We start from the raw sequence: 115,343 nt of genomic DNA on the forward strand, positions 1-115,343 counted from the left end.
TGAGTGTATTGAACTTTTACCTGCACCGCCTACCTGCTGGGTTGTTCTTGCCAGACCGGATATGGGCGTATCTTCTTATACTGTATTTGATCAGATTAAAATCCCTGAATTAAAGCACCCCAATACGAAGCAGATACTTGAAGCCCTGCATGAAGGGGATTTTTCGAAGCTTTGTAATCACCTCGGAAATGCATTGGAGCCAATTACTTTTTCTATGCATCCAGAGGTAGCGAGACTGAAGGAAGCTATGCAGCTTGCGGGTGCAGAAGGTGTGATGATGAGCGGCAGCGGGCCAACGGTATTTGGGTTATTGAAGCATCATCGAAAGGCACTCCGAATATATAACAGCATGCGAGGCTTTTGTAATGACGTGCAATTAATCCGAATGTTGGGATAAGCATTGCTAAAATTCATATGAAAATGCTATATTATATAAAGAACATTCGGATTTGAGGTGTGATTTTGAAAAGAAGTAATCGGTTGGTTGTGTTAACAGAGTATTTTTTAGAAAACCCGAGGAAACATATTCAATTGCCTTACTTTGTAGAGCTTTGTGATACAACAAAGTCATCAATAAGTGAGGATTTAGATATTATACATGAAGTTTTTGAAAATAAAGGTCTAGGGTATTTAGAAAGAACTACTGGTGCAGGCGGAGGTGTAAAGTATATTCCTACAAGCTCAGCTGAAGCCAGTAAGGAGTTTATATCATCCCTTCAAAAAAAGCTAGAAGACCCTTCCAGAATTCTCCCTGGAGGATATCTTTATATGAGTGATATTCTTGGTGATCCGGTTCTGGTCCGGGAAATCGGCCGTGTTTTTGCCTCTTGCTTTGCTCATTTAAAGATTGATGCCATCGTAACTGTCGCAACAAAAGGAATTCCTTTAGCGTATGCAACAGCATCATTTTTAAATGTCCCTGTTATTATAGCGCGCAGAGATCCAAAAGTAACAGAGGGGTCATCTGTAAGTATCAACTACGTTTCCGGATCGTCCCGAAAAATACAGACAATGGTATTGCCAAAACGAAGCTTGCCTGATGGAGCCAATGTATGTATTATTGATGATTTCATGAAAGCTGGAGGAACCATTACAGGTATAAAGAGTCTTTTAGAAGAGTTTTCTGCAACGGTACAAGCTGTCGGCGTGTTAGCAGAAGCAGATGATGAAGAAGATGAAAGAGTAATTACAGATTATATTTCATTATTAAAAATCTCTCCGGTTGATATACAGAATCATCAAGTTTCTGTACAGCCGGGAAATTATCAAATGGAAACCTGATATAGAAATGTCAGATAAAAACAGATCTTCAACTGTCTATCAGTCAAGGATCTGTTTTTATTTTTTGGAAGGATAATGTATTTCATTGGGAATAATACATTCGTAACTAGTTAAATTGTAATAATATATTCATATAAATTATAAATGATAATAATATCCAATACCTGGGATATTTGATTTTTCTTAAAAAGGCTAAAATCTGATTGTTTTCGTCACTGTAAGAAAAAGGTGGATAATAATGACTAGATATGTCGAAAGGAAATGTAATTATAGGTACACGGAAGAATAAATTTAAAATATTTTATTTTTTTGGTATTTTTAAGAAGGATTTTTGTAATTTATGTTGAAGTACATAAGTATGAATAATGATTTTTGATTAGGACAAAGGTGGTGAAACATCATGGAGGTAACAGACGTAAGATTACGCCGCGTAAAAACAGATGGAAGGATGCAGGCTATTGCTTCAATCACATTAGATAATGAATTTGTAGTCCATGATATCCGTGTCATTGACGGGAATAATGGACTATTTGTTGCGATGCCTTCAAAGCGGACGCCAGATGGGGAGTTCCGAGATATTGCTCACCCAATTAATTCTGGAACACGCTCAAAAATTCAAGAGGCTGTTTTAGGGGAGTATCAACGTGAAAAAGAAGAAGGACTAGACTATAAAGAAGAAGCAGGCGTTTCCTGAAGTGACACTAGAGGGCGATTAGACGAGAAGGCAGAAATCTGGATAAAGATTTGCCTTCTTTTTCTGTGCATCAGACTATTTCAGGTATCATGCAGAATAATTTAGCGGCAGGGTCAACTATCTGCTGGCCGAGAAAAGTATTAAGCAGGATTAGCAGGATGTAGAAGCAGGTGTATTAGATGTTTATCTTTTTTGGTGGATTACCAATCAGGATAAATGTATGGACCTGGGAATCTTTTTTTATTTATTGCTAAAATCTGGAAATTAATATTGTAATAAATTCAGTGAAAGCTGAGGTTTCATGGAGTAAAAAATGGAGCCTCAGTTTTTTTGTTCGAAGTTATAAAGCTAATGGTCAAGCACTAGTTATTCAAAAGAAAGTATTAAATTGTTACTATAAATCAATTTCTGTTTACAGTTGTGTTTCGTATCAAACCACTAGAAACAAGCTCTATACAACAAGCTTTTCTACAAACCTTCTCCATTTCAAATATCCTTTCCTTATCAGGTTTTCATTAAATGCCCAAACCAGGACTGAATATTATGAAAGGCCCAGCGGCACAGTGTAAAAGGTCTGAACATTCTATGTAAAATTTGGAATAATTTATCATATTAAAATGAATATATAAAAAACAGATTGCCAAAATAGAATCCTTAATCTATAATGAAAATGATTCTCATTATCAATTAGGTGGATGGGAGGTGGGAGGTGAAAATTTGAATACGGAAAAAGGCAGCAGTGTCAGACAAAAGCAAGTTTTTTATGTGTTTGCGTTGATTTTTCTTATCTGCGCTATCGCAATTACTGCAGTTTATTCGGTCTCCATTGGACAGGTTTCCATTCCGTTTCAGCAATCTATGCAGATTGTACTACATACCATTACTAACGGGCATTTGGGATCTTTAGATCAGGTGGAGAGTGATTCATATACCAATATTATTATGCAAGTGCGTATGCCTCGCGTTGTCTTCGCCTTACTCATTGGTATGGGCCTTTCTTTGTGCGGAGTGGTAATGCAGGCTATCGTGCAGAATCCGCTGGCTGACCCCTACATACTCGGGATTTCATCAGGAGGTTCATTGGGAGCTACCTTTGCTATCCTTGTAGGGTTTGGCAGCGGAACTGTATTGTCACAGTTTGGTGTGGCATTTGGTGCCTTTGCCGGAGCGATGGCTACTTCTATTCTTGTTCTTGTATTGTCAAGTATTGGCGGCAAGGTGACTTCCATAAAATTAGTATTGTCCGGTGTAGTTATCGGTGCTTTGTGCAGCTCCTTATCCAGCCTTGTTATTTTCTTCGCTAATGATGCAGAAGGAATCAAGAGTGTGACTTTCTGGACAATGGGAAGTCTGGCATCCTCAAGCTGGAGCAAGGTACCAATTATGGCGATTATTGTCCTGGCCGGCTGTTTTCTCTTTCTTTTCCAGCATCGTGTCTTAAATACGATGTTATTAGGTGACGAATCAGCGATAACTTTAGGGATTAACTTAAGTGTGTTTCGTAAATTATATATGATCATCGCAGCGTTGATTACCGGTACAATGGTTGCCTACTCTGGGATGATAGGGTTTGTCGGTTTGATCATTCCGCACATATGCAGGGGTTTGTTTGGCTCAGATCATAAACGGCTAATGCCGGCATCATTGCTCTTAGGCGGTCTTTTCCTTATGTGGGCAGATGTACTGTCAAGAGTGCTGGTAGAAAATGTAGAGCTTCCTATCGGGATTCTCACTTCGGTGATTGGGTCTCCGTTATTTATCTATATGATTGTGAAAAAAGGCTATAATTTTGGAGGGTAGTATATGCAGCTGGTAGTAGAAAGTCTGGAGACAAAATTGGGAAAAAAGGAAATTGTTAAAAATATTTCACTGCTCGTCGATAATCAGAAGTTTGTAGGCGTTGTAGGACCGAATGGCTGCGGGAAATCAACCATGCTGAAAAGCATTTATAAAAGTCTCCCTCCACATAAAGGGACAGTTGTTTTAGGAGATATTGACGTTTTAAAAACATCTCAAAAGAAGATTTCTCAAAAGCTTGGTGTGGTTGGCCAGTTTAATGAAATGCATTTTGATTTAACAGTAGAGCAAATGGTGCTGCTGGGGAGAACACCTCATAAGAGATTATTAGAGGTGGATAATCAAGTGGATATAGATATTGTTGAAGATGCGTTGAGACAAACCAACTTGTTGGATTATAAAGATAGAAGTTATTTGTCCTTATCAGGTGGGGAGAAGCAGCGAACGATTTTGGCCCGTACGATTGCACAGCAGCCGCAATTTATGATTCTGGACGAACCAACCAATCATCTGGATATTCGTTATCAACTGGAAATTTTACAATGTGTTAAGAAATTAAATATAGGTGTCCTGGCGGCTTTGCATGATTTAGAGACAGCGGCCCAATATTGCGATTATCTCTATGCGATGAAGGGCGGCAGAATCTATACGTCTGGAACACCGGAAGAGGTATTAACACCAGAAACGATCAGTGAATTATACCAAATCAAATGTGAAACATATAAAAATCCGATAACAAATCAGCTTGGATTTGTTTATCAAATATAACAGGAGGCCGGAACATGAAAAAATATTTACTTTTATTGACAGTTTTTTCTGTCATCACTATATTAGCAGCTTGCGGCAACAGCACGAAGGGTAACGCAGTGGAAGAAGGGGAAGCAGCGGAGGATTATCCAGTAACAATCAGTAACTATTCTCTGCCTGAAGGCGGTTCGGCTTGGGAAGAAAAGGATCAAGTTTTTGAACAGGCCCCCGAACGGGTAATGGCAAATACAAGACCCGCAGCTGAGCTATTATTGCATTTAGGCTTAAAGGATAAAATTGCTGGTGTTGGTGCCAGCTTTGGTGCGCCAGATCCAACTGTAGAAGAGGATTATAATGACTTGAACATTTTAAGTGATTCTTATGTAGGCAAAGAAGTGGCCTTAGGAACAGATCCAGATTTAGTCTTTGGCCGCGGAGGCTTATTTTCAAACGATGATTGGGGTGTTGGAACGGTAGATTCCTTAAATGAAATGGATGTGAGTACCTATGTACTGGAATCTTCCATAGATGGAGCAACCTATGAATCTATCTATAAAGATATTGAGAATTTAGGAAGAATTTTTAACGTACAGGAAGAGGCAGAAGCATTTAGTTCGCAATTAAAAGAGCAGGAACAGTCTATCATTGATAATTTATCGAGTATTGAAGAAAACAAAACATTTGTCTATTTACACATGACGGATCCGAATGAGGTCTCTGTATATGCTGCAGGTGGAGAGAATTTCTTTAATGATGTATTTAGTAAAATAAAGCTTACAAATGCCTTTGAAGGTGAAACAGGAGAGGTAAGCATTGAGACATTAATTGAAACAGATCCGGATGTATTGATTATTCCTACCTGGATAGACAATGATCCTGAAAATGCAGAAAAAATAAAGGAAGGCTTATATAATAATCAGAAGCTTTCAAGTATGAAGGCCATTCAGAATGAACAGGTTTATGCAGTAGATTACAACTACATGTTTGGATATAGCTACAATGCGCTTGATGGAATGGAAATATTGGCGGAAGAAATGTATCCGGAATTATTTAAATAAATTTGATTGAAAAAGGAGGGGGAAGCAAGCTCTCTTTCCTTTTACTATCTATTTTATTTTGAAAAGCACACAAGGAGGTTATCTGATGAAAAGTCCAGAGATTTATGATGTAACCATTATTGGAGCGGGCCCGGCAGGTCTCTTCTCTGCTTTTTACAGCGGATTGCGGGAAATGAAGACGAAAGTGATTGAATATCAGGAGCATCTGGGTGGAAAGGTTCATGTGTATCCGGAAAAAATGATTTGGGATATTGGAGCGTTAACACCGGTTTCTGGTGAGCAGCTGATTGAGCAAATGATCGAACAGGCTAAAACCTTTCATCCAACGATTGTCTGTAATGAAAAAGTAACTGCAATCTCCAAAGATGAACAAGGGATATTTATACTTGATACTTCCTCAGGAGAAAAGCACTATTCCAAGACAGTCATTCTTGCTATTGGCGGCGGTATTCTGAACCCGCAAAAACTGGAAATTGACGGAGCAGAGAAATTTGAGATTTCAAACTTGAGCTATACGATTAAATCACTGAAACGATTTAAGGATAAGACGGTGCTTATTTCAGGTGGAGGACATACAGCAGTGGATTGGGCAAATGAACTGGAGCCGATTGCACGAAAGGTTTATTTGGTGTATCGGAAAAATGAACTCAATGCCCACGAGGCGCATGTAACGCAATTAATGAATAGTTCCGTAGATTGTTTATTTGATACGGATATCCAGCGTTTAGTTGCCAACGAGACACGTGAGTATATCCAGCAGGTTGAATTAAAGCACAGTTTGACAAATCAATTATCCCATATTGAAATTGACGAATTAGTAGTTAATCACGGGTTTGTCCGGGAGAAGAAATTGCTGGAGGAAAGCGAGTTGCAGATTGAAATGGCTAATGAATATTTTATTGCCGGCAGCCCATTCAGCGAGACTTCTATACCAGGTATATATGGAGCTGGAGATGTGATTATGTACGATGGCAAGGTTCATTTAATTGCAGGAGCTTTTCAGGATGCCGTAAATGCAGTAAATAAAGCAAAACAGTTTGTAGAGCCTGATGCATTTGAATCAGGGATGGTATCTTCACACAACGATATATTTAAAAAACGTAATAAAAAATTAGTTGCTGAGCTGATAAAGTAAAGCTCTTTGCAGGGGGAGTTCTTTTCATCCCTACTATACTAAAGAAAAAGGCTAAGCTCGTGATGGACTTGGGCCGGGTCTGTAGTTACTCGCCTCTCAAAAAACGTTGTCGTAACATCTTTAAAAATTGCAGCCAGCTGCACAGTGATAAATTAAATAATGTAATCAGCTGATAAAAAGAGAATCAGAACTGGAAGGAGGTTCGTTCCTATGGAATATATTAAACGTTTCTTTTCTTATTATAAGCCTTACAAAGGGCTTTTTATTTTAGATTTTACTTGTGCTATTTTAGTCGGTTTATTAGAACTTGCTTTTCCGTTGGCGGTTAATCGGGTAATTGATCGGCTTTTGCCACAGGGGGATTGGTCGCTTATTATTTGGGCGTGTGTTGCCCTCCTGATGATTTATGGAATTAATACGTTCCTGCATTATGTTGTGACGTATTGGGGACACAGACTGGGGATTAATATAGAAACAGATATGCGTCAGAAGCTGTTTAGCCATATGCAGAAGCTGTCATTCGGTCATTTCGATAATAATAAAACAGGTCATTCCATTTCGCGTTTAACAAAGGACTTAGAAGAAATTGGAGAGATGGCTCACCATGGCCCGGAGGATGCCTTTGTTGCTATCATGACTTTGATAGGTGCTTTTATGATTATGATTGGTATCAATTGGCCGCTGGCAGTCATTTCCTTTATTGTTATTCCTTTATTGATGATCTTTGCGATTTATTTTAATAAATTGATGACGGGAACATTCCGTATGATGTTCAACGATATTGCAGATATAAACTCCAGAGTGGAAGACAGTATTGGCGGAATTCGTGTTGTTCAGGCCTTTGCTAATGAAGAATATGAACAGGATAAATTTGCGGAGAACAATGAGCGGTATCGTCAAACCAAGCTGGCTTCTTACAGGATTATGGCGAAGAATATTATGTCTAATTATTTTTTGATGCGTGTTGTTACTTTATTTACGTTACTGTTCGGAACCTGGTTTGTCATCAATGGTTCCATGACCTACGGTGAATTTGTTGCCTTTTTACTTTTATCGAATATTTTGTTAGCTCCTATACAGAAGATAAATGCAATTATTGAAAGTTATCCAAAGGGCTTCGCCGGCTTCAAGCGCTATACAGAAGTAATGGATATGAACCCTGACATTGCGGACAGCCCTGAAGCGAAGGATATTCCGGTTCATGGAGAGGTTCGTTATGAAAATGTATCTTTTGGTTATCATCCAGCAGAGCATATTCTCCATCGTATAAATCTGCAGATTCAGCCGGGAGAAACAGTTGCCTTTGTTGGTCCTTCAGGTGCAGGGAAAACAACGTTATGCAGTTTACTGCCACGTTTTTACGAGGTAATGGAAGGACATATTTATATAGACGGCCATGATATCCAGGACTTTACCCTGCATTCTCTGAGGAATCAGATTGGCATCGTACAGCAGGATGTATTTCTGTTCTCTGGTACGATCCGGGAGAATATCGCTTATGGCAGGCTTGATGCAACCGATGAAGAAATTATAGAGGCTGCAGAAAAAGCCCAGTTAAAAACATTTATTGATACACAGCCAGATGGTTTAGATACGGTAATTGGCGAGAGAGGCGTTAAATTGTCGGGCGGTCAAAAGCAGCGCTTATCAATTGCACGTATGTTTTTGAAGAATCCGCCTATTTTAATTCTGGATGAAGCTACTTCGGCTCTGGATACAGAAACAGAGCTGGCTATTCAGCAATCACTGGCAGAACTTTCTAAAGGACGGACAACATTAGTCATTGCTCACCGGTTAGCAACTATAAAGAACGCAGATCGTATTATTGTGTTAACAAAAGATGGAATTGAGGAGCAGGGAGAACATCAAGAGCTATTGCAGCAGAAAGGGATGTACAGCCGCCTTCATCAGGCTCAGCTTGGCTAATGAATAATGCTTGAATAAAAACATCATATAGCATGTGATTTAAACAGTTAAAATAGACATGTTTAGTCAAAGCAGCAATGGAAGTTAATTAACTTCCATTGCTTTTTTATGTAGTATGAAGATACGAATTCCGGTTATAGTATTTTACTTTATCTGTAATTGGAATTTTTTTCAGGGTTTTTGACTTATTAATTTGTGAATCAATTACCACGAAAAAAATAAAATATGATAACATAGATAATAGAGGATGTTCAAAAAATCCAATAAAGATGACACGGCGAATTTCTTCGTTGACTAGCTTTTTCCGATACTCACGTATTATAATGCATACGCTCCGTTCGTAAAAAGCTAGTCGCCTTGAACTTCTTGGTCCTATTTATCGAATTTTTTGAACACGCACTAATAGAGATTAAATCTACAATTTTATTGAAATAAGGTTTTTTTTACGATATATTTTTAAATGGATATTTAGAGATGATGGAGGTTTCCGAATGGCGAATCGATTTGCTGTAATTTTAGCAGCAGGACAAGGAACAAGGATGAAATCAAAGTTATATAAAGTACTTCATCCTGTAGTTGGAAAACCAATGGTACAGCATGTTGTGGATCAATTGCAACAGACACAATTAGATAAGATAGTTACCATTGTCGGGTTTGGAGCAGATCAGGTAAAAACACAGCTTGGAGATTCGAGTGACTTTGTAGTACAGGAAGAGCAGCTGGGTACGGGACATGCTGTGATGCAGGCTGAACAACTGTTGCAGGATAAAGAAGGTGTAACCATTGTGGCTTGCGGGGATACTCCTTTGATCCGGGCAGAGACATTCCGAAAATTGTTTGAGCATCATGAACAAACGGGCTCTAAAGCAAGTATATTGACAGCTTTCGCAGATGATCCATCCGGATACGGACGAGTTATTCGAAATCAAGCGGGAGAAGTAGAGAAAATTGTCGAGCATAAGGATGCTACAGAAGCTGAATTAGAGGTTGAAGAAATTAATACAGGAACCTATTGCTTTGACAATAAAGCATTATTTGAAGCTTTAAAATCAGTTTCTAATGACAACGCACAAGGTGAATATTACTTACCAGATGTTATAAAAATCTTAGGTGACCAGGGCGAGCGTATCAGCGCTTATGTAGCAGCTGATTTTAATGAGACAATCGGTATTAATGACCGTGTAGCGTTAAGTGAAGCTGAAAAAATTATGAAAAGACGTATTAATGAGCTGCATATGCGTAATGGTGTGACCATCGCGGATCCTGATAATACGTATATCGGCCCTGATGTAAAGATTGCTTCTGATGTGTACCTCCACCCGGGAACGATTCTAAAAGGGGAAACATCCATTGAAACCGGTTCGGAAATTGGCCCGCATACAGAAATTAAAGATTGTGAAATTGGAGAAGACACAAATATCCGATTTAGTGTTGCTGCGGACAGCCGCATAGGCAATCGGGTTAATATTGGCCCGTATGCACATATCCGTCCAGCGTCCAATGTCGGTAATGATACGAAAATCGGTAACTTTGTAGAGCTTAAGAAAACAAACCTCGGTGATAACAGCAAAGTTTCTCATCTTAGTTATATTGGCGATGCTAATGTGGGTGAGCGCGTAAATGTCGGCTGTGGTACAATTACAGTAAATTATGATGGTAAAAATAAATTCCTGACAACAATTGAAGATGATTCGTTTATTGGATGTAACTCAAATTTAATTGCACCAGTCACAGTTGGAAAAGGTGCTTACGTTGCAGCAGGATCGACAATTACAAAAGATGTGCCGGATGAGGCATTATCCATTGCAAGATCGAAGCAGGAAAACAAAGAAGGATATGCTAAAAAGTTTAAAAAATAAACTATAAAATCATGGAGGTTAATTGAATGTCATCCAGTTATAAGGATTCATCGTTGAAAGTATTTTCGTTAAATTCGAATGAAGCATTAGCAGAAAAAATCGCAGCTCAAATCGGCACAAAATTAGGGAAATGTACGGTAACACAATTTAGTGATGGAGAAGTACAAATTAATATTGAAGAAAGTGTCCGTGGATCTGACGTTTATGTCATCCAATCTACTTCTGCTCCGGTAAACCAGCATATTATGGAGCTGCTTATTATGATTGATGCTTTGAAACGCGCTTCTGCCAAATCAATTAATATTGTGATGCCATACTACGGTTATGCACGTCAAGATCGTAAAGCGAGAGCGCGTGAGCCAATTACAGCAAAATTAATAGCGGATTTAATTGAAAAAGCAGGAGCAAATCGTATGATTACGCTTGATTTGCATGCACCTCAAATTCAAGGCTTCTTCGATATTCCTATTGACCACTTACAGGGTGTACCAATCTTAGCTACTTATTTTGAGAAGAAAAATTTAGAAGATGTAATTGTTGTTTCACCGGACCATGGCGGTGTTGTCCGTGCCAGAAAAATGGCCGATCGCTTAAAAGCACCTATCGGTATTATTGATAAACGCCGTCCGCGTCCGAATGTTTCAGAAGTTATGAACATTATTGGTAATATTGAAGGAAAAACGGCTATTTTAATTGACGATCTGATCGATACTGCAGGAACAATTACTTTGGCAGCAAACGCATTAATTGAAAGTGGCGCCAAAGAAGTATATGCTTGCTGTACACATCCGGTACTTTCTGGTCCTGCAATTGAGCGGATTAATAACTCACAAATTAAAGAGCTTGTCATCACAGATTCGATTCCTTTGCCAGAAGAAAAGTGTATTGATAAAATTACTGAACTATCGGTTGCTTCTCTTCTCAGCGAGGCAATTATCCGTGTTCATGAAATGCAATCTGTAAGTATTCTTTTTGATTAATAAATAAAATATGTTGTTTAGCAGAGGGAATTTCTTCGGCTGGAAATAGAGCTGTCCAGCTCCAAGCGCCAAAAACTAGGAGATTTCACGTCACGCCCTACGATAAGTCAACATCGGTTCGTTACCTCACCGTGTTTCCTTTATCTCAGTTGTGCCGCTCCAATCTCTACGTTTTTAACCAGGCGCTTTCCGCTTTTCTAAATTTAATGTTTAAGTTGTTCCATTTTGGGGTATGTATTATACTGACCGTTTATTTTATTGAGAAAAAGAAATGATGCAAAATCGCAATAAATGACGATGTTTCATATTATTTTTTTAATCAACTTGGAGGGTGATACGAATGGCAGTAAAATTAAACGCACAAAAAAGAGAAGATCTTGCAAAATCAGCAACAAACGAAATTAGAAACAGCGGTAGAATCCCGGCGGTTGTTTATGGGAAAAATAAAGATCCCAAGACAGTTTCTGTGGATAGTGTAGATTTAGTCAAAACAGTTCGGGATGAAGGAAGGAATGCAGTCATTTCTCTTCAAGTCGAAGGCAGTGATTCTGTTGATGTTATGCTGCACGATTATCAAATTGATCCGATAAAGGATGATTTACTTCATGCCGATTTCTATATCGTAAATATGTCTGAAGAAATGGACGTTGAGGTTTCTCTTCGCCTGGAGGGTGAATCAAAAGGCGAAAAAGAAGGCGGCGTATTACAGCAGCCATTTTATGAAGTCCAAGTCCGTGCAAAACCAAACGATATTCCAGAGGAAATCGTAGTAGATGTCTCTGAACTGGATGTGAACGACAGCTTATCTATTTCTGACTTGAAAGTAACTGGAAACTATGAGTTTTTAGATGATCCAGATACAACAATCGCTTCAGTTGTACCTCCAACTACGGAAGAAGATTTAGAAACAGATACAGATGAGAATGCAGAACCGGAAGTTATTAAAGAGAAAGACGAAGCAGAGGAAGAATAATTTCTTTCATTTAACAATATATAGAATGTATAAGTAATACCTCCCTTCTTTACTCATATGATATAAATATGTGTAAAGAAGGGTTGTTGTGTTTTCAAGAAAATGTGTTTTTAGAAGTGAGGGCAAGGTAATGAAGTTAATCGTAGGGCTTGGGAATCCCGGCAGAAAATATAAGAAAACACGTCATAATATTGGTTTTTGTGCAATTGATGAGTTATTACAAAGACATGGCTGGAAATTAAACAATTCCAAGTTTCATGGAGAATATGCGATAGAACATTTCAATGGAGAAAAGATTGTATTATTACAGCCGCAAACCTATATGAACTTATCCGGAGAATCAATTCGGCCATTGATGGATTATTATAATATAGATACAGATGATGTTGTTGTGATTTACGATGATTTGGACTTACCCGCCGGCAAAATCAGACTGCGGCAAAAAGGCGGTCATGGCGGGCATAATGGCGTGCGTTCGACCATTGATCATTTAGGCACGAAGGAATTTAAGCGTGTGCGGTTAGGAGTAGGAAGGCCGGTAAATGCAATGCCTGTCGTGGATTATGTATTAGGGAAGTTTCCAAAGGATGAAAAAGAGGCTGTCAGCCAAAGTATCCAACAAGCAGCTGATGCTGTTGAAGCCTGGGTAAATGGTAAACCTTTTATAGAAGTGATGAATGATTTTAATCAATAAAGCATACCTTTGTTTTAAGCAAGGTATATTCTTATTCCCCTCGGTTAAAACTAAATAAAAAGTACAGAGATCCTTTCCAATAAGGAATATCCTGTGCTTTAAAACTTCTTAGTTTTAATCGAGGTGAATGAGATGGTTATCTACTATGGTTGCCGGCATTGCGGAAAAGAACTGGGTGTGTTGAATCATACAGAAATTGATCTGTCCTTACGTTTTCTTGACCTTATAGAAGAGCAGGATATATCAGAAATGATAGTCTTTGAAAAAGACGGTGATTTCCGTTTGGAAGTCATTTGCGAACACTGCCAACAGGCTCTTGAAACGCATCCGGATTATCATGAATTAGATCATTTCTTACAATAGATGAATGATTATATTTATGATATTTTTAACATAAGCTGATTTTTATTCAAAAATAGCCACATTCAGCTTCAGCAAATAAAGCCTTAGAGCCGACAAGTGAAAGTTTGCAAGGGCTCTGCATTTCGGTTCTTGTAATCATTTTATGAATAAATATATGACCATATATACCATTTTCTTAAAAATTTTTATTATGTTTTTTTGATGATTATACGCAATCAGCGTTTTTTACGAATAGGAGGGGTAAAAACCCTTCTTATTTGCATAGATTAAACGATTTTAACTGGCTGGTTAATCCTTAAAAGTCGGTCAATTCTGCGTCTTTTAAGGATTAACGGGTGCCAAATTTTCTAAAAATACTTTAACAATTTAGAGGGGAAATACGAATGAAAGCAATTCATAGTTATTTAAAATCACAGGAAGATATACAGTCAATTATGGATGGATTGCTTGCAGGCATAAAAGAGCAGATGGTTGCCGGTTTAAGCGGTTCTGCCAGAAGTCTGCTCCTGTCCACTATATATCAATCAATGAATCGTCCTTTATTAATTGTTACGCATCAATTAGCTCAGGCTCAGCAGCTATATGATGACTTGGCGGAGCTGACAAATGATGAAGGTGTTTATCTTTATCCTGTTAATGAGTTAATAGCCTCTGAAATGGCTGTAGCCAGTCCGGAACTGCGTGCACAGCGAATTGAAGCATTAACAGCTTGGACGCGTAAAGATAAAGGGATATTAATTGCACCTGTTGCAGCATTAAAAAGGATGCTGCCTCCAAAATCATATTGGAATAAATATCAGCTTCTATTTCAAGTTGGCAAGGATATTGAAATGGAGGTTTACTTGCGTTCTCTGGTAGAGATGGGATATGAAAGCACCTCTATGGTTACTGCTCCCGGTGAATTCAGTCAGCGCGGGGGGATTATTGATATCTATCCAATCACGGAAAAGCATCCGATTCGTATTGAATTGTTTGACGAGGAGGTTGACTCTATCCGCTTTTTTGATGCGGAATCACAACGCTCTTTAGATAAAGTGGAAGAGGTAACCATCAATCCTGCCACGGAATTACTAATAGATAGACAAGAAATGTTGAAAGTGGCAGAAAGACTGGAAGATGCACTTTCAGATACATTGAAAAAAGTCAAAAAACCTGCTGATCGTGAAGATCTTGTTGAGATAATTGGTCAGGATATTGAACAATTTAAACAATTGACTCGTTTTCAGGGGATGTATAAATACATCGGCTATTTATATGACGAGCCCGCTAGTTTATTAGACTATTTGCCAAAGAATGGCGTTGTCTTTTTTGACGAAATGAGCCGTATTCAGGAAACAGCAACAAACTTAGATCATGAGGAACTGGAATGGTATACAGGGCTGTTGGAAGGAAATAAAATGGTCCGGGGCAGCCAGTTTTCTTTCGCGTGGAATACACTGATAGATGACATTTCGCATCCGCGTGTATATATGTCTGTATTTATGCGGCATATCCCGAATACCAATCCGCAAAACGTTATTAATCTATCGACCAGAACGATGCAGGAATTTCATGGACAGATGCCTTTATTTAAAAATGAATTAAAGCGTTGGGAAAAAGGAGATTATTCTGTTATTATTCTCACGCCAAATGAACAGCGTGCCGAAAAAGTGCATTCCATTTTAGAAGATTATGATATTGAAACACAAGTGGAGAATGAATTAAAACTCCCTATACAAAAGCCGACAATTATCGTTGGCCATCTGCACGGGGGTATTGAATTCCCGATGCATAAGCTGGCAATTATTACAGAAAATGAGCTATTCAAAAAGCGTATGAAACGCTCCAGAAAACAGCCGAAGATTTCGAATGCGGAAAGAATTAAAAACTATCAGGAGTTAAAAGTCGGCGACTACGTTGTGCATGCAAATCATGGTGTCGGAAAATACCTGGGAATTGAAACCTTAGAGGTTAATAAGCTGCATAAGGATTATATGCTGATTCGTTACTCTGGAGATGATAAGCTGTTCGTGCCGATTGACCAGATTGACTTAGTTCAGAAATTTGTTGGTTCAGAAGGAAAAGAACCGAAGCTTTACAAATTGGGCGGTACGGAATGGACAAAAGTAAAACGGAAGGTACAAAGCTCTGTCGAGGATATTGCCGATGATTTAATCAAGCTGTATTCGGAACGTGAATCCCGGAAAGGGTACGCTTTTTCACCTGATTCTGAATTACAGCGGGAATTTGAAGCTTCCTTTGCTTATCAGGAAACAGAGGATCAGCTCCGTTGTATTGCAGAAATTAAAGAAGATATGGAAAAAGAAAGGCCAATGGATCGTTTACTTTGCGGAGATGTAGGTTACGGGAAAACGGAGGTAGCTATCCGTGCAGCTTTCAAAGCAGTAGCAGATGGAAAACAGGTAGCTATCCTTGTGCCAACAACAATTCTGGCGCAGCAGCATTATGAGACAATCCGTGAAAGATTTCAGGATTTTCCGATTAATATTGGCTTATTAAGCCGTTTTCGTACACGTAAGCAGTCAAACGATACAGTAAAAGGTCTGGCGGATGGAAATATGGATGTTGTTGTAGGAACGCATCGTCTCTTATCAAAGGACGTCCAATATAAGGATTTAGGTTTACTTGTTGTCGATGAGGAGCAGCGATTTGGTGTAAAGCATAAAGAAAAAATTAAACAGCTGAAAACTAATGTAGATGTTTTAACACTGACAGCAACCCCTATTCCGAGAACATTGCATATGTCTATGCTCGGTGTGAGGGATTTATCTGTTATTGAGACACCACCGGAAAATAGATTCCCGATTCAAACATATGTGATGGAATATAATCCATCCTTTATCCGTGAGGCAGTGGATCGGGAAATGTCCAGAGGCGGCCAGGTGTTCTTCCTGCATAACCGGGTGGAAAATATTGAAAAAATGGCTCGTGATATTGGGATGCTTGTGCCAAATGCGCGAGTGGCTATTGCCCATGGGCAAATGAATGAATCAGAACTGGAGAATGTTATTATCGGCTTCATTGAAGGAGAATATGACATTTTAGTCAGTACAACCATTATTGAAACAGGTGTCGATATTCCAAATGTGAATACATTAATTGTCAATCATGCTGATCATATGGGACTGAGTCAGCTTTATCAGCTAAGAGGGCGTGTCGGACGTTCCAATCGCGTAGCCTACGCTTACTTCACATATCAGCGTGATAAAGTATTAACAGAGGTTGCTGAGAAAAGATTGCAGGCAATTAAAGAATTTACGGAGCTCGGGTCTGGATTTAAAATTGCAATGCGTGATTTATCTATTCGTGGTGCAGGGAATTTACTAGGTGCGCAGCAGCATGGCTTTATTGATTCTGTAGGGTTTGATATGTACTCTCAAATGTTGAAGGATGCAATCGATGCCCGTAAAGAAGGAAAAGAAGTAGAGGATATCAAGCCGTTTGAGCCGGAAATCTCCTTGAAAATTGATGCGTATATTCCGGATGAGTACTTAAAGGATGAGAAGCAGAAAATTGAAATGTATAAGCAGTTCCAAAACTTGGATAGTCCAGAAGCAGTACAGGATCTGAGAGATGAATTAATTGACCGCTTTGGAGATTATCCTGCAGAGGTTGAAAATTTATTCACCGTGAGCATTATGAGAATGCACGCTAAACAACAGCGTGTCCAATCTATCACAGAGGCTCCAAAGAAAATTACGATGCTGATTGATGAAGGAAGAAGTCAGGAAATTGATGGCTCTAAATTATTTGAAGTGGCTAATCAATTTGACCGTCAAATCAGCCTGGGCACAGAAAATCAAAACTTAAAAGCAGGTATTAAATGGAGTAATGACAAGGCCTATAAACGTCACGATGTTGTGGTCGAATTTATTAAACAGTTAAGTAATGTAACTCGGTAAAAATATGGTTTACCAGTGAAAAGCTGCTCTCTATTCCAGGGAGCAGCTTTTTTAATACCTTCTCAAGAAAATATTGATTTTTTATTATCAAATGATTTAAGAGGTGTAAGCAAGGAAGAAGTAGAGCACTACTTGATAATCCGACCAGTATAGAGGGAACCTAATATACTTATTACATGGGGGACAGCGAGAGGCTATCAAGTAATTATGAATAAATAAGGTTTTAAAATTCTATTTTTTGCTTTTATCTTCATCTCCTCCAAAAAAATAACAAAAATTTCATTTGGAATGTATAGTTATTTCTGGTTGATTAATACTATTACAACAACCGGTGATGAATTATGGAGGGAAGACTTTCCATCCAAGTCAGAATCGTCATTTAGAAAGGGAGGATACTTAGATGAAAGCAACAGGAATAGTGCGACGTATTGATGATTTAGGGAGAGTAGTGGTGCCAAAGGAAATTCGGAGAACCCTGCGTATCCGTGAAGGAGATCCCCTTGAAATTTTCGTTGATCGTGAGGGAGAGGTTATTTTAAAAAAATATTCACCAATCAGTGAGTTAGGCCATTTTGCTAAAGAATATGCAGAGGCATTGTTTCAATCTTTACAATCGCCGGTTATTATTACAGATCGCGATGAAATTATTGCAGTAGCAGGAGAGTCTAAAAAAGAGTACGCAAATAAATCATTAAGCAGCTATATTACTAATATTATTGAAGGACGTTCACCCGTTTATGAAGGTGATAAGTCTCAGGTAGAAATTGTAGATGGAAATGAGCAGGAGCTGCACTCTTATTCGATTCATCCTATTATTGCCAACGGTGATCCAATTGGCTGTGTGATGATTTTCTCTAAAGAAGATAAACTGAGTAAGGTAGAGCAGAAGGCAGCAGAGACTGCATCTGTTTTTCTGGCTAAACAAATGGAATAGACCGCCCCTCATTCATACTTTTTCAAAAAGAAGCTTTCTCTAGGTTACCCTCCAATCTAGAGTACAAGCTTCTTTTTTGTAGGCAGATCCGAAAATATAGCAGAGAGATTGAGGTAGGCATCTTAGTGATTAGAATGTCAGGGTTTTAAAGACCAAGTGCTTTTCTCCCTGATATGATATACTGAGATAAATTCATTTGGAAAAGGAAAAATTCGTCATGTCAGATAATGAAACAAGCCGGTTGGTTAAAGGTGCGCTTTTACTGAGTATCGCCGGTTTGATAAGTAAAGTGTTTAGTGCCGTTTATCGTATTGTATTGCAAAACCTGACAGGGGATATTGGATTTTATATGTATCAACAGCTCTATCCGTTGTTAGGAATTGCGACGATGCTTGCATTATATGGATTCCCTTCAGCAATTTCTTCGTTGACGGCGACAGAAATCGAAAAGGGAAAAGTATTAACCTGGAAAGGCTTTTATCGCCCTATTCTTCTAATCCTTGGGAGTTTTCATATCATACTTACAGCAGTAATTTATGTTTCTGCACCATTATTAGCTGAAATGGCTGGTGATGAGCATTTTATTGGGTTATATCAGTTGGCTGCAATATTATTTTTGGTTGTTCCGGCTGTGGCAATACTCAGAGGAATACAGCAGGGCAGGTATGAGATGGCCCCTACTGCCCTTTCTCAAATTGGAGAACAGCTGATTCGTGTATGTATAATTATTGTGGGGGCGTGGCTGGTCGGCCAAGGAGTTTTGCAAATTTATGCTATTGGAATAACAGCGGTGCTGGCATCCTTGCTGGGAGGCTTTAGTGCACTCGCCATTCTTTTATTTTTAAACTATAAAAATCAAAATGATTCACATGAAGTGGTAGGCATACCTTCCTTGGAAGAAGCAGTTCCATGGAAGAACTATTTAAGAATCCTCCTGCTGTTTGGGATAGCTGCTGCGATGAATCATATGACACTTTTATTAATGCAATTAGCGGACGCGTTTACGTTTGTGCCGAAATTAATAGCAAGTGGAGCAGGAGAAATAGAGGCCAAGGAGATGAAGGGCGTATTTGACCGGGGACAGCCGCTTATACAGATGGTGACAATTATTGGGTCATCTATTGCCCTGGCAATTATACCGGCAATCAGTCACCAGAAATTAAAAGATCAGAAAAAACAGGTAACCAACTATATTCAGACAGCAATGCATGTTGGTATTTTTATCGCTGCAGGTGCGGTTTTGGGCTTATTTATTATTTTTCCAGAGGTCAATCAACTACTTTATAAGAATACGCAGGGAACGAGTGAACTAAGGTTATTAATTGTGGCTATTGTAATGTCTACCATCTCTATTATCGGTGCATCTATTTTACAGAGCCTGGGCATGATTGTGCGGACAGCCGTATTTATCGGCATCTCATTTGTGGTAAAGGTATGCAGCAACTTGATTCTAATACCGATTTATGGTGTCTATGGAGCGAGTATAGCCACGGTCTCCAGTCTGGGTGTGTTATTGTTGCTTGTAATTATAGAGCTATACCGGAAACTGCCAGGCATGCCATTATACCGTTCGATTTCCTGGAGAAGTTTAGCCACGGCGAGCTTAGCGATGATAATTTATCTGTTGGTGGTACAAAGGATATTCTCTTCACATGTAATGGATGTAAGAATCCTGCTGCTTGTATATGTAATCTTTATCTCCATATCAGGAGCAGGCCTATTCCTCTTTGTCTTGCTTAAGACTGGCGGATTAACTGAAAATCAGATTAAGATTTTACCGAAATCAGAGTACTTGTTACGTATTTACAAAGGGAGGAAACAACCTTGAAGCAAATAGAAGTCATTGGACTGGGGGCAGGAGATTTAGAGCAGCTGCCGCTTGGTGTATATAGAAAATTAATAAAGACACAGCAGACGATTTATGCAAGAACATTAGATCATCCCGTAATTGAAGTATTGGAAGCAGAAGGAGTTTCTTTTACGTCCTTTGATCAGCTTTACGAAGAGGAAGAGCAGTTTGGAATGGTGTATGAGCGTATTACAGAAAAGCTGATAGAAGCCGCGAAAACAAGTGAGAATAATGTAATTTATGCTGTTCCAGGTCATCCCATGCTGGCGGAGAAAACCGTTCAACTTTTGCTGAGTCAACAGGAAATTAAAGTGTCAATTGCCGGTGGGCAAAGTTATTTGGATGATTTGTTCACAGCGATGAAGATTGATCCTATCGAAGGCTTTCAGTTCGTAGATGGAACAGATTTCAAACGTAATCAGCTTAATTTGCGAAATCATCTATTTGTTTGTCAGGTGTATGATACATTTATCGCGTCTGAGGTCAAGCTGACTTTATTAGAAGAATTGCCATCCGATTATGAAATTTATATCGTAGAGGCAGCTGGGAGCAACACAGAAAAAATTGAAAAAGTCTCGTTGGAAGAGTTGGATCACCGGATGGAAATAAGTAATTTAACCACGCTCTATATTCCGCCAGCTCCAGAAGGATATCTTCATCATACGTTTGCATTTTTACGAGAGGTGATGGCGATTTTACGTGGTCCTGACGGATGCCCCTGGGATAAGAAGCAGACACATGAATCCCTCCGTCATCATACCATTGAAGAAGTTTATGAGCTGATTGAAGCGATTGATGAAGAGGATGATGACCATATTGTTGAGGAGCTTGGCGATTTGCTGATGCATATTTTATTGCATAGTCAGATTGGCGAGGATAATGGTTATTTTACGATAGATGATGTGATTCAGTCGATTTCTGATAAAATGATTTATCGCCATCCGCATGTCTTTTCATCAACAGTAGCAGATACAGAAGAAGCGGTGCTGCAGAACTGGGAAGAGCTGAAGAAACAGGAAAAGGGAAAAGAAAGAGAATCTATATTGGATGGTATCCCGTCAAATCTTCCTTCCTTGGCAAAAGCATATAAACTTACCTCCAAAGCAGGGAAGGTCGGCTTTGAATGGGGACGTGTAGAGGAAGTTTGGGAGAAGCTGAAGGAAGAAATAAATGAGGTTATCGAGGCGGTCGAGGAAAAGGAATTTACGGATGTAGAAGAGGAGCTTGGGGATGTTTTATTTGTCTTAGCGAATATTTCCAGATACTATAAAGTAAATCCTGAGGTGGCATTAGAGCGTGCCAACCGGAAATTCATCAGCCGGTTTCAATATATAGAGGAAAAACTGAAAGAAAACCATCAAACACCTAAAACAGCCTCTCTGCAGGAAATGGATGCTTACTGGGAAGAAGCGAAGAAAAAACAAAAGCTAACAGAGGAGAATTGATGATGAGATTAGATAAATTTTTAAAAATATCCCGGATAATTAAGCGGCGTACTCTAGCAAAGGAAGTAGCGGATCAAGGAAGAATTACTGTGAACGGTAATGCGGCGAAAGCTTCTACTGTTCTTTCTGAAGGAGACGAGCTTATCATCCGGTTTGGTCAAAAACTCGTTACTATACAAGTGAACGCTTTGCGGGAAAATGTCCGTAAAGACGAAGCAGATACGCTTTATAAGATTGTTAAAGAAGAGAAATTAGAGCAGTAGAAATATAGTTCTATACTTGTCCCTCCCATCATAAGCTATTAACGATAGGGAGGGTTTTTATATGAATTATTATGAGAATAAAGATGTAAGAAATCATATTGAACAAGAGCATACCGTGAAAATAGACAAACGAAAAAACCTTGAAATTACAGGCGTTAAAGAAGTAGACAGCTTTGATAACGAAGCATTTCTGTTAGAAACAGTGATGGGGTATTTAATTATCCGCGGACAAAATTTACAGTTAAAGAATTTAGACGTGACAGAAGGGATTGTCACTATTAAAGGAAAAATATATGAGCTTTCCTATGTAGATGACCAGCAGCAGGAGAAAGCTAAAGGGTTCTTTAGCAAGTTATTCCGATGACTTTATCTACGCAATTTCTAACACTTATCACGATGGCTTTAAGCGGTTTTTATTTAGGTATTGCTCAGGAAACCTTCCGTCGCTTCACAGTTTACTGGAAGGGGCGGTTATTTTTAACGTACTTTTTAGAAATATTATTTTGGATGATGCAGGCGGGCATTTTATTTTATATATTATACCGGGTGAATCAAGGAGAGCTCAGAATCTATATTGTACTAGCAAGCCTCTTTGGTTTTTCTGCTTATCAGGCATTGGCAAAACAAGTATACAAAAGGTTATTAGAACGTTTGATCCGAATTTTTAAAGCAATTTATCAGGGAATAGAAAAATTGATAAAAATATTGCTTATTTCTCCTTTGCGGTGGATATTCTTCACGTTCTATCGTATGATAAAAGCAATACTAATCGGAGTTATGAAAATAATTATATGGTTGTTTCTTTTTTTATTTACTCCTTTGCGGTGGATAGGGACAGGCCTTTTTCGCCTTTTTCCAAAACCAATTCAAAATTTCTTTCTGCAAATTGCAGGATTTTATAGTAAAATACAGAATATAGTTTATAAATACGTGTTTAAAAAGTCCGATTAAAAGGATCAAGAAGTTTGAGGCAGCGAAGTATTGAGTAACGGAACGTATGCTTTTAAATACGTGAGTAATGGAGATGCAAGCTAACGAAGAAATTCGCCGTGTCATTTTAATTGGACTTTTTAAACGTCACTTAGATGGATTCAGTCTTATCGGAGGAGGTAACAGCTGTGGAAGAAAGAAAGAAGAAAGTAACAAAACTTCATTCTAAGTCCGTACACCAGTACGATGCGTACATAGAGCGACAGAATAGAAAAAAACAGCGCCTTACCAGAAGGTTGGTACTGTATGCATTAGTTGTTGCGGTGATCATAGGAAGTATGTCAGTCTATCATTTCAGTCAGCGGTCGATTAAAGCGGATAAAATGGACGAGTATGAACAGTTAGAGCAGCAGCTTGCAGATTTAAAGCAGGAAGAATCGGATTTAAATAATGAAATTGAGCTCCTGAAGGACGAAGATTATGTTCTTGAGATTGCCAGAACTAATTATTTCTTCTCAAATGAAGGAGAATTAATATTTAAATTGCCTGATGAAGACCCATCATATTGACACTTTTTATTTTGATTAATATACTATATATTGAAGAACATTTAATCTTTTAAGGAGGAGCATTTCTTTTATGTCAATTGAAGTAGGCAGCAAGCTGCAAGGAAAAGTAACCGGAATCACTAATTTTGGGGCTTTTGTGGAGTTAGAAGAAGGAAAAACAGGTCTGGTTCATATTAGTGAGGTTGCAGACAACTATGTCAAAGATATTAATGAACATTTAACGGTTGGAGATGAAGTAAAGGTTAAAGTCATTAATGTTGAAAAGGATGGCAAAATCGGCCTGTCCATTAGAAAGGCGAAAGATCGCCCACAAGTACGTCAAAAGAGTCAAAAAGAACGCACGGAGAACTTCGAGTCCAAAATGAATCGTTTCCTAAAGGATTCCGAGGATCGTTTAGCCTCTTTGAAAAAGCACACTGAATCCAAGCGTGGTGGACGGGGTGCTAGAAGAGGATAGTGGTTGCTGTCTATTAATAATGCTCTATGGATAGATCAAAGCAGATGCTTCTTAAATTAAGGAGGCATCTGCTTTTTTAATATGTTTGGCAGGGCTGGGACAAGAGGAAAAGAGTTTAACCCCAATAACGGAGAATGTGTAAAAAATGCAGGAAATATATACGGGCTTTAGAAGAAAGTATAGTATATATTCCTAAGCGGTTATTCACATAATTTATGTTCGCTATAATTTGCTGGGTTAAAAGACTTCTACTGTCCTGGCTTTTTTTGTGTTGGTTAATAATTCGTTAAATATTGAGGAGTGAGACTATATGGATATCAAAAATGTACCAGATTGGATTTTATCCTTAGACGAGGAAGATTTAGAGTGCATTAAAAAATTCGTGATGAACTCCGGCTCATTAAAGAAGGTTGCGAAAATTTATGCTGTCTCTTATCCCACAGTAAGAATTAAGCTGGATAGGCTGATTGAAAAGATAAAATTAAATCATGCCAAGGATAATGAAGAGTTTATAAAATTTATTAAACAGCTTTCCATCGATGATCGTATCAATCTTGAAGAAGCAAAATTAATTATTGAAAAGTATAAACAGGAAAAGGAGGAAAAATAACGTTTGGATTTGGTATTTATGATGCGTTTATAATTGCAGGATTTCTGGCAATACAGTATTTTCTCTCAACCAGAAATAGAGTTTATTGGGGAGCGATTATTCCTGTTCTCCTTGTTTTCTGGTTAACATGGAGCTTATATATAGGAAGAATAGAAAGTGTCCTTGCCTATGCGCTGATTCTTTTAGTTGGGATGATTGTTCTGGCTATGGAATGGCATGAAGGAAGAGTAGCTCTTAGTAAACGTAGAAATAAAGAATTAGATAAAATGAAATCACAGGACATACAGTAAAACGACAGCATGGATAATCTCAAATGGATATAATCTAGACTATCAAATGAATATATTATGGTTAGATGTAATAAGTGGGGAACTTCATCGAAACATTTGATTTTATAAAATCAAATGATACTTAAAGTGAGAGTTTGCACCCACTGAGAACATTTGTAATTATTCCCTTCCAATAATACTGTTGCATAATAACAAAAAAACTTATTTCCTCGGTAAGGGAAATAAGCTTTTTTTCAGGATAGCGGCGGAGGGGATCGAACCCACGACCTCACGGGTATGAACCGTACGCTCTCGCCAGCTGAGCTACGCCGCCATTAAAACCAACAAGAAAAATCATACAACAGACAATACAAAGTGTCAATAGTTTCCACGCATATTTTATAGACTGATTTGTAAAAGCCCCGGAATATATAGCGGTCAATCTGAAAAAATACGTTTGCTGCTCTATTTTTTTAAGGCTCGCCTATCTTGTCGAGCTTATAGAAAAGAACAGCTTTTCTCCCACCTTTTTCTACAAATGATGAAGCAATATCTAAAAAGCTGCGCAGATTTTAAATGATGGAAATGTATCAAACAGTAGCTTTAAATTAGCTGTATTCCCATCACTATAAACAAAAATTTATTGTTCGCCAGGTATACACCCTTTTTGTAAAACGATGTTAACTTACCAAAATTAAGTCGAACGATTTTTAGAAGCTGCCATGTTTTTTTGACAAAAAAAGAATACAACCTGTGTTTTACTAGTTGGAAAGATGGGAGTGGATAAAATGATAGGTTCAATTCCAAGGGTGGATTCGGGAAGCATTGCAATCGAGAAAGCACATAAAAAGAGAAAATGGAGAGAACAAATTATGGCGAAGATTAATCATGTATTGATCGCGCAAGGCTGGTTATTTTACATTACCGGTTTCTTATTAGGACGGGCTGTCATCCTGCAGGCGGTTTCTCCATTTGCTGTTGCGTTTATTGCCAGTATGTGGCTTGTCCATCGTGATAAATCATTCCGGTCTATGATTGCTGTTATTTTAGGAGCACTAACTTATTCCATGCAGCATGTTGTTTTTATCTTTCTTGCTTTTATCTTATTTATTTTCATATCGGCAGCAACAAAGTCTATCAAAAACCAGCAGTGGATGCTGCCTGTCACGGTTTTTTTAGCTACCAGCCTGCCGAGAATGTTTCTATATTCTATCCAGGATACAATATCGTCCTTCCAATGGATGATGTTAGCCATAGAAGGAGTACTTGGAGCAATTCTTGTACTTATATTTATGCAAAGCATTCCGCTATTATCACCAAAACGGTATAAACCTGCTTTAAAAAGTGAAGAAATTGTCTGTCTGATTATTCTTATTGCCTCTGTATTAACAGGATTCATTGGCTGGGAGGTGTATGGAGCCTCTTTAGAGCAGGTCTTTTCAAGATATTTTGTGTTAGTATTTGCTTTTGTCGGTGGAGCGGCAATCGGATCGACTGTCGGTGTTGTAGCAGGAATGATTTTATCATTAGCCAATGTTGCTAACCTCTATCAAATGAGTCTGCTTGCCTTTTCAGGAGTACTCGGTGGATTATTGAAGGAGGGAAAGAAGGCAGGGACGGCGCTTGGCCTCTTAATCGGGACAGGCTTAATTGGTGTCTATGGTGAAAATGTTGCTTTATTGCCGTCGTTAATAGAATCGCTTATGGCAGTGATGCTATTTATACTTACTCCGGCATCATGGTTTGAGCAAATTGCCCGCTATATACCGGGGACAGAAGCATATACAAATGAACAAGAGCAGTATTCACAAAAGGTTCGAAACGTTACTGCAAAGCGAGTGGAGCAATTTTCAGATGTTTTTCAAGCACTCTCAAAAAGTTTTGCGGTAACAGACAGGACATTAAGTGATGAAAAGAGGGACGAGAAGAGAGATACAGATTACTTTTTAAGCCAGGTGACGGAAAAAACATGCCAGGGGTGTTTTCTAAAGAATAAATGCTGGCAAAAGGAATTTGATAAAACCTATTCTTTGATGGAGGACATGAAGCAGGATATAACTGTCGGACAGGATCCAAATCGGAATGTTATGAAGGATTTTGAGAATCATTGTGTGAAATCACGCCAGGTGGTGGAGGCAATGCGATCAGAAATGAGCTTTCACGAAGCAAATCAACAGCTCAGACAGCAGGTAACAGAAAGTAAGCGCTTAGTTTCTGATCAGCTCCAGGGTGTTTCTGAAGTAATGAATGATTTTGCTAAAGAAATACTAAAGGAGCGGCAGCACCACGAGCTGCAGGAATCGCAAATTATCCATGCTTTAAAGCAGATGGGAATAGAATTAGTCCGCCTAGACATTTATCACTTGGAAAAAGGAAATGTAGATATTGAATTGACAACAAGCTTTTATGAATATCATGGAGAGGGTGAAAAGCTGATTGCTCCTATTCTTTCAGAGCTGCTCGATGAAATGATTGTGGTGAAAACGGAGGATATTTCCTCTTTCCCGTACGGATATAGCCACTTCGTTTTCGGCTCAGCAAGAGATTTTGCGATTGAGACAGGAGCGGCAAATGCAGCAAAAGGAGGTGGACTTGTATCTGGAGACAGCTTTACAACCATTGAGCTTGGCGCAGGAAAGTTTGCCATGGCTATCAGTGATGGGATGGGGAATGGAAAACGCGCGAAAGAAGAAAGTACAGAAACATTGCGCTTATTGCAGCAAATTTTACAGACAGGGATACGAGAGAAGGTTGCCATCAAAACCATCAATTCGATTCTCGCTTTGCGTACTACTGATGAGATGTTTGCAACGCTTGATTTAGCAGTCGTTGATCTGCATAACGCATCTGCAGAATTTTTAAAGATTGGTTCGACACCGAGCTTTGTCCGCAGAGGAAACGCAATGCTGAAAATTGAGGCCAGTAATCTTCCGATGGGGATTATTAAAGAGTTTGACGTAGATATTGTCAGTGAACAGCTAAAGCCGGATGATTTATTAATTATGATGAGTGATGGAATTTTTGATGGGCCAAAAGACGTGGAGAATATCGATATTTGGATAAAACGTAAAATTAAAGAAATGGACACGGAGGATCCGCAAGAGATTGCTGATCTGTTATTAGAAGAGGTGATTCGGACAAGATCAGGAGATATTAATGATGATATGACAGTATTGGTTGCCAAGGTAAAGAAAAACACACCAAGGTGGGCAAATGTTCCAATTCATCATGGGAAGGTTCTTTCTATGTAGAGCGGGAAATATCTATATATATATATAAACGGATGTTTTACTTAAAGAGAACCCTCTCTCTTCCTTTAAGTGTGAGTTCAAAAAGTAGCTAAATTAGAAGCAAGAAGGTCAAAGACACGTCAACGCAGAGATTCGCCGCTTATCATTTTGAGACTTTTTGAACATCCTCGTTAAGCAAATCTATCAAATATATGTATACAGAAAGTATTATTTGGTGATGATGGTAATGGAAGATGAGGGAGGTATACATCAAATGAATGCGGGAACGTTAAAACAAATTCTGCTGTTAACAGACGGCTGCTCTAACAAAGGTGAAGATCCTGCTGTTGTTGCCAGCTTAGCTAACCAGCAGGGAATTACCGTAAATGTAATTGGTATTTTAGATGATGATCAGACAGAACAGCCGGAAGGGCTCCGGGAAGTGGAGGATATAGCAGTGTCCGGCGGAGGTGTCAGTCAAATTGTCTATAGTGAACGCCTGTCACAAACAGTGCAGATGGTAACAAGGCAGGCTATGACGCAAACATTGCAGGGATTTGTGAATAAAGAGCTGCGCAGTATTTTAGGAAAAGATCAGTCAATGGAAGAGCTGGATCCTGAAAAACGCGGTGAAATTATGGAAGTTGTTGAGGATTTAGGTGAAACGAGCGATTTGGAAGTAGTTGTACTCGTCGATAGCAGCGCAAGTATGCGTGATAAATTAGAAACGGTGAAGGAAGCACTTTTTGATTTATCGATGAGCTTAAACGCACGTGTCGGGAAAAACCGTTTTTGTATTTACCGTTTTCCAGGCAGGCGGAGTGATATTGAGCTTGTACTTGATTGGTCGCCAAGGCTGGATGGTATTTCTAAAGTATTTCCAAAGCTGACAAGCGGCGGAATAACTCCAACTGGACCAGCATTACGTGCGGCGATGTACCAATTCAGTAAAAAGCAGCTGCGGAGGAATTCGGATGAAGAACCATTCGACATTGAAGAAACCGGCTATTAATTTACATGCTCAGCAAAAAGTGACTGGAAAATGGCATTATAAATCCTACACCGTAGTCAGAAAAATTGGCCAGGGTGCGATAGGATCTGTTTATCTCTGCATGTATAATGGACGGCCTGTTGCCTTGAAAATGAGTGAACAGGATGCAGCTGTAACAGTGGAAGTCAATGTGCTCAAAGCGCTGAAAAAGGTTCAAGGATACCGCCTTGGGCCTTCTTTATTGGATGTGGACGATTGGACAGCACCGAATGGAAGAGTGTATTCCTTTTATGTGATGGAATATATGGAGGGCCAAACGTTAGGTGCGTTTATTCAGGCGAGGGGTAAGAAATGGGTTGGCGTATTGATGGTTCAATTATTAGAGGATTTGGACCAGCTTCATCAGGCTGGCTGGACTTTTGGTGATTTAAAAACGGACAATATTCTTGTTGAATCGAATCCACCTAGAATTCGATTGGTGGATGTAGGCGGTACAACAAGGATGGGACGGTCTATTAAAGAGTATACTGAGTTTTTTGATCGCGGGTATTGGGGCTTGGGGACGCGTAAGGCAGAGCCAAGCTATGATTTGTTTGCTGTTGCGATGGTGTTTCTCCATATTTATTATCCGAGGCGGTTTGAACGTATGACAGGGGAGCCTTCAGAGAAATTGTTGGAAAAAAAGCTGTATCGTGCAACTGACCTGCAATTACTTCACCCTATTTTAAGAAAAGCATTGAAAGGAAAGTATCATACAGCAGCAGAAATGAAAACGGAAGTTATGGACAAAATAAAACAGGTACAGCGCCGGCGCAGTCAATATCGTAAAAAGGTACAGCAAAAGAAAGCTTACCCTGTTAAAGAATCGTTTAGCATCTCTCTGATTGCTTCTGTTTTTTGGATTATTTCACTGCTGTTACCTTAATGAGGATATTTAAAAATGAAAATATGCTTTTTTTGGCATCCTCTCTTTTGAACCGTTTCTTAAAAAGGAGTATGATAGAAGTGTAGTCAAAATACGGTTATTTTCTAATTTAGAATAACCGTATGACGCGGCAGAGGATTCGGATGGAGGAAGAATGAGATGGAGCAGAAGGTGTATGCGTTTATTCAGAGACATCAATTAATTCAAAAGCATACAACGATTCTTGTCGGAGTTTCAGGAGGACCAGATTCTATTGCTCTGTTACATTTTCTTAAAAAGCTTTCCTCCAATTGGGATTTAAATCTCGTGGCAGTAACAGTAGATCATCAGCTGCGTAACGAAGAATCTGCTGAAGATTGCCAGTTCGTTAAAGAAATTTGTCGGGATTGGGAAATTCCCTGTGTGACAAGAGCAGTAGATGTAAGGCAATACCAAAAAGAAAAAAGCGTTAGTGAAGAGGTTGCTGCACGCGAATTAAGGTACAGTGTTTATCAAGAATTGATGCATGCAGAAAATGCAGATGTACTTGCCCTTGGACATCATGCTGATGATCAGATTGAAACGCTGGTTATGCGGATGGCCAGAATTGGGACATCCAATGCCTTAAAGGGGATTCCTGTACGGCGGAATTTTGCCGGCGGAGAAATCATCCGTCCTTTATTAGGTGTGACAAAGAATAATATTCTTGCTTATTTGGAAAAATATCAATTGAGCTATCGGGTAGATAAAACAAATGCAGATGAAGCTTATACAAGAAACTATTACAGGAAAAATGTCGTGCCATTGCTGAAGGAGAAAAATCCGGGTATTCATGAGACAATACAAACCCTCAGCGAGACGTTATCACAGGATGAACAATACTTGCAGGCACAAGCTGCGGAAATGGTAGAAAAAATAGTGGAATTCCGTGAAAATAACCGGGAAATTTGTTTTGCTGCAGAAGCTTTTTTAGAGCTTCCTCAGGCTTTACAAAGAAGGGCCTTTCATCTAATATTAAACTATCTATATGGAACCTTACCTAAAGACCTATCCTATATCCACGAAGTAAACTTTTTTGACCTGTTAAGGCGCCGGAATGGGAGCTCAAGTTTGGATTTTCCCTTGCGGCTCCAAATGACAAATATATATGGACAAATTTATCTGCAATTTGGTCATCAGCCATCCACGAAGTTAGCACATTCCTCTTTATTGACAGTACCGGGCGAAGTGCTGCTGTCGGACGGAACAAAGATCGAGGCATCAATGGTCAAAGAAACTCCGGCAGAGAATGAAGCTATTTTTGTCTTTCCGTCAGATTCTATTTCATTACCACTACATATCCGAGTAAGAAAAGCGGGAGATCGTATGTCTGTCAGAGGACTCAATGGTTCAAAAAAGCTTAAGGATATTTTTATAAACGCTAAAATACCAAAAAGTCTACGGGATAATTGGCCAATTATAGTGGATGATAAAGGAGTCATCCTTTGGGTTGTCGGTCTAAAAAAAGCAGAGACTGCACAGAATGGTAAAGGATTGAATATAAAGCTGGAATATAGTTCGAGAAGATAATTAGGAGGAGAAAACATGGCGCAAGGAACGATTCATGATGAGATTGAGAAGATTTTGGTAAGTGAGGAAGAGATTCAGGAGAAATGCAAGGAGCTTGGCGCTGTATTAACAGAGGAATACAAGGGCAAGTTTCCACTGGCTATCGGTGTATTAAAAGGCGCGTTGCCGTTTATGTCAGATATTCTTCGTCATACAGAAACACATCTGGAAATGGATTTTATGGATGTGTCCAGTTATGACGGCGGAACATCCTCGACAGGAGAGGTGAAAATTCTAAAAGATTTGAATACAAAAGTAGAAGGCCGCGATATTATCATTGTGGAAGATATCATTGATAGCGGACTTACCTTGAGCTACTTAGTGGATTTATTTAAATATCGTAAAGCTAACTCAATTAAAATCGTGACGCTTCTCGATAAACCGGCCGGAAGAACAGCAGATATCAAAGCGGACCTTATCGGCTTTGAAGTTCCGGATGAATTTGTTGTAGGCTATGGTTTGGATTATGCAGAAAAATATCGAAATCTTTCTTATATTGGTGTTCTGAAACCAGAAATTTATGGCGGATGATGAATACATTTAAAAATGGGCAAGACAGTGGCTTAATTGGGACAGGCTGCAGTGGAGATTGCTGAAAATATAGCTTTTCTCAGAAGCAGCATTACATGTATTTTAAAGAATAATCCTAGACGATTTGATTAGGAATTTTGCAATATTTCATTTCATAAAAAATAATTCGTCAAAAATGGTTAAATTATTTGTATAAAGCGATTTTACTATGATACGATTTACTATAGTTTTTCCCCATTTGGGAGGAGGTAAGCAATGAATCAGATATTTCGTAAGGTCTTCGTCTGGATGCTCTTATTTATTATCATTATTGGAGTAATCGGAGTGTTCAATGGACCAAGTGAAGATCAGGAGCAGTATGATGTACAGCAATTTATGAATGCTTTAAATAATGGTGAAATTAAGGAACTGACCTTTCAGCCGTCACATGGCATCATTCGTTTGACGGGTACGTTAACAGACGATGATGAGACAGAATTTGTTGCTCAGGTACCGGATAATGAAGCAATTGTCTCACAAATTACAAATAGAGCAAGCCAACAAAGTCAATTAACGGTAGAGGAAGAAGAACAGCCTAGTCCTTGGCTTACATTCTTAACTGGAATTATTCCATTCTTATTGATTGGTCTATTCTTATTATTCATCCTTAGTCAGGCACAAGGCGGCGGCGGTGGCGGCCGTGTTATGAACTTCGGTAAGAGTAAGGCGAAAATGTACTCTGAAGATAAGAAAAAAGTCCGCTTTAAAGATGTCGCTGGTGCTGATGAAGAGAAACAAGAACTTGTTGAGGTCGTGGAATTTTTAAAAGATCCGCGTAAATTCTCGCAGGTAGGCGCACGTATCCCAAAAGGTGTCCTTCTTGTCGGCCCTCCGGGTACAGGTAAAACATTACTGGCGAAAGCAGTCGCAGGTGAAGCAGGAACACCATTCTTCTCCATCAGTGGTTCTGACTTCGTAGAAATGTTTGTAGGGGTCGGTGCCTCCCGTGTACGTGATTTATTTGAAAATGCGAAGAAAAATGCGCCGTGTATCATCTTTATTGATGAGATTGATGCAGTCGGCCGTCAGCGTGGAGCAGGACTAGGCGGTGGACATGATGAACGTGAACAGACACTAAACCAGCTATTGGTTGAGATGGACGGATTTGGAGCAAATGAAGGAATTATTATGATTGCTGCAACGAACCGTGCTGATATACTTGACCCTGCTTTATTACGTCCAGGACGTTTTGATAGACAAATCATGGTAGACCGTCCAGATGTGAAAGGACGTGAAGCTGTTCTGGAAGTACATGCAAGAAATAAACCGCTTGAAGATACAGTTGATTTAAAAACAATTGCAATGCGTACTCCGGGATTCTCTGGTGCCGATTTGGAGAACTTGCTGAATGAAGCGGCGTTAGTTGCAGCTCGTGCTGATCGTAAGAAAATTGGTCAGTTAGATATTGACGAAGCAATTGACCGTGTTATTGCGGGACCTGCGAAGAAGAGCAGAGTTATTTCCGAAAAAGAAAGAAATATTGTTGCCTATCACGAGAGTGGTCATACGGTCATCGGTATGGTCTTAGATGATGCTGATGTCGTTCACAAAGTTACCATTGTTCCCCGTGGTCAAGCTGGTGGTTATGCGGTAATGCTTCCAAGAGAAGACCGCTACTTCATGACAAAACCGGAGCTGTTTGATAAGATTACCGGTTTACTGGGTGGACGTGTCGCAGAAGAAATCATTTTTGGTGAAGTAAGCACAGGAGCTTCCAATGACTTCCAACGTGCGACAGGTATTGCGCATAAGATGATCACCGAATTTGGTATGAGTGATAAGATTGGTCCGCTTCAATTCAGTAATGGCGGTGGAGGTAATGTATTCCTTGGCCGTGATATTCAAAATGAACAAACATATTCTGATGCAATTGCACACGACATTGATCAGGAAATGCAGAATTTCATTAATTACTGTTATGACCGTGCAAAAACAATTCTTACAGAGCATAAAGCACAGTTAGAATTAATTGCTAAGACATTATTAGAAGTGGAAACACTGGATGCAAAACAAATCAAATCTCTTTTTGAAGATGGAAAGCTTCCTGAACCGGAAGAAGGTTCAGATGATTTGAAGGTAAGCATTCAATCAAAAGAAGATGATGAGGAAAAAAGAGGACTTTCTTTTGAAGAAGCAAAAGAAAAAGCCGAAAAGAAATCCGATTCTTATATAAACGATCCTATTATGAATAATGATTATGAGGAAAAAGAAACGCATAACTCTGACGAAAATACAGAGGACAACTCAGATTCAGATCGTAAAAATTAAGAAGTTGGGAAGTATATACATGAAGCAGCCTAAGATTGGAAAGGCTGCTTCTTTTTTTTGCAGACAGGCGAGTGTTTGCGTACGTGACACTGTAAACTTCTCAATTGTACTATGAAGCGATTGTCTCAAGAGCGTTTGAATAAGATTTTTGCATGGTTGTAATGCTTTTTTGGTTTTTCCTTAAAAAAAGTATGTTATATTAATTTTTAGGTAAAGAAGAAAGTTTCCTGTTTGCATAAATACAGCAATAATTAATAGGGCGGGCAGCCACAATGATTTTCGGTGGGGCGAGTAATCGCAAAAGCCCTTCGATGGGGCGGGTAATCGCAGTCCCAGTCCCAGCCCCAGATCTCAACGAAGGTGACTTATTCTACGCTTTTAAGGCTTGGTTTGCCGAGTTTTCTTAAGAAACGAAGGAAGGTATGATGATAGATGTTATTTGTTCTTGACGTAGGGAATACTAATACAGTCTTGGGTGTTTTTGATAATGATACATTAATTCATGATTGGCGTATAAAAACAGACCGTTATAAAACAGAAGATGAATTTGGTATGTTAATTCATTCATTATTTGAATATAAAGGGTTAAGCTTCCAAGACATTACCGGGGTGATTATTTCTTCTGTAGTACCACCTATTATGTTTGCATTAGAGAAAATGAGCCGCGATTATTTTCATTTAGAAGCAGTTGTTATTGGAAAAACATCCTACGACAAGATGATTAAGATGAATTATCCAAATCCGTCTGAAATTGGAGCGGACCGGATCGTTAATGCAATAGCAGGTATTCATAAATACGGCGCACCATTAATTATTATTGATTTTGGTACAGCTACCACCTATTGCTACGTTGATGAAGAAGCGAGATATGCTGGAGGAATTATTACCCCAGGCGTCAATATTTCAATGGAAGCATTAAATACAAGAGCTTCAAAGCTGCCAAAAATCGAGATTCAAAAACCCCAGCAGGTTATTGGTTCTTCTACTGTTGAGGCGATGACATCCGGTGTCTTTTATGGTTATATTGGTCAGGTTGATGGCTTGGTAAAACGGATTAAACAGGAAAAAAGGACAGACCCTACCGTTATCGCAACAGGCGGCTTGTCTAAACTGATTGCACATGAATCAGAGACAATAGATGCTGTGGAGCCGTATTTAACGTTGAATGGGCTGTATCTCATTTATAAAAAGTATTATCAATAAAATGGAGGAATGATGATTGTGAACGATTATTTAATTAAGGCTACAACATATAATGGCATGATTCGTGCATATGCAATTTCCTCAACAGAAACAGTGGAGGAAGCACGCAGAAGACAAGACACATGGGCAACAGCTTCTGCTGCACTTGGCCGTACAGTTACAGTTACAGCAATGATGGGAGCGATGCTGAAGGGAGATGACTCTGTTACCGTAAAAGTAATGGGGAATGGACCGATGGGTGCTATTGTTGCAGACGGAGATGCAAAAGGTCATGTACGTGGATATGTAACAAATCCGCATGTTGATTTTGATTTAAATGAAAAAGGTAAGCTGGATGTAGCCAGAGCAGTCGGCACAGAAGGAAATATCAGTGTTATCAAGGATTTAGGGATGAGAGACTATTTTACAGGTGAGACACCTATTGTATCCGGCGAGATAAGCGAAGATTTCACATATTATTTTGCAACTTCCGAGCAAGTTCCGTCAGCAGTCGGTGCAGGGGTTCTCGTCAATCCGGATTTGAGTATTTTAGCTGCCGGCGGTTTTATTGTACAAGTTATGCCGGGTGCAGATGAAGCGATTATTGAGCGGTTAGAGGACCGTATCCAATCCTTCCCTGCTATTTCTTCACTTATCCGTGAAGGAAAGACACCTGAAGAGATTCTATACACATTGTTTGATAAAGATAATGTAAATATATTGGAGAAAATGCCGATAGAATTTCAATGCAAATGTTCGAAAGAAAGACTTGCGAATGCTATTATTGGATTAGGTGATGAAGAAATCCAGAAAATGATTGATGAAGATCATGGAGCAGAAGCAACCTGTCATTTTTGTAATGAGCGCTATATCTTTACAGAAGAAGAGCTAAAAAAGCTTAAACAATCATAAAAAATGTGTAAATAGCGGAGTCATGATACAAAATAGAAGTATGATGGGCCGCTTTTTTATATAGATGGAAATAGATGATGAATTCGGATTTGCTTCAGATTAGAAAAATGGGCATTTTTTTAACCTTTAGGATTGACATTTTTTCAATAAAGAAATACATTATATATAAATCATATAAAAATACTTGGCATTAGGAGGGGTTATATGACAGTTGCAAATAATATTGCAGGTCTAATTGGTGGAACACCTATTGTAAAGCTCCATAATATTACTGACGAGAATAGTGCAGATGTATATGTAAAATTAGAATTTATGAACCCAGGAAGTTCGGTAAAGGACCGTATCGCAGCAGCAATGGTCGAAGCTGCAGAGAAATCAGGAGGTTTGAAGCCCGGGGATACGATTATTGAACCGACCAGTGGTAATACAGGAATTGGTTTAGCAATGGTTGCTACTGCTAAGGGGTATCAGGCAATTCTTGTTATGCCTGACACGATGAGTCAAGAACGCCGTAATTTACTGAAAGCCTATGGAGCGAAGCTTGTATTAACTCCTGGAGCTGAAGGAATGAAGGGTGCGATTGCTAAAGCGAAAGAATTGCAAGAAGAGAATGGTTATTTTATGCCACAGCAATTTAACAATCCCGCTAACCCGGAAATTCATGAAAAAACAACTGGTAAAGAAATCGTGGAACAAATGTCAGACGGTTTAGATGCTTTTGTTTCCGGGATAGGAACAGGCGGAACAATTACCGGTGCTGGGAAAGTGCTGAAGGAAAATTTCGATGGTGTTAAAATTTATGCTGTGGAGCCAAAGGATTCACCAGTGCTTTCAGGCGGAAATCCTGGACCGCATAAGATTCAGGGAATTGGAGCAGGCTTCAAACCTGAAGTACTTGATACATCCATTTATGATGAAGTTCTGCAGATTGGAAATGAAGAAGCTTTTGAAGCAGCACGAAAGGTCGCTACGACAAATGGAATCCTGGGTGGTATTTCTTCAGGAGCAGCAGTTGCAGCGGCAGTGAAAGTCGCAAAAGAATTAGGTAAAGGTAAAAAGGTTCTGGCGATTCTTCCTGATAATGGAGAACGTTACCTTTCTACAGCTCTTTATCAATTTGATGAAGAAAACTAAAAGTCGAAATGAAAAAGGAATCAGCTATCTTAAGGCTGGTTCCTTTTTTTATCTTTTTTAACCAGCGCTTTCCACTTTTTTTCTTTAACGTCTTAAGGTAGGATGTAGAATAGATGAGATTGATTTGATACGATGCTATATAAGAATAAACACATTCTTTAGGCGGCGAAGAGGAGGCGAAATAAGTGATACAGGCAAAAGAATTTCAATTAGACTTAACTAAGCGCACGCATATTATGGGAATATTAAATGTCACTCCTGATTCTTTCTCAGACGGCGGGCATTATACAAATATTGAAAAGGCAGTTGCCCAAGGAAAAAAAATGGCGGCAGATGGAGCGGATATAATTGATATTGGGGGAGAATCTACTCGCCCAGGACATACGCCTGTCAGTGCAGAAGAAGAGGCAGGTAGGATTATCCCGGTTATTGAGGCTTTAAAAGAGTCCTTACAAATCCCTATTTCAGTGGATACATTTAAGGCCTCTGTAGCGGAGCAGGCTGTACAAGCTGGTGCTTCTATCATAAATGACATTTGGGGAGCGAAAAGAGAACCGAAAATTGCAGAGATTGCTGCCCGTTATCAAGTACCGATTATATTGATGCATAATCGAAAAAGTATGGATTATAGGGACTTTATTCAGGACTTAAAATCAGATTTACTTGAGAGTATAACGATTGCTAAAGATGCAGGTGTAGAGGACAGCCAGATTATTCTCGACCCGGGTATTGGGTTTGCAAAAACGATGGAACAGAATCAATATATAATTAAAGAACTTCAAGAATTAACATCATTCGGTTATCCGCTGCTTTTGGCAGCCTCTCGAAAAAGATTTATAGGCGATATTTTAGATGTTCCTGCAGATAAAAGAGATATTGGAACAGCGGCGACAACAATAATTGGAATTGCCAAAGGTGCACGCATTGTTCGTGTACATGATGTGAAAACCAACCTGGAAGCAGCTAAAGTAGCAGATGCAATTTATCAAACAAAGCTGTAGCTAAATAAAAAACATGTTCAGAAGAAAAGGGGAACAACAATGGATAAAATTGTTTTAAAACGGATGCAGTTTTATGGATATCATGGGCTGTTACCTGAAGAAAATACTTTGGGACAACGTTTTTATGTTGATGCTGACCTGTACCTGTCTTTAAAGAAAGCTGGGGGATCAGATGCAATGGAGAATTCTATACATTACGGGAAAGCTTATGAAAAGATAAAACATGTGGTGGAAGAGAAACGCTTTAACCTTATTGAAGCAGTAGCTGAAGCAATTGCAGATGAGCTTTTTATTTCTTTTGAATTGCTGGAGGCGTGTACCATTCATGTAACAAAACCGGATCCGCCCATTCCGGGATATTATGAGTCGGTTGCTGTAGAAATTTATAGGGAGAGAACGAAATGAATCAAGCATTTATCGCACTGGGAACAAATATTGAACCGAGAAAAGAACATCTGAGACAGGCATTAGAAATACTGGAAGCAAATGAAGCTGTCAGGATTCAGAAAAGATCCTCTGTGTACGAAACTGCCCCGGTTGGATATCAGGATCAATCAGACTTCTTAAATATGGTATTAGAGATCCAAACAAGCTTATCAGCAATGGATTTACTTTTTTTCTGCCAGCAGATTGAAAAGGAACTTGGCAGAAAACGGGATATCCGGTTTGGCCCCCGAACCATTGACCTTGACATTTTGACATTTAATCATGAAAATAGTACAGTAGAAAGATTGATTATACCGCATCCTCGCATGCATGAGCGTGCTTTTGTATTAATTCCATTAGCAGAGATTGCTCCTGGTTTTATTATACCTGTACGTGAAAAATCTGTAGAAGCCTATTTAAAAGAACTTCCAGAGTCAGATAAAGCTGATGTAAGATTATTGGAGACAGAGATATAAGAGAAAACAACGAAGGTTTATTCTTCGTAGGATAAAGTAGTAATTGTCTTAACGCCCAGGTTAGAAGATATCATATTAACTATTTAAGAAGCGGAGTGGTAGAAGTGTCAGAAGAATTGAATGAACATATGCAGGTAAGACGTGATAAGCTCGCAGGATACATTGAAAAAGGATTGGATCCATTCGGCGGAAAATTTGAGCGTACCCATCTGGCGGCAGATTTAGTTGAAAAATACGATCAGTTTTCAAAAGAAGAGCTGGAAGACATTACAGATGAGGTAACGATAGCCGGACGTTTAATGACAAAACGCGGAAAAGGAAAAGCCGGGTTTGCGCATATGCAGGATTTAAGCGGACAAATCCAATTATATGTTCGTAAGGATGCAATTGGTGAAGAAGCATATGAAATCTTTAAATCAACAGATCTGGGCGATATTGTAGGTGTTACAGGCGTAATGTTCAAAACCAATGTCGGAGAATTGTCTGTTAAAGCAAAAGAATTTCATCTGCTATCCAAATCATTACGTCCTTTACCGGAAAAATATCACGGGTTGAAAGACATCGAGCAACGCTATCGTCAGCGTTATTTAGATTTAATCACAAATCCGGAAAGCAGAGATACGTTTGTAGCCCGCAGTAAAATTATTCAATCAATGCGTGAGTATTTAAACAAACAAGGCTACTTAGAGGTAGAAACACCAATGATGCACAGTATTCCGGGCGGCGCATCAGCACGTCCTTTTATAACCCATCATAATGCATTAGATACTGAACTATACATGCGTATTGCCATTGAATTACATTTAAAACGTCTTATTGTCGGCGGTCTGGAGAAGGTATATGAAATTGGGCGTGTATTCCGTAATGAAGGGGTATCAACAAGACATAACCCTGAATTTACAATGATTGAGCTATATGAAGCATATGCTGATTATCATGATATAATGGATCTTACTGAAAACTTAATTGCCCATATTGCGCAAGAAGTTTATGGAAAGACAACTATTCAATATGGTGATTATGAAGTAAATCTTGAGCCTCAATGGACAAGACTGCATATGGTGGATGCTATTAAACAGGAGACAGGTGTAGATTTCTGGCAGCACTTATCTGATGATGAAGCACGTGCGTTAGCGAAAGAACATAATATTGAAATAACAGATGCAATGACATTTGGGCATATTGTAAATGAATTCTTTGAGCAGAGGGTAGAGGAAACGTTAATTCAGCCTACATTTATTTTTGGGCATCCTGTAGAAATCTCCCCACTGGCTAAAAAGAATAAAGAAGATGAGCGTTTTACAGATCGTTTTGAGTTGTTTATCGTAGGAAGAGAACATGCTAATGCCTTCAGCGAATTGAATGATCCAATTGATCAGCGTCAGCGTTTTGAAGCGCAGGTAAAAGAAAGAGCGCAAGGCAATGATGAAGCTCATTATATGGATGAGGACTTTTTAGAAGCATTAGAGTATGGTATGCCTCCAACTGGCGGATTAGGAATTGGAGTAGACCGTTTGGTAATGTTATTAACGAACTCTCCTTCTATTCGTGATGTATTGTTATTTCCGCAAATGAAAAATCGTTAATTGCATATGTCATAGAGAGCAAAGCCCTGAAGGAAGACAATCTTCCTTCAGGGCTTTGCGTTTTGGTGAACGTGAAAAATGGCGGAAAAGCTTTGTAAACAGGGATTTATAAAAGGTTTATCAAACTGCTTCAATAAAATGAATTATAGAAATATTTGTCTTCTGTAATTTTATTTCAAAAAAGACTTGCTTTCATTTTGGAATCATGATAAATTAATTATCGTTGCATAACGCAATGCGCATCACATGAACGGTTCAACAAGATAACAACAAAATAAATTAAAAAAAGTTGTTGACAACGAATTGTAAATGTGATAAATTAATAAAGTCGCCAATTTGAAACGACGACAAAGAAATTGCTCTTTGAAAACTGAACAAAACAACCAGTACGAAAGAAGAAAAACACCTCGTTTTTCTTGAATATTTAAGTCAGAAGTTGACTTCTGAAAGCTAAAGAAACAAACACTTTTATGGAGAGTTTGATCTTGGCTCAGGACGAACGCTGGCGGCGTGCCTAATACATGCAAGTCGAGCGCGGGAAGCGGACAGAACTCTTCGGAGGGACGTTCGTGGAACGAGCGGCGGACGGGTGAGTAACACGTAGGCAACCTGCCTGTAAGACTGGGATAACTCGCGGAAACGCGAGCTAATACCGGATAATACTTATCATCTCCTGATGGTAAGTTGAAAGGCGGCTTTTGCTGTCACTTACAGATGGGCCTGCGGCGCATTAGCTAGTTGGTGAGGTAATGGCTCACCAAGGCGACGATGCGTAGCCGACCTGAGAGGGTGATCGGCCACACTGGGACTGAGACACGGCCCAGACTCCTACGGGAGGCAGCAGTAGGGAATCTTCCGCAATGGACGAAAGTCTGACGGAGCAACGCCGCGTGAGTGATGAAGGTTTTCGGATCGTAAAACTCTGTTGTCGGGGAAGAACAAGTATGATAGTAACTGATCGTACCTTGACGGTACCCGACCAGAAAGCCACGGCTAACTACGTGCCAGCAGCCGCGGTAATACGTAGGTGGCAAGCGTTGTCCGGAATTATTGGGCGTAAAGCGCTCGCAGGCGGTTCTTTAAGTCTGATGTGAAATCTTGCGGCTCAACCGTAAACGTGCATTGGAAACTGGAGGACTTGAGTGCAGAAGAGGAGAGTGGAATTCCACGTGTAGCGGTGAAATGCGTAGAGATGTGGAGGAACACCAGTGGCGAAGGCGACTCTCTGGTCTGTAACTGACGCTGAGGAGCGAAAGCGTGGGGAGCGAACAGGATTAGATACCCTGGTAGTCCACGCCGTAAACGATGAGTGCTAGGTGTTAGGGGGTTTCCGCCCCTTAGTGCTGAAGTTAACGCATTAAGCACTCCGCCTGGGGAGTACGGCCGCAAGGCTGAAACTCAAAAGAATTGACGGGGACCCGCACAAGCGGTGGAGCATGTGGTTTAATTCGAAGCAACGCGAAGAACCTTACCAGGTCTTGACATCCTTTGACCGCTCTGGAGACAGAGTTTTCCCTTCGGGGACAAAGTGACAGGTGGTGCATGGTTGTCGTCAGCTCGTGTCGTGAGATGTTGGGTTAAGTCCCGCAACGAGCGCAACCCTTGATCTTAGTTGCCAGCATTTAGTTGGGCACTCTAAGGTGACTGCCGGTGACAAACCGGAGGAAGGTGGGGATGACGTCAAATCATCATGCCCCTTATGACCTGGGCTACACACGTGCTACAATGGACGGAACAAAGGGAAGCAAGCCCGCGAGGTCAAGCAAATCCCATAAAACCGTTCTCAGTTCGGATTGTAGGCTGCAACTCGCCTACATGAAGCCGGAATCGCTAGTAATCGCGGATCAGCATGCCGCGGTGAATACGTTCCCGGGTCTTGTACACACCGCCCGTCACACCACGAGAGTTCGTAACACCCGAAGTCGGTGAGGTAACCTTTTTGGAGCCAGCCGCCGAAGGTGGGACGAATGATTGGGGTGAAGTCGTAACAAGGTAGCCGTATCGGAAGGTGCGGCTGGATCACCTCCTTTCTAAGGATATATAACGGAATTTTGTACTTGGTTGTTTGGTTCAGTTTTGAGAGAGCAATCTCTCTTTTTGTACCTTGAAAACTAAATAAGAGTAACAACGACATCAAACTTTAGAAATAAGGCAAAAAAGCTATTGATATAGCAACACAACTGATTACGAAGTAATCAGCAAACTTATTCCAAAACTTTAGTTAAGTGAATAAGGGCGCACGGTGGATGCCTTGGCACTAGGAGCCGATGAAGGACGGGACTAACACCGATATGCCTCGGGGAGTTGTAAGTAAACTTTGATCCGGGGATTTCCGAATGGGGGAACCCACTGTTCGTAATGGGACAGGACATCTATCTGAATACATAGGGTAGATGAGGCAGACCCGGGGAACTGAAACATCTCAGTACCTGGAGGAAGAGAAAGAAAAATCGATTTCCTGAGTAGCGGCGAGCGAAACGGAAAGAGCCCAAACCAAGAAGCTTGCTTCTTGGGGTTGTAGGACACTCTATTGGAGTTACAAAGAAATTCTTTAAACGAATCGACTTGGAAAGGTCAGCCGAAGAAGGTAACAGCCCTGTAGTTGAAAAGGAATTTCCTCCGGAGTGTATCCTGAGTACGGCGGAACACGTGGAATTCCGTCGGAATCCGGGAGGACCATCTCCCAAGGCTAAATACTACCTAGTGACCGATAGTGAACCAGTACCGTGAGGGAAAGGTGAAAAGCACCCCGGAAGGGGAGTGAAATAGAACCTGAAACCGTGTGCCTACAAGTAGTCGGAGCCCGTTAATGGGTGACGGCGTACCTTTTGTAGAATGGACCGGCGAGTTACGATTGTATGCAAGGTTAAGTGGAAGACACGGAGCCGTAGCGAAAGCGAGTCTGAATAGGGCGAATGAGTATGCGGTCGTAGACCCGAAACCGTGTGATCTACCCATGTCCAGGGTGAAGGTCAGGTAACACTGACTGGAGGCCCGAACCCACGTATGTTGAAAAATGCGGGGATGAGGTGTGGGTAGCGGTGAAATTCCAATCGAACACGGAGATAGCTGGTTCTCTCCGAAATAGCTTTAGGGCTAGCCTCAAGATCGTGAGTACTGGAGGTAGAGCACTGATTGGACTAGGGGCCCCTACCGGGTTACCGAATTCAGTCAAACTCCGAATGCCAGTTACTTCAACTTGGGAGTCAGACTATGGGTGATAAGGTTCATAGTCGAAAGGGAAACAGCCCAGACCGCCAGCTAAGGTCCCAAAGTATACGTTAAGTGGAAAAGGATGTGGCGTTGCACAGACAACCAGGATGTTGGCTTAGAAGCAGCCATCATTGAAAGAGTGCGTAATAGCTCACTGGTCGAGTGACGCTGCGCCGAAAATGTACCGGGGCTAAACGTATCACCGAAGCTGCGGATTGTTCTTACGAACAATGGTAGGAGAGCGTTCAAAGTGCAGAGAAGTCAGACCGTGAGGACTGGTGGAGCGCTTTGAAGTGAGAATGCCGGTATGAGTAGCGAAAAAAGAGTGAGAATCTCTTTCACCGAATGCCTAAGGTTTCCTGAGGAAGGCTCGTCCTCTCAGGGTTAGTCGGGACCTAAGCCGAGGCCGACAGGCGTAGGCGATGGACAACAGGTTGATATTCCTGTACCACCTCATGATTGTTTGAACAATGGGGGGACGCAGGAGGATAAGGAGTGCGCACTGATGGATGTGCGTCCAAGCATGCGAGGAAGTCAGATAGGCAAATCCGTCTGACATATTTCTGAGCTGTGATGGGGAGGGAAATAGAGTACCGAAGTTCCTGATTTCACACTGCCAAGAAAAGCCTCTAGTTAGATCATAGGTGCCCGTACCGCAAACCGACACAGGTAGGCGAGGAGAGAATCCTAAGGTGAGCGGGAGAACTCTCGTTAAGGAACTCGGCAAAATGACCCCGTAACTTCGGGAGAAGGGGTGCTCACTTGTGAGTGAGCCGCAGTGAATAGGCCCAAGCGACTGTTTAGCAAAAACACAGGTCTCTGCGAAGCCGAAAGGCGAAGTATAGGGGCTGACACCTGCCCGGTGCTGGAAGGTTAAGGGGAAGAGTTAGCGTAAGCGAAGCTTTGAACCGAAGCCCCAGTAAACGGCGGCCGTAACTATAACGGTCCTAAGGTAGCGAAATTCCTTGTCGGGTAAGTTCCGACCCGCACGAAAGGTGCAACGACTTGGGCACTGTCTCAACGAGAGACCCGGTGAAATTATACTATGCGTGAAGATGCGCATTACCCGCGACAGGACGGAAAGACCCCGTGGAGCTTTACTGTAGCCTGATATGGAATGTTTGTGCAGTTTGTACAGGATAGGTGGGAGCCTTTGAAGCGTGAGCGCCAGCTTACGTGGAGGCACCCGTGGGATACCACCCTAACTGTATGACCATTCTAACCCAGGACCGTAATCCGGTTCGGAGACAGTGTCAGGCGGGCAGTTTGACTGGGGCGGTCGCCTCCTAAAAGGTAACGGAGGCGCCCAAAGGTTCCCTCAGAATGGTTGGAAATCATTCGTAGAGTGTAAAGGCAGAAGGGAGCTTGACTGCGAGACCTACAAGTCGAGCAGGGACGAAAGTCGGGCTTAGTGATCCGGTGGTTCCGCATGGAAGGGCCATCGCTCAACGGATAAAAGCTACCCCGGGGATAACAGGCTTATCTCCCCCAAGAGTTCACATCGACGGGGAGGTTTGGCACCTCGATGTCGGCTCATCGCATCCTGGGGCTGTAGTCGGTCCCAAGGGTTGGGCTGTTCGCCCATTAAAGCGGTACGCGAGCTGGGTTCAGAACGTCGTGAGACAGTTCGGTCCCTATCCGTCGTGGGCGTTGGAAGTTTGAGAGGAGCTGTCCTTAGTACGAGAGGACCGGGATGGACACACCGCTGGTGTACCAGTTGTTCCGCCAGGAGCATAGCTGGGTAGCTACGTGTGGAAAGGATAAGTGCTGAAAGCATCTAAGCATGAAGCCCCCCTCAAGATGAAACTTCCCATCACTTCAAGTGAGTAAAATCCCTCAGAGACGATGAGGTTGATAGGTCCGAGGTGGAAGCGTGGCGACACGTGCAGCTGACGGATACTAATCGATTGAGGACTTATCTAAGTTTTTTGATGTCACGTTACTCTTATTTAGTTTTCAGGGTGCAAATTTAAAAAAAGTGTTGCATTTTTATTCTGAAGTGCATATAATATAACTTGTCCTTGTTTTTAAGGAAACATCTTCAAGTTACATATTGTATTGTCTGGTGGCGATAGCGAAGAGGTCACACCTGTTCCCATGCCGAACACAGAAGTTAAGTTCTTCAGCGCCAATGGTAGTTGGGGGCTTCCCCCTGCGAGAGTAGGACGTTGCCAGGCTTTAAATCCGGAGGATTAGCTCAGCTGGGAGAGCACCTGCCTTACAAGCAGGGGGTCGCAGGTTCGAGCCCTGCATCCTCCACCATTATGCCGGCCTAGCTCAACTGGTAGAGCAACTGACTTGTAATCAGTAGGTTGGGGGTTCAAGTCCTCTGGCCGGCACCATTTTCCTTTTAAGGAGCCATTAGCTCAGTCGGTAGAGCATCTGACTTTTAATCAGAGGGTCGAAGGTTCGAATCCTTCATGGCTCACCATTTGCGGGTGTGGCGGAATTGGCAGACGCGCTAGACTTAGGATCTAGTGCCTTCGGGCGTGGGGGTTCAAGTCCCTCCACCCGCACCATTAATTAAATAAAGGCAATACGCGGAAGTAGTTCAGTGGTAGAACATCACCTTGCCAAGGTGGGGGTCGCGGGTTCGAATCCCGTCTTCCGCTCCAAATATTGCCGGGGTGGCGGAACTGGCAGACGCACAGGACTTAAAATCCTGCGGTAAGTGATTACCGTACCGGTTCGATTCCGGTCCTCGGCACCATAAGCGCCCGTAGCTCAATTGGATAGAGCGTTTGACTACGGATCAAGAGGTTAGGGGTTCGACTCCTCTCGGGCGCGCCATCGGGAAGTAGCTCAGCTTGGTAGAGCACTTGGTTTGGGACCAAGGGGTCGCAGGTTCGAATCCTGTCTTCCCGACCATTACATGAATATAATATGGGGCCTTAGCTCAGCTGGGAGAGCGCCTGCCTTGCACGCAGGAGGTCAGCGGTTCGATCCCGCTAGGCTCCACTCAATAACTTTTAAATAAGTTGTTGACAATGGTTTTGAAACATGATATATTAATTTGGTCGCTGTTTTTAAAAGCGACAAAGAAATTGCTCTTTGAAAACTGAACAAAACAACCAGTACGAAAGAAGAAAAACACCTCGTTTTTCTTGAATATTTAAGTCAGAAGTTGACTTCTGAAAGCTAAAGAAACAAACACTTTTATGGAGAGTTTGATCTTGGCTCAGGACGAACGCTGGCGGCGTGCCTAATACATGCAAGTCGAGCGCGGGAAGCGGACAGAACTCTTCGGAGGGACGTTCGTGGAACGAGCGGCGGACGGGTGAGTAACACGTAGGCAACCTGCCTGTAAGACTGGGATAACTCGCGGAAACGCGAGCTAATACCGGATAATACTTATCATCTCCTGATGGTAAGTTGAAAGGCGGCTTTTGCTGTCACTTACAGATGGGCCTGCGGCGCATTAGCTAGTTGGTGAGGTAATGGCTCACCAAGGCGACGATGCGTAGCCGACCTGAGAGGGTGATCGGCCACACTGGGACTGAGACACGGCCCAGACTCCTACGGGAGGCAGCAGTAGGGAATCTTCCGCAATGGACGAAAGTCTGACGGAGCAACGCCGCGTGAGTGATGAAGGTTTTCGGATCGTAAAACTCTGTTGTCGGGGAAGAACAAGTATGATAGTAACTGATCGTACCTTGACGGTACCCGACCAGAAAGCCACGGCTAACTACGTGCCAGCAGCCGCGGTAATACGTAGGTGGCAAGCGTTGTCCGGAATTATTGGGCGTAAAGCGCTCGCAGGCGGTTCTTTAAGTCTGATGTGAAATCTTGCGGCTCAACCGTAAACGTGCATTGGAAACTGGAGGACTTGAGTGCAGAAGAGGAGAGTGGAATTCCACGTGTAGCGGTGAAATGCGTAGAGATGTGGAGGAACACCAGTGGCGAAGGCGACTCTCTGGTCTGTAACTGACGCTGAGGAGCGAAAGCGTGGGGAGCGAACAGGATTAGATACCCTGGTAGTCCACGCCGTAAACGATGAGTGCTAGGTGTTAGGGGGTTTCCGCCCCTTAGTGCTGAAGTTAACGCATTAAGCACTCCGCCTGGGGAGTACGGCCGCAAGGCTGAAACTCAAAAGAATTGACGGGGACCCGCACAAGCGGTGGAGCATGTGGTTTAATTCGAAGCAACGCGAAGAACCTTACCAGGTCTTGACATCCTTTGACCGCTCTGGAGACAGAGTTTTCCCTTCGGGGACAAAGTGACAGGTGGTGCATGGTTGTCGTCAGCTCGTGTCGTGAGATGTTGGGTTAAGTCCCGCAACGAGCGCAACCCTTGATCTTAGTTGCCAGCATTTAGTTGGGCACTCTAAGGTGACTGCCGGTGACAAACCGGAGGAAGGTGGGGATGACGTCAAATCATCATGCCCCTTATGACCTGGGCTACACACGTGCTACAATGGACGGAACAAAGGGAAGCAAGCCCGCGAGGTCAAGCAAATCCCATAAAACCGTTCTCAGTTCGGATTGTAGGCTGCAACTCGCCTACATGAAGCCGGAATCGCTAGTAATCGCGGATCAGCATGCCGCGGTGAATACGTTCCCGGGTCTTGTACACACCGCCCGTCACACCACGAGAGTTCGTAACACCCGAAGTCGGTGAGGTAACCTTTTTGGAGCCAGCCGCCGAAGGTGGGACGAATGATTGGGGTGAAGTCGTAACAAGGTAGCCGTATCGGAAGGTGCGGCTGGATCACCTCCTTTCTAAGGATATATAACGGAATTTTGTACTTGGTTGTTTGGTTCAGTTTTGAGAGAGCAATCTCTCTTTTTGTACCTTGAAAACTAAATAAGAGTAACAACGACATCAAACTTTAGAAATAAGGCAAAAAAGCTATTGATATAGCAACACAACTGATTACGAAGTAATCAGCAAACTTATTCCAAAACTTTAGTTAAGTGAATAAGGGCGCACGGTGGATGCCTTGGCACTAGGAGCCGATGAAGGACGGGACTAACACCGATATGCCTCGGGGAGTTGTAAGTAAACTTTGATCCGGGGATTTCCGAATGGGGGAACCCACTGTTCGTAATGGGACAGGACATCTATCTGAATACATAGGGTAGATGAGGCAGACCCGGGGAACTGAAACATCTCAGTACCTGGAGGAAGAGAAAGAAAAATCGATTTCCTGAGTAGCGGCGAGCGAAACGGAAAGAGCCCAAACCAAGAAGCTTGCTTCTTGGGGTTGTAGGACACTCTATTGGAGTTACAAAGAAATTCTTTAAACGAATCGACTTGGAAAGGTCAGCCGAAGAAGGTAACAGCCCTGTAGTTGAAAAGGAATTTCCTCCGGAGTGTATCCTGAGTACGGCGGAACACGTGGAATTCCGTCGGAATCCGGGAGGACCATCTCCCAAGGCTAAATACTACCTAGTGACCGATAGTGAACCAGTACCGTGAGGGAAAGGTGAAAAGCACCCCGGAAGGGGAGTGAAATAGAACCTGAAACCGTGTGCCTACAAGTAGTCGGAGCCCGTTAATGGGTGACGGCGTACCTTTTGTAGAATGGACCGGCGAGTTACGATTGTATGCAAGGTTAAGTGGAAGACACGGAGCCGTAGCGAAAGCGAGTCTGAATAGGGCGAATGAGTATGCGGTCGTAGACCCGAAACCGTGTGATCTACCCATGTCCAGGGTGAAGGTCAGGTAACACTGACTGGAGGCCCGAACCCACGTATGTTGAAAAATGCGGGGATGAGGTGTGGGTAGCGGTGAAATTCCAATCGAACACGGAGATAGCTGGTTCTCTCCGAAATAGCTTTAGGGCTAGCCTCAAGATCGTGAGTACTGGAGGTAGAGCACTGATTGGACTAGGGGCCCCTACCGGGTTACCGAATTCAGTCAAACTCCGAATGCCAGTTACTTCAACTTGGGAGTCAGACTATGGGTGATAAGGTTCATAGTCGAAAGGGAAACAGCCCAGACCGCCAGCTAAGGTCCCAAAGTATACGTTAAGTGGAAAAGGATGTGGCGTTGCACAGACAACCAGGATGTTGGCTTAGAAGCAGCCATCATTGAAAGAGTGCGTAATAGCTCACTGGTCGAGTGACGCTGCGCCGAAAATGTACCGGGGCTAAACGTATCACCGAAGCTGCGGATTGTTCTTACGAACAATGGTAGGAGAGCGTTCAAAGTGCAGAGAAGTCAGACCGTGAGGACTGGTGGAGCGCTTTGAAGTGAGAATGCCGGTATGAGTAGCGAAAAAAGAGTGAGAATCTCTTTCACCGAATGCCTAAGGTTTCCTGAGGAAGGCTCGTCCTCTCAGGGTTAGTCGGGACCTAAGCCGAGGCCGACAGGCGTAGGCGATGGACAACAGGTTGATATTCCTGTACCACCTCATGATTGTTTGAACAATGGGGGGACGCAGGAGGATAAGGAGTGCGCACTGATGGATGTGCGTCCAAGCATGCGAGGAAGTCAGATAGGCAAATCCGTCTGACATATTTCTGAGCTGTGATGGGGAGGGAAATAGAGTACCGAAGTTCCTGATTTCACACTGCCAAGAAAAGCCTCTAGTTAGATCATAGGTGCCCGTACCGCAAACCGACACAGGTAGGCGAGGAGAGAATCCTAAGGTGAGCGGGAGAACTCTCGTTAAGGAACTCGGCAAAATGACCCCGTAACTTCGGGAGAAGGGGTGCTCACTTGTGAGTGAGCCGCAGTGAATAGGCCCAAGCGACTGTTTAGCAAAAACACAGGTCTCTGCGAAGCCGAAAGGCGAAGTATAGGGGCTGACACCTGCCCGGTGCTGGAAGGTTAAGGGGAAGAGTTAGCGTAAGCGAAGCTTTGAACCGAAGCCCCAGTAAACGGCGGCCGTAACTATAACGGTCCTAAGGTAGCGAAATTCCTTGTCGGGTAAGTTCCGACCCGCACGAAAGGTGCAACGACTTGGGCACTGTCTCAACGAGAGACCCGGTGAAATTATACTATGCGTGAAGATGCGCATTACCCGCGACAGGACGGAAAGACCCCGTGGAGCTTTACTGTAGCCTGATATGGAATGTTTGTGCAGTTTGTACAGGATAGGTGGGAGCCTTTGAAGCGTGAGCGCCAGCTTACGTGGAGGCACCCGTGGGATACCACCCTAACTGTATGACCATTCTAACCCAGGACCGTAATCCGGTTCGGAGACAGTGTCAGGCGGGCAGTTTGACTGGGGCGGTCGCCTCCTAAAAGGTAACGGAGGCGCCCAAAGGTTCCCTCAGAATGGTTGGAAATCATTCGTAGAGTGTAAAGGCAGAAGGGAGCTTGACTGCGAGACCTACAAGTCGAGCAGGGACGAAAGTCGGGCTTAGTGATCCGGTGGTTCCGCATGGAAGGGCCATCGCTCAACGGATAAAAGCTACCCCGGGGATAACAGGCTTATCTCCCCCAAGAGTTCACATCGACGGGGAGGTTTGGCACCTCGATGTCGGCTCATCGCATCCTGGGGCTGTAGTCGGTCCCAAGGGTTGGGCTGTTCGCCCATTAAAGCGGTACGCGAGCTGGGTTCAGAACGTCGTGAGACAGTTCGGTCCCTATCCGTCGTGGGCGTTGGAAGTTTGAGAGGAGCTGTCCTTAGTACGAGAGGACCGGGATGGACACACCGCTGGTGTACCAGTTGTTCCGCCAGGAGCATAGCTGGGTAGCTACGTGTGGAAAGGATAAGTGCTGAAAGCATCTAAGCATGAAGCCCCCCTCAAGATGAAACTTCCCATCACTTCAAGTGAGTAAAATCCCTCAGAGACGATGAGGTTGATAGGTCCGAGGTGGAAGCGTGGCGACACGTGCAGCTGACGGATACTAATCGATTGAGGACTTATCTAAGTTTTTTGATGTCACGTTACTCTTATTTAGTTTTCAGGGTGCAAATTTAAAAAAAGTGTTGCATTTTTATTCTGAAGTGCATATAATATAACTTGTCCTTGTTTTTAAGGAAACATCTTCAAGTTACATATTGTATTGTCTGGTGGCGATAGCGAAGAGGTCACACCTGTTCCCATGCCGAACACAGAAGTTAAGTTCTTCAGCGCCAATGGTAGTTGGGGGCTTCCCCCTGCGAGAGTAGGACGTTGCCAGGCACATTAAAAAAAGAGTTAAGCTTATGCTTAACTCTTTTTTTGTATTCTTAAACCTTCTATATTAAATTTGGAATCATAAAATAATTAAATAAGCTTATTAAAAATAGTAATCCAGAATAGATAATAAAATTTTCTTATTAGCAAATTAAAAGGATTAGAATATAATGGAAGTTAGACATGATAAAATTTAAAAATGATATTTTTGAGAGAGGAGATGGAGACAAGCTATTCTTTTCTATCTATTCGAATATGCATAAAAGATGAAACGATCACGTAAAGATATAATTGCATTTTAAATTCTATACAAAGGAGTAAGTAAAATTGGAACAATTCATTGGTGGTGATTTTCTTGTTATTGTATCACGTTTATTTATTGCTTTGATATTATCTGGTTTAATTGGTTTTGAACGAGAAATTAATAATCATTCAGCTGGGTTCCGTACGCATATACTAGTAGGAGTAGGATCCTGTTTAATGATGATTTTATCAATTTTTGGTTTTATCGCTTTCATGGAACAATATGATAATATTCGATTCGATCCTGCCCGTATCCCTTCTTATGTAATTAGCGGTATCGGCTTTCTGGGAGCAGGTACAATTATTGTTTACGGAGGAACTATCAAAGGGTTAACAACAGCTGCTTCTATATGGGCTGTAGCAGGTATTGGATTAGTTGTCGGAGCCGGTATGTACAGCGTTGCTATTGTAACAACGCTTATTATTCTTGTCAGTTTAATTTTTTTAAATCAAATAGAGCATTTCTTCCCCCGATTTAAATCAAGCAATTTTATTGAGATTATTGCATCAGAGGAATTTGAAATACATGAAGCAGTAAAGTCAATTGAAAAGAATCATTTTAATATTAAACAAATGGAGATAAAATTGTTGGAAGGTAATCAACGCAGAATTCATATGTGGACAAATATGAAGGGGAATAAAAATTTAATTTATTTATTTGATGATATATCCAAGCTTCCAGGAGTGGTAAATATAACAAAACGAAGTTAAAATTTAAATATTTTCATAGAGTTTCTATAATTATGTTTTGATTTCTTGTCTGTTTGTCAAAAATAGAAATACCATCCATTTGCAACTTAAAGAATTTATATTATAATAAAGTCATAGTCAAAGTTAGTCAAAGTCAAAGGAACTGATTTATCGAATAAATTATTTGATTTGAGGTGCGAAGGATGAGTAACATTTCAGATATCATTGAACAATATTTGAAAAAAGTATTACAGGCAGAGGAGCAGCAAGCTATCGAAATTAAAAGAAGTGAAATTGCAGATCAATTTCAATGTGTACCTTCTCAAATAAATTATGTGATTAATACACGATTTACTGTGGAGAAGGGGTATATTGTGGAAAGTAAGCGTGGGGGTGGCGGTTATATTCGGATTATGCGTATACGTCATCAGAATCAATCAGAGTTAATCGATGAAATTATATTTTTAATCGGTGATTCGATCCCCCAACGTGCTGCCTTAGATATTTTAGATCGGCTTTTAGAGGAGGAGCTGATTACAGCACGTGAAGCAAAGTTAATGTTAGCAAGTATTGATAGAACAACATTGGCTTTTCAATTACCATTACGTGATGAATTGCGTGCACGTATACTCAAATCTGCATTAACTGCTCTTAAGTATTTGAACGATTAATTACCTGAAGGGGAGGAGCGTCGTATGGAATGCCAGGAATGCCATGAAAGAAAGGCTACATTACATTTTAAACATATAATAAATGGCCAGGAGACAAAAATCAGTCTTTGTGAAGTATGTGCCAAGAAGAAAGGGTATTTAAGCTATCCAGAAGAAGGATATTCTTTAAATGACCTTTTATCAGGGCTGTTCCAAAAGGATGGATTAAATTTGAGCTCTGCAGGAACAACAAAATCCAATCAGTCCCAAGAACTGAAATGCCCCTCTTGCGGCAGAACGTTTAGTGAATTTAAAAAGGCCGGGAAATTTGGCTGTGCAAATTGTTATGCTTCCTTTGGATCCAAGGTAGAACCAATTTTACGGCGTGTACATGCTGGAAATACAAAGCATACTGGCAGGATACCAAAGCGTGCAGGAAAGTATATACAGCAAAAACAATTAATTTCTTCTCATAAAGAAGAGTTAAAACAGCTGATTGAAGAAGAAGAGTTTGAAAAGGCAGCTGTTCTTCGTGATAAAATCAGAGAACTGGAGAAAGAAAATCACCAAAATAAGGAAGCGGGTGATAACACGTGACATTAGAATCATTTATAAACGAAGCGATTAGCCCATGGATGCTGGAGGATGGTCCAGATAAAGATATAGTGATGAGCAGCCGCGTTCGTTTAGCCCGCAACTTTGCTGATCAATTGTACCCGACATCCGGTAATCAAGAAGCATTAGAAGAAGTACTGCAGTTTATTAAGAAAAATTATACTCAGCAGGAAGATACGGAGCAGAATTCCATTTCATTTATACCAATGAATAATTTAAATATGATTGAAAAACTTGTTTTGGTGGAAAAACACTTAATAAGTCCACATTTAATTAAGCATAGTGATCATGCGGCTGTGTTATTATCCGAAAATGAGCAGACTTCGATTATGGTAAATGAAGAGGACCATTTGCGTATCCAGGTGTATTATCCAGGTCTACAGCTGAAAAAAGCATTGGAGGAAGCATACTACTTAGATGATTGGCTGGAAGAAAAGGCCGACTATGCATTCGACGAGACAAAAGGTTACCTCACCAGTTGTCCTACAAATATTGGAACTGGGATGCGAGCTTCTATTATGATGCATTTACCTGCTCTCGTGCTGACAAAGCAAATTAATCGGCTGATTCCCGCAATCAACCAGCTAGGTCTTGTTGTCAGAGGGATATATGGTGAGGGCAGTGAGGCAAGAGGAAATATATTTCAAATATCAAATCAGATTACGCTGGGCAAATCGGAAGAGGACATTATAGAAGATTTGGAGAGCATTGTTAATCAGCTCGTGGAGCATGAGCGCATGGCTCGTGTATATATTTACGAACAATCAGAGATTAGCCTGGAGGATCGCGTCTTCCGTTCATATGGAACATTAAAAAATAGCAGGATAATTGATTCAAAGGAAGCTGCGATTTGTATTTCAAATTTGCGTTTAGGTATAGATTTAGGCATAATAGAAAACATTTCCGAGAATATACTGAATGAGCTGATGGTTTTAACACAACCTGGATTCCTGCAACATTATGCTAATAAAGCATTACGCTCTGATGAACGTGATATTCGAAGGGCTTCCATCATTCGTGAAAGATTAAATTTGAAAAAGTAGGAGGAAATAACATATGATGTTTGGTCGCTTTACAGAGAGAGCACAAAAGGTATTAGCATTATCTCAAGATGAGGCTGTACGATTAGGCCATAATAATATTGGAACAGAGCATATTCTTCTTGGTTTGGTACGTGAAGGGGAAGGCATAGCTGCGAAAGCATTGCAATCTCTCGGCTTGGAAGTATCTAAAATTCAAGAAGAAGTTGAAAAGCTGATTGGTGTTGGCAAGCAGCCTTCTCAATCCATTCATTATACTCCCAGAGCGAAGAAGGTCGTTGAATTATCTCAGGATGAAGCAAGGAAGCTGGGCCACTCTTATGTTGGAACAGAGCATATTCTCTTAGGTTTAATCCGTGAAGGAGAAGGAGTTGCTGCCCGTGTTTTAAATAACCTTGGTGTAAGCTTAAATAAAGCCCGGCAGCAGGTGCTTCAGCTCTTAGGGAGTAATGAGTCCCAGGCAGGGCGCCAAGGGCGCACAGGGCAGCAGACAAACGCAAGCACCCCTACTTTAGATTCTTTAGCCCGCGATTTGACAGTCAGCGCGAAAGAAGGAAAGATAGACCCTGTTATTGGACGCTCCAAGGAAATTGAACGTGTTATTCAAGTACTGAGCCGCCGAACTAAAAACAACCCTGTGCTTATTGGTGAGCCCGGTGTCGGCAAGACTGCTGTTGCAGAAGGACTAGCACAGCAAATTATTGATAATGAGGTTCCGGAAACACTGCGCGATAAACGTGTGATGACATTAGATATGGGTACTGTTGTTGCAGGAACAAAATATCGTGGTGAGTTTGAGGACCGCTTGAAAAAAGTAATGGAAGAGATTCGTCAATCAGGGAACGTTATTTTATTCATTGATGAGCTCCATACCCTTATTGGTGCCGGTGGAGCAGAGGGTGCAATTGATGCATCTAATATTCTTAAGCCATCACTTGCCCGCGGAGAATTACAATGTATTGGAGCAACGACATTAGATGAGTACCGGAAATACATTGAAAAGGATGCTGCGTTAGAGCGCCGGTTCCAGCCAATTCAGGTGGATGAACCGACACTTGATGAAACAATTCAAATTTTAAAAGGCTTAAGAGACCGCTATGAAGCGCATCATCGTGTAACAATTACAGATGAGGCAATTGAAGCAGCAGCAACCTTATCTGATCGATATATTACGGACCGTTTCCTGCCGGATAAGGCAATTGATTTAATTGATGAAGCTGGTTCAAAAGTACGCTTGAACTCATATACTGTTCCGCCAAACTTAAAAGAGCTGGAACAGAAATTAGAAGAGGTAAGAAAAGAAAAAGATGCTGCAGTACAAAGTCAGGAATTTGAAAAGGCAGCATCACTAAGAGATTCTGAACAGCGTTATCGGGAAAACCTTGAGAAAACAAAGGATGAGTGGAAGGAAAAGCAGGGGCAGACCGATTCTGAAGTAACCATGGAGGATATTGCTGCAGTTGTATCAATTTGGACAGGAGTTCCTGTTTCTAAACTGACGAAGGATGAGAGTGAGCGTCTGCTGAACATGGAAGAAATTCTTCATGATCGTGTTATTGGTCAATCCGAAGCAGTAAATGCTGTAGCAAAAGCAATTCGCCGTGCCCGCGCCGGGTTAAAAGATCCAAAACGTCCAATTGGCTCTTTCATATTCCTTGGGCCAACTGGTATCGGTAAAACAGAGCTTGCCCGTGCGCTTGCAGAAGTAATGTTTGCCGATGAAGATGCTATGATCCGCATTGATATGTCTGAGTACATGGAAAGGCATGCGACTTCCCGTTTAGTTGGGTCTCCTCCAGGCTATGTAGGTTATGAAGAGGGAGGACAATTAACAGAAAGAGTCCGCCGTAAACCATATTCTGTTGTTCTGCTGGATGAAGTGGAAAAAGCACATCCAGAAGTCTTTAACATTCTCTTGCAGGTACTTGAGGATGGCAGGTTGACCGATTCAAAAGGAAGAGTTGTTGATTTCCGTAATACTGTTATCATCATGACTTCTAATGTTGGAGCAAGCGAATTGAAGCGTAATAAATACGTCGGTTTCACATTAGATAATGAAGAAAGACAGCATCAGGATATGAAATCAAAGGTTCTGGACGAATTGAAAAAGGCATTCCGCCCAGAATTCCTAAATCGTATTGATGAGACCATCGTGTTCCATTCCTTGGAGAAAAAACACATGAAGGATATTGCATCATTAATGCTGAAACAGCTACAAAAACGCTTAGAAGAGCAAGACTTAACACTTTCTCTTACAGATAAAGCGATTGAAAAAATTGCTAATGAAGGCTTTGATCCAGAGTATGGTGCCCGTCCACTGAGACGCTCTATTCAAAGTAATATTGAGAATTTATTGTCAGAAGAGCTTTTAAAAGGTAACATTCAAAAAGAGCAAAAGGTAAAAATAGGCTTAAACAGCAAAGGAGAATTTATTATCCTTTCTTAAAAAGAACTTCCTAATAAAGTATCAAAAGCTAGAAGAACATGGGTTCTTCTAGCTTTTCTCCATTATATTGAAAAAACTTGTGGCATAAATATGGAAGATAGTTTTTTAATTTGATGCTTTCCTGTAACCTATGAAAACCAGAAATAGTCTATAATAAGAAATATGGGTGGTTTCATGTATAGTGACTTGCATTAGACATGGAACATTGATTGAAGGAGGTTTCAAACGTTGGCAAAAAGGAAAACAAAATTTGTCTGTCAAGAATGTGGTTATGAATCGGCTAAGTGGATGGGAAAATGTCCAGCTTGCCATCAATGGAATACAATGGTAGAAGAAATTGAAGCTGCTGCTGTAAAAGGCAGAACAGGATATATGTCTGGTATAACCTCCTCACAAAAGCCTGAAAAAATCACCTCTATTGAATCGAAGAAGGAACCTCGTGTGACAACGAAAATGAGGGAATTTAATCGTGTGCTGGGCGGAGGCGTTGTTTTAGGATCACTGGTTTTAATTGGCGGAGATCCGGGTATTGGAAAATCAACCCTCTTATTACAAATATCTGCACAGCTGGCGGAGAAAGATTTACCGGTTCTTTATGTTTCAGGTGAAGAATCTACAAGACAAACAAAATTACGTGCAGATCGGTTAGATATAAAAACAGATAAACTGTATGTATTATCAGAAACAAATTTAATGGATATAAGCAGACAGATAGAAGAAATTAACCCCTCCTTTGTCGTTGTTGATTCTATTCAAACCGTTTTTAAAGAAGAGATAACAAGTGCGCCCGGCAGTGTTTCACAGGTTAGAGAATGTACAATGGAGCTTATGAAAATTGCGAAGACCAAAGGTATTCCTATTTTTATTGTCGGTCATGTAACCAAAGAAGGCTCCATTGCAGGTCCCCGTTTATTAGAACATATGGTGGATGCTGTATTGTACTTTGAAGGAGAACGGCATCACACTTATCGTATTTTAAGAGGTGTGAAGAACCGTTTTGGAAGTACAAATGAAATGGGGATTTTTGAGATGAAGGAGGAAGGATTACGTGAAGTAATGAACCCTTCTGAAATCTTCCTGGAAGAAAGATCTCAAGGTGCTGCCGGATCGACTGTTGTTGCTTCGATGGAAGGAACGCGGCCGGTTTTAGTAGAAATACAGGCATTGATTTCACCGACAAGCTTTGGTAATCCGCGCAGGACGGCCACAGGGGTAGATCATAATCGGGTACCGCTTTTGATGGCTGTATTGGAAAAACGCGTCGGGCTTATGCTGCAAAATCAAGACGCTTATATTAAAGTAGCAGGTGGTGTAAAGCTGGACGAGCCGGCTATTGATTTAGCACTTGCGGTCAGTATTGCATCAAGCTTCCGGGATCAGCCGACAAAGCCAAATGATATTTTTATAGGAGAGGTTGGCCTTACAGGGGAAATTCGTCGTGTATCCCGTATTGAACAACGGGTACAGGAGTCTGCAAAATTAGGGTTTAAGCGGGTAATTTGTCCGAAAAATAATTTAGACGGCTGGAATTATCCAGCAGGTATCGAAGTAATTGGTGTTTCCAATGTGCAGGAAGCTTTAGAAATTGGATTACATCAGTAGAGTTTTAAGAAAATGTTCAAAAAGTGCTGTGGCTGCTCATCCCATCGAAATTTGCGGGTCCGTTTTTTGAACATAAACTTTTCGAAGAATTCCAATCAGGTTAGCATATATTACGCATCATTTGGTAATACTACTAATACTAGTCAGGAGGTGTAAAGGAATTGATGAAAAAAGTAGTACACTTATTTTTTATTATATTGGGCGGTACCATGGGGTATCTCTATCTTCCGGCAATCGTTCAGTTATTAAACGTTTCTGAATCAAGCTGGTTAACTTCATCTATTTTGGGAATGATTGTTGGAGCTATTATATTTTTTATCTTGTCTTATTTACTAGTAAACTATATTGTGAATTTCTTTCGTTGGGTGGAAGATGCACTGGTCAAATTACCAGCCATGGATTTGTTTTTTGGCAGTATTGGATTAATTGTCGGTTTAGTTATAGCTTACTTTGTTAATATGCCTTTGCAAGATATGAGCATTCGTATTTTTTCGCAGGTTTTGCCGCTTTTCATTATGATTATACTTGGTTACTTAGGTTTCCAGGTTGGTTTTCGCCGGCGTGAGGAATTTATGAATATACTCAAACCTGCGAAAAAGGACAAGCGCCGCAGCAATGATGAAGAGGATGCGGATTCAAATGTGCAGTATCCAAGCCCTAAAATTTTAGATACAAGCGTGATTATCGATGGGCGGATTGCAGATATTTGTCAGACAAACTTTTTAGAGGGAACAATCGTTATTCCTCAGTTTGTACTCGGTGAATTACAGCATATCGCAGATTCATCCGATGCGTTGAAACGGAATCGGGGCAGACGCGGATTAGATATCTTGAACAGAATTCAGAAAGAGCTCGCTGTAAAAGTTGAAATCTATGAAGGCGATTTTGAAGATATTCCAGAAGTGGACAGCAAGCTGATTAAGCTGGCAAAAGTCATTGACGGGATTGTCGTGACAAATGATTTTAATTTAAATAAAGTATGTGACTTTCAGGGAGTGTCTGTTTTAAATATTAATGATCTTGCCAATGCAGTGAAGCCGGTTGTACTTCCGGGGGAAGAGCTGCATGTTCAAGTAATTAAAGACGGGAAAGAGCACAATCAGGGTGTTGCTTATTTAGATGATGGAACGATGATTGTTGTAGAAGAAGGCAGAGATTATATCGGCAAAAATATTGAGGTTGTTATTACGAGTGTTTTACAAACCTCTGCTGGCCGGATGATTTTTGCAAAACCAAAATTACTTGAAAAAGCTTTATAAAAAGGGTATAACTGATAAAGGATAAAAAAAGTGATAACATGGATATGTTATCACTTTTCGTATAGAACTTGTTAATAGGATAAAGATAGGGGAGCCCCTCTTCTGACAGGTGTTCAAAAAAGATTTCTATTAGATTTTTTGAACAGTTTCTCCTGAAAAACAGGCAGCGAAGCGATTTTATAAACAATGAAGGAGGCATTTTAAATGAGTAAGGAAGTTCGTGTACGTTATGCACCCAGTCCTACAGGGCATTTGCACATTGGTAATGCTCGTACGGCTTTATTTAATTATTTATATGCAAAACATTTTGATGGGAAATTTATTATTCGCACAGAAGATACAGATGATAAAAGAAATGTAGAAGGCGGCGAAGAGAGTCAGTTAAAATATTTAAAATGGCTCGGTCTGGAATGGGATGAAGGAGCAGATATCGGCGGGGATTACGGTCCTTACCGTCAAACAGAACGCTTAGATATTTATCAAAAGTACGTAGATGAACTGCTTGAGCGAGATTTAGCCTATAAATGCTACATGACAGAAGAAGAGCTGGAAGCAGAACGAGAAGAGCAGCGTACTAATGGACAAGTCCCTAAATACGCTGGAAAACATAGTAACTTAACAGAGGAAGAAATTCGGAGCTTTGAAGAGGAAGGCAGGAAACCGAGTATCCGTATTCGTGTTCCTAAAAATAAAACATATACCTTCCAGGATATCGTTCGTGGAGAAATCACATTTGAATCGAGTGATTTTGGCGACTGGGTCATTGTAAAGAAAAATGGTATTCCAACTTATAATTTTGCCGTAGCTATTGATGATCATTTTATGGAAATTACCGATGTATTGCGTGGAGAAGAGCATATCTCTAATACACCCAAGCAAATGATGGTCTATGATGCATTTGGATGGACAGCACCGCGTTACGGGCATATGACATTAATTCTTAATGAAGAACGTAAAAAGCTGAGTAAACGTGATGAGCATATCCTGCAGTTTATTGAGCAATACCGTAATCTGGGCTACCTTCCAGAAGCGATGTTTAACTTCATCAGCTTACTTGGATGGTCTCCGGTTGGCGAAGAAGAGATGTTTAGCCAGGATGAACTGATTGAAATATTCGATCCGCAACGGTTATCTACTTCTGCTGCTATTTTTGACCAGCATAAATTGAAATGGATGAACAATGAATATATTAAGAAATCAGATTTAAGCCGTGTAATTGACTTAGCATTGCCGCATTTAATTGAAGCAGGTAAGCTTCCTGAAGATATGGACGGGAAGACACGCGAATGGGCAGAAAATGTAATTAGCTTATATCGTGAACAATTACGCTATGGAGCAGAAATTGTAGAGTTGACAGAGCTGTTTTTCCAAGAGGATATTTCATATGGTGAAGCAGAGCGGGAAATCCTGAGTGAAGAACAGGTTCCAGAAGTATTACAGGTATTCACAGATAAATTAATCCATTTAGAGTCGTTTGATAAAGATTCAATTAAAGCGCAATTTAAAGCAACCCAAAAAGAAACAGGACATCGCGGTAAGAAACTTTTCATGCCTATCCGTGTGGCGACAACGGGACAAATGCACGGTCCGGAGCTGCCTTTTGCTATTGAATTATTAGGAAGAGATATTATCGTGAAGCGTTTGGATAAATTATTAAAGGAAATGGGAGCTTAAGAGTTCACATTTGTCCGATTATATAATATATTATCCTTATAAAGGATGTTCAAAAAGTCTCCAAATGATAAGCGGCGAATCTCTGCGTTGCCGTGACTTTTCCGATGGGACTGGGACTGCGATTACTCGCCCCACCAAGAGCGTTACTCACGTATTTGAAAGCATAGAGGAACTTCTGTTAAGATCGTCCACGTCCTGTGGACAACACAGAAGTCACCACATCCTGTGGAAGTCCGTTCGGAAAAGCCATAGCGCTTTGATCTTCTTGCTTCTAATTTGGCTACTTTTTGAACTTGTACTTATAAGAAATGCCTATAAAAACGAAATATCCATAAAGCGTGGATGGGGTAAAGTAAAAATGAATTTCTTACTCAGAGAGAATCACATTTGCTGCGAGTGATTTTAAGATTTCTTTTTGAAGTGCGCCTCAGAGTCTATCGTAGAAAATAAAGTACACGATAGCGGTTCTCTGCCGTTAACAAGAGCAAAGTGGAGAGAGGTTTTTCTTTCTCTGAACAGAGTGGGACCGCGCAAAAAGCGTCTCTGTGTTTTTTAGAACACAGAGACGCTTTTCTTATAGATATAGAAGAGAAAAACCAAGGGCACTTATGCTGTGCGAAATCTTTCCAACTTATTTTAAATAAAAGGGGCTGTATATTGTGGTCTTTCGAAGAATGAAGGAGGATATGGAGGTTGTATTTGAACAAGATCCGGCCGCTCGAACATATTTTGAAGTTATGTTAACTTATTCTGGCGTACATGCAATATGGGCTCATCGCATAGCTCATTGGCTGTATAATAAGAACTTGAAATTTCTGGCTCGTTTTATTTCGCAATTCTCCCGTTTTATAACCGGTATTGAAATACATCCAGGGGCAAGAATAGGAAGACGATTGTTTATTGATCATGGAATGGGCGTTGTCATTGGAGAGACGTGTGAAATAGGGGATAATGTCACAATCTTTCAGGGAGTAACGCTTGGCGGAACAGGTAAAGAACAAGGTAAACGGCACCCCACGATTGAAGACAATGCGATGATATCGACAGGTGCCAAAGTACTTGGGGCAATTACTATTGGAGAGAACTCAAAAGTAGGAGGAGGCTCTGTCGTATTAAAAGATGTTCCTGCTAATTCTACAGTTGTCGGTGTTCCCGGCCAAGTGGTAGTCCAAGATGGAATAAGACTGAACAGGGATCTGGATCATCAGAACATTCCAGATCCGGTTTCGGAAAAATGCAGTGATTTACAAGACCAGATTACAGAACTAAAAGCGGAAATCGAGCTTTTAAAGAAAGGAAGAATAAACAATCATGACGATCCAAATATATAACACGTTAACAAGGCAGAAAGAGGATTTCAAACCAATTGAACCAGGAAAAGTGTCTATGTACGTTTGCGGGCCCACCGTATACAACTATATCCATATTGGAAATGCACGTCCTGCCATTGTATTTGATACAGTACGGAGATATTTTGAATATAGGGGCTTTGATGTTCGTTATGTTCTTAATTTCACAGATGTAGACGATAAAATTATTAAAGCAGCCAAGGAAGCGGGGGAAGAGGTAGGTACGCTTGCTGATCGGTTTATTGATGCTTATTTAGAAGATGTGAAATCACTGGGTGTGAAAAAGGCAACCCAAAATCCGCGTGTTATGGATTCGATGGAAGAAATTATAGTCTTTATCAAAGAATTAGTTGACAAAGGCTATGCTTATGAAGCGGGCGGAGATGTGTATTTCAAGCCGCGCTCCTTTGAAGGATATGGAAAGCTTTCTCATCAATCTATTGATGAATTGCGTTCTGGCGCCCGCATTCAAGTCGGCGAGAAAAAAGAAGATCCTTTAGACTTTGCTTTATGGAAAAAAGCAAAAGAAGGAGAAATTGCATGGGATTCTCCTTGGGGAGAAGGGCGCCCGGGCTGGCATATTGAATGCTCAGCGATGGCGAAGAAATATTTAGGTGAAACAATTGATATTCATGCAGGAGGGCAGGACTTAACCTTCCCGCATCATGAGAATGAAATTGCACAATCCGAAGCACATAATGATAAAACCTTTGCAAACTACTGGATGCATAACGGCTATATTAATATTGACAATGAAAAAATGTCGAAATCACTCGGTAATTTTGTGCTTGCACGTGATTTAATTGAAAAGCACGATCCGAAAGTATTACGTTTCTTTATGCTTTCCGTACATTATCGCAACCCGATTAATTTCACAGAAGAATTATTAGAAAGTGCTAAAACAAGCTTGGAAAGAATTGAAACAGCTTATCACAATTTAGGACATCGTCGTAAAGCAAGCATGGATCTAAGAGAGGATAATAAAGAATGGCTGGCCCGTATTGAGGACCGTAAAAAACGGTTTGAAGCAGAGATGGATGATGACTTTAATACAGCGAATGCAATTTCCATTCTATTTGATTTATCTAAAGAGGCGAATGTTTATGTACAGGAGGAGCAAACAGCAACAGAGGTGATTGATGCCTTCCGTGAAACGATTGACTCCATGCTTCAGGTATTAGGAATTGACATCAAAAATGAAGAGGAAGAGCTTTTGGATGAAATTATCGAAGCGTTGATTGCGGAACGGAACGAGGCGCGTAAAAATCGTAATTTTGCCCGTGCAGATGAAATACGTGATCAATTGAAGAACGAAAAAATCATCTTAGAGGATACGCCGCAGGGTGTAAGATGGAAAAGAGGTAAATAATGAAAGACAGTGATGTCAGACAGATGAAAAGCCTCGCTCTGGCGTATATTGGTGATGCAATTTATGAAGTATATGTACGTGAGCTATTATTAGAGCGGGGAACCATTAAACCGAATCAATTACATCAGGAAGCTATTCAATATGTATCTGGCAAGTCACAGGCAAAGGTTATTCTCCATTGGCTGGAGGATAACCTTTTAACAGAAGAAGAAAGCAAAGTAGTAGTCCGGGGAAGAAATGCCAAATCGGGCAGTACGCCTAAAAATATCAATGTACAGACTTATCGGTACAGTACAGCGTTTGAAGCGTTGATTGGCTATCACTATTTATTAAAAAATGAGCAAAGGCTGCAGGAATTAATGACAAAAGCAGTGGATTTCTTAGAAGAAGGGAGTGCTTGAAGTGACACAGGAAAAGGAGTGGATTATGGGTAAAAATCCCGTAATCGAAGCATTAAAATCTGGCCGTTCTGTAAATAAAGTTTGGATATCTGAACAATTGCAGGGGACGGCTGCACACAAAATACAACAGCTTGCTCGTGAAGCTGGAGCGGTTGTTCAGAAGGTGCCAAGATCGAAGCTGGATAAGCTGCAGGAAGGAAATCATCAGGGGGTAGTAGCCTCGGTAGCCTCTTATCCTTATGCATCCATTGAAGATCTCTTCGGCAGGGCAGAGGAAAGAGGAGAAGCGCCTTTCTTTATTTTGCTGGATGAATTAGAGGATCCGCATAACTTAGGATCTATTTTACGTACTGCTGATGCAACTGGAGCTCATGGAGTTATTATCCCTAAGCATCGTTCAGTCGGTCTGACAGCTACAGTGGCGAAAACAGCAGCTGGAGCGTTGGAATATATTCCTGTTGCCAGAGTGACGAATATTGCTAATACTATTGATGAACTTAAAGAAAGAAATATATGGATTGTCGGGACAGAAGCAGATGCTGATGAAGATTATCGGCAGCTTGACGGAACCCTGCCAATTGGACTTGTTATCGGAAACGAAGGAAAAGGAATGAGCCGGCTTGTCCGGAAAAAATGTGACTGGACGGTCAGCTTGCCGATGGTCGGACAAGTTTCCTCGTTAAACGCATCAGTTGCATGCAGTTTACTTCTTTATGAAGTATTACGAAAGCGAAAGCCCCTAGGGAGTTCCTAAATGGTTGTATTAATTGTAGATGGCTATAATATCATCGGAGCATGGCCAGAGCTTGAGTATCTGAAAGAAAAAGATATTGGTCAGGCAAGAGATCGGCTTATTGAGCTTCTGGCAGAGTACCAGGCGTTTACCGGCGACCGTGTGATTATAGTCTTTGATGCATACTATGTACGGGGATTGGAATCGAAGCAAGAACAATTTAAAGTTGAAGTTATTTATACCAAAGAAAAAGAAACAGCAGATGAATGTATTGAGAAGCTTGTCAGGAAAGTAAAAAATGTTGAGACTCAAGTGTATGTTGCAACATCAGATTATGCCGAGCAACGGACAATTTTTGGACAAGGGGCTCTGCGCAAATCAGCCAGAGAGCTCCAGATTGAGATGGACGATATGAATCAGGAGATCCGTATTAACCTTGAGGTACATCAGAAGGAAAAGCCAGCTGCTAAAATCCCGATAGACCATGATTTGCTAAAAAGGTTTGAAGAGATGCGGCGGGGGAAATAGAAGGATATGGAATGAACAGAAAGCAGGGAGTGCTTCTCAGAATGCTTAAGAGAAGTCATTCCTGCAAAAAAAGGTGTTACAGATAGAATGAATGGCCGGCACAGAACGCTCAAAATGAGAAGCTTTTTTCCATCTGGTATTTTTTTAATAAGCTCGACAGCTATTTGATGGTTTTCAATTAAAGTCAAATAGAAGAACCTGATATCGTTATGACGAAAAATATTTTTTAAAATAAATAATTATAGCTCCAGATGGCTTTAGACAAAGCGATAAGCACGTTTTGCTTCATTTTATATTTAGGTAAAAAGGCTTGTTTCTTTTCACGGAAACGACAAATTACGACTACTTCTGTCATAAAAGGGTCGTTGACGATATTTCTGATCGTCTAGTATAATAGTGCCTATCGTGGATATATTTGGAGATATCGATTTAGGAGGGGATTATTGGTGAACGGTGGGCAAATCAATACACGCAGCAAGAAGTTGGACAAGCTAGAAGATATTCATTTGCTGGAATTAATCCATCAAGGTGACAGCTATGCATTGGACCTCCTGATACATCGGTATTTAAATTTTGTAAGATTAAAAGCAAGAACCTATTTTTTGGTCGGTGCTGATAAAGAAGATATTATTCAAGAAGGAATGATTGGGCTATATAAAGCTATTCGTGATTTTAATATGGATCAGCCGACTCCTTTTAAAGCGTTCGCAGAATTGTGTGTAACAAGGCAAATCATCACAGCGATTAAAACAGCGACCAGACAAAAACATGTCCCTTTAAATTCTTATGTTTCTCTTGATAAGCCAATTTATGAAGAGGAATCTGACCGGACGCTGCTAGATATAATCAGCAGCACGGAGGATAGTGATCCAGAGGAAATGCTTATTAACCGGGAAGAGTACGGTGCAATGGAATTCAAATTATCAGAATTGTTGAGCGGTTTGGAGAGACAAGTACTTCAGCTGTATTTGGATGGTTGTACCTATCAGGAGATTGCAGAGCAATTAAACCGTCATGTGAAATCGATTGATAACGCTTTAGTACGGGTGAAGCGGAAGCTGGAGATACTGCTGGAGGAAAATGGAGTTACTATTTAAAAGAGAGTGTTCAAAAAGAACAAAGTGTGAAAAAACCAGAGATAACATTGACATAACGATAGTGAAGTGCTATGTTAATATAGTCTATATCCCTATGTATTGGGGTGGAATATATGAATAAAAAGATAGTCTTATCATGTGCAGTATGTTCTAGCAGGAACTATTCAACGAACAAAAACGCAGCCAATCAATCGCAAAGATTAGAAGTGAAAAAGTTCTGTAAACATTGCAAAACACATACCCTGCACCGTGAGACAAAATAGATATAGATTGATGGATAGATTCGCGTAAGTTCGGGGGGATATCAGTAGATGTTTAAGTTCTTAAAGAATGTTTCAAGAGAAATGAAGAAGGTAAGCTGGCCAAAAGGAAAAGAATTGAGAAACTATACCGTTGTGGTAATCTCTACAGTCATTTTTATGGCGGTATTCTTTTTCGTTGTTGATTTAGGCATATCTCAACTTTTAGATGCATTTTTTGAATAATTCCGTTATAATATAGGTATAATGAACAGAAGATAAAAGTCAGCGAAAACCCGATTTATGCGGGTTTTTTAAATTGGAATAGAAAAGTGGAGAGCGCTCATGTGTTAGCTCCCTGGCTTCTGGCGCTTGTAGCTAGAAAAAAGAAGAATACATTGATTTGTGAAGAGGAGGGGACAGGGCAGTTTATTGTCCGATACAAATGGAAAAGAATTGGTACGTGGTTCACACTTATTCCGGCTACGAGAATAAAGTGAAGATGAATCTTGAAAAAAGAGTAGAGTCTATGGGAATGGAAGATAAGATTTTCCGTGTTATTGTTCCGGAAGATGAGGAAGCAGAAATTAAAAATGGTAAAAAGAAAATGGTAAAGAAAAAATCTTTCCCTGGCTATGTTTTAACAGAAATGGTTATGACCGATGATTCATGGTATGTGGTCCGTAATACTCCTGGAGTTACAGGATTTGTCGGTTCCAGCGGACATGGTGCAAAACCGACACCGTTATTACCGGATGAAGTAGATGTTGTATTGAAAAGAATGGGTGTCAGTGAGCCCGCTCTCCAAATCGACTTTGAAGTCAAAGAAAGTGTCCGTGTAACTGACGGTCCATTTACAGACTTTACAGGAACGATTGAGCAGATTGATGCAGATAAACAAAAACTGAAAGTACATGTTAATATGTTCGGGAGAGAAACACCGGTTGAACTGGACTTTTCTCAAGTAGACAAGCTTTCATAGGTTTTTCCTGGGAGATAAAAAAGAGCTATCCAACTAAATGTGAACGAATTGCTGAAATAGCAATTCGTTTCAGGTAAAGCTTTTTCATGAACCGAGGCTTGCTTTTTTTTTGAATTCATGCTAAGATTCTTTTGTTATTCTTGTTCTCAATTAAAAGGAGAACAGGGAATGAGTGGGAGGGTAAATAAAATCAAAGACCCTATTACCACATCACGGACTTTAAGGAGGTGTGTCTCGTGGCTAAAAAAGTAATCAAATTAGTAAAATTGCAAATTCCTGCGGGAAAAGCGAATCCAGCACCACCAGTTGGGCCGGCGCTAGGTCAAGCAGGTGTTAACATTATGGGATTCTGTAAAGAATTTAACGCTCGAACACAAGAACAGGCAGGTTTAATCATTCCTGTTGAAATCACAGTATTCGAGGATCGTTCATTTACATTTGTTACAAAGACTCCACCGGCAGCAGTGCTACTTAAAAAAGCAGCTGGAATCGAGTCTGGTTCAGGTGAACCTAATAAAACAAAAGTCGCTACTGTAAAGCGCGACAAAGTAAAAGAAATCGCTGAAACAAAAATGCCTGATTTAAATGCAGCTGATGTTGATGCGGCAATGCGCATGGTTGAAGGTACTGCGCGCAGTATGGGAATCACAATCGAAGACTGATTCGATATTCCGTAATCAGGCTTTCTGAAGTTAAAGAGGAAGTTCAAAAAGCTCCCAAATGATAGGCGGCGAATCTCTGCGTTGACGTGATTTTCTTGCTTCTAATTTGATCCCTTTTTGAACACGTACTTTAAGGGTTGCGGTTGTTTTCACCCGCAGCCTTATTCGTGAAAACGCCGGATGGAAAGATGATTTGTGTACTGGACAAGAGTGTTTGCTCTCGTCCCGTGGGAGGTACAACCGTTATAACCACAAAAGAGGAGGATATTAATATGGCTAAATATGGTAAGAAACATCAAGAAGCTTTAAAGCTGATTGATCGTACAAAAGCATATGAAATTAAAGAAGCTGTAGAGCTTGCAAAAAAGACTGCAAAAGCAAACTTTGATGAAACAGTAGAAGCTGCTTTTCGTCTTGGTGTAGACCCTAAGAAAGCAGATCAACAAATCCGCGGAGCAATGGTTTTACCGCATGGTACTGGTAAAACTCAACGCGTTCTTGTATTTGCTAAAGGTGATAAAGCAAAAGAAGCAGAAGCTGCTGGTGCAGATTATGTTGGAGAAGAAGATTACATCAACAAAATCAACCAAGGTTGGTTTGATTTCGACGTAATCGTTGCTACTCCGGACATGATGGCTCAAGTAGGTAAATTAGGTCGTGTTTTAGGACCAAAAGGCTTAATGCCAAACCCTAAAACTGGAACAGTAACTTTCGAAGTAGAAAAAGCTGTTCAAGACATTAAAGCTGGTAAAGTAGAATATCGTGTTGATAAATCTTCTAATATCCATGTTCCAATTGGAAAAGTTTCTTTCGATGAAACAAAATTAGTAGAAAACTTTACTGCACTTACTGATCAACTTGTAAAAGTTAAGCCTCAGTCTTCTAAAGGTACTTACCTTAAAAATGCTTCCATTGCATCTACAATGGGACCAGGAATCAAAGTTGACGTTTCAAACTTCCGTTAATTAGTAGTTGACTTTTAAGCCAACGTTCGATATACTAATTTTCGGTTTAATAAAATCGAATGTTATACCGTAGACAGCAGGGGCTATGCATGAGCTTAATTATCCTGCCGAGGTGTTTATTTATAGAAAGGCAAAACCGTTTTGCCGATCTAAGGTAAGCTCTCATGTCTGCATGAGAGCTTTTTTTATAGAAAAGCACGTTCGAACGGTGTAATAATAGCGACGGTTATTATAGGAGGTGGAAAGATGTCAGGGATTATTGAACAAAAGAAACAATTAGTAGAAGAAATTGCAGATAAGTTTCGTAATAGCCAAACTGCAGTAGTAGTTGACTATCGTGGACTTAACGTTTCAGAGGTTACTGCATTACGTAAAGAGCTTCGCGAAGCAGGTGTTGAATTCAAAGTATACAAAAATACAATGGTTCGCCGTGCTGTAGAAGCTGTTGAGCTAAACGAGCTTAGTGATGTATTAACTGGACCAAACGCAATTGCATTTAGTGAAGATGTTGTTGCTCCGGCAAGAATCTTGAACAACTTCAGTAAGGATCATGAAGCTTTAGAAATTAAAGGCGGAATTATTGAAGGAAATGTTGCTTCACTAGATCAAATTAAAGAGCTTGCAGATCTGCCAAACTACGAAGGTATGGTATCTATGCTGCTTAGCGTACTTCAAGCTCCAATCCGTAATCTTGCTTATGCTACAAAAGCTGTTGCAGAGCAAAAAGAAGAACAAGGTGCGTAATACACCAAACGGTTTAATAACGAAAAGCGCAGAGCGCCCGTTTAAAAACGTAGAGATTGGAGCGGCGTACCTGAGATAATGGAATCACGGTGAGGTAACGAACCGATGATGACTTATCGTAGGGGGCTCACGTGTTAGCTCCCTAGTTTTTGGCGCTCGGAGCTGGATAGCTATATTTCAAGCGTAAGAGTAAAATTGTGATAAAACCACATGCTTGCTCACAAATAAAAAACAAACTTATATCAGGAGGAATTTAATCATGACAAACGAAGAAATGATTAGTGCAATTAAAGAAATGACTGTACTTGAATTAAACGATTTAGTAAAAGCAATCGAAGAAGAGTTCGGCGTAACAGCTGCTGCTCCAGTTGCTGCTGCAGGTGCTGCAGGCGGCGCTGCTGAAGAAGAAAAAACTGAATTTGACGTTGTTCTTACTGGAGCTGGTGCTTCTAAGATCAAAGTTGTTAAAGCAGTTCGCGAAATCACTGGCCTTGGCTTAAAAGATGCTAAAGACTTAGTAGATAACGCTCCTAAAGCAATTAAAGAAGCTGTATCTAAAGAAGAAGCAGAAGAAGTTAAAGGCAAACTTGAAGAAGCTGGTGCTTCTGTAGAAGTTAAATAATTTAACGAATATAAGAAAAAGAGCTCGTCGTATTTTAGACGGGCTCTTTTATCACGAATTGATAAAAGGTCACCTTTGTCACTAGAAAAAGTTCAAGTTTATATACGAGAATGATTTTTAGTTGAACAGGTGGCCTTTTTTTAACCAAGAAAATATTTGGGTTGTTTGTATTAGATGCAAGTTATAAGTAGGTTTTTTTGGCTGGCGCTCCAAATTCTTGGGACTACGGTTACTCGCCCCGCCCAAACCGCTGTAACGGACATCGCCCTATGATTAGGAAGTGTACGATCGCAGCTCAGGTATTTTTCTTAATTAATATAAAGTGGGTGCTAATCCATATGACAGAGCATTATTATTCGAAGCAGCCTCAGGCGAAGTCATCTCCTCAAAGCTGGTCTTTTGATTTGCGGGGAAGGACATTTCAATTTACAAGTGATATTGGTGTCTTCTCGAAAAGTGAAGTGGATTTTGGTTCAAGAGTGCTTATTGAAACTTTTCAGGAGCCGGAAATTAATGGGCCGATATTAGATGTAGGGTGCGGTTATGGACCAATTGGATTGTCTTTAGCTTCCGATTTTTCTGAAAGACAAATTTTTATGATTGATGTAAATGAGCGGGCTGTTGAACTGGCTGCTAAAAATGCAGAAATCAATAAAATTACGAATACAACTATTCTTCAAAGTGATCTATATGAGAATTTGAATGAAAAATCTTTTGCTTCTATTGTTACCAATCCGCCGATACGCGCTGGTAAAAGAGTAGTGCATGCTATATTTGAAGAAGCTTATAATCATTTAGCAGATCATGGAGATTTATGGGTAGTCATTCAGAAAAAACAGGGAGCGCCCTCTGCAAAAGATAAGATGGAAGAGATTTTTGGTAATGCGGAAGTAGTTATAAAGAAAAAAGGTTATTTTATATTGCGAGCAAAAAAGTTTGACTAATGATTGGGACTATGCTAAGATTGGAAGATGCTAAGATGAGGATACGTTTGCCTAGGAGGTTTTTATTAGGTGAATGTATAAAATCTTTACAAATGGGAAAGGCTTGTAGAATCGGGAAAATCAAGATTCGACAAATTGCTTTTCTATAGTTTATCAAAATTCTTTCATCTGCACAATCTAAAATCACAATATCCTTAAAACAGTTGTTTTTTCAAAGGGTGAAAATAAAGTTTCACCGGAAGAAAGATAAGCTGTCAAACAGGAAAGTGATACATGGTGTGAATGATAGGATAATGAGTTTATAGTTTTATTTTTTAAAGAACAGATGATTTATTCAGACGTTCTTTTAAATATGAGTTACATTTTGTAGAAACAACTACCAAAATGGATGATTTAAGGGGTGAAGCAGTTGACAGGTCAACTAGTTCAGTATGGACGGCACCGCCAACGCAGGAGCTATGCACGTATTAACGAAGTGTTAGAATTACCTAACCTAATCGAGATCCAAACCGCTTCTTATGAATGGTTCTTAGAAGAAGGTTTGAGAGAGATGTTCCAGGATATCTCTCCAATTGAAGACTTTACAGGAAATCTATCACTTGAGTTTGTGGATTATAGTTTGGGTGATCCGAAATATCCTGTAGACGAAGCAAAGGAAAGAGACGTGACATACAATGCTCCCCTTCGCGTGAAGGTTCGTTTAATTAATAATGAAACCGGAGAAGTAAAGGAACAGGAAGTGTTTATGGGTGACTTCCCGTTAATGACAGATACGGGAACATTTATTATCAATGGAGCGGAGCGTGTTATTGTATCACAGCTTGTACGTTCCCCAAGTGTTTATTATAACGAAAAAATTGATAAAAATGGAAAACGCGGTATTACAACAACAGTTATTCCAAACCGTGGAGCATGGTTAGAATTTGAAACAGATGCAAAAGATGTTGCTTATGTTCGTATTGACCGTACTCGTAAATTACCAATTACTGTTCTATTAAGAGCTTTAGGATTTGGAACAGATCAAGAGATTGTTGATTTGTTAGGCGAGAATGAATATTTACGAAATACGTTAGAAAAAGATAATACAGAGAACGCTGAAAAAGCTCTTTTAGAAATCTATGAGCGTTTACGTCCTGGTGAACCGCCAACAGTAGATAATGCGAAGAGTCTATTAGTATCTCGTTTCTTTGATCCGAAACGCTATGATTTAGCGCATGTGGGCCGTTATAAAATGAATAAAAAGCTCCATATTAAAAATCGTTTATTCAACCAGGTGCTTGCTGAGCCTGTTGTAGATCCAGAAACTGGAGAAGTTATTGCGAATCAAGGCGATCGTCTGGAAAGAAAATTATTAGATAAGATTCTTCCATATCTTGAGCGTAAGGAAGATCGTTTTGGAGATAAAACTATTACACCGCATGACGGGGTTTTGGAAGAAGAAATCACGATACAATCTGTGAAAATTCTTGACCCTACAGATCCAAATGGAGAACGTGAACTGACTGTAATCGGAAATGGGGAAGTAACGAAAGAAATAAAAAATATCACACCAGCTGATATTTTAGCTTCTATCAGTTATTTCTTTAACTTGCTTCACCAAGTAGGAGATACAGATGATATTGACCATCTGGGGAATCGTCGCCTGCGTTCAGTCGGTGAATTATTACAAAATCAATTCCGTATCGGATTATCCCGTATGGAACGTGTTGTTCGTGAAAGAATGTCTATTCAAGATACTTCGAGCGTAACACCGCAGCAATTGATTAATATTCGCCCGGTTATTGCATCGATTAAAGAATTCTTTGGCAGCTCGCAGTTGTCACAATTTATGGATCAGACAAATCCGTTGGGTGAATTGACGCATAAACGTCGTCTGTCAGCACTTGGACCTGGTGGTTTGACACGTGAACGTGCCGGTTTTGAAGTGCGTGACGTTCACTACTCTCACTATGGCCGTATGTGTCCAATTGAGACGCCGGAGGGACCGAATATCGGTTTGATTAACTCTCTATCCAGCTATGCACGAGTAAATAAGTTTGGATTTATTGAATCGCCATATCGTCGTGTTGACCCTGAAACTGGAAAGGTAACAAGTACAATTGATTACCTTACTGCGGATGAACAAGATAATTATGTCGTTGCACAGGCAAACTCGCCGTTAGATGATGATAACTTCTTTGTAAACGAGGAAGTAACTGCTCGTTTCCGTGAAGATAATATTATTGTATCCCGCGATAAAATTGATTATATGGATGTATCACCGAAACAGGTTGTATCTGCAGCGACTGCATGTATTCCATTCTTGGAAAATGATGACTCCAACCGTGCATTAATGGGAGCTAACATGCAACGTCAGGCAGTTCCATTGATGAATCCAAAGGCTCCAATCGTTGGTACAGGTATGGAATATGTGAATGGTAAAGACTCTGGTGCTGCTGTTATCTGTCGTCATGACGGGGTCGTAGAGCGCGTGGAAGCGAAGACCGTTATTGTACGTCGTATTTCAAATGTGGATGGCAAAGAAGTAGAAGGCGATGTAGATCGTTACGGATTACAGAAGTATAAGCGTTCCAACCAGGGAACTTGTTATAATCAGCGCCCGATTGTTGCTGAAGGAGATCGTGTAACAAAAGGTGAAGTTCTCGCTGATGGACCTTCTATGGAAGATGGAGAATTAGCATTGGGTCAAAACGTTCTTGTAGGCTTCATGACTTGGGAAGGTTATAACTACGAGGATGCCATCATTATGAGTGAACGACTTGTAAAAGATGATGTATATACTTCTATCCATATTGAAGAGTTTGAATCAGAATCTCGTGATACAAAACTTGGACCAGAGGAAATTACAAGAGATATTCCTAACGTTGGGGAAGATGCACTTAAAAACCTTGATGAACATGGAATTATCCGTGTCGGTGCAGAAGTAACTGACAGTGATATTCTTGTAGGGAAAGTGACACCTAAAGGAATGACGGAGCTTTCAGCAGAAGAACGCTTATTACATGCGATTTTTGGCGAGAAAGCACGTGAAGTAAGGGATACATCCTTACGCGTTCCTCATGGCGGCGGCGGAATCGTCTTAGATGTAAAAATCTTTAATCGTGAAGATGGCGACGAGTTACCACCAGGTGTAAATCAGCTTGTTCGTGTATATATCGTTCAAAAACGTAAAATACATGAAGGAGATAAAATGGCAGGCCGTCACGGTAACAAAGGGGTTATCTCCAAAATCTTACCGGAAGAGGATATGCCATTCTTGCCAGACGGTACACCAATTGATATTATGTTGAACCCGCTGGGGGTACCATCACGTATGAACATCGGACAGGTGTTTGAACTGCATTTAGGAATGGCTGCCAGACAGCTTGGATTACATGTAGCAAGTCCGGTATTTGATGGTGCAACAGAGGAAGATGTTTGGGAAACACTTGAAGAAGCAGGTATGCCGAGAGATGCGAAGACAGTTCTTTATGATGGGCGTTCAGGTGAAGCTTTTGACAACCGTATATCTGTAGGTGTCATGTACATGATTAAACTTGCGCATATGGTTGATGATAAACTGCATGCTCGTTCAACTGGACCATACTCTCTCGTAACACAGCAGCCGCTTGGTGGTAAAGCACAATTCGGTGGACAACGTTTTGGTGAGATGGAAGTTTGGGCATTGGAAGCTTATGGTGCTGCATATACACTTCAAGAGATCTTGACTGTTAAATCAGATGATACAGTTGGTCGTGTGAAGACATATGAAGCGATCGTAAAAGGTGATAATGCACCTGAACCGGGTGTTCCTGAATCGTTTAAAGTATTGATCAAAGAGCTTCAAAGTCTTGGTATGGATGTTAAGATGCTTTCTAGTACAGAAGATGAAATTGATATGCGTGAACTAGAGGACGACGACAGTCAAACGTCGACGAAGCTTAACATTGAAGTGGAAGAACCGTTAAATCAATAAAATTTGTGCAGCAATGGTTCAAACTTCTCATGTGATGTGGTGACTTCTATGTTGCCCACACGATGTGGGCAACATAGAAGTTCCTTTTCTTTTGAACCATTCTGCTCTTTCTATAAAATTTCGTTTAAAGAAATCCCAGACTTTCGCCAAGACATGACGATAAGCCAGGTTTTCTCAAACTTTCTTAACTTGTAAAAGAGGATGTTCAAAAAGTTCAACAAAAATGACACAGCGAATTTCTGCGTTGACGAGATTTTTCCGATACTCACGTATTTAAAAGCATACGCTCCGTTCGTAAAAATCTCGTCGCCTTGAACTTCTTGGTCTTTTTCATCGAACTTTTTGAACATACATTAAAAGGGAGGATTGCCCCTTGTTGGATGTAAATAATTTTGAGTACATGAAAATAGGGCTCGCTTCACCAGAAAAGATTCGTTCTTGGTCTTATGGAGAAGTGAAAAAACCAGAAACAATTAACTACCGTACTTTAAAACCGGAAAAAGACGGGTTGTTCTGTGAGCGTATCTTTGGCCCACAGAAGGATTGGGAATGTCATTGTGGTAAATATAAACGCGTTCGTTACAAAGGTGTTGTCTGTGACCGTTGTGGTGTAGAGGTGACAAAAGCTAAAGTACGCCGTGAGCGTATGGGGCATATTGAACTTGCTGCTCCAGTATCACACATTTGGTATTTCAAAGGAATCCCGAGCCGTATGGGGTTAGTATTAGATATGTCTCCTCGTGCATTAGAGGAAGTTATCTACTTTGCAGCATATATCGTAACAGATCCGGGAAGTACACCGCTTGAGAAGAAGCAGCTGCTTTCTGAGAAAGAATTCCGTTCTTATTATGATAAATACGGCAATAATTTCAAAGCTCAGATGGGCGCAGAAGCTATCCGTAAATTATTGCAGGATCTTGACTTGGAAAAAGAAGTTGATGCATTGCGTGAAGAGCTGAAAACAGCTCACGGCCAACGCCGTACTCGTGCAATTAAACGTTTGGAAGTAATGGAAGCATTTCGTAACTCTGGAAACGATGCAAGCTGGATGATTTTAGATGTTCTTCCGGTTATTCCTCCAGAAATTCGTCCAATGGTTCAATTAGACGGCGGACGTTTTGCTACTTCTGATTTAAATGACCTTTACCGTCGTGTAATCAACCGTAACAACCGCTTAAAACGTCTGCTTGATTTAGGCGCTCCAAGCATTATTGTTCAAAATGAAAAACGTATGCTTCAAGAAGCTGTAGATGCTTTAATTGATAATGGTCGTCGCGGCCGCCCGGTTACAGGACCAGGAAACCGTCCATTAAAATCTCTTTCTCATATGCTGAAAGGGAAGCAAGGCCGTTTCCGTCAAAACCTATTAGGTAAACGTGTGGATTATTCCGGCCGTTCTGTTATCGTTGTTGGACCTCATTTGAAAATGTACCAATGCGGTCTGCCGAGAGAAATGGCATTAGAGCTGTTCAAGCCGTTTATCATGAAAGAATTAGTGGCTAGAGGTCTTGCGCACAATATTAAATCAGCGAAGAGAAAAATTGAAAGAGTGCACCCTGACGTATGGGATGTTCTTGAAGATGTAATTAAAGAGCACCCGGTACTGCTTAACCGTGCACCAACCCTTCACAGATTGGGTATTCAAGCATTCGAACCTACGTTGGTTGATGGCCGTGCAATCCGTCTGCATCCGCTTGTATGTACTGCATATAACGCTGACTTTGATGGAGACCAAATGGCTGTACACGTTCCCCTTGGAGCCGAAGCACAGGCAGAAGCCAGAATCTTAATGTTAGCAGCACAGAACATCCTTAACCCTAAGGATGGAAAACCAGTTGTTACACCATCACAGGATATGGTACTTGGAAACTATTACCTTACTTTAGAACGTGAAGGTTCAATTGGAGAAGGTTCTTACTTTAAAGACACTGATGAAGCATTAATTGCTTATCAAACTGGATATGCTCACCTGCATACACGTATTGCAGTGCAGGCATCCAGTTTAAATAACAAAACATTTACAGAAAAACAAAATAGCCAGCTATTATTAACAACTGTTGGTAAGCTGATCTTTAATGAGATTCTTCCGGATTCTTTCCCGTATATGAACGAACCTACCAAGGTGAATTTAGAAGAGAAAACACCGGAAAACTATTTTGTGGATCCTGGAACAGATATTAAAGAAGAAATTAAAAACCGTGAAGTGGTTAAGCCATTTAAGAAAGGCTTCTTAGGTGATATTATCGCTGAGGTCTTCAAGCGTTTCAAAATTACAGAAACCTCTAAGATGCTTGACCGCATGAAGGATTTAGGATTCAGTTACTCTACAAAAGCTGGTATGACAGTTGGTATCTCAGATATTGTTGTACTCCCAGAGAAACAAGGTATCTTAGACGAAGCTCAATCCAAAGTTGATAAGGTCTTAAAACAATTCCGTCGTGGTCTGATTACAGAGGAAGAGCGTTATGATCGTGTAATTGCTATCTGGTCAGAAGCGAAGGATGTTATTCAGGACCGCTTGATGGGGTCATTGAGCAACCGAAACCCAATCTACATGATGAGTGATTCCGGTGCCCGTGGTAACGCATCAAACTTCACACAGCTTGCTGGTATGCGTGGATTGATGGCTGACCCATCTGGTAAAATCATTGAAATTCCAATCAAATCAAGTTTCCGTGAAGGTTTAACCGTAATGGAATACTTTATTTCTACCCATGGTGCGCGTAAAGGTCTTGCCGATACAGCACTGAAAACAGCCGATTCAGGTTACTTGACTCGTCGTCTTGTAGACGTTGCACAGGACGTTATCATCCGTGAAGCAGATTGTGGAACGGACCGCGGCCTAAAAGTTGCTGCTCTTGTAGATGGATCAGAAGTTATCGAACCGTTGTTAGACCGTTTGATTGGCAGAACAGCATTCGAAGACGTAAAACATCCTGAAACTGGTGAATTCATTGTAAAGAAAAATGAACTCATCCATGAAGATCAGGCGAAAACGATTGTGGAAGCTGGTATCGAAGAAGTAACAATCCGTACAGCCTTCACTTGTAACACGAAACATGGTGTATGTCAGAAATGTTATGGCCGTAACTTAGCTACTGGATCAGACGTTGAGGTTGGAGAAGCGGTTGGGATTATCGCAGCACAATCCATCGGTGAGCCGGGTACACAGTTAACAATGCGTACCTTCCATACTGGCGGAGTTGCCGGAGATGATATTACACAAGGTTTACCTCGTATTCAGGAGCTGTTTGAAGCCCGTAACCCGAAAGGGCAGGCGGTAATTACAGAAATCTCAGGTACGGTTCTTGAAATGAAGGAAGTTAAAGATAAACAAGAAATTGTTATTCAGGGTAATGTAGAGCAGCGCAGCTATGCTGTACCTTATAACGCCCGCTTGAAAGTTCAAGAAGGAGATCAAGTGGAAACTGGGCAAGAGCTCACAGAAGGTTCCGTTGATCCAAAAGAACTTCTTCGCGTCAAAGGTGTAGAAGGCGTTCAAGACTACTTGCTTAAAGAAGTACAACGTGTATATCGTATGCAAGGTGTAGAAATCGGAGATAAACACGTCGAAGTAATGGTTCGCCAAATGCTTCGTAAGATCCGTGTTGTATCTTCTGGAGATACAGATGTATTGCCAGGCTCTCTGCTTGAATTACATCAATTCAAAGATGCAAACCACAAAGTATTCAAGGAAGGCGCAGATCCTGCTACAGGCCGCCCGGTATTACTTGGTATTACAAAAGCATCTCTTGAAACTGACTCATTCCTGTCAGCTGCATCCTTCCAGGAAACTACACGTGTCCTGACAGATGCTGCTATTAAAGGAAAACGTGATGAATTACTTGGCCTGAAAGAGAATGTTATTATTGGTAAACTTGTTCCAGCCGGTACAGGAATGCCGCAATATCGTACTTTAGAAGCTGAACTTGATGTGCCGGAATCTGATGAAGAAATAACAGATGAAGAAAGCACACAAAGAGTATAAAATGAAATGTTGAACAGGAAGGGGATTATCCCTTCTTGTGATCACCTTGTAAGTTATTTTTGGGAGCACCGAAAAAATACCAAGAATATATTGACAAACAATATATAGGGTGGTATTATATTCAAGGTGCTTCTGATTATGCTTGCAAAAGTAATTTTCGGAGCAGACCATAATCGGAACTTCGGTTTACTTTAAACGATAATAACAAAAACAATCTGAGTATAGGTTAATTATTTTTCGCAAAAATTGTGAGAGATTTTTTTATCGCTAAAAATGAACCACCTGGATGTGTGGTATTACAAAAGGTTGTTATTTGATTACTAAATTGAAATTGAGAGGAGGAAGATTCAATGCCAACAATTAATCAGCTAGTTCGTAAAGGCCGTGTGACAAAGACAAAAAAATCTGACTCACCTGCACTTAATAAAGGCTACAACAGCTTTAAAAAGAAAATGACTGATCAGAGCTCTCCGCAGAAACGTGGTGTATGTACTCGTGTAGGTACATTAACTCCTAAGAAACCAAACTCTGCACTTCGTAAATATGCGCGTGTACGTTTGTCTAACAACATGGAGGTAACTGCATACATTCCTGGAATTGGTCACAACCTGCAAGAACACAGTGTTGTTCTTATCCGTGGCGGTCGTGTAAAAGACTTACCGGGGGTACGTTATCATATCGTACGTGGAGCACTTGATACTGCTGGAGTAGAAGGCCGTATGCAAGGACGCTCTAAATATGGAACGAAAAGACCTAAAAAATAAGTAATTTAAATAATATAAGGGAAAGGAGGATGTACAATGCCTCGTAAAGGTCCAGTACCAAAGCGTGATGTATTACCAGATCCGCTTTATAACTCAAAATTAGTTACACGCCTCATCAACCAGATTATGGTAGACGGGAAGCGTGGAAAAGCACAAAAAATCCTTTATAATGCGTTTGAATTAGTTGCTGAAAGAAGTGGCCAAAACGCAATGGAAGTTTTTGAGCAAGCAATGAAAAATGTTATGCCAGTACTTGAAGTACGTGCCCGCCGTGTTGGTGGTTCAAACTATCAAGTACCAGTGGAGGTTCGTCCAGAACGTCGTCAAGCTTTAGGATTACGTTATATTGTTAACTACTCCCGTCTGCGTGGAGAAAAAACAATGGAAGAACGTCTTGCTAATGAAATTCTTGATGCTTCTAATAATACAGGAGCTGCTGTTAAGAAAAGAGAAGATATGCATAAAATGGCAGAAGCGAACAAAGCATTCGCTCACTACCGTTGGTAATATAAATCTAACAAAAGCTTTCTATAGGAAGGAGAAGAATACATGGCTAGAGAGTTCTCCTTGGAAAAGACACGTAATATCGGTATCATGGCGCACATTGACGCGGGTAAAACCACTACTACTGAGCGTATTCTTTTCTATACAGGACGTATTCATAAAATTGGTGAAACACATGAAGGTGCATCTCAAATGGACTGGATGGAGCAGGAGCAGGAGCGTGGAATCACAATTACTTCCGCCGCAACAACTGCTGCTTGGAAAGACCACCGTATTAATATCATCGACACACCTGGACACGTAGACTTCACAGTTGAAGTTGAACGTTCTCTTCGTGTACTGGATGGTGCGGTAACAGTACTAGATGCACAATCTGGTGTTGAACCACAAACGGAAACAGTATGGCGTCAAGCGACAACATACGGTGTTCCACGTATCGTTTTCATTAACAAAATGGATAAAACAGGTGCAGATTTCTTGTATTCAACCAATACATTAAAAGAACGCCTTGGTGCAAACGCACATCCAATCCAAATGCCTATCGGTGCTGAAGACGAATTCAGTGGAATTATTGATTTAGTTAAGATGGAAGCTCATATCTATCTTGATGATCTAGGTCAAACTGATGAAACTACTGAAATCCCTGCTGAGTTAAAAGACGAAGCTGAAGAGCTGCGTGCTAACTTGGTGGAAGCAGTAGCTGAAACAGACGAAGAGCTGATGATGAAGTATCTTGAAGGAGAGGAAATCTCTAACGAGGAGCTTGCAAATGCAATTCGTCAGGCAACATTAAATGTAGACTTCTACCCAGTACTTTGCGGATCTGCATTTAAAAACAAAGGTGTTCAGTTAATGCTGGATGCAGTACTTGCTTATCTTCCGGCTCCAACAGACGTGCCTCCAATCGAAGGTATCGTTCCTGGAACAGAAGAAAAAGTAACTCGCCCATCATCTGATGATGCGCCGTTCTCTGCATTAGCATTTAAAGTTATGACGGACCCTTATGTTGGTAAATTAACATTCTTCCGTGTGTACTCAGGTACACTTAACTCAGGTTCTTACGTAAAGAACTCTGTAAAAGATAAACGTGAGCGTATTGGGCGTATCCTGCAAATGCACGCAAACTCTCGTGAAGAGATTTCTGTTGCTTACTCAGGTGAAATTGCTGCTGCAGTAGGTTTGAAGGATACAACAACAGGTGATACACTATGTGACGAAAAGGATCTAGTTATTCTTGAGTCTATGGAGTTCCCTGAACCAGTTATCTCGGTTGCTATTGAGCCAGAAACAAAAGCAGACCAGGATAAAATGGGTATTGCTCTATCAAAACTTGCGGAAGAAGATCCAACTTTCCGCACAGAAACAAATACAGAAACTGGACAAACTATCATCTCTGGTATGGGTGAGCTTCACCTTGATATCATTGTTGACCGTTTAAAACGTGAATTTAAAGTTGGCGCAACTGTTGGTGCTCCACAAGTTTCTTACAGAGAAACTTTCCGTGCTGCTGCTGAAGTAGAAGGTAAATTCGTACGTCAGTCTGGTGGACGTGGACAATTCGGTCACGTTTGGGTTAAATTTGAGCCAAACGAAGAAGGCGCTGGATTCGAATTTGTTAACAATATTGTTGGTGGTGTTGTTCCTCGTGAATACATCCCGGCTGTTCAACAAGGTATCGAAGAATCCATGGAAAATGGCGTTCTTGCCGGATATCCGTTAATTGATGTGAAAGCTACATTATATGATGGAAGCTATCACGATGTCGATTCCAACGAAATGGCGTTTAAAGTAGCTGCTTCTATGGCACTTAAAGCTGCTAAAAATAAATGTAACCCAGTTCTGCTTGAACCAATGATGAGAGTAGAAATTGTTGTCCCAGAAGAATATATGGGAGACATCATGGGTGATGTAACATCCCGTCGTGGACGCGTTGAAGGTATGGAAGCCCGCGGAACTGCCCAGGTAGTTAAAGCGTTCGTACCACTTGCAGAAATGTTCGGTTATGCAACTGCATTACGTTCAAATACACAAGGTCGCGGAGTGTACACAATGCACTTTGACCACTATGAAGAGACACCTAAAAGCATTACAGAAGAAATTATCAAGAAAAATGCAGGTCAATAATTGATTTTTTCTTCAATCTGACGTATAACATTTAGTAAAGGCTGGGAAATTTTAACCGACTTTCCCGGCTCATAAAAATTGCTATATATTTAAAGGAGGAACTATAAATGGCTAAAGAAAAATTCGACCGCTCGAAAAGTCACGTAAACATTGGAACAATTGGTCACGTTGACCATGGTAAAACAACTTTAACTGCTGCAATCACTACAGTAATGGCAAAAAGAAATGGTGATGGCACTGCAATGGCTTATGACCAAATTGATGGTGCTCCAGAAGAGAAAGAACGCGGAATTACAATCGCAACTTCTCACGTAGAGTATGAAACTGAAACTCGTCACTATGCACACGTTGACTGCCCAGGTCACGCTGACTATGTTAAAAACATGATTACTGGTGCTGCACAAATGGACGGAGCTATCCTTGTAGTATCTGCTGCTGATGGTCCAATGCCACAAACTCGTGAGCATATCCTATTATCTCGTAACGTTGGGGTACCTTCTATCGTAGTATTCCTTAACAAAACAGATATGGTAGACGATGAAGAGCTACTTGAATTAGTAGAAATGGAAGTTCGTGATTTACTAAGCGAATATGACTTCCCTGGTGATGATGTACCAGTTATCGCTGGTTCTGCTCTTAAAGCACTTGAAGGCGTAGAAGAATATGAAGAAAAAGTTGTTGAACTTATGGCTGCAGTTGATGAATATGTTCCAACTCCAGAGCGTGATACTGACAAACCATTCATGATGCCAGTTGAGGATGTATTCTCTATCACTGGTCGTGGTACTGTTGCTACAGGTCGTGTTGAACGCGGACAAGTTCGTGTTGGAGACGAAGTAGAAATCATCGGTCTTAACGAAGAATCTTCTAAAACTACTGTAACTGGAGTAGAAATGTTCCGTAAGCTTCTTGACTATGCAGAAGCTGGTGATAACATTGGTGCATTACTACGTGGTGTTGCACGTGAAGATATCAACCGTGGTCAAGTACTTGCTAAGCCTGGTACAATCACTCCACATACTAACTTCAAAGCTGAAGTTTATGTATTGTCAAAAGACGAAGGTGGACGTCATACTCCATTCTTCACTAACTACCGTCCTCAGTTCTACTTCCGTACTACGGACGTAACTGGCGTAATCAGCCTTCCAGAAGGAACTGAAATGGTAATGCCTGGAGACAACATTGAAATGACTGTAGAACTTATTTCACCAATCGCGATCGAAGACGGAACTCGTTTCTCTATCCGTGAAGGTGGACGTACAGTTGGATCTGGCGTTGTATCTACTATCGAAAAATAATAAATGATTAAATTAAAAAGACAGCGTGACGACGCTGTCTTTTTTGCATTTTAGAATATCTTACTATGAATTTCATTAGAATATTAGAAATTAAACAGAAGACAAGGGATGCTCTGTTGCTATATGACGATAGCATTTATTTAAACCATCTAAAACAATGGAATGTGTTGTAAAGACATTTTGATTATTTTCTATTCCCTGCAGCAGCATATTGCTGGTAATACTCGTAGCGATAAAAGCACATTCATTTGTGCCGACTAATTGATTATGAGCAAGTGCTTCTTTAGGATCTGTAATTCCCATCGATACACAACGCTCCCATTGTTCATTTGTTTTTGGAAGTAATCTTGCCTGCATTTCTCCTCCCAGGCTTTTCACTCCTACAGCCGCCAGAACCCCTTCTGGAGCGCCGCCAATTCCAATGAATAAGTCTATATCACTCCGGTGGATGCAAGTTGCTATTGCAGGAATGACATCTCCTTCTTCAAACAGCTCTGTTCTGACACCTAAAGCACGTGCTTCTTCTATCCAATGATTATGTCTTTCTCTATCCTGTACAATCATTTTTAATTCTTCAAGTTTTTTTCCTTTTGCATCTGCGATAATGCGCAGATTCTTCTCGAGTGGATAATCAATATCAATCTTCCCTGCAGCTTCCGGACCAGTTACAAGCTTCTCCATGTACATATCGGGAGCATGCAGCAATGTTCCTTTTTTTGCAGCGGCAATTACTGCGATGGCATTATTCTTTCCTTTAGAAGTAGAGGTAGTTCCATCAATTGGATCAACTGCTAAATCGATACCTGCACCATTTCCAGTTCCAACTTTTTCACCGATAAATAACATTGGAGCTTCATCCATTTCTCCTTCACCAATAACTACTTCGCCATCCATAGGAATTTTATTTAGTAAAGTGCGCATAGAATCTGTAGCTGCCTGATCAGCTTCTATTTTATTTCCTGTCCCAATCCATGGATATGTCGCAAGTGCTGCTGATTCAGTAACGTGCAGAAAATCTTGAATGAACTGATTCATAACTACCATCTCCTTTAGAGTTTTAGTTTCGTGAAATAGAAATATCTAACATTTAATATTCATTGTTTTCATTACATACAGCTAAATGAATATCTAATTTAATAGTAATATAATTATCGTTTTATATCAATATCTTTTATTTATTTTTGTTTATTATTTTTATCTTTTGTTTTGGGGGGTAAAAATAGATGATTAGAGTATGCTGAATCTGGTACAAAAAGGTTGTATCCTTTTGAAATTTGATAAATCTCTTTCGCTCTACGAAAAGTAGCTCCTCCTACAGACAAGAATTTGATATGATAAAAGCGGCAGATTAAAAAGTTTTTATTTGGCTGAACAAGTATCATCAGATTCAGAAGAAATAATCTTGTTACTCAACTATTTATTTTTTCATTGCAGTAAGAGTAATAGGTAGAACGATAATTATGAACTTCGTGATGGGAGAGAGAAGATGCTGTTTAATAATACATACAGGGAAGAAATCATTGAAGCTGTTTTTGAAAAGACGAATTTTTGTTTTGTGGTTGTTAATGAACAGGGGTTAATTACGTATTTAAATAAAAATTACTGTGATTTTATTGAGGTACAACTAAAGGATGTACTCGGTAAACATGTAGCAGATGTTATTGAAAATACAAGAATGCATATTGTCGCACAGACGGGCAAAGAAGAAATTGCTGATCTGCAGTATATAAAAGGGAATCATATGATTGCTAATCGTATACCGCTGTTTGCTCACGGGAAGTTAGTTGGTGCGGTTGGAACAGTCCTTTATAAAGATACGGAAGAATGGAAGAAAATGAATTCTCATATTAAGGATTTATTAATGGAAATTGAAAACTACCAGAAAAAGTTAAGTAATCCAAGAGGAGCGAGTTATTCATTACAGGATGTTGTTGGAAGCTCTGTCCAAATAAATGAGATTAAAGAAAAGATAAAGAAGGTTTCGTCAGGAGACGCCTCTATTTTATTAGAGGGAGGAAGCGGTACGGGAAAGGAACTTTTTGCGCATAGTATTCATAATTTAAGTGAACGCAGTGCGAAGCCATTTATAAAAGTAAATTGTGCTGCGATCCCGATGGAATTGCTGGAGTCTGAATTATTTGGTTATGAGGGCGGTGCATTTACAGGAGCTAAGAAAGAAGGAAAGCTGGGTAAATTCCAATTGGCTGATGGAGGTACTCTTTTTTTGGACGAGATTGGAGACATGCCAATAAATGCCCAAGTAAAAATCCTTCGTGCTCTGCAGGAGGGTGAGATTGAAGTAATTGGTACAGAAAGGACACAGAAGATCGATGTACGTATTATTTCTGCAACAAATCAGTCCATTGAAAAGCTGATAAAGGAAAATCGCTTTCGGGAAGATCTTTATTATCGTATTAATGTAATTTCAATTAAGATTCCTTCTCTCAAGGAAAGGGTAGAAGATATTCGTGTAACTGCGAAGTTTTTACTTGATAAAATTACTCAAGGTACGGGAAAGCGGGTAATCAGCTTCAGTGATTCTGTCATGCAATTTTTTATGCACTATGACTGGCCTGGGAACGTTCGTGAACTGGAAAATGTGATTGAATCTGCGGTGCACCTGACAAACACAGAAATTATTGAATTGAAAGATTTACCGGATCATATGCAGCAGAGTCTTTATATAACGGAAGAGGGCATGGGATTAAAGGAGATTATGGCCAATGCAGAAAAACAGGCTATTACAGGTGCGATCAGTCAATCAAATGGAGATAAAATAAGAGCTGCTGGTTTGCTTGGTATCAGTAAATCCAGTTTCTATGAGAAAGCGAAAAAGTATGATTTATAAATTCCTGAAATATGGAATGTACTCCATGAATCTGGAAACGTCATAAATTCTACTTTGGAAGGGTTTACAAAAATATAAATTAGAAGAAAAAACCTATAGTCCAGGAATCTGGACTATAGGTTTTTTGGCTTTTAGCTTCTTTTGTTGACAGTTCTTTATTTTCTTATGTAATCAATTTTGGCATGTTTTTTGCTAGTATACTGTGGAGGGGGAGAAGCAGATGAAAACAATTTATACATCTTTTGAAGACGCAGTGAAAAATATTCAAGACGGCTCCACAATTATGGTAGGGGGCTTCGGACTCGTGGGCATACCTGAGAATCTTATTTTAGCATTAGTAAATTCACAGGTTAAGCATCTTACTGTTATATCAAATAATTGTGGTGTAGATGACTGGGGACTTGGATTACTTCTGAAAAATAAGCAGATTGATAAAATGATTGGTTCCTATGTTGGCGAGAATAAGGAGTTCGAGCGGCAGGTGCTGGCTGGTGAACTGGAGGTTGAGCTGACACCTCAAGGTACACTTGCAGAGAGAATCCGGGCAGGTGGAGCGGGAATTCCGGCATTTTATACACCGGCTGGGGTTGGTACACCAATTGCAGACGGAGGAGAGGTGCGCATCTTTGACAATAAAGAATATTTGCTGCAAACAGCACTAAAGGCAGACTTCAGTTTGATCAGAGCTGCTGTCGGCGATTATGCAGGGAATTTGGTTTATAACAAGACTGCAAGAAATTTCAATCCGATGATGGCAGCCGCTGGGAAAGTAACGATTGCAGAAGTGGAGCAGCTTGTTGAAACAGGTTCTATTGATCCGGATCATGTTCATACCCCAGGGATCTATGTTCAGGGGTTGATTGAAGGTAAACAGGAAAAACGTATAGAGCGTTTAACAGTAAGACAGGGAATGTAAATTTAGCGAAGGAGGACATAACAGATGATAAAACAATTAGATAAAATATCTGTCAGAGAAAGGATTGCAAGGCGGGCTGAGAAAGAAATTGAAAACGGTTACTACGTTAATCTTGGAATCGGAATGCCGACAATGGTTGCCAATTATATTCAGGAGGGGAAGCAAGTTGTTCTCCAATCGGAAAATGGTCTGCTTGGTATTGGCAAGTCTCCTTTAGAAACAGAGGTTGATCCCGATTTGATTAATGCGGGCAAGGAGACAGTAACAGCACAGGCAGGTGCATCCTACTTCAGTAATGCAGAATCATTTGCAATGATTCGGGGGGAGCATTTAAACCTTGCAATTTTGGGAGGTATGGAGGTTTCCGAAGCTGGTGATCTGGCTAACTGGATGATTCCGGGAAAAATGATTAAAGGTATGGGAGGTGCGATGGATATTGTGCATGGCGCGAAAAAAATTGTTGTTATTATGGACCATGTGAATAAGCATAACGAGCCGAAAATATTAAAAAAATGCAGTCTTCCATTAACAGGGGAACAGGTGGTGAACCGAATAATTACGGATCGTGCAGTAATGGATGTAGAAGAAAACGAGCTTGTACTGGTTGAAGTAGCAGAAGGGTGGACAGTTGAAGAGGTTATAGCATCAACAGAGGCAGAGCTCAAAATTAGCGACTATTTACAAACAGGAGCTTACTAAAATGATTCTTTGATGTGAAGGTATTTTTTAGATAAAAAGGGGGATCTTTGAAGTGGTGGAAAATAAGGTGGTTTTTATAACCGGAGCAGCAAGCGGTATTGGATATGAAATTGGTTGTGAATTTGCAAAGAATGGTGCAAAGGTAGTTTTATCAGATGTAAATGAGGAGAAAGTAAAGGAGGTTTCGGAGAATTTAAAACAGGAGAGCTATGACTGTATTGGTCTGAAATGCGATGTTACGAATGAAGAAGAGCTCAAGCAGGCTTTAGATGAAACGATAGAAAAATACGGAAGAATGGATGTTTTAATTAATAACGCAGGATTGCAGCATGTATCCGCTATGGAAGATTTTCCGACTGAAAAGTTTGAGTTCATGATAAAAGTAATGCTGACAGCTCCGTTTATGGCAACAAAACATATTTTCCCGGTTATGAAAGAACAGGGATTTGGAAGAATTATTAATATGGCATCGATTAATGGTCTGATTGGTTTCGCCGGAAAGGCGGCATATAACAGTGCCAAGCATGGAGTGATTGGTTTAACAAAAGTGGCTGCTTTAGAGGGCGCAGCGGAGGGCGTCACAGTGAATGCTATCTGTCCGGGATATGTAGATACACCACTCGTACGCGGGCAATTTGAAGATCTGGCAAAGAATCGGGATATCCCGGTTGAGAAAGTACTGGAGGAAGTATTATACCCGCTTGTACCGCAGAAACGTCTGTTGGAAGTGCAGGAAATTGCTGATTATGTGATGTTTTTAGCCAGCGAAAAAGCAAAAGGTGTTACTGGGCAGGCAATTGTATTAGATGGGGGATATACGGCGCAATAAGAAAAAATGAAGAGGTGAGAGAAAATGACTAATGTCTATCTGATTGAAGGGGCTAGATCACCGTTTGGTACATTCGGCGGCAGTTTAAAGGATATTGATCCTACGGAACTAGGTATAGCCGTCAGCAAGGAAGCAATACGTCGCAGCAATATTCGCGCCGAAGATATAGATGTAATTGTCTTAGGTAATGTCATTCATTCCGGAAAAAACGCGCCGTACCTTGCAAGGCATATTGCATTGCAAGCAGGACTGCCGCTATCCAGTCCTGCACTTGCGGTAAATCGTTTGTGTGGATCTGGGTTGCAGTCTGTGATCTCTGCAGCTCATTCCATTTTGCTTGGTGAAGGAAATGTAGCCTTGGCCGGAGGAGTCGAAAATATGAGTCAGTCTCCTTTTGCGTTAAGAGGAAGCAGATTTGGCACCAAATTAAAGACTCCGCAAGTGGATGATATGCTTTGGGCAGCTTTAACAGACGAATATATTGGCTCAGGAATGGGGGTTACTGCAGAAAACTTAGCAGAGAAATATCATATTTCCCGCGAGGATCAGGATGTATATGCTTATTTGAGTCATCAGCGGGCAGCAAAAGCACAACAGGAAGGAAGACTGGCTGAAGAAATTATCCCGATTGAATTAAAATCTAGAAAAGGCTCGATGATTGTAAATACAGATGAACATATTCGGGAAAGTACAACTGTGGAAAGGCTGGCTGGATTAAGAGCTTCTTTTAAGAAGGATGGAACGGTTACAGGAGGAAATGCAAGCGGGATTAATGATGGGGCGGGAGCTGCTATTGTAGCAAATGAAGGTTATATTGTGCAGCATCGGCTGCAGCCGCTGGCGAGAATCATATCCTGGGGCGTTGCAGGTGTGGAACCGGAATATATGGGAATTGGTCCTGTGCCGGCGATAAAGCAAGCTTTACAAAAGGCTGAGCTTACACTGGATGATATAGACTTATTTGAAGTGAATGAAGCATTTGCTGCACAATATTTAGCTGTAGAAAAGGTGCTCGGTTTAGATCGTGAGAAAGTAAATGTTAATGGTGGAGCTATCGCTTTGGGACATCCGATTGGAGCCAGCGGTACAAGGTTGCTTTATTCCTTGGTGAAAGAATTGAAGAGAAGAGGGAAGAAATATGGCGTAGCCTCGCTTTGCATTGGGGGAGGACAAGGGATTGCAATGATCGTTGAAGCTAGATAACCAGAGAAACGGCGGTGCAAATTTGTTTGCCGTTATTTTTTCATGGAGCTGACAGGCAAAAGGGGTGACAGGGGCAAGCAATCGTTATTGATGGAGGATTGTTTTGTAAGTGTATTACAGTTAGACAGGGGGGAGTGGAGTAAATGATTTTAAGTGCAATTGGACTTATTGGTGGTTTAACCTTATTAATTGTTCTAACAATGAGAGGAATGAATCTGCTGATTGCGGCACCTTTATCAACATTATGGTTAGCAGTTTTTAGCGGGATCCCACTGTTTCCGCAATTAGTTGAAGCAGATCAAGCCAGTATGCTGGATAGTTATATGACCAGTTTTTCTGGCTTCGTTGCCAGCTGGTTTATCATGTTTTTGCTTGGTTCCATTTTTGGTAAAGTGATGGGTGATGCCAGAGCAGCTGATAGCGTATCAAAATGGGTTGTTGATAAATTAGGAGTTAAATATGCTGTTGCGGCAGTAGTAGCAGCATGTGCGATTTTAACTTATGGTGGTGTTAGTTTATTTATTGTTGGTTTTTCAGTATTTCCATTAGCGTTAAGTTTATTTAAACAGGCGAACTTACCGAGACGTTTCATTCCTGCGACTTTGGCATTCGGATCGGTTACTTTTACGATGACTTCAGCAGGTTCACCAGAAATCCAAAACTGGATTCCGATTGAATTTCTTGGAACAACCGCTTATGCAGCCTGGGAAGTTAGTTTAATTGTTGCCATTTTTATGATTATATTTGGATATTGGTTATTAAAGCACTTAATTAATCGTGCGGTTGCTAAAGGTGAGCAGTTTGAAGTTAGAGAAGACGACCCGGTTGCAGAAGAAAAAGAATTACCCAATCCTTTATTATCAGCGGTACCGCTATTAGTCGTATTAGGAGTATCATTTATATTCCACGATACGTTAGGTACATCTGCCTTAATCATTGCCTTAACAGGAGGGATTATTGCAACATGGGCGTTGAACCATAAATATTTACCAAATGTTTGGGTGTCAGCCTCTAATGGTACGATGGGTGCATTGTTGGCTATTACGAATACGGCAGCCGTTGTGGGCTTTGGCGGGGTTGCCAGGGAAACGCAAGCCTTTAATGCGGCCGTGTCTGCTGTAACGGATATGCCAGGGAGTCCTTTAATTGGTGGAGCAATTGCGATTGGTGTTATTGCAGGACTAACAGGATCATCATCAGGTGGACAGCAGATAGCCTTGCCACTCGTTTCACCACATTATATAGATATGGGCGTAGACCCTGAAGCACTTCACCGTGTAGCAGCAATCTCATCAGGGGCATTAGACACATTGCCGCATGGCGGTTATGTTGTTACAACCATCAGGGCGATCTGTGGGGAAACGCATAAAGATGCCTACGCACCTTTTGCTGCAGTAACAGTTATCGTTCCGATATTAGGTGTCATTTTAGCCATTGCGTTATTTTCATTAGGGATGTAAGTGATCTGATTAGGTGAAAAAAGGCACTAGGGGGAATTCTATTGCGAGTTTTAACTTCGTTTTTTGACAGAATAGTACAACGATATTTACCAGATGCATTTTTATTTGCGATTATTTTAACGATTTTTGTGTACTTATTAGGTGTTTTCCTTACAAATAACAGCCCGATGGAGATGGTAGCCTATTGGGGAAATGGTTTTTGGGACCTGCTTGAATTTGGCATGCAAATGTCACTGGTTGTTGTTACAGGGTATATTTTAGCAAGCACTCCTGTGGTGAAGCGGTTTTTAGCTAAACTCAGCAGGATAGCGAAGACGCCGGGGCAAGCGGTGATGCTTGTGACATTTGTTGCTTTAGTTGCCTGTTTAATAAATTATGGTTTTGGTCTTGTTGTGGGAGCATTATTTGCTGTTCATGTGGCAAAGCGAGTTCCTTCAGTGGATTACCGAATACTAATTGCCAGTGCGTACAGCGGCATGGTTATCTGGCATGGCGGTTTTTCCGGATCCGTACCACTTCTTATTGCTACTCCAGGACATTTTTTAGAAGATGCGATTGGAATAATTCCTGTTACAGAAACATTGTTCAGTTCATTTAATCTATTTATTGTGATTACACTATTAATTACACTTCCGTTTTTTAACAGGTATCTATTAAAAGGGGCAGATTCTTTAGGTAAAATAGATCCTTCATTATGGAAGGAAGAATCAGAAGAGGAAACGGGATCTCATCCGGCGGAAACACCGGCAGAAAGATTGGAGAACAGTCAGCTCTTGTCTCTTTTGATTGGCTTAATGGGTCTCGTTTTTGTCGGGTATCATTTCGTAACGAATGGATTTGATCTGAATATAAACATCGTCAATTTTATTTTTCTTTTCTTAGGGATTCTTCTTCATAGAACACCGAGACGTTTTCTGGAAACAGTAGGGAACGGTGTAAAGAATGCCGGTGGAATTATCGTACAATTCCCATTCTATGCAGGGATTATGGGAATGATGGTAGCGTCTGGATTATCCGATAAAATATCTTTATTGTTTGTCAGTTTTGCAACAGATTACACCTTGCCGATTTTTACATTTCTTAGCGCCGGATTAGTTAATGTGTTTGTTCCCTCCGGCGGCGGTCAATGGGCAGTGCAGGGTCCGATTATGATACAAGCCGCTCTTGAAATAGGTGCAGATACGGCTAAAACAGCAATGGCAGTTGCCTGGGGTGATGCCTGGACCAATATGATTCAGCCATTCTGGGCTCTCCCTGTGCTTGCAATTGCCGGGTTAAAGATCAGGGATATTATGGGGTTCTGTGTCATGATTTTATTCTTTAGCTTTATTCCAATAGCAATCGGGTTTCTACTATTATAATAGTTACTATTAATCATTAAATATTGCGGAGCGGTGAAACAGCCGGCTCCGCTTATTTGTATTGTATGTAAATAAATGAATATCCTAAAACAGCGTTCATTTTATTTAAGCCCAAGATTCAAGTGAATCATAAAACGGCATATGAAGCACTCATAGTAATATTCTGGTCAGTTGATTTATCTATATTATTGGAAGGTTATTGGAGGTGCTCCAAAATAAAAAAAGAGTAGAAATGCATCTATTACATAAGGAAGAAAAAAACTTTTAAATTTTGCTTGCAATCGTACAAGGAACTATGTATAATATAAAAATGTGCAAACTTATAGATGCTTATTTACAAGCTTGCTATGACCAAACAATTCTAGTATAATGTAATAGTTGGTCAATTAATGCGATGATGCGGAAGGTTGTTGGCACACCCGGCCCCTTTGTCATGGCGAGGTGCTAAGAAAATTTTCGCGGAGAATGTCTATAATGATATAGGCGAGAAGGAGGGAAAATGATGGCAAAAGAGAAAATCAGAATTCGTTTAAAAGCATACGATCACCGTATTTTAGATCAGTCTGCTGAAAAAATAGTGGCTACTGCAAAACGTTCCGGAGCAAAAGTGTCTGGTCCGATTCCACTGCCGACTGAAAAAGCTATTTACACAGTTCTTCGTGCGGTCCATAAGTACAAAGACTCTCGTGAACAGTTTGAAATGCGTACGCACAAGCGTCTGATCGATATTCTTGAGCCTACACCAAAAACGGTTGATGCGCTTATGCGTTTAGATCTTCCATCAGGTGTAGATATTGAAATTAAATTATAATTTGTTTTAAATACAGGAGGTGTAACGGATGACGAAAGGAATCTTAGGTCGTAAAATCGGCATGACTCAGCTTTTCTCTGAAAATGGAGAACTTGTACCAGTAACAGTTGTTCAAGCTGAGGCAAATGTTGTGTTGCAAAAGAAGACATTAGAAAATGATGGTTATGAAGCGTTGCAAATCGGTTTTGCTGATAAAAAGGAATCACGTACAAACAAAGCGGAAAAAGGTCATGCTGAGAAAGCAGGCACTGCCCCTAAGCGCTACGTTCGTGAAATCCGTGGCGCAGACGTTGAAGGCTATGAAGTTGGCCAGGAAATCAACGTTGATATCTTTGAAGCCGGAGAAAAAATTGATGTGACAGGTACATCTAAAGGTAAAGGATTCCAAGGTGCTATCAAGCGTCACAATCAACAACGCGGACCAATGTCCCACGGTTCTCATTACCATAGAGGCCCTGGTGCAATGGCTGCAATTGATGCAATGCGTGTTTTCAAAGGTAAAAAATTACCAGGTCATATGGGTTCTGAACAAAAAACAATTCAAAACCTTGAAGTGGTTAGTGTAGATGCTGAAAAGAATTTAATTCTAATCAAAGGAAATATTCCTGGTGCAAAAAAATCTTACGTGAAAATTACTAGTGCAGTAAAAGGTAACTAATCACATAAACGAAGGGAGGATATGTCATGCCTAAAGTAGCACTTTTAAAACAGGATGGAAGTAATGTTGGAGAAATCGAATTAAATGACGCTGTTTTTGGTATTGAGCCAAACACACATGTACTTCATGAAGCAGTTGTTATGCAACGTGCGTCTTTACGTCAAGGTACACACGCTGTAAAAAACCGTTCTGAAGTTCGTGGTGGAGGCCGCAAACCATGGCGCCAAAAAGGAACTGGCCGTGCACGTCAAGGATCTATCCGTTCACCACAATGGGTTGGCGGTGGAACTGTTTTCGGACCAACTCCGCGTAGCTACAGCTACAAATTACCAAAGAAAGTTCGTCGCTTAGCGTTGAAGTCTGCATTATCTTCTAAAGTGAAAGAAGAAGGCTTGTTTGTTTTAGAAGCTATCACAATTGATGCTCCAAAAACAAAAGAAGTTATTAACATCTTAAACGGATTGAAAGTTGAAGAGAAAGCACTAATCGTTCTTTCAGAGAATGATGAAACAGTTGCACGTTCTGCAAACAACTTACAAAACGTGAAGGTATTAACTGTAGAAGAATTGAATGTACTTGACTTGCTTACGCATGACAAGCTGATCATCACTAAAGATGCAGCTGAAAAAGCAGGGGAGGTGCTCGCATAATGAAAGATCTACGCGATGTAATTAAACGCCCTGTCATTACAGAGAATTCTGCTGACTTAATGGCAGAGAAGAAATACACTTTTGAAGTAGCTGTAAAAGCTAACAAAACGCAAATCAAAGATGCTGTAGAAACAATCTTTGGTGTAAAAGTAGAACAAGTAAACACAATGAACCTTAAAGGTAAATTTAAGAGAATGGGCCGTTACGGTGGATATCGCCCTGACCGCAAAAAAGCTATCGTTCAATTGACTGAGGATAGCAAAGAATTAGATTTCTTTGAGGCTTAATAAAACGAATAAATAAATTTTAGAAGTAGAAGGAGGGACAACGATGGCGATTAAAAAGTATAAACCAACCTCAAATGGTAGACGTAATATGTCTGGTTCAGATTTTGCAGAGATTACTACGAGTACCCCTGAGAAATCCCTTTTAGCTCCATTATCTAAACGTGGTGGGCGTAATAACCAAGGGAAATTAACGGTTCGTCATCACGGCGGCGGTCACAAGCGCCAATATCGTATTATCGACTTCAAACGCGATAAAGACGGTGTGCCAGGACGCGTTGCTACAATTGAATACGATCCTAACCGTTCAGCAAACATTGCATTAATTCACTATGCTGATGGTGAGAAACGTTACATCCTTGCTCCAAAAAACATTAAAGTAGGGCAAGTTATTGAATCTGGTGTGGATGCAGATATTAAAGTAGGTAACGCATTACCGCTTGGAAGTATTCCAGTAGGTACAGTTATCCATAATATTGAATTGAAACCTGGACGCGGAGGACAATTAGCACGTTCTGCTGGTGCAGAAGCTCAAATCCTTGGACGCGAAGAAAAGTACACTTTAGTACGTCTTGCTTCTGGAGAAGTTCGTTTAATCTTAACAACTTGCCGTGCTACAATTGGTCAAGTGGGTAACATTGAGCATGAACTTATCCGTGTAGGTAAAGCTGGTCGTTCCCGTTGGAAAGGTATCCGTCCAACAGTTCGCGGTTCTGTAATGAACCCTAATGATCACCCGCATGGTGGTGGTGAAGGACGCGCGCCAATCGGACGTAAATCACCAATGTCACCTTGGGGCAAACCAACACTTGGTTACAAAACACGTAAACGTAATAAACCATCTGATAAGTATATCGTTCGTAAACGTAAAAAATAAACGGAAAAACGGGCGGGCTAAAGCACCCGTCTCTAATCCCTGGAAGGAGGCTTATCCATGGGCCGTAGCTTGAAAAAAGGACCTTTTGCAGATGATCATCTATTGAAGAAAATTGAAGTGTTAAACACGGAAGACAAGAAACAGGTAGTAAAAACCTGGTCTCGTCGCTCTACAATTTTCCCGCAATTCGTAGGTCACACAGTTGCAGTATATGATGGACGTAAGCATGTGCCAGTATATATCACTGAAGATATGGTGGGTCATAAATTAGGTGAATTCGCACCAACTCGTACGTATAGAGGACACGCTGGTGACGATAAGAAAACAAAACGCTAATGAGAGGAGGTACTAGGCATGCAAGCTAAAGCCGTTGCGAAATCAGTTCGTATTGCTCCTCGTAAGGTTCGTTTAGTTGTAGATCTAATTCGAGGAAAAGAGGTTGGCGAAGCAATCGCTATTTTAAAATATACACAGCGCGGAGCTTCCCCGGTCGTAGAGAAAGTATTAAATTCTGCAGTTGCTAACGCAGAGCATAACTATGAAATGGATGCAGACAACTTAGTAGTATCTGAAGTATTTGTTAACGAAGGCGCTACTTTGAAACGTTTCCGTCCACGTGCACAAGGACGTGCAAGCAAAATCAATAAACGTACTAGCCACATCACAGTTGTGGTAACTGAAAAGAAGGAGGGATAGTCAGTGGGTCAAAAAGTAAATCCAACAGGTCTACGCGTAGGTGTCATTAAAGACTGGGAGTCTAAATGGTACGCTGGTAAAGACTATGCAGACTTATTGCATGAAGATATTAAAATCAGAGAATATCTTGAAGGACGTCTTAAAACGGCTGCTGTTTCTTCTATTGAAATTGAACGTGCAGCAAACCGTGTAAACATTACAATTCATACTGGTAAGCCAGGAATGGTAATTGGTAAAGGCGGATCTGAAGTTGAAGCTTTACGTAAATCTTTGAACAACTTAACTGGCAAACGAGTTCATATCAATATTCTTGAAATTAAAAAAGTAGATATTGATGCAACACTTGTAGCTGATAATATTGCTCGTCAATTAGAAAATCGTATTTCATTCCGTCGTGCTCAAAAGCAAGCTATCCAACGTGCGATGCGTGCTGGAGCTAAAGGAATTAAAACACAAGTATCTGGACGTCTAGGCGGTGCGGATATCGCTCGTGCAGAACATTATAGTGAAGGAACAGTGCCACTTCATACTTTACGTGCTGACATTGACTACGGTACAGCAGAAGCTGATACTACTTATGGTAAATTAGGTGTTAAAGTATGGATCTATCGTGGAGAAGTCCTTCCAACTAAAACCAATAAATAAGGGAGGGGGCTCATTACTATGTTAATGCCTAAACGTGTTAAATATCGTAGACAACATCGTGGTAAAATGAGAGGTCAAGCAAAAGGCGGTACATCTGTTTCTTTCGGAGAATACGGTTTACAAGCTCTTGAGGCTTCTTGGATTACAAGCCGCCAAATCGAGGCAGCGCGTATTGCAATGACTCGTTACATGAAGCGTGGCGGTAAAGTTTGGATCAAAATCTTTCCAGACAAACCTTACACTGCAAAGCCTTTAGAAGTTCGAATGGGTTCCGGTAAAGGTGCTCCAGAAGGATGGGTAGCAGTAGTAAAACCAGGTAAAATTATGTTTGAAATCGCAGGTGTATCTGAAGAGGTAGCTCGTGAAGCACTTCGCTTAGCTTCTCATAAATTACCTATTAAAACGAAATTCGTAAAACGTGAAGAAATTGGTGGTGAAAGCAATGAAGGCTAAAGAAATAAGAGATTTAACCACTGCCGAAATTGAACAAAATGTAAAATCATTAAAAGAAGAGTTATTTAATTTACGTTTTCAATTAGCTACTGGCCAATTGGAAAACACTGCACGTATCCGTGAAGTACGTAAATCAATCGCTCGTCTTAAAACAGTAGTTCGCCAACGCGAACTAAGCGCAAATAACTAAAGATTCCAGAGGGGAGGTTAACCTCAATGTCTGAACGTAATGATCGTAAGGTTTATACTGGTCGTGTTGTATCCGACAAAATGGATAAAACTATTACAGTTTTAGTTGAAACTTACAAATTTCATAAGCTTTATGGAAAACGTGTTAAGTATTCAAAGAAATTCAAAACGCATGATGAAAACAATGTTGCAAAAACTGGCGACATCGTACGTATCATGGAAACTCGCCCGCTATCAGCTACAAAACGTTTCCGTCTGGTAGAAGTAGTAGAAGAAGCGGTAATTATTTAATAAAGTTCGCTCGGAAGGTATCCGAAGGGAGGTCACAGTGTTATGATTCAACAAGAAACTCGTTTGAAGGTTGCAGATAACTCTGGTGCTCGTGAAGTATTAACCATTAAAGTATTAGGCGGTTCCGGTCGTAAAACTGCCAACATTGGTGATGTAATTGTTTGTACTGTCAAACAAGCAACACCAGGGGGCGTTGTCAAGAAAGGCGACGTTGTAAAAGCAGTAATTGTACGTTCTAAATCTGGCGCTCGTCGTAAAGATGGTTCTTATATCCGTTTTGATGAAAATGCTGCCGTAATTATTCGTGATGATAAAAGTCCAAGAGGAACTCGTATTTTCGGACCTGTTGCACGTGAATTACGTGATGCTCAATTCATGAAAATCGTATCTCTAGCTCCAGAAGTTTTATAATAAGAAATTTCCTCATCAAGGAGGTGCGTAAAGCATGCATGTAAAAAAAGGTGATAAAGTCAAAGTTTTATCCGGTAAAGACCGCGGTAAAGAGGGTACTGTATTAGAAGCATATCCGAAGAAAGAGCGCGTATTAGTAGAAGGCGTGAACATGATTCAAAAACATGCGAAACCTTCTCAAGACAACCCGCAAGGCGGAATCTTGAATATCGAAGCTCCAATTCACGCTTCTAATGTATTGCCAATCGATCCGAAGTCCGGAGAACCAACTCGTGTTGGCTATGAAGTAAAAGATGGTAAAAAAATCCGTATTGCAAAAAAATCCGGTGAAGCATTAGATAAATAAGTTTTTCTGTGAAAGGAGGGCTAACGCATGAACGAATTAAAACAAAAATATCAGGATGAAATCACTTCATCTTTAATGAATAAATTTAATTATGATTCCGTAATGGAAGTACCTAAAATAGAGAAAATCGTGATCAACATGGGTGTTGGTGACGCAGTACAAAATTCAAAGGCATTAGATAGTGCTGTTGAAGAATTAGCTTTAATTTCTGGTCAAAAACCATTAGTTACTCGTGCTAAGAAATCAATCGCAGGTTTCCGTCTTCGTGAAGGAATGCCAATCGGTGCAAAAGTTACTCTACGTGGAGAACGCATGTATGAGTTCCTGCAAAAACTGATTGCTGTTTCTCTTCCACGTGTACGTGACTTCCGTGGTATTTCTAAAAAAGCATTTGATGGTCGTGGAAATTACACTCTAGGTGTGAAAGAACAGTTGATTTTCCCAGAAATTAATTACGATAAAGTAAGTAAAGTTCGTGGTATGGATATTGTTATCGTAACAACATCTAACACTGACGAAGAAGCTCGTGAACTTTTAGCTGGATTGGGCATGCCTTTCCAAAAATAGACATGAGCTAATAAAAGGAGGGAAAATTTTGGCTAAAAAATCTATGATAGCGAAACAAAAGCGCCCGCAAAAATATAAAGTACAAGAGTACACACGCTGTGAACGATGTGGACGCCCGCATTCAGTAATTCGTAAATTCAAACTTTGCCGTATTTGTTTCCGTGAACTTGCCTATAAAGGTCAAATTCCTGGTGTCAAAAAAGCAAGTTGGTAATCCCCGATTCGGGAAGGAGGTAATTAGTAATGGTTATGACAGATCCAATTGCAGATATGCTTACTCGCATTCGTAATGCGAACATGGTAAAACATGAACAATTAGAGCTTCCTGCTTCTAATATTAAAAAAGAGATCGCTGATATCCTAAAGCGCGAAGGCTTTGTAAAGGATTATGAGCTAGTCGAAGACAACAAGCAAGGTATATTACGTATCTTCTTAAAATACAGTGCAAACGAAGATAGAGTTATTACAGGAATTAAACGTATCAGTAAACCAGGTTTACGCGTATATGCTAAAGCAAATGAAGTACCTCGTGTATTGAACGGTCTTGGCATTGCTATCGTATCAACTTCTAACGGAATGCTTTCTGATAAAGAAGCACGTTCCCAGGCAGTTGGCGGCGAAGTATTAGCGTACGTTTGGTAATCACTATTTTTTAATGAGGAGGTGTAGGGAATGTCTCGTGTCGGACTTAAGCCTGTAGAAATTCCAGAAGGTGTAGAGTTGAAATTCAACGGAACTACACTAACAGTCAAAGGACCAAAGGGTGAATTAACAAGAGATTTTCATCCAGATATTAAAATTAACGTTGAGGGTAATATTTTAACTGTAGCTCGCCCGAGTGATCATAAAGACCACCGCGCACTACATGGTACTACTCGCAGCTTAATCAATAACATGGTGGTTGGAGTAAGCAAAGGTTTTGAAAAATCATTGGAAATTAACGGTGTTGGTTACCGTGCTCAAAAGCAGGGAAACAAAACTGTTGTTAACGCTGGTTATTCACATCCTGTTGAACTTGAACCCATTGACGGTATTGAAATCGAAGTACCTAAAAATACACAAATCATTGTTAAAGGTATCGATAAAGAATTAGTAGGAGCAGTTGCTGCTAATATCCGAGCAATCCGCCCGCCAGAGCCTTATAAAGGTAAAGGAATTAAATATGCGGATGAATATGTACGTCGTAAAGAAGGTAAAACTGCTAAGTAAGTTTTTTAGCCCGAGAAAGGAGTGACCCAGATGATCACAAAGCCTGACAAAAATGTTACTCGTAAAAAACGTCACAATCGTGTACGTAAAACATTATCAGGAACTGCAGAGCGTCCACGTTTAAACGTGTATCGTTCTAACAAAAATATTTATGCTCAATTAATTGATGATGTAAATAATGTAACCCTGACAAGCGCTTCTACAGTAGATAAAGAGCTTGGAATTAACGGCGGCAATGTTGACGCTGCGAAAGAAGTAGGGACAGCTATTGCAAAACGTGCAATTGATAAAGGATATAAATCCATCGTATTTGATCGTGGAGGTTATTTATATCATGGACGTATCAAAGCTTTAGCAGAGGCTGCTCGTGAGGAAGGCCTTGAATTTTAAAAGTAAAAGGAGGTAACCATCTATAATGATTACGAATATTGATCCGAGCAAATTAGATCTTGAAGAACGTGTTGTTACGGTCAACCGTGTTGCAAAGGTTGTAAAAGGTGGACGTCGTTTCCGCTTCGCAGCATTAGTAGTTGTCGGTGACAAAAACGGTCATGTAGGTTTCGGTACTGGTAAAGCACAAGAAGTACCTGAAGCTATTAAAAAAGCAGTAGATGATGCAAAGAAAAACTTAATTACTGTACCAATCGTAGGCACAACCATTCCACATCAAATTCATGGACAGTTTGGTTCTGGTAACGTATTGATGAAGCCGGCTTCTGAAGGTACTGGAGTTATCTCTGGTGGTCCAGTACGTGCGATTTTAGAGCTTGCTGGTGTAGGTGATATCCTGACTAAATCACTAGGATCCAACACACCAATCAACGTAATCCGTGCTACATTGAACGGTTTAACTAATTTAAAAACAGCTGAAGACGTAGCTAAATTACGTGGAAAGTCTGTTGAAGAACTGTTAGGATAAGGAGGGAAACACAATGTCTAAAAAATTGGAAATAACCCTCACTCGTAGTGTTATCGGCGGCACTGACGTTCAACGTAAAACTGTTGAGGCGTTAGGGTTAAAGAAAATTCGTCAATCGGTTGTACGTGAAGATACTCCAGCCGTTCGCGGTATGGTCAACAGAGTGTCCCACTTATTGACAGTTAAAGAAGTTTAATTAAATTTTGTGTAAAGAGGAGGTGCTCGCATGAAACTTCATGAATTAAAAGCAGCAGAAGGATCCCGTAAAGAAAGAAACCGTGTAGGTCGCGGAACATCTTCAGGTAACGGTAAAACTTCTGGTCGTGGACATAAAGGACAAAAAGCACGTTCCGGTGGTGGAGTAAGACTTGGTTTTGAAGGTGGTCAAATGCCTTTATTCCAACGTTTACCAAAACGTGGTTTTACTAACATTAACCGCAAAGAATATGCGATTGTGAACCTTGACACGCTTAATCGCTTTGAAGAAGGAACTGAAGTTACTCCAGAGCTATTATTAGAAACTGGTGTCGTAAGCAAATTGAATGCTGGAGTTAAGATTCTTGGAAAAGGGCAATTAGAAAAGAAACTGACTGTTAAAGCTCATAAATTCTCTGCATCTGCAAAAGAAGCAATTGAAGCAGCGGGCGGTCAATCTGAGGTGATCTAATTTGTTTCAGACACTCTCCAATTTTTTGCGTGTAGCAGATATAAGAAATAAAATTATATTTACACTGCTTATGCTTATTGTATTCCGTATCGGCACGTTTATTACCGTGCCTTTTACAGATAAAGCTGCTATTGATTTTATGATGAATCAGCAAAGCATGTTTGGCTTTATCAATACATTTGGCGGCGGGGCATTGCAAAATTTCTCTATCTTCGCGATGGGAATTATGCCTTACATCACCGCATCAATCATCATGCAACTGCTGCAAATGGATGTTGTTCCGAAGTTTGCTGAATGGAAGAAGCAAGGAGAAATGGGACGTAAGAAAATTGCACAAGTAACACGTTATGCGGCTATTGGTATAGCGTTTGTTCAAGCGATTGCTATGTCTATTGGCTTTAATGCCATGGCAGGCGGATTACTGATTCATGATCCTGGCGTAATGAAATTCTTAATGATTGCTATCGTGTTAACAGGCGGAACAGCTTTTCTAATGTGGTTAGGGGAACAGATTACTGCTCACGGTGTTGGTAATGGTATTTCTGTCATTATCTTCGGCGGTATCGTTGCTGCTATTCCGAACGGCGCTGGACAACTGTACAACCAATACTTCTCTAATCCGGGAAGTGAGTTGTTTATCAATATCGTTATTGTAGCGTTAATTGTACTGGTTATCATTGCGGTTACGGTCGGAATTATTTTCGTAAACCAAGCATTACGGAAAATTCCAGTGCAGTATGCGAAGAAATTAGTAAATCGTTCACCTGTAGGAGGTCAATCAACACATTTGCCTATTAAGGTAAATGCGGCAGGGGTAATTCCAGTAATTTTTGCGATTGCCTTTATGATTGCTCCATCTACTATTGCTGGATTTTTTGAAGGAAACCAAGTAGCAAATATCGTGACATACATTTTTGATTACACACAGCCTATTGGTATGGTAATCTATGTTGCACTGATTATTGCTTTCTCATATTTCTATACATTTGTTCAGGTTAACCCGGAGCAAATGTCAGAGAACTTGCAAAGACAAGGTGGCTATATCCCTGGTATTCGCCCGGGACACAATACAGAAGAATATTTAACAAGGGTTATTAACCGACTGACCTTTGTTGGGGCGCTATTCTTAGCAGCCGTCTCTGTATTCCCAATTATCTTGGGCAGTCTTGCAAATTTACCATCGACAGTACAGATCGGCGGTACTAGCTTAATAATCGTTGTCGGTGTCGCATTAACAACGATGAAACAATTAGAAGGTCAGCTTGTGAAACGACATTATAAAGGGTTTATTAAGTAAATTTCCTGCCTACAAAAGCGAGGGGAAACAATTGAATTTGATCTTAATGGGATTACCTGGTGCCGGTAAAGGCACACAGGCCGAAAAAATTAATGAAAAATACAATATCCCTCACATTTCAACTGGGGATATGTTCCGGTTAGCTATTAAAGAAGGTACAGACCTTGGTAAAAAAGCGAAGGAATATATGGACCAAGGAAATCTTGTTCCAGATGAAGTAACAATCGGTATTGTCAAAGAGCGCCTGGCGAAGGATGATTGTGCAGATGGGTTTCTATTAGACGGATTCCCGCGTACAATTGCTCAAGCTGAAGCACTGCAAGAATTGACAGCTGATTTGAATAAAACCATCGACTATGTATTACATGTGGATGTACCAGAAGAAAAATTGGTAGAGCGTTTAACTGGACGGAGAATTTGTCCGACTTGCGGAACAACTTATCATGTCGTTTACAATCCTCCAAAAGAGGAAGGTATTTGTGATAAGGATGGCTCCCAGTTAATTCAGCGAGATGATGATCAACCTGAAACGGTGAAGAAACGGTTAGCCGTTAACGTAGAGCAAACACAGCCATTACTTGATTTTTATCAAGATAAAGGATATCTTGTGAAGGTGGACGGTGATCGTGATATCGACGACGTCTTCTCCGACATTGAGTCCATTTTGGATAAATAAGTCAACTATTTAATGAACAGATTAGGTGCAAAACCTATTCTTGAGAGTTATAATAGGTGAGATAATGTGTAATGCTTTTATCAAATACGCTAAAAAATTGGTTCATCAACCTTTTGATATAAAACGAACAATTGCCTAGGTGATGGTGAGTGCTGATATACGTTAACAAATTGATTCTCTTAACAAGATTCCATTTGTACGTATGATGCAGGATAGTGATTCAGGTCAGTACAATTGATATCTCGGTTGTGAACGGCCGGTTGTCCTACGCTGGCCAATGGAGGAAGCAGTGTTCTAATAAATCATTTCAAATGATGATAGTACGCTAAATGTACGTTTAATATTTCCCTGCAGGGTGCCGTTGATTAAGAACGGCTTTTCACAAAAGGGGAATGAGGCTTTATCCTTGATTTAGATAAGGTTGTAACTGATTTGAAGAAGGGAGATCACACACAATGGCGAAAGATGATGTTATTGAAGTAGAAGGTACAGTGACAGATACATTGCCGAATGCGATGTTTAAAGTTGAGCTTGAGAATGGCCATACAGTATTGGCACATGTATCTGGTAAAATCCGTATGCACTTTATCCGCATTTTACCAGGCGATAAAGTAACGGTTGAACTTTCTCCGTATGATTTAACCAAAGGACGAATTACGTACCGTTATAAATAAACGAGCTCCGATCTAAAAGGAGGTAATGATGATGAAGGTAAGAGCATCTGTAAAACCAATTTGCGAGAAATGCAAAGTCATCAAACGCAAAGGTAAAGTAATGGTAATTTGTGAAAATCCAAAACACAAACAAAAACAAGGCTAAAAAACAGGAGGTGCTAGCATTCTATGGCACGTATTGCAGGTATTGATGTTCCACGTGATAAACGTGTAGTAATTTCTTTAACTTATATTTATGGTATTGGAAAAACTACCGCACAGGAAGTCCTTAAAGAAGCAGGCGTTTCTGAAGATACTCGTGTCCGTGATTTAACGGAAGACGAATTAACAAGAATCCGTCAAGCGATTGATAGCTACACTACAGAAGGTGACCTTCGTCGTGAAGTATCTTTAAATATCAAACGTTTAATTGAAATCGGCTCATACAGAGGTATTCGTCATCGTCGCGGATTACCAGTTCGTGGACAAAAGACAAAGAACAACTCTCGTACTCGTAAAGGCCCACGTAAAACAATGGCTAACAAGAAAAAGTAATGTAAGGAGGTAAGCTTACAAATGGCACGTAAAACAAATACGCGTAAACGTCGTGTGAAAAAGAATATAGAATCGGGCATTGCTCATATCCGTTCTACTTTTAACAATACAATTGTTACAATTACGGATACTCAAGGTAATGCTATCGGCTGGAGCTCTGCTGGTGCTCTAGGATTTAAAGGATCAAAAAAATCAACTCCGTTTGCTGCACAAATGGCTGCTGAAACAGCTGCTAAGTCTGCAATCGAAAATGGCATGAAAACATTAGAAGTTACTGTTAAAGGACCTGGCGCTGGGCGTGAAGCTGCAATCCGTTCTTTACAGGCTGCTGGATTAGAAGTTACTGCAATTGTTGACGTAACTCCAGTTCCTCATAATGGTTGCCGCCCACCAAAACGTCGTCGTGTTTAATTTAACCGTATAGAATTTGTCAGCCTTGGTCATAATGGTTGATAAAACGTACGGTTATCTACATGTTGTAGATAAACAGATTCCAAAGACAGTTCGTACGAAAGATTTTTAGGTAGAGCAGAAACGCCAACTGCCTATTTGAGGAATTTCGGTTAGACTTTGTGGTCTAGCCGGGGTTTCGACGTTTTAAAGGAGGGTTTGTTAAATGATCGAGATAGAAAAGCCAAAAATTGAAACGCTTGAAATTAGCGATGATGCTACTTTTGGTAAATTCGTAGTTGAACCGCTAGAACGTGGATATGGTGCCACACTTGGAAACTCCTTGCGTCGTATCTTACTATCCTCACTACCAGGTGCTGCTGTGACAACCGTTCACATCGACGGAGCACTGCATGAATTTTCAACGATTGACGGGGTTGTGGAGGATGTAACAACTATCATTCTTAACTTGAAAAAACTTGCACTTAAAATCTACTCTGATGAGCCGAAAACATTAGAAATTGATGTTCAAGGTGAAGGAGTCGTAACAGCTGCAGACTTAACGTATGATAGTGATGTAGAAGTGATGAACCCAGAGCTTCATATTGCTACATTAAACAGTAAAGCTAACCTTCATATGAAGTTAACTGCTGAAAGAGGTCGCGGTTATCGTCCGGCAGATGAAAACAAGTTTGATGATCAACCGATTGGCGTTATCCCAATTGATTCGATTTTCACACCAGTATCACGTGTTACGTATCAGGTAGAGAACACACGTGTAGGTCAAATTGCTAATTATGATAAACTGACATTGGATGTTTCAACTGATGGTAGTATTCGCCCTGAAGAAGCTGTTTCTCTAGGCGCGAAAATTATTACGGAGCATTTGAATATTTTTGTCGGCTTAACGGATGAAGCACAGAACGTGGAAATTATGGTTGAAAAAGAAGAAGATCAAAAAGAAAAAGTAATGGAAATGACCATTGAAGAGCTTGATCTTTCTGTTCGTTCTTACAACTGCTTGAAGCGTGCTGGTATCAACACCGTTCAAGAGCTTGCAAATAAATCTGAAGAAGATATGATGAAAGTTCGTAATTTAGGACGTAAATCATTAGAAGAAGTAAAAGTAAAATTAGAGGATCTAGGATTAGGTCTTCGAGATGATGACTGATAAACCAGTCACCTGTAGAGTTTCGAAAAGGGAGGGATAGTCCGTGGCTAGAAAATTAGGACGTACAACAGATAGTCGTATGGCTCTTCTTCGCAACCTTGCATCTGATTTAATTATTCATGAACGCATTGAAACAACAGAAGCAAAAGCGAAAGAGTTAAGATCGATTGTAGATAAAATGATTACTCTTGGAAAGCGTGGCGATTTACATGCACGCCGTCAAGCTGCAGCATTTTTATACAACAAAGAAGCGGATGAAGAAAACAACGTAGTTCAAAAATTATTTGATGATGTTGCTGCGCGCTATGAAGATAGACAAGGTGGATATACACGCGTTCTTAAACTTGGTGAACGCCAAGGCGATGGCGCTAAAATGGCAATCATTGAGTTGGTTTAATTACTAAAACGGCAAGGGGCAGGACTCAATCTCTCTCAGAGGTTATCCAAGCCCTTTTTTTGTATTGAAAAATTATATGATTTTTACGAAGAGAGTTCAGAGGGCAAGTGAAGTTGATAATTGCCGCTACAGAAATACATTACGCTTTCCGTGGGCTTGTCCTCAGCCTCCTCGAAAAAAAGAAGTTCACTTTTTTTCTGCGGGGTCTTCACACTGCGCATTCCCACAGGAGTCTCCGTGTATTTCTTCCGCTAGATATATACTATTAATTTTATTTTTCAATAGCAATAATAAAACATTTATTTATAACAAATACTTTCTTTCATCAAATAAAATCGATAAAATAACCATGATAGATAAAGCAAATTACATAATAGAAAAAACAGGAGAAGGGGGTGTCTGGATGGATAGAAAAAAGCTGGTAGAGTTTAAGAATGTTTCCTTTCAATATGAGGAAGAAGGAGCGCTTGTTTTAGATCAGGTTTCTTTTGACATCTATGAAGGTGAGTGGGTTGCTATTATCGGTCATAATGGCTCTGGAAAATCAACCATTGCCAAGCTGCTTAATGGACTGCTAATGCCAAAGGACGGGGAAATCATTGTTGATGGCAAGAGAGTAGATGATGATACTGTCTGGGATATACGGAAAGATGTAGGGATGGTCTTTCAAAATCCAGATAATCAATTTGTTGGTGCAACAGTTCAGGATGATGTCGCATTTGGTATGGAAAACAGAGGCGTACCCAGAGAAGAGATGAGAGAGAGAATCCAGCGCACCTTATCCGCTGTACGTATGCAGGATTACTTAATAACAGAGCCGCACCGTCTATCTGGTGGACAAAAGCAGCGTGTAGCCATTGCCAGTGTCTTAGCAATAGCTCCTAAGGTATTAATTTTGGATGAGGCAACTGCTATGCTCGACCCGACAGGCAGAAAAGAAATTATGCACACGGTGAATGATATTCAGGAATCAGAAGGGCTTTCCCTGATTACCATAACGCATGACCTGCAGGAAATTGTTCAGGCAGACCGTGTGATTGTCATGAATAAGGGGCAAATCTGGGAGGAAACAACGCCAAGAGAGCTTTTTTTACAGCGGGAAGAATTACGTGAAATTGGGCTGGATGTGCCATTTGTTGCCCAATTAACCGATGAGCTGAGGAAGCAGGGAGTTCCATTAAAAGAAGCAGCATTAAACCACGAAGAGTTGTTGGAGGAATTATGGAAATTCAATTCAAAGATGTAAGTTATATTTATCAAGAGAATACACCTTTTGCCCATAAAGCCCTTGAGAACATCTCCTTTACGGTAAATTCTGGTTCGTTTGTGGCGGTTATCGGTCATACCGGCTCAGGGAAATCAACACTCATTCAGCATCTCAATGGACTGAGCCTTCCGAGCAGGGGAGAGATAAACATTGGTGATTTCCATCTGAGTGCAGACGGGAAGCCAAAGAATATCCGTGATTTAAGAAGAAAAGTCGGGGTCGTTTTTCAATATCCGGAGCATCAGTTATTTGAAGAGACAGTTGCCAAAGATATCGCCTTTGGACCAAAGAATTTTGGCGTAGAGCAGGAGGAAATCGATCGCAGGATAGAGAAGCTTCTTCCTGCTGTCGGTCTGCCAAAGGAAATATTAGAGCGTTCCCCATTTGATTTAAGTGGCGGACAGAAGCGGCGAGTCGCTATTGCAGGAGTGCTGGCAATGGCTCCGCAAGTTCTTGTGCTGGACGAGCCGACTGCGGGACTTGATCCACGTGGACAACGTGAAATTATGGATATGTTTTATCAGCTGCACCAGGAGCAAAATCTGACAACGGTATTAGTGACACATAGTATGGAGGATGCACTGGCTTATGCAGATAAAATTATTATCTTAAATAAAGGACAAAAATATATGGAAGGTCATCCGCTTGACGTGTTTAAACAAGCAGAGAAGCTGCAGGAGGTACAATTAGGACTCCCGGAGGTCATTCACTTTCTAAACCAGTATAATGAGCGTTTTGGCACTTCTTTAACCTATCAATATCAACCCATGCCGGAGTTAGCAAAAGAGATCAAGAAGCGGCTGGAGGTGGGGTCTCATGAATAATGCTCTGATTATTGGCCAGTATGTTCCTGGAAACTCCCTTATTCATCGGCTGGATCCAAGAACGAAAATTACGGTAGTTTTTTTCTTTGTTATTATTGTATTCTTTGCAAATAATGTACCAACATATAGCTTGTTAACGGCATTTTCGGTGCTCTGTGTACTTATTTCACGGGTACCGCTGCGATTTATTCTAAAAGGACTGTTGCCCGTCTGGTTTTTAATTATTTTTACATTTATCCTGCATTTAATTATTACAAATGAAGGGAATCTTTTAGTTGATTGGGGATTTATTAAGATTTACAGCGGTGGAGTTATCCAGGGTTTTGCGATTTCCTTACGCTTTTTCCTGCTGATCCTGACGACTTCTTTATTAACATTAACAACAACGCCGATTGAAATTACCGATGCGATGGAGGAAATGCTTCACCCACTGAAAAAGATTAAGTTCCCTGTTCATGAGCTGGCATTGATGATGTCTATTTCCTTGCGCTTCATTCCAACACTGATGCAGGAAACGGATAAAATATCCCGCGCGCAGGCGGCCCGGGGCGTAGATTTTCGGACAGGACCTGTCAAGGATCGGGTGATGGCAGTTATTCCACTGCTGGTTCCGTTGTTTGTCAGTGCATTTAAACGCGCTGAGGATCTGGCAATGGCGATGGAAGCCCGCGGCTATCAAGGCGGGGAAGGAAGAAGCAAGCTCCGTGAATTACATGTAGGTACAAAGGATATTCTGGTTTTAACCGGTTTTGTACTGATGCTTGTGGCGTTGTTTGTCTTAAGACAGTAATGGAAGGAAAGGAACTGTACAAATGGAAAGGTTAAAATGCACGATTTCTTATGATGGTTCAGGCTTTGCCGGCTTTCAAGTACAGCCCAGGCAGCGGACTGTCCAGGGTATGCTGGAAAAAGCCTTAGCAAAAATCCATAAGGGGGAAGCGATCCGGATTCAAGCATCAGGAAGGACGGATACAGGAGTCCATGCAGTCGGCCAGGTTATTCATTTTGATACGCCTCTAACGATTCCTGAGCATAATTGGAAGCAGGCTATCAATACACTCTTGCCTGATGATGTCCATATATCTCATGTCGAGCAGGTCAGTGATTCATTTCATGCCCGTTATAGTGTGAAGCAGAAAGAGTATCATTATATGGTTTTAAACAGGGACGAACCGGACGTATTCCGCCAGAACTATGCATTGTATTTTCCCAAAAGCCTCAATATAGAGGCCATACAGGCTGCCTGTGAGTATTTAGAGGGCACACATGACTTTACTACCTTCTCTTCTGCGAAATCGACTGTGAAAGGCTCAAAAGTGCGGACATTGTATCATGCCTCCTGCAGGAAAAAAGGAAATGATATTGAATTTATTTTTCGTGGGAGCGGCTTTTTATACAACATGGTGCGGATCATGGTCAGCGCGCTGCTGGATGTAGGAGTTGGGAAACGTAATCCAGAGGATATACCGGTGCTTTTAGCCGCAAAAGAAAGAGGGAAGCTCGGCAAGACAATTTCTCCAAATGGACTGTATTTATGGGAAGTAAGCTATCATGAGCAGACGGAAGAGAAGCATTTTGAAGATTGAATGAAAAAGAGAAATAAAAAACGAGAATTTTTTAAATTACTTTCATACTAGGCTTGACTTTTGGTTGTGAAAGTTATAATATGATATATGGCATTTTATTTCTAAACCATGATTAGCCCCGGAATCTAATTATGTTAAGAATAAAAATATGATTACGAATAGTAAAGAATGATCGATATATGGAGGGAAAAAATTATGCGCACAACTTTCATGGCAAATGAAGCAAATATTGAACGCAAATGGCTAGTTGTGGATGCGGAAGGGCAACGTTTAGGACGTTTAGCAAGCGAAGTAGCTGCTATCTTACGTGGTAAACATAAACCTACGTACACACCACATGCAGACACTGGTGATTATGTAATTATCATCAATGCAGATAAAATTGAATTATCAGGGAACAAAATCAACGACAAAATGTACTACAATCATTCCCATCATCCAGGTGGATTGAGAGCTCGTAACGCATACGAAATGCGTACGAAATATCCTGAAGAAATGCTTGAAGTTGCAATCAAAGGAATGCTTCCAAAAGGACCTTTAGGACGTAAAATGAAGAAGAAATTGTATGTATATAGAGGCGCTGAGCACAACCATCAGGCTCAAAAACCAGAAGCTTACGAACTTCGTGGATAATTAAAGGGAGGTAAATGAATTGGCACAAGTACAATACTACGGCACAGGACGCCGTAAAAAGTCAACTGCCCGCGTACGTCTAGTACCCGGTACAGGAAACATTACAATTAATGGTCGCGATGCTAGAGACTATTTTCCATATGAAACACAATTACTAATCTTGAATCAGCCGCTTGCTACTACAGAAACTCAAGGAACTTATGACGTTCTTGTAAATGTACACGGCGGTGGATTCACTGGTCAAGCAGGTGCAATCCGTCACGGAATCGCACGTGCATTATTACAAGCAGATCCTGAATATCGTGGATCACTTAAAACTGAAGGATACCTTACTCGTGATGCTCGTATGAAAGAACGTAAAAAATACGGTCTTAAAAAAGCTCGTCGTGCTCCTCAGTTCTCAAAACGTTAAGCACTTTGTTGATATACCAACGTTTGCAAAGGTTTTTTGGTGCAAGTTGGTGCAAATTAACGTTAATCTTATAAAGCATTTAACAGATTTAAAGCATCGGCATCTTGCTGATGCTTTTTTTCTGGCATTAATTCCAGATAATAATTTTGTGTCGTTTGTATATTTATATGTCCTAATCGTTTTGATACATAAGCGATATCTATGTCTTGAGCAAATAGAAATGACGCATGTGTATCTCTCAATCCATGAAACGTTGTTTTACTAATGTCTAATTTCCCCAACAGTTCGGCTAGTAGTTGGGATTGTTTAAAACCACCGAAACTAAAAATATAACCATTTTCTTTCACGGGAATTTGACGAATAAGTTCATACACCTCTTTATTAATTGAAACATCACGTTTTGCATTTTGTGTCTTCAATGAAGTGTCATCAGAAGTAGGACTGATTGAATGTCTAACTTCTATTCCATATTCATAAAGGCTCTCTGGTCTAATTGCTAGTAGTTCTCCACGTCGCATACCTGTTTCTAAAGCAAGTAGTACAAGCAAGTTAAACTCGTCCTCTGGATGCTGTATAACGTAATTGCGAAGCTTTTTGAAGTTCGTTATTGATAATGCTTTGTTTCGCTTTGGTGGATT

General features: G+C 40.6%; 109 protein-coding genes, 10 tRNA genes, 6 rRNA genes and 2 other annotated features (2 of these 127 only partly in view). Of the genes, 122 read left to right on the forward strand and 3 right to left on the reverse strand.

What is annotated here, in order from left to right; genetic code table 11:
* The 23 genes from ispE to MKY30_RS06520 all read left to right on the forward strand — a co-directional run.
* On the forward strand, positions 1-397 hold the end of the coding sequence (ispE, locus tag MKY30_RS06410; protein ID WP_147212239.1) for a 4-(cytidine 5'-diphospho)-2-C-methyl-D-erythritol kinase. It extends 461 nt beyond the left edge of the window; only the last 397 of its 858 coding nucleotides appear in the window; its start codon lies off the left edge, out of view; the stop codon is at positions 395-397.
* Between the two features lie 65 nt (positions 398-462).
* Positions 463-1,281, forward strand: a complete 819-nt coding sequence (gene purR, locus MKY30_RS06415; protein WP_147212238.1) for a pur operon repressor — start codon at positions 463-465, stop codon at positions 1,279-1,281.
* 400 nt (positions 1,282-1,681) lie between these two features.
* The gene (spoVG, locus tag MKY30_RS06420; RefSeq protein WP_077602842.1) at positions 1,682-1,975 is read left to right on the forward strand and encodes a septation regulator SpoVG; all 294 of its coding nucleotides are present in this window, start codon (positions 1,682-1,684) and stop codon (positions 1,973-1,975) included.
* 801 nt (positions 1,976-2,776) lie between these two features.
* The gene (locus tag MKY30_RS06425; RefSeq protein ID WP_371863313.1) at positions 2,777-3,775 is read left to right on the forward strand and encodes a FecCD family ABC transporter permease; all 999 of its coding nucleotides are present in this window, start codon (positions 2,777-2,779) and stop codon (positions 3,773-3,775) included.
* Between the two features lie 3 nt (positions 3,776-3,778).
* A complete protein-coding gene (locus MKY30_RS06430; protein WP_341083160.1) occupies positions 3,779-4,540 on the forward strand; it encodes an ABC transporter ATP-binding protein in 762 nt (253 codons plus the stop codon).
* 14 nt (positions 4,541-4,554) lie between these two features.
* A complete protein-coding gene (locus MKY30_RS06435; RefSeq protein ID WP_341083162.1) occupies positions 4,555-5,577 on the forward strand; it encodes an ABC transporter substrate-binding protein in 1,023 nt (340 codons plus the stop codon).
* Between the two features lie 85 nt (positions 5,578-5,662).
* On the forward strand, positions 5,663-6,712 hold the full coding sequence (locus MKY30_RS06440) for an NAD(P)/FAD-dependent oxidoreductase (RefSeq protein ID WP_341083164.1): 1,050 nt from the start codon (positions 5,663-5,665) through the stop codon (positions 6,710-6,712).
* Between the two features lie 210 nt (positions 6,713-6,922).
* On the forward strand, positions 6,923-8,638 hold the full coding sequence (locus MKY30_RS06445) for an ABC transporter ATP-binding protein (RefSeq protein WP_341083166.1): 1,716 nt from the start codon (positions 6,923-6,925) through the stop codon (positions 8,636-8,638).
* A 491-nt stretch (positions 8,639-9,129) separates the two neighbouring features.
* A complete protein-coding gene (glmU, locus tag MKY30_RS06450; RefSeq protein WP_341083167.1) occupies positions 9,130-10,497 on the forward strand; it encodes a bifunctional UDP-N-acetylglucosamine diphosphorylase/glucosamine-1-phosphate N-acetyltransferase GlmU in 1,368 nt (455 codons plus the stop codon).
* A gap of 26 nt (positions 10,498-10,523) precedes the next feature.
* The gene (locus MKY30_RS06455) at positions 10,524-11,477 is read left to right on the forward strand and encodes a ribose-phosphate diphosphokinase (protein ID WP_147212231.1); all 954 of its coding nucleotides are present in this window, start codon (positions 10,524-10,526) and stop codon (positions 11,475-11,477) included.
* 340 nt (positions 11,478-11,817) lie between these two features.
* Positions 11,818-12,450, forward strand: coding sequence for a 50S ribosomal protein L25/general stress protein Ctc (locus tag MKY30_RS06460; RefSeq protein WP_147212230.1), 633 nt, complete (start codon positions 11,818-11,820; stop codon positions 12,448-12,450).
* Positions 12,451-12,580: 130 nt separating this feature from the next.
* Positions 12,581-13,144: an aminoacyl-tRNA hydrolase gene (gene pth, locus MKY30_RS06465; protein ID WP_147212229.1), complete on the forward strand. Its 564-nt coding sequence runs from the start codon at positions 12,581-12,583 to the stop codon at positions 13,142-13,144.
* Between the two features lie 132 nt (positions 13,145-13,276).
* Positions 13,277-13,507, forward strand: a complete 231-nt coding sequence (locus MKY30_RS06470) for an anti-sigma-F factor Fin (protein ID WP_147212228.1) — start codon at positions 13,277-13,279, stop codon at positions 13,505-13,507.
* Between the two features lie 383 nt (positions 13,508-13,890).
* Complete coding sequence (gene mfd, locus MKY30_RS06475) at positions 13,891-17,409, forward strand: transcription-repair coupling factor (RefSeq protein WP_147212227.1); 3,519 nt, start codon at positions 13,891-13,893, stop codon at positions 17,407-17,409.
* Positions 17,410-17,809: 400 nt separating this feature from the next.
* Positions 17,810-18,343: a stage V sporulation protein T gene (gene spoVT, locus MKY30_RS06480; protein WP_077602855.1), complete on the forward strand. Its 534-nt coding sequence runs from the start codon at positions 17,810-17,812 to the stop codon at positions 18,341-18,343.
* Between the two features lie 217 nt (positions 18,344-18,560).
* On the forward strand, positions 18,561-20,171 hold the full coding sequence (locus MKY30_RS06485; protein ID WP_341083169.1) for a putative polysaccharide biosynthesis protein: 1,611 nt from the start codon (positions 18,561-18,563) through the stop codon (positions 20,169-20,171).
* On the forward strand, positions 20,168-21,637 hold the full coding sequence (mazG, locus tag MKY30_RS06490; protein WP_341083170.1) for a nucleoside triphosphate pyrophosphohydrolase: 1,470 nt from the start codon (positions 20,168-20,170) through the stop codon (positions 21,635-21,637). The genes MKY30_RS06485 and mazG overlap by 4 nt, the downstream gene beginning before the upstream one ends.
* A 2-nt stretch (positions 21,638-21,639) precedes the next feature.
* Positions 21,640-21,900 (forward strand): RNA-binding S4 domain-containing protein, encoded by a 261-nt coding sequence (locus tag MKY30_RS06495; RefSeq protein ID WP_147212275.1) that lies wholly within the window; start codon positions 21,640-21,642, stop codon positions 21,898-21,900.
* A 61-nt stretch (positions 21,901-21,961) separates the two neighbouring features.
* Positions 21,962-22,264, forward strand: a complete 303-nt coding sequence (gene yabP, locus MKY30_RS06500) for a sporulation protein YabP (RefSeq protein ID WP_147212224.1) — start codon at positions 21,962-21,964, stop codon at positions 22,262-22,264.
* A complete protein-coding gene (gene yabQ, locus MKY30_RS06505) occupies positions 22,261-22,851 on the forward strand; it encodes a spore cortex biosynthesis protein YabQ (protein ID WP_147212223.1) in 591 nt (196 codons plus the stop codon). The genes yabP and yabQ overlap by 4 nt, the downstream gene beginning before the upstream one ends.
* Positions 22,852-23,018: 167 nt before the next feature.
* Entirely contained in the window at positions 23,019-23,399 is a 381-nt protein-coding gene (locus tag MKY30_RS06510; RefSeq protein WP_147212274.1) for an FtsB family cell division protein, read from the forward strand.
* A 70-nt stretch (positions 23,400-23,469) separates the two neighbouring features.
* Entirely contained in the window at positions 23,470-23,856 is a 387-nt protein-coding gene (locus MKY30_RS06515; protein ID WP_077602862.1) for a S1 domain-containing RNA-binding protein, read from the forward strand.
* A 310-nt stretch (positions 23,857-24,166) separates the two neighbouring features.
* Positions 24,167-24,466 carry a DUF2089 family protein gene (locus MKY30_RS06520; protein WP_147212222.1) on the forward strand — a complete coding sequence of 100 codons (300 nt, stop codon included), beginning with the start codon at positions 24,167-24,169 and terminating at the stop codon, positions 24,464-24,466.
* Positions 24,467-24,995: 529 nt separating this feature from the next.
* Here the strand turns inward: MKY30_RS06520 and MKY30_RS06525 are convergent.
* A tRNA-Met gene (locus MKY30_RS06525) sits at positions 24,996-25,069 on the reverse strand.
* Between the two features lie 454 nt (positions 25,070-25,523).
* Here MKY30_RS06525 and spoIIE point away from each other — a divergent pair.
* The 57 genes from spoIIE (at position 25,524) to tuf (ending at position 85,855) form a co-directional block, all read left to right on the forward strand.
* The gene (gene spoIIE / locus MKY30_RS06530; protein WP_341083181.1) at positions 25,524-27,986 is read left to right on the forward strand and encodes a stage II sporulation protein E; all 2,463 of its coding nucleotides are present in this window, start codon (positions 25,524-25,526) and stop codon (positions 27,984-27,986) included.
* A gap of 253 nt (positions 27,987-28,239) precedes the next feature.
* The gene (locus MKY30_RS06535) at positions 28,240-28,977 is read left to right on the forward strand and encodes a hypothetical protein (protein WP_339283951.1); all 738 of its coding nucleotides are present in this window, start codon (positions 28,240-28,242) and stop codon (positions 28,975-28,977) included.
* Positions 28,940-29,881, forward strand: coding sequence for a serine/threonine protein kinase (locus tag MKY30_RS06540; RefSeq protein WP_341083182.1), 942 nt, complete (start codon positions 28,940-28,942; stop codon positions 29,879-29,881). The genes MKY30_RS06535 and MKY30_RS06540 overlap by 38 nt, the downstream gene beginning before the upstream one ends.
* 159 nt (positions 29,882-30,040) lie before the next feature.
* Positions 30,041-31,429: a tRNA lysidine(34) synthetase TilS gene (gene tilS / locus MKY30_RS06545; protein ID WP_147212218.1), complete on the forward strand. Its 1,389-nt coding sequence runs from the start codon at positions 30,041-30,043 to the stop codon at positions 31,427-31,429.
* Between the two features lie 15 nt (positions 31,430-31,444).
* Complete coding sequence (hpt, locus tag MKY30_RS06550; protein WP_147212217.1) at positions 31,445-31,999, forward strand: hypoxanthine phosphoribosyltransferase; 555 nt, start codon at positions 31,445-31,447, stop codon at positions 31,997-31,999.
* Positions 32,000-32,254: 255 nt separating this feature from the next.
* On the forward strand, positions 32,255-34,306 hold the full coding sequence (ftsH, locus tag MKY30_RS06555; protein WP_147212216.1) for an ATP-dependent zinc metalloprotease FtsH: 2,052 nt from the start codon (positions 32,255-32,257) through the stop codon (positions 34,304-34,306).
* A 432-nt stretch (positions 34,307-34,738) separates the two neighbouring features.
* Entirely contained in the window at positions 34,739-35,509 is a 771-nt protein-coding gene (locus tag MKY30_RS06560; RefSeq protein ID WP_147212215.1) for a type III pantothenate kinase, read from the forward strand.
* Positions 35,510-35,527: 18 nt separating this feature from the next.
* Positions 35,528-36,400, forward strand: coding sequence for an Hsp33 family molecular chaperone HslO (gene hslO, locus MKY30_RS06565; RefSeq protein WP_281289864.1), 873 nt, complete (start codon positions 35,528-35,530; stop codon positions 36,398-36,400).
* 204 nt (positions 36,401-36,604) lie between these two features.
* Entirely contained in the window at positions 36,605-37,534 is a 930-nt protein-coding gene (gene cysK / locus MKY30_RS06570) for a cysteine synthase A (protein ID WP_147212214.1), read from the forward strand.
* Positions 37,535-37,770: 236 nt separating this feature from the next.
* The gene (gene folP, locus MKY30_RS06575) at positions 37,771-38,535 is read left to right on the forward strand and encodes a dihydropteroate synthase (RefSeq protein ID WP_156988833.1); all 765 of its coding nucleotides are present in this window, start codon (positions 37,771-37,773) and stop codon (positions 38,533-38,535) included.
* Between the two features lie 39 nt (positions 38,536-38,574).
* On the forward strand, positions 38,575-38,940 hold the full coding sequence (gene folB, locus MKY30_RS06580) for a dihydroneopterin aldolase (RefSeq protein ID WP_147212213.1): 366 nt from the start codon (positions 38,575-38,577) through the stop codon (positions 38,938-38,940).
* A complete protein-coding gene (folK, locus tag MKY30_RS06585) occupies positions 38,937-39,437 on the forward strand; it encodes a 2-amino-4-hydroxy-6-hydroxymethyldihydropteridine diphosphokinase (protein ID WP_147212212.1) in 501 nt (166 codons plus the stop codon). The genes folB and folK overlap by 4 nt, the downstream gene beginning before the upstream one ends.
* Positions 39,438-39,541: 104 nt before the next feature.
* Complete coding sequence (lysS, locus tag MKY30_RS06590) at positions 39,542-41,023, forward strand: lysine--tRNA ligase (protein ID WP_147212211.1); 1,482 nt, start codon at positions 39,542-39,544, stop codon at positions 41,021-41,023.
* Between the two features lie 467 nt (positions 41,024-41,490).
* Positions 41,491-43,053 (forward strand): 16S ribosomal RNA (locus MKY30_RS06595).
* A gap of 189 nt (positions 43,054-43,242) precedes the next feature.
* Positions 43,243-46,159: ribosomal RNA gene (locus MKY30_RS06600) — 23S ribosomal RNA — on the forward strand.
* A 138-nt stretch (positions 46,160-46,297) separates the two neighbouring features.
* Positions 46,298-46,413: ribosomal RNA gene (gene rrf, locus MKY30_RS06605) — 5S ribosomal RNA — on the forward strand.
* Positions 46,414-46,422: 9 nt separating this feature from the next.
* Positions 46,423-46,498: transfer RNA gene (locus tag MKY30_RS06610), tRNA-Val, on the forward strand.
* Between the two features lie 4 nt (positions 46,499-46,502).
* Positions 46,503-46,578, forward strand: a tRNA-Thr gene (locus tag MKY30_RS06615).
* A gap of 13 nt (positions 46,579-46,591) precedes the next feature.
* Positions 46,592-46,667: transfer RNA gene (locus MKY30_RS06620), tRNA-Lys, on the forward strand.
* Positions 46,668-46,670: 3 nt separating this feature from the next.
* Positions 46,671-46,755, forward strand: a tRNA-Leu gene (locus MKY30_RS06625).
* 21 nt (positions 46,756-46,776) lie between these two features.
* Positions 46,777-46,851 (forward strand) — tRNA-Gly (locus tag MKY30_RS06630).
* A 6-nt stretch (positions 46,852-46,857) separates the two neighbouring features.
* Positions 46,858-46,946 (forward strand) — tRNA-Leu (locus MKY30_RS06635).
* A 3-nt stretch (positions 46,947-46,949) separates the two neighbouring features.
* Positions 46,950-47,026: transfer RNA gene (locus tag MKY30_RS06640), tRNA-Arg, on the forward strand.
* 1 nt (position 47,027) lies between these two features.
* Positions 47,028-47,104: transfer RNA gene (locus tag MKY30_RS06645), tRNA-Pro, on the forward strand.
* 17 nt (positions 47,105-47,121) lie between these two features.
* Positions 47,122-47,194: transfer RNA gene (locus MKY30_RS06650), tRNA-Ala, on the forward strand.
* Between the two features lie 197 nt (positions 47,195-47,391).
* A 16S ribosomal RNA gene (locus MKY30_RS06655) occupies positions 47,392-48,954 on the forward strand.
* 189 nt (positions 48,955-49,143) lie between these two features.
* A 23S ribosomal RNA gene (locus MKY30_RS06660) occupies positions 49,144-52,060 on the forward strand.
* A 138-nt stretch (positions 52,061-52,198) separates the two neighbouring features.
* Positions 52,199-52,314, forward strand: a 5S ribosomal RNA gene (gene rrf, locus MKY30_RS06665).
* The 16S, 23S and 5S rRNA genes sit together here with 9 tRNA genes alongside, the layout of an rRNA operon.
* A gap of 321 nt (positions 52,315-52,635) precedes the next feature.
* A complete protein-coding gene (locus MKY30_RS06670) occupies positions 52,636-53,322 on the forward strand; it encodes an MgtC/SapB family protein (RefSeq protein WP_246145191.1) in 687 nt (228 codons plus the stop codon).
* A gap of 182 nt (positions 53,323-53,504) precedes the next feature.
* Positions 53,505-53,972, forward strand: coding sequence for a CtsR family transcriptional regulator (locus MKY30_RS06675; RefSeq protein WP_147211559.1), 468 nt, complete (start codon positions 53,505-53,507; stop codon positions 53,970-53,972).
* Positions 53,973-53,996: 24 nt separating this feature from the next.
* Entirely contained in the window at positions 53,997-54,548 is a 552-nt protein-coding gene (locus MKY30_RS06680; RefSeq protein WP_147211558.1) for a UvrB/UvrC motif-containing protein, read from the forward strand.
* The gene (locus MKY30_RS06685; protein WP_147211557.1) at positions 54,545-55,609 is read left to right on the forward strand and encodes a protein arginine kinase; all 1,065 of its coding nucleotides are present in this window, start codon (positions 54,545-54,547) and stop codon (positions 55,607-55,609) included. Before MKY30_RS06680 ends, MKY30_RS06685 begins: the two co-directional genes overlap by 4 nt.
* A 13-nt stretch (positions 55,610-55,622) precedes the next feature.
* Complete coding sequence (gene clpC, locus MKY30_RS06690; protein ID WP_147211556.1) at positions 55,623-58,052, forward strand: ATP-dependent protease ATP-binding subunit ClpC; 2,430 nt, start codon at positions 55,623-55,625, stop codon at positions 58,050-58,052.
* Positions 58,053-58,280: 228 nt separating this feature from the next.
* Positions 58,281-59,654: a DNA repair protein RadA gene (gene radA, locus MKY30_RS06695; protein ID WP_147211555.1), complete on the forward strand. Its 1,374-nt coding sequence runs from the start codon at positions 58,281-58,283 to the stop codon at positions 59,652-59,654.
* Positions 59,655-59,815: 161 nt separating this feature from the next.
* The gene (locus MKY30_RS06700) at positions 59,816-60,913 is read left to right on the forward strand and encodes a PIN/TRAM domain-containing protein (protein ID WP_147211554.1); all 1,098 of its coding nucleotides are present in this window, start codon (positions 59,816-59,818) and stop codon (positions 60,911-60,913) included.
* A gap of 204 nt (positions 60,914-61,117) precedes the next feature.
* Complete coding sequence (gene gltX / locus MKY30_RS06705) at positions 61,118-62,587, forward strand: glutamate--tRNA ligase (protein ID WP_147211553.1); 1,470 nt, start codon at positions 61,118-61,120, stop codon at positions 62,585-62,587.
* A gap of 330 nt (positions 62,588-62,917) precedes the next feature.
* Positions 62,918-63,135: a binding site (T-box leader), on the forward strand.
* A 126-nt stretch (positions 63,136-63,261) separates the two neighbouring features.
* Complete coding sequence (gene cysE, locus MKY30_RS06710) at positions 63,262-63,918, forward strand: serine O-acetyltransferase (protein WP_147211567.1); 657 nt, start codon at positions 63,262-63,264, stop codon at positions 63,916-63,918.
* On the forward strand, positions 63,899-65,305 hold the full coding sequence (gene cysS / locus MKY30_RS06715; RefSeq protein ID WP_341083187.1) for a cysteine--tRNA ligase: 1,407 nt from the start codon (positions 63,899-63,901) through the stop codon (positions 65,303-65,305). The genes cysE and cysS overlap by 20 nt, the downstream gene beginning before the upstream one ends.
* Positions 65,305-65,706, forward strand: a complete 402-nt coding sequence (locus tag MKY30_RS06720; RefSeq protein ID WP_341083188.1) for a Mini-ribonuclease 3 — start codon at positions 65,305-65,307, stop codon at positions 65,704-65,706. Before cysS ends, MKY30_RS06720 begins: the two co-directional genes overlap by 1 nt.
* A gap of 25 nt (positions 65,707-65,731) precedes the next feature.
* Positions 65,732-66,460: a 23S rRNA (guanosine(2251)-2'-O)-methyltransferase RlmB gene (gene rlmB, locus MKY30_RS06725; protein ID WP_147211566.1), complete on the forward strand. Its 729-nt coding sequence runs from the start codon at positions 65,732-65,734 to the stop codon at positions 66,458-66,460.
* A complete protein-coding gene (locus tag MKY30_RS06730; protein ID WP_147211550.1) occupies positions 66,461-66,967 on the forward strand; it encodes an NYN domain-containing protein in 507 nt (168 codons plus the stop codon). It begins immediately after the preceding gene.
* A 443-nt stretch (positions 66,968-67,410) separates the two neighbouring features.
* Positions 67,411-68,064: an RNA polymerase sporulation sigma factor SigH gene (gene sigH, locus MKY30_RS06735; RefSeq protein WP_147211549.1), complete on the forward strand. Its 654-nt coding sequence runs from the start codon at positions 67,411-67,413 to the stop codon at positions 68,062-68,064.
* A 113-nt stretch (positions 68,065-68,177) separates the two neighbouring features.
* Complete coding sequence (rpmG, locus tag MKY30_RS06740; RefSeq protein ID WP_077605138.1) at positions 68,178-68,327, forward strand: 50S ribosomal protein L33; 150 nt, start codon at positions 68,178-68,180, stop codon at positions 68,325-68,327.
* 48 nt (positions 68,328-68,375) lie between these two features.
* Positions 68,376-68,549 carry a preprotein translocase subunit SecE gene (gene secE, locus MKY30_RS06745; protein ID WP_147211548.1) on the forward strand — a complete coding sequence of 58 codons (174 nt, stop codon included), beginning with the start codon at positions 68,376-68,378 and terminating at the stop codon, positions 68,547-68,549.
* A 101-nt stretch (positions 68,550-68,650) separates the two neighbouring features.
* On the forward strand, positions 68,651-68,803 hold the full coding sequence (locus tag MKY30_RS06750) for a hypothetical protein (RefSeq protein WP_186813687.1): 153 nt from the start codon (positions 68,651-68,653) through the stop codon (positions 68,801-68,803).
* A complete protein-coding gene (gene nusG, locus MKY30_RS06755; protein WP_147211547.1) occupies positions 68,749-69,285 on the forward strand; it encodes a transcription termination/antitermination protein NusG in 537 nt (178 codons plus the stop codon). The genes MKY30_RS06750 and nusG overlap by 55 nt, the downstream gene beginning before the upstream one ends.
* 236 nt (positions 69,286-69,521) lie before the next feature.
* Positions 69,522-69,947: a 50S ribosomal protein L11 gene (gene rplK / locus MKY30_RS06760; protein WP_139344913.1), complete on the forward strand. Its 426-nt coding sequence runs from the start codon at positions 69,522-69,524 to the stop codon at positions 69,945-69,947.
* A gap of 272 nt (positions 69,948-70,219) precedes the next feature.
* Positions 70,220-70,912, forward strand: coding sequence for a 50S ribosomal protein L1 (gene rplA / locus MKY30_RS06765; RefSeq protein WP_147211546.1), 693 nt, complete (start codon positions 70,220-70,222; stop codon positions 70,910-70,912).
* Positions 70,913-70,961: 49 nt separating this feature from the next.
* Positions 70,962-71,107: a sequence feature (ribosomal protein L10 leader region), on the forward strand.
* A gap of 51 nt (positions 71,108-71,158) precedes the next feature.
* Positions 71,159-71,656, forward strand: coding sequence for a 50S ribosomal protein L10 (gene rplJ / locus MKY30_RS06770; protein ID WP_147211545.1), 498 nt, complete (start codon positions 71,159-71,161; stop codon positions 71,654-71,656).
* A gap of 259 nt (positions 71,657-71,915) precedes the next feature.
* A complete protein-coding gene (gene rplL / locus MKY30_RS06775) occupies positions 71,916-72,278 on the forward strand; it encodes a 50S ribosomal protein L7/L12 (RefSeq protein WP_077605132.1) in 363 nt (120 codons plus the stop codon).
* 338 nt (positions 72,279-72,616) lie between these two features.
* On the forward strand, positions 72,617-73,222 hold the full coding sequence (locus MKY30_RS06780) for a class I SAM-dependent methyltransferase (protein WP_147211544.1): 606 nt from the start codon (positions 72,617-72,619) through the stop codon (positions 73,220-73,222).
* Positions 73,223-73,631: 409 nt separating this feature from the next.
* A complete protein-coding gene (gene rpoB, locus MKY30_RS06785; RefSeq protein ID WP_147211543.1) occupies positions 73,632-77,177 on the forward strand; it encodes a DNA-directed RNA polymerase subunit beta in 3,546 nt (1,181 codons plus the stop codon).
* Positions 77,178-77,550: 373 nt separating this feature from the next.
* Positions 77,551-81,165 (forward strand): DNA-directed RNA polymerase subunit beta', encoded by a 3,615-nt coding sequence (gene rpoC / locus MKY30_RS06790; RefSeq protein ID WP_147211542.1) that lies wholly within the window; start codon positions 77,551-77,553, stop codon positions 81,163-81,165.
* Between the two features lie 350 nt (positions 81,166-81,515).
* On the forward strand, positions 81,516-81,929 hold the full coding sequence (gene rpsL, locus MKY30_RS06795) for a 30S ribosomal protein S12 (RefSeq protein WP_077605128.1): 414 nt from the start codon (positions 81,516-81,518) through the stop codon (positions 81,927-81,929).
* Between the two features lie 36 nt (positions 81,930-81,965).
* On the forward strand, positions 81,966-82,436 hold the full coding sequence (rpsG, locus tag MKY30_RS06800) for a 30S ribosomal protein S7 (RefSeq protein ID WP_077605127.1): 471 nt from the start codon (positions 81,966-81,968) through the stop codon (positions 82,434-82,436).
* Between the two features lie 42 nt (positions 82,437-82,478).
* The gene (fusA, locus tag MKY30_RS06805) at positions 82,479-84,557 is read left to right on the forward strand and encodes an elongation factor G (RefSeq protein WP_147211541.1); all 2,079 of its coding nucleotides are present in this window, start codon (positions 82,479-82,481) and stop codon (positions 84,555-84,557) included.
* 107 nt (positions 84,558-84,664) lie between these two features.
* Positions 84,665-85,855 (forward strand): elongation factor Tu, encoded by a 1,191-nt coding sequence (gene tuf / locus MKY30_RS06810; RefSeq protein WP_077605125.1) that lies wholly within the window; start codon positions 84,665-84,667, stop codon positions 85,853-85,855.
* A gap of 90 nt (positions 85,856-85,945) precedes the next feature.
* Here tuf and glpX read toward each other — a convergent pair whose 3' ends face one another.
* Positions 85,946-86,890, reverse strand: a complete 945-nt coding sequence (glpX, locus tag MKY30_RS06815) for a class II fructose-bisphosphatase (RefSeq protein ID WP_147211540.1) — start codon at positions 86,888-86,890, stop codon at positions 85,946-85,948.
* A 451-nt stretch (positions 86,891-87,341) separates the two neighbouring features.
* Between glpX and MKY30_RS06820 the strand changes: the two genes are divergently transcribed.
* The 42 genes from MKY30_RS06820 (at position 87,342) to rpsI (ending at position 114,705) form a co-directional block, all read left to right on the forward strand.
* Positions 87,342-88,703 carry a sigma 54-interacting transcriptional regulator gene (locus MKY30_RS06820; protein ID WP_156987991.1) on the forward strand — a complete coding sequence of 454 codons (1,362 nt, stop codon included), beginning with the start codon at positions 87,342-87,344 and terminating at the stop codon, positions 88,701-88,703.
* Positions 88,704-88,923: 220 nt separating this feature from the next.
* Positions 88,924-89,619 (forward strand): CoA transferase subunit A, encoded by a 696-nt coding sequence (locus tag MKY30_RS06825; RefSeq protein ID WP_147211538.1) that lies wholly within the window; start codon positions 88,924-88,926, stop codon positions 89,617-89,619.
* A gap of 24 nt (positions 89,620-89,643) precedes the next feature.
* A complete protein-coding gene (locus tag MKY30_RS06830) occupies positions 89,644-90,318 on the forward strand; it encodes a 3-oxoacid CoA-transferase subunit B (protein WP_339283981.1) in 675 nt (224 codons plus the stop codon).
* A gap of 52 nt (positions 90,319-90,370) precedes the next feature.
* Complete coding sequence (locus tag MKY30_RS06835) at positions 90,371-91,147, forward strand: 3-hydroxybutyrate dehydrogenase (protein ID WP_147211536.1); 777 nt, start codon at positions 90,371-90,373, stop codon at positions 91,145-91,147.
* A 24-nt stretch (positions 91,148-91,171) separates the two neighbouring features.
* Positions 91,172-92,350, forward strand: coding sequence for a thiolase family protein (locus MKY30_RS06840; RefSeq protein ID WP_339283983.1), 1,179 nt, complete (start codon positions 91,172-91,174; stop codon positions 92,348-92,350).
* 146 nt (positions 92,351-92,496) lie between these two features.
* On the forward strand, positions 92,497-93,810 hold the full coding sequence (locus tag MKY30_RS06845; protein WP_339286224.1) for a GntP family permease: 1,314 nt from the start codon (positions 92,497-92,499) through the stop codon (positions 93,808-93,810).
* Positions 93,811-93,851: 41 nt separating this feature from the next.
* Positions 93,852-95,171, forward strand: a complete 1,320-nt coding sequence (locus MKY30_RS06850) for a short-chain fatty acid transporter (protein ID WP_147211534.1) — start codon at positions 93,852-93,854, stop codon at positions 95,169-95,171.
* Between the two features lie 502 nt (positions 95,172-95,673).
* Positions 95,674-95,982, forward strand: coding sequence for a 30S ribosomal protein S10 (gene rpsJ / locus MKY30_RS06855; protein ID WP_077605122.1), 309 nt, complete (start codon positions 95,674-95,676; stop codon positions 95,980-95,982).
* Positions 95,983-96,010: 28 nt separating this feature from the next.
* A complete protein-coding gene (rplC, locus tag MKY30_RS06860) occupies positions 96,011-96,640 on the forward strand; it encodes a 50S ribosomal protein L3 (protein ID WP_077605121.1) in 630 nt (209 codons plus the stop codon).
* 26 nt (positions 96,641-96,666) lie between these two features.
* The gene (gene rplD / locus MKY30_RS06865; RefSeq protein WP_147211533.1) at positions 96,667-97,290 is read left to right on the forward strand and encodes a 50S ribosomal protein L4; all 624 of its coding nucleotides are present in this window, start codon (positions 96,667-96,669) and stop codon (positions 97,288-97,290) included.
* On the forward strand, positions 97,290-97,577 hold the full coding sequence (gene rplW / locus MKY30_RS06870; protein WP_147211532.1) for a 50S ribosomal protein L23: 288 nt from the start codon (positions 97,290-97,292) through the stop codon (positions 97,575-97,577). Before rplD ends, rplW begins: the two co-directional genes overlap by 1 nt.
* A gap of 43 nt (positions 97,578-97,620) precedes the next feature.
* Positions 97,621-98,451 (forward strand): 50S ribosomal protein L2, encoded by an 831-nt coding sequence (gene rplB / locus MKY30_RS06875; protein WP_147211531.1) that lies wholly within the window; start codon positions 97,621-97,623, stop codon positions 98,449-98,451.
* A 57-nt stretch (positions 98,452-98,508) separates the two neighbouring features.
* Entirely contained in the window at positions 98,509-98,787 is a 279-nt protein-coding gene (gene rpsS / locus MKY30_RS06880) for a 30S ribosomal protein S19 (protein WP_077605117.1), read from the forward strand.
* An 18-nt stretch (positions 98,788-98,805) separates the two neighbouring features.
* On the forward strand, positions 98,806-99,147 hold the full coding sequence (gene rplV / locus MKY30_RS06885; RefSeq protein WP_077605116.1) for a 50S ribosomal protein L22: 342 nt from the start codon (positions 98,806-98,808) through the stop codon (positions 99,145-99,147).
* Between the two features lie 3 nt (positions 99,148-99,150).
* Entirely contained in the window at positions 99,151-99,792 is a 642-nt protein-coding gene (gene rpsC, locus MKY30_RS06890; RefSeq protein WP_147211530.1) for a 30S ribosomal protein S3, read from the forward strand.
* 18 nt (positions 99,793-99,810) lie between these two features.
* A complete protein-coding gene (gene rplP / locus MKY30_RS06895) occupies positions 99,811-100,245 on the forward strand; it encodes a 50S ribosomal protein L16 (protein ID WP_147211529.1) in 435 nt (144 codons plus the stop codon).
* Positions 100,235-100,435 carry a 50S ribosomal protein L29 gene (rpmC, locus tag MKY30_RS06900; RefSeq protein WP_077605114.1) on the forward strand — a complete coding sequence of 67 codons (201 nt, stop codon included), beginning with the start codon at positions 100,235-100,237 and terminating at the stop codon, positions 100,433-100,435. The genes rplP and rpmC overlap by 11 nt, the downstream gene beginning before the upstream one ends.
* A 26-nt stretch (positions 100,436-100,461) precedes the next feature.
* The gene (gene rpsQ, locus MKY30_RS06905; RefSeq protein WP_077605113.1) at positions 100,462-100,725 is read left to right on the forward strand and encodes a 30S ribosomal protein S17; all 264 of its coding nucleotides are present in this window, start codon (positions 100,462-100,464) and stop codon (positions 100,723-100,725) included.
* A 42-nt stretch (positions 100,726-100,767) separates the two neighbouring features.
* Positions 100,768-101,136, forward strand: coding sequence for a 50S ribosomal protein L14 (rplN, locus tag MKY30_RS06910; protein ID WP_077605112.1), 369 nt, complete (start codon positions 100,768-100,770; stop codon positions 101,134-101,136).
* Between the two features lie 34 nt (positions 101,137-101,170).
* Positions 101,171-101,482 (forward strand): 50S ribosomal protein L24, encoded by a 312-nt coding sequence (gene rplX, locus MKY30_RS06915; RefSeq protein ID WP_077605111.1) that lies wholly within the window; start codon positions 101,171-101,173, stop codon positions 101,480-101,482.
* A 27-nt stretch (positions 101,483-101,509) separates the two neighbouring features.
* Positions 101,510-102,049 carry a 50S ribosomal protein L5 gene (gene rplE / locus MKY30_RS06920; RefSeq protein WP_147211528.1) on the forward strand — a complete coding sequence of 180 codons (540 nt, stop codon included), beginning with the start codon at positions 101,510-101,512 and terminating at the stop codon, positions 102,047-102,049.
* Positions 102,050-102,077: 28 nt separating this feature from the next.
* Positions 102,078-102,263 carry a type Z 30S ribosomal protein S14 gene (locus tag MKY30_RS06925; protein ID WP_010652082.1) on the forward strand — a complete coding sequence of 62 codons (186 nt, stop codon included), beginning with the start codon at positions 102,078-102,080 and terminating at the stop codon, positions 102,261-102,263.
* Between the two features lie 29 nt (positions 102,264-102,292).
* A complete protein-coding gene (rpsH, locus tag MKY30_RS06930) occupies positions 102,293-102,691 on the forward strand; it encodes a 30S ribosomal protein S8 (protein WP_147211527.1) in 399 nt (132 codons plus the stop codon).
* A gap of 30 nt (positions 102,692-102,721) precedes the next feature.
* The gene (rplF, locus tag MKY30_RS06935; protein WP_077605108.1) at positions 102,722-103,258 is read left to right on the forward strand and encodes a 50S ribosomal protein L6; all 537 of its coding nucleotides are present in this window, start codon (positions 102,722-102,724) and stop codon (positions 103,256-103,258) included.
* A gap of 30 nt (positions 103,259-103,288) precedes the next feature.
* The gene (rplR, locus tag MKY30_RS06940; protein WP_077605107.1) at positions 103,289-103,648 is read left to right on the forward strand and encodes a 50S ribosomal protein L18; all 360 of its coding nucleotides are present in this window, start codon (positions 103,289-103,291) and stop codon (positions 103,646-103,648) included.
* A 28-nt stretch (positions 103,649-103,676) separates the two neighbouring features.
* Entirely contained in the window at positions 103,677-104,177 is a 501-nt protein-coding gene (gene rpsE / locus MKY30_RS06945; protein ID WP_139089182.1) for a 30S ribosomal protein S5, read from the forward strand.
* Between the two features lie 13 nt (positions 104,178-104,190).
* Positions 104,191-104,373 carry a 50S ribosomal protein L30 gene (gene rpmD / locus MKY30_RS06950; protein ID WP_077605106.1) on the forward strand — a complete coding sequence of 61 codons (183 nt, stop codon included), beginning with the start codon at positions 104,191-104,193 and terminating at the stop codon, positions 104,371-104,373.
* 30 nt (positions 104,374-104,403) lie between these two features.
* Positions 104,404-104,844, forward strand: coding sequence for a 50S ribosomal protein L15 (rplO, locus tag MKY30_RS06955; protein WP_077605105.1), 441 nt, complete (start codon positions 104,404-104,406; stop codon positions 104,842-104,844).
* Between the two features lies 1 nt (position 104,845).
* Positions 104,846-106,141 (forward strand): preprotein translocase subunit SecY, encoded by a 1,296-nt coding sequence (gene secY / locus MKY30_RS06960; protein WP_147211526.1) that lies wholly within the window; start codon positions 104,846-104,848, stop codon positions 106,139-106,141.
* 31 nt (positions 106,142-106,172) lie between these two features.
* Positions 106,173-106,817 (forward strand): adenylate kinase, encoded by a 645-nt coding sequence (locus MKY30_RS06965; RefSeq protein WP_077605103.1) that lies wholly within the window; start codon positions 106,173-106,175, stop codon positions 106,815-106,817.
* A gap of 455 nt (positions 106,818-107,272) precedes the next feature.
* Positions 107,273-107,491 (forward strand): translation initiation factor IF-1, encoded by a 219-nt coding sequence (infA, locus tag MKY30_RS06970; protein WP_040985051.1) that lies wholly within the window; start codon positions 107,273-107,275, stop codon positions 107,489-107,491.
* A 31-nt stretch (positions 107,492-107,522) separates the two neighbouring features.
* The gene (gene rpmJ, locus MKY30_RS06975) at positions 107,523-107,636 is read left to right on the forward strand and encodes a 50S ribosomal protein L36 (protein ID WP_010095733.1); all 114 of its coding nucleotides are present in this window, start codon (positions 107,523-107,525) and stop codon (positions 107,634-107,636) included.
* Positions 107,637-107,659: 23 nt separating this feature from the next.
* Positions 107,660-108,025: a 30S ribosomal protein S13 gene (gene rpsM / locus MKY30_RS06980; RefSeq protein ID WP_147211525.1), complete on the forward strand. Its 366-nt coding sequence runs from the start codon at positions 107,660-107,662 to the stop codon at positions 108,023-108,025.
* Positions 108,026-108,046: 21 nt separating this feature from the next.
* Positions 108,047-108,436 carry a 30S ribosomal protein S11 gene (gene rpsK, locus MKY30_RS06985; protein WP_040985036.1) on the forward strand — a complete coding sequence of 130 codons (390 nt, stop codon included), beginning with the start codon at positions 108,047-108,049 and terminating at the stop codon, positions 108,434-108,436.
* Between the two features lie 205 nt (positions 108,437-108,641).
* Positions 108,642-109,586: a DNA-directed RNA polymerase subunit alpha gene (locus MKY30_RS06990; RefSeq protein ID WP_077605101.1), complete on the forward strand. Its 945-nt coding sequence runs from the start codon at positions 108,642-108,644 to the stop codon at positions 109,584-109,586.
* A gap of 43 nt (positions 109,587-109,629) precedes the next feature.
* Positions 109,630-109,983: a 50S ribosomal protein L17 gene (gene rplQ, locus MKY30_RS06995; RefSeq protein WP_147211524.1), complete on the forward strand. Its 354-nt coding sequence runs from the start codon at positions 109,630-109,632 to the stop codon at positions 109,981-109,983.
* A gap of 403 nt (positions 109,984-110,386) precedes the next feature.
* Positions 110,387-111,229 carry an energy-coupling factor ABC transporter ATP-binding protein gene (locus MKY30_RS07000; RefSeq protein WP_341083243.1) on the forward strand — a complete coding sequence of 281 codons (843 nt, stop codon included), beginning with the start codon at positions 110,387-110,389 and terminating at the stop codon, positions 111,227-111,229.
* A complete protein-coding gene (locus tag MKY30_RS07005; RefSeq protein WP_341083245.1) occupies positions 111,205-112,074 on the forward strand; it encodes an energy-coupling factor ABC transporter ATP-binding protein in 870 nt (289 codons plus the stop codon). Before MKY30_RS07000 ends, MKY30_RS07005 begins: the two co-directional genes overlap by 25 nt.
* A complete protein-coding gene (locus MKY30_RS07010) occupies positions 112,067-112,864 on the forward strand; it encodes an energy-coupling factor transporter transmembrane component T family protein (RefSeq protein WP_147211521.1) in 798 nt (265 codons plus the stop codon). Before MKY30_RS07005 ends, MKY30_RS07010 begins: the two co-directional genes overlap by 8 nt.
* 22 nt (positions 112,865-112,886) lie before the next feature.
* Positions 112,887-113,660, forward strand: coding sequence for a tRNA pseudouridine(38-40) synthase TruA (gene truA / locus MKY30_RS07015; RefSeq protein ID WP_147211520.1), 774 nt, complete (start codon positions 112,887-112,889; stop codon positions 113,658-113,660).
* A 195-nt stretch (positions 113,661-113,855) separates the two neighbouring features.
* Positions 113,856-114,293 (forward strand): 50S ribosomal protein L13, encoded by a 438-nt coding sequence (rplM, locus tag MKY30_RS07020; RefSeq protein WP_077605095.1) that lies wholly within the window; start codon positions 113,856-113,858, stop codon positions 114,291-114,293.
* A 19-nt stretch (positions 114,294-114,312) separates the two neighbouring features.
* Positions 114,313-114,705: a 30S ribosomal protein S9 gene (gene rpsI, locus MKY30_RS07025; protein WP_077605094.1), complete on the forward strand. Its 393-nt coding sequence runs from the start codon at positions 114,313-114,315 to the stop codon at positions 114,703-114,705.
* Between the two features lie 68 nt (positions 114,706-114,773).
* On the opposite strand, the gene MKY30_RS07030 is transcribed toward rpsI, so the two are convergent.
* On the reverse strand, positions 114,774-115,343 hold the 3' portion of the coding sequence (locus tag MKY30_RS07030; protein WP_144519943.1) for a tyrosine-type recombinase/integrase. The gene runs 471 nt beyond the window's last position; 570 of the gene's 1,041 nt are visible here — the last part of the coding sequence; its start codon lies off the right edge, out of view — the gene reads right to left on this strand; the stop codon is at positions 114,774-114,776.

Origin of the sequence: Oceanobacillus sp. FSL W8-0428 (assembly GCF_038004405.1) — a bacterium.
Taxonomy (GTDB): Bacteria; Bacillota; Bacilli; order Bacillales; family Amphibacillaceae; genus Oceanobacillus; species Oceanobacillus sojae.

What these genes read in the sequence shown, in the direction of transcription:
- folP (WP_156988833.1), top strand. Translation starts at nt 37,771, where the DNA reads ATGGGAATATTAAATGTCACTCCTGATTCTTTCTCAGACGGCGGGCAT.
- cysS (WP_341083187.1), top strand. Translation starts at nt 63,899, where the DNA reads ATGACGATCCAAATATATAACACGTTAACAAGGCAGAAAGAGGATTTC.
- secE (WP_147211548.1), top strand. Translation starts at nt 68,376, where the DNA reads ATGTTTAAGTTCTTAAAGAATGTTTCAAGAGAAATGAAGAAGGTAAGC.
- rpsM (WP_147211525.1), top strand. Translation starts at nt 107,660, where the DNA reads ATGGCACGTATTGCAGGTATTGATGTTCCACGTGATAAACGTGTAGTA.
- rplB (WP_147211531.1), top strand. Translation starts at nt 97,621, where the DNA reads ATGGCGATTAAAAAGTATAAACCAACCTCAAATGGTAGACGTAATATG.
- pth (WP_147212229.1), top strand. Translation starts at nt 12,581, where the DNA reads ATGAAGTTAATCGTAGGGCTTGGGAATCCCGGCAGAAAATATAAGAAA.
- MKY30_RS06830 (WP_339283981.1), top strand. Translation starts at nt 89,644, where the DNA reads ATGATAAAACAATTAGATAAAATATCTGTCAGAGAAAGGATTGCAAGG.
- rpmJ (WP_010095733.1), top strand. Translation starts at nt 107,523, where the DNA reads ATGAAGGTAAGAGCATCTGTAAAACCAATTTGCGAGAAATGCAAAGTC.
- MKY30_RS06435 (WP_341083162.1), top strand. Translation starts at nt 4,555, where the DNA reads ATGAAAAAATATTTACTTTTATTGACAGTTTTTTCTGTCATCACTATA.
- nusG (WP_147211547.1), top strand. Translation starts at nt 68,749, where the DNA reads ATGGAAAAGAATTGGTACGTGGTTCACACTTATTCCGGCTACGAGAAT.
- rplD (WP_147211533.1), top strand. Translation starts at nt 96,667, where the DNA reads ATGCCTAAAGTAGCACTTTTAAAACAGGATGGAAGTAATGTTGGAGAA.
- MKY30_RS06515 (WP_077602862.1), top strand. Translation starts at nt 23,470, where the DNA reads ATGTCAATTGAAGTAGGCAGCAAGCTGCAAGGAAAAGTAACCGGAATC.
- tuf (WP_077605125.1), top strand. Translation starts at nt 84,665, where the DNA reads ATGGCTAAAGAAAAATTCGACCGCTCGAAAAGTCACGTAAACATTGGA.
- rplJ (WP_147211545.1), top strand. Translation starts at nt 71,159, where the DNA reads ATGTCAGGGATTATTGAACAAAAGAAACAATTAGTAGAAGAAATTGCA.
- MKY30_RS06730 (WP_147211550.1), top strand. Translation starts at nt 66,461, where the DNA reads ATGGTTGTATTAATTGTAGATGGCTATAATATCATCGGAGCATGGCCA.
- MKY30_RS07000 (WP_341083243.1), top strand. Translation starts at nt 110,387, where the DNA reads ATGGATAGAAAAAAGCTGGTAGAGTTTAAGAATGTTTCCTTTCAATAT.
- ftsH (WP_147212216.1), top strand. Translation starts at nt 32,255, where the DNA reads ATGAATCAGATATTTCGTAAGGTCTTCGTCTGGATGCTCTTATTTATT.
- rplV (WP_077605116.1), top strand. Translation starts at nt 98,806, where the DNA reads ATGCAAGCTAAAGCCGTTGCGAAATCAGTTCGTATTGCTCCTCGTAAG.
- fusA (WP_147211541.1), top strand. Translation starts at nt 82,479, where the DNA reads ATGGCTAGAGAGTTCTCCTTGGAAAAGACACGTAATATCGGTATCATG.
- yabQ (WP_147212223.1), top strand. Translation starts at nt 22,261, where the DNA reads ATGACTTTATCTACGCAATTTCTAACACTTATCACGATGGCTTTAAGC.
- rplL (WP_077605132.1), top strand. Translation starts at nt 71,916, where the DNA reads ATGACAAACGAAGAAATGATTAGTGCAATTAAAGAAATGACTGTACTT.
- rpsQ (WP_077605113.1), top strand. Translation starts at nt 100,462, where the DNA reads ATGTCTGAACGTAATGATCGTAAGGTTTATACTGGTCGTGTTGTATCC.
- hpt (WP_147212217.1), top strand. Translation starts at nt 31,445, where the DNA reads ATGGCGCAAGGAACGATTCATGATGAGATTGAGAAGATTTTGGTAAGT.
- spoVT (WP_077602855.1), top strand. Translation starts at nt 17,810, where the DNA reads ATGAAAGCAACAGGAATAGTGCGACGTATTGATGATTTAGGGAGAGTA.
- MKY30_RS06820 (WP_156987991.1), top strand. Translation starts at nt 87,342, where the DNA reads ATGCTGTTTAATAATACATACAGGGAAGAAATCATTGAAGCTGTTTTT.
- cysE (WP_147211567.1), top strand. Translation starts at nt 63,262, where the DNA reads ATGAAGGAGGATATGGAGGTTGTATTTGAACAAGATCCGGCCGCTCGA.
- MKY30_RS06825 (WP_147211538.1), top strand. Translation starts at nt 88,924, where the DNA reads ATGAAAACAATTTATACATCTTTTGAAGACGCAGTGAAAAATATTCAA.
- MKY30_RS06560 (WP_147212215.1), top strand. Translation starts at nt 34,739, where the DNA reads ATGTTATTTGTTCTTGACGTAGGGAATACTAATACAGTCTTGGGTGTT.
- rpmD (WP_077605106.1), top strand. Translation starts at nt 104,191, where the DNA reads ATGTCTAAAAAATTGGAAATAACCCTCACTCGTAGTGTTATCGGCGGC.
- rplE (WP_147211528.1), top strand. Translation starts at nt 101,510, where the DNA reads ATGAACGAATTAAAACAAAAATATCAGGATGAAATCACTTCATCTTTA.
- rplX (WP_077605111.1), top strand. Translation starts at nt 101,171, where the DNA reads ATGCATGTAAAAAAAGGTGATAAAGTCAAAGTTTTATCCGGTAAAGAC.
- MKY30_RS06430 (WP_341083160.1), top strand. Translation starts at nt 3,779, where the DNA reads ATGCAGCTGGTAGTAGAAAGTCTGGAGACAAAATTGGGAAAAAAGGAA.
- glpX (WP_147211540.1), bottom strand. Translation starts at nt 86,890, where the DNA reads ATGAATCAGTTCATTCAAGATTTTCTGCACGTTACTGAATCAGCAGCA.
- MKY30_RS06445 (WP_341083166.1), top strand. Translation starts at nt 6,923, where the DNA reads ATGGAATATATTAAACGTTTCTTTTCTTATTATAAGCCTTACAAAGGG.
- MKY30_RS06455 (WP_147212231.1), top strand. Translation starts at nt 10,524, where the DNA reads ATGTCATCCAGTTATAAGGATTCATCGTTGAAAGTATTTTCGTTAAAT.
- MKY30_RS06520 (WP_147212222.1), top strand. Translation starts at nt 24,167, where the DNA reads ATGGATATCAAAAATGTACCAGATTGGATTTTATCCTTAGACGAGGAA.
- gltX (WP_147211553.1), top strand. Translation starts at nt 61,118, where the DNA reads ATGAGTAAGGAAGTTCGTGTACGTTATGCACCCAGTCCTACAGGGCAT.
- MKY30_RS07010 (WP_147211521.1), top strand. Translation starts at nt 112,067, where the DNA reads ATGAATAATGCTCTGATTATTGGCCAGTATGTTCCTGGAAACTCCCTT.
- yabP (WP_147212224.1), top strand. Translation starts at nt 21,962, where the DNA reads ATGAATTATTATGAGAATAAAGATGTAAGAAATCATATTGAACAAGAG.
- rpmG (WP_077605138.1), top strand. Translation starts at nt 68,178, where the DNA reads ATGAATAAAAAGATAGTCTTATCATGTGCAGTATGTTCTAGCAGGAAC.
- rplR (WP_077605107.1), top strand. Translation starts at nt 103,289, where the DNA reads ATGATCACAAAGCCTGACAAAAATGTTACTCGTAAAAAACGTCACAAT.
- rpsS (WP_077605117.1), top strand. Translation starts at nt 98,509, where the DNA reads ATGGGCCGTAGCTTGAAAAAAGGACCTTTTGCAGATGATCATCTATTG.
- rplO (WP_077605105.1), top strand. Translation starts at nt 104,404, where the DNA reads ATGAAACTTCATGAATTAAAAGCAGCAGAAGGATCCCGTAAAGAAAGA.
- rpsH (WP_147211527.1), top strand. Translation starts at nt 102,293, where the DNA reads ATGGTTATGACAGATCCAATTGCAGATATGCTTACTCGCATTCGTAAT.
- rlmB (WP_147211566.1), top strand. Translation starts at nt 65,732, where the DNA reads ATGGGTAAAAATCCCGTAATCGAAGCATTAAAATCTGGCCGTTCTGTA.
- truA (WP_147211520.1), top strand. Translation starts at nt 112,887, where the DNA reads ATGGAAAGGTTAAAATGCACGATTTCTTATGATGGTTCAGGCTTTGCC.
- infA (WP_040985051.1), top strand. Translation starts at nt 107,273, where the DNA reads ATGGCGAAAGATGATGTTATTGAAGTAGAAGGTACAGTGACAGATACA.
- folB (WP_147212213.1), top strand. Translation starts at nt 38,575, where the DNA reads ATGGATAAAATTGTTTTAAAACGGATGCAGTTTTATGGATATCATGGG.
- rpmC (WP_077605114.1), top strand. Translation starts at nt 100,235, where the DNA reads ATGAAGGCTAAAGAAATAAGAGATTTAACCACTGCCGAAATTGAACAA.
- rplP (WP_147211529.1), top strand. Translation starts at nt 99,811, where the DNA reads ATGTTAATGCCTAAACGTGTTAAATATCGTAGACAACATCGTGGTAAA.
- rplA (WP_147211546.1), top strand. Translation starts at nt 70,220, where the DNA reads ATGGCTAAATATGGTAAGAAACATCAAGAAGCTTTAAAGCTGATTGAT.
- mfd (WP_147212227.1), top strand. Translation starts at nt 13,891, where the DNA reads ATGAAAGCAATTCATAGTTATTTAAAATCACAGGAAGATATACAGTCA.
- rplM (WP_077605095.1), top strand. Translation starts at nt 113,856, where the DNA reads ATGCGCACAACTTTCATGGCAAATGAAGCAAATATTGAACGCAAATGG.
- MKY30_RS06680 (WP_147211558.1), top strand. Translation starts at nt 53,997, where the DNA reads ATGGAATGCCAGGAATGCCATGAAAGAAAGGCTACATTACATTTTAAA.
- rplW (WP_147211532.1), top strand. Translation starts at nt 97,290, where the DNA reads ATGAAAGATCTACGCGATGTAATTAAACGCCCTGTCATTACAGAGAAT.
- spoVG (WP_077602842.1), top strand. Translation starts at nt 1,682, where the DNA reads ATGGAGGTAACAGACGTAAGATTACGCCGCGTAAAAACAGATGGAAGG.
- folK (WP_147212212.1), top strand. Translation starts at nt 38,937, where the DNA reads ATGAATCAAGCATTTATCGCACTGGGAACAAATATTGAACCGAGAAAA.
- MKY30_RS06540 (WP_341083182.1), top strand. Translation starts at nt 28,940, where the DNA reads ATGAAGAACCATTCGACATTGAAGAAACCGGCTATTAATTTACATGCT.
- MKY30_RS06440 (WP_341083164.1), top strand. Translation starts at nt 5,663, where the DNA reads ATGAAAAGTCCAGAGATTTATGATGTAACCATTATTGGAGCGGGCCCG.
- cysK (WP_147212214.1), top strand. Translation starts at nt 36,605, where the DNA reads ATGACAGTTGCAAATAATATTGCAGGTCTAATTGGTGGAACACCTATT.
- rpsK (WP_040985036.1), top strand. Translation starts at nt 108,047, where the DNA reads ATGGCACGTAAAACAAATACGCGTAAACGTCGTGTGAAAAAGAATATA.
- MKY30_RS06495 (WP_147212275.1), top strand. Translation starts at nt 21,640, where the DNA reads ATGAGATTAGATAAATTTTTAAAAATATCCCGGATAATTAAGCGGCGT.
- MKY30_RS06470 (WP_147212228.1), top strand. Translation starts at nt 13,277, where the DNA reads ATGGTTATCTACTATGGTTGCCGGCATTGCGGAAAAGAACTGGGTGTG.
- rplN (WP_077605112.1), top strand. Translation starts at nt 100,768, where the DNA reads ATGATTCAACAAGAAACTCGTTTGAAGGTTGCAGATAACTCTGGTGCT.
- rplC (WP_077605121.1), top strand. Translation starts at nt 96,011, where the DNA reads ATGACGAAAGGAATCTTAGGTCGTAAAATCGGCATGACTCAGCTTTTC.
- MKY30_RS06720 (WP_341083188.1), top strand. Translation starts at nt 65,305, where the DNA reads ATGAAAGACAGTGATGTCAGACAGATGAAAAGCCTCGCTCTGGCGTAT.
- MKY30_RS06460 (WP_147212230.1), top strand. Translation starts at nt 11,818, where the DNA reads ATGGCAGTAAAATTAAACGCACAAAAAAGAGAAGATCTTGCAAAATCA.
- rpsG (WP_077605127.1), top strand. Translation starts at nt 81,966, where the DNA reads ATGCCTCGTAAAGGTCCAGTACCAAAGCGTGATGTATTACCAGATCCG.
- rpsL (WP_077605128.1), top strand. Translation starts at nt 81,516, where the DNA reads ATGCCAACAATTAATCAGCTAGTTCGTAAAGGCCGTGTGACAAAGACA.
- MKY30_RS06675 (WP_147211559.1), top strand. Translation starts at nt 53,505, where the DNA reads ATGAGTAACATTTCAGATATCATTGAACAATATTTGAAAAAAGTATTA.
- rplF (WP_077605108.1), top strand. Translation starts at nt 102,722, where the DNA reads ATGTCTCGTGTCGGACTTAAGCCTGTAGAAATTCCAGAAGGTGTAGAG.
- tilS (WP_147212218.1), top strand. Translation starts at nt 30,041, where the DNA reads ATGGAGCAGAAGGTGTATGCGTTTATTCAGAGACATCAATTAATTCAA.
- MKY30_RS06840 (WP_339283983.1), top strand. Translation starts at nt 91,172, where the DNA reads ATGACTAATGTCTATCTGATTGAAGGGGCTAGATCACCGTTTGGTACA.
- MKY30_RS06780 (WP_147211544.1), top strand. Translation starts at nt 72,617, where the DNA reads ATGACAGAGCATTATTATTCGAAGCAGCCTCAGGCGAAGTCATCTCCT.
- MKY30_RS07005 (WP_341083245.1), top strand. Translation starts at nt 111,205, where the DNA reads ATGGAAATTCAATTCAAAGATGTAAGTTATATTTATCAAGAGAATACA.
- spoIIE (WP_341083181.1), top strand. Translation starts at nt 25,524, where the DNA reads ATGATAGGTTCAATTCCAAGGGTGGATTCGGGAAGCATTGCAATCGAG.
- MKY30_RS06535 (WP_339283951.1), top strand. Translation starts at nt 28,240, where the DNA reads ATGAATGCGGGAACGTTAAAACAAATTCTGCTGTTAACAGACGGCTGC.
- rpsJ (WP_077605122.1), top strand. Translation starts at nt 95,674, where the DNA reads ATGGCAAAAGAGAAAATCAGAATTCGTTTAAAAGCATACGATCACCGT.
- MKY30_RS06990 (WP_077605101.1), top strand. Translation starts at nt 108,642, where the DNA reads ATGATCGAGATAGAAAAGCCAAAAATTGAAACGCTTGAAATTAGCGAT.
- MKY30_RS06485 (WP_341083169.1), top strand. Translation starts at nt 18,561, where the DNA reads ATGTCAGATAATGAAACAAGCCGGTTGGTTAAAGGTGCGCTTTTACTG.
- glmU (WP_341083167.1), top strand. Translation starts at nt 9,130, where the DNA reads ATGGCGAATCGATTTGCTGTAATTTTAGCAGCAGGACAAGGAACAAGG.
- clpC (WP_147211556.1), top strand. Translation starts at nt 55,623, where the DNA reads ATGATGTTTGGTCGCTTTACAGAGAGAGCACAAAAGGTATTAGCATTA.